The organism is Acetobacterium sp. (assembly GCF_041752335.1).
GTDB lineage: Bacteria > Bacillota > Clostridia > Eubacteriales > Eubacteriaceae > Acetobacterium.
The window spans coordinates 1-95,709 of sequence record NZ_JBGSHG010000073.1; the positions used below are offsets into that span (position 1 = coordinate 1).

Genomic DNA, 95,709 nt, shown 5'->3' on the forward strand with positions numbered 1-95,709 from the left:
CAGTATTAAAGAACAATACCCGACCATCCATGTCACTGGTGCCGTCAGCAACATTTCCTTCAACCTGCCGGCCCGAAAAATGGTCAACATGGGCTTCACCGTGCTGGCTATGAACGCTGGTCTGGACAGTGCCATTCTCGACCCAACCAATGGCGATTTAATGGGCATCATCTTTGCCACCGAAGCATTGTTGGGCGAAGACGACTACTGTATGGAATATATTGGCGCTTACCGGGAAGGAATTTTTGGTCAGAAGAAATAGTCAGTCGGGTGTTTCCAGATATACCATTATTATAAACGTTCAACTATTAATTTACACGCCAATAATAATGACATAAAAAGACCAGCTCCGGAGAGTTCGAGCTTTGCGAGTAAGGAAAAATGGTGGCATCCATTAATCAGGATTGATTAACGGGTGTCATATTTATTTTGCTCAACAAATACCGCTTTTTATACTTGATCCGGGCGTACTTGCCGATTTTATTGATCATGATGGGATTGACCACCCCGCCGATGACACCGACAAGGGGCAGACCCTGGATAAATTTGGCAGTTAGCAGGGTATTGGATAACAGGTCAGAGGTCTCCTTCATAATGGCCGCCAGATCAATGAATGGTAGGCTATGGGCGTCGATATCGTGACCTAAACACTCAACTTTCTGATCATAGGATTTACGCAGGTCATCCTTTGTCATGGCGGTGCAGATCAGATAAAGCAGGTATGCTTTTTCTTCATCTGAGGCATATTGAAAACCGTAAGACAAAGCGATTTCATTAATCGTTTTGACGATAACCCCAAGAAATAGGGGGATATCCGGCAGCCCAATCCCCAACAAACCCAGAACGCCGCCTTCAATGGCAGCAATGGATTCGTTGATGGCTTTGGAATGTTTTGACGATTTATCCAGCGTTTTCAGATGTTTTAGATGCATGTATTTTTCAATGGCATAATTATTCAAATCATATGCCACAGCTATTTTTTCTTTATTGTATGTTTTTTCGATTAGCGAACTTCCTTTTTCGAAGACTAAATGAAAGCCCATATAAAAGGCTGCATCCAGGGTTGCCTGTAATTTTGCTGGTATTTTATCCTGGATTTTATTGACCACGGAGGTAAAGTTTGATTTCATAAACTGATTCTCGGTATGATTTAAAAACTTCTGTTCCTGTTTTTCAAGAATCGCCATCTGTTTTGATAGGACAAGGTCTTTCTTCATTTTTGCAACTCCAATCGGTTGATTTAATAAAAACTATCGTACCGATCATTCTATCATGTTATCTTTAATAAACACTGTGGAAAAAATCAGCAGACTTTTCTGACCGGGAACTGAATTTCCGTCAGCCATTCCTCAGCGGAATCTTTGTTCCAGACCCCATCGATATAGGATTCCCGGGGATTGTCAATGATCTCATAGCCGTTGTTTTCCACCCATTTAAGAACCGCGTTATAGGCTTTGGGAAATCCTTCATAGGGACCTTTGTGGAGCACACAGGCGGCATTCTCCACCCGGCCGATGACCTTGAAAGTCAGCATCTCTGAATCTGCTTTTTTTTCAGTAACGGCTTCGCAGATTTCTACGTCCACATCGGATTCCCGGTATTCGCCATCATGGTAGATGTTGAAACAGTATTCCGGAACGGCGCAGACACAGCCCAGTCGTTCCATTTCGGCTCCCATGGGAGGGATGACATGAAACAGGGCGTCGTATCCGGGAATGATCGTTCGCATGGATGCCACAATCACCTGGGGGAGTTCCTTGAGGATAATATGATATTCTCCGGTGTCACCATCATTTTTAGCCAGATAGGATTCCACCTGGGCGAAGCGCATGGTATAAGTGGCGATTTTTTTCATGATCTCCAGCTTCTTTTTCTGAAGCAAATCTTTTTCAGGGACACCACCCTGAACATGTTTAATCTCGTCCAGTGTGAACCCCATTTCCCGAAGCGCCAGAATCTGGTGGAGGATGGGGAGCTGTTCCGATGTATAATAGCGGTATCCGGTGAATTTCTCTATGAAAGCTGGGGCCAGCAGTCCGATTTCGTCATAGTGTCGCAGCGCTTTGATGGTGACCCGGTTCATTTTTGAAAACAGTCCGATCTTATAATAGATTGTTTCTTCTTTTCGTTCGAATTGATAGGTTTCGTTCATTTGCTTTCCTTTCTTATTCCCAACGGAAGAATCGTATCGATAGAATAATTCCGATTAGCAGCGATCCAAACAAAATAATCAGGGGCATCTGCAGATTTGTTTCCAACCCCAGACTGGCAGATTTAAGAAGTTTGATGCCCTGGGTTAGGGGGAGAAAACCGGCTACGGTCTGGAGTGGTTGGGGAAAAATCTCAAAGGGAATGGTGGCTCCGGATAAAAACAACATCGGGAAATAAACAATACTGCAGACTACGTTGGCGGTTTTGACCGTTCGGCACAGGCTGGCAATGAGCAGGCCTAAACTGTACATGGAAACCATGACTAGCAGGTAAGAGAGCATAAACATCAGCTTGGAGCCAATCATTTCATAACCGAAGAAGGTTTTAGCCACGGCGTAAATCAGAAGCGCCGAAACCACTGACAGCAGCATGTTAATGATGGCATGTACCCATAATAACATAGTCGGGCTCACTGGTGTCACAAAAAAATGCTTGAGAATATTTTTGTCCCGATAGTCGGCAATGGTCAGCGGGATGCCCATAAAAGCGGTGGCACAGATCCCCACGGTGACCAGAGCGCCAAAGGAGCTTTGAATTAGGGTATAGCCAGCATCGGTGGAGGCCGGGTTTGGTCCGGCAATCAGTCCGATTAAGATCATGATGCCCACTGGCATGGAGACTCCAAAAAAGATGCTGTCCACACAGCGCAGAGACAGCTTGCCTTCGATTTTTAATAGGGTTAAGAATTTTTTCATACGGCTATTTCCTCCTTCATGACCCAGAGATAGGCTTCTTCCAGTCGTTTATAAGGGCTATTTTGAATCAGTTTTGGCACGGTGTCGGTCACCAGTGCATGCCCCTGGTTAATGATGCAGACCCGGTCACAAAGTACCTCCACTTCATCCATGTAATGGGAGGTGAGAAAAAGAGTCAGTTCCTTCTCTTTCAAATCGGCTAAAACCTGCCAGACCTCGCGTCTGGCTTCGGTATCCAGTCCGGTTGTCAGTTCATCCAGAAAGAGTACCTCGGGCTGAGGGATCAGCGCCAGCAGTACTGACAGCTTTTGCTTTTCGCCGCCGGAGAGCTTTGCTACGGGTTGTTTGTGGTATTGATCCAGCTTAAACTGAATCAGTAAGTCACAATAATCAGCTGGAAATTGGTAAAGTGCAGTGATTTCCTCACAGATTTCACCAACCCGGATATTGCCCTGATAGCTGGAGGACTGAAGCTGCACCCCGACCCGCTCAAAAAGTCGCTTTCTTTCTTTGATCGGATCCATACCCAGAACTCGGACCGATCCGTTTTCAAACGACTTCAGGCCCAGGATACAGTCGATGGTGGTTGATTTACCGGCGCCATTGGGCCCCAGGAGACCAAACACCTCGCCCTTCTTAATGGTGAGATTTAAATTGCTCACCGCCAACCGGTGGCCATAAGACTTAGTTAGATTTTTTACTTCAATACAGTTTTCCATTTCTTCCTCCAATCTTTTCTTGATACAATTTGAAGTATAAATCCTCCTCTACGGGGAGAGTCAAGGGCAAATTGAAGATTTAATTACTGTATTCTTGTGATTTTTTAAATAAAAAAAACACCGGAAAGGTGTTTTTATGTGCTATTTATTTGTTGCTTTGAAAAGCGCGCATGGTGGATCCGGGTGCCGATGAACCTGCCGGGACGACTATCACTTCGATTGCTTCCAGTCGGTAGCCGTAGCCTTCCGTACCGGAGCTGCCACCATTTTTAGCCCAATCCAGCCAGCCGATATTTTCAGCATGAACCCGGTAGTACACATCATATCGGTAGGCATCGGCTCCAGTTAAGCGGACTTCAATGGCTTCTAACCGAAGTCCCTGATTGGAAGTGCCGCTGATTTCGCCGTCACGTTTCCAATCCTGCCAGCCAATATTCTGGATATGAGTCCGGTATTCGACTCCCAGATCATAGCCCTTGTTGTCCACTTGAATTTCAATGGCTTCCAGACGTTTGGACTCTCCGGAGGTGCCACTGAGCTCACCATTTGATTTCCAACGCTGCCAGCCGTAATCTTGAACATGAGTTTGATAGGAACAGGTGATGCTTTTCTGGGCTGTCACACTCAAACCGGTGCAAGCCGCATTTCCGGCACCGTCATAGGCATAAACATGAACGGCATAGACGCCCTGTTCATTGTTGTGCTGGCGGTATAAAACGCGGTAGGATGCGGTATTGCCACTAATAATTGCCTGATGCCAGATGATATCGTCCTGACCGTTGGCATCAGTCCAGGTGGGGAAAAGAACGGAAGCAACACCAGAATCAGCATCAGAAACCTGACAGGTTACGGTAAAGCCTTCATCATTGATATCGGTAATCTGAGCATTGGTAAGTGTTGGTGGGGTGGTATCCTGGTCTGGCTCAGGATCAAAGTCGCCAATATAGATATACCCCTGGAATCCGCCCACAGAGACTGAGTTTTCAGAACCAGCAGTGAAGGTGTTGGTATAAAAGTAGGAACCGCTCCAGGAAGACTCAGACACAGTGACCTTGTTGCCTTCAATTTTTTCGACAACAGCAACGTGTCCGTAAGAATTGCCATCCCAGCAAATAATAGCTCCAACTTTAGGAGTAGTTCCGTAAGGATAGGCTCCATTGTTCAGGTTATAACCCCAAAACTGATTGGCATTTCCATTACTTAAATTGGGCTTGCTGCCAAGTATCTCATAAGCCCGTCCCCAGGCATAGGCAGTGCAGTTAGGCATACCATAGCCGCCGAGATAGAAAATATTTTTAGCAAAATAATAATCATTATCTGAGCTGGGGGCAGTTAGTCGTGGCGAGAAAACCGCAGCGGTATTGATGGTATCACTTTGATAAGCTTCGTCAGGCCAACCCGGATCGGGGGCCACATCACCAGGAAGCATTTCCCGTGTTTCCACAAATGGTTGGGCATCGATGACAATCATTTCCGTCTCGCCGTCAATATTTTCTTCTGCCAGTGCCATAGCCGGGAAAATTCCCAGGGCTAGAATCAAAATAAGACAAATAAACGTCACTCGATAAAATTTCATTTCCAGTATCCTCCCTTGATCTCCGTTTAACAATTATAAAAAATCCATTTAATTTTCCATGTTATTGTAACAATCAGCATGAATTTAGATTAATACCAATTTTTTCAGATGCAAAATGTTACTTAAATTTTACACCCTTATTAAAAATTATGCAATGCTTTACTTCATTTCTTTAAAAAAATTCTAATTAAACCCGTTAATCATCAAACAAACCCAGAAAGACCGAATGAAGATAAAAATAATATCATAATATAGATAAAACATGTTTTGAAAGGGATACAGCATTAAAAGTATGTTAAATTTGTGTTAAAAGAGTTCTATTTAGGAAACTTATGGTGTAGAATGAGAACGGCAAAAAAAGTATCGTTTGGCATTCAAAAGAAGACTTTGAATGGACAGAGAGAAATGGGGTATTCTTAAAAAATGACAATCACTTTATCGGATTTTATCAGCAGTATCGCCGGCAATCCTGCGTTGCTCATCATCGTTGTTTTAACCCTAGGGGTAATTTTGGTAAACGGATGGACGGACGCACCCAATGCCATTGCCACCTGTGTGTCCACTCGTTCAATGGAGCCCAGAAAAGCTATTGTTATGGCTGCCATTTTTAATTTTCTCGGCGTTTTTGTTATGACAGCCATCAATGCGACGGTAGCCCAAACCGTGGCAAATATGGTCAATTTCAGTGGCTCAGACGATGCCCTGATTGCACTGTGTGCGGCCCTTTTTGCGATAGTGCTCTGGGCGACCGCCGCCTGGTATTTCGGGATACCGACTAGCGAAAGCCACGCTTTAATCGCTGGTATCTCCGGCGCAGCGATAGCGCTTCAGGGTGGCATCAGTGGGATTAATGGGCAGGCGTGGATTAAGGTGGTTTATGGGCTTGGCACATCAACGATTCTGGGATTTGGTTTGGGTTTCCTGGTTGTAAAAATTGTCATGCACATCTGCAAGAACATGTCACGGCAACAGACCAATGTCTTTTTTAAAAAAGGCCAGATTGGGGCTGGTGCAGCCATGGCCTTTATGCATGGGGCTCAAGACGGACAAAAATTTATGGGCATTTTTATGCTGGGGATTTTTCTGGCCCAGGGAAATGCTGATGCCACGAATTTCGTCATTCCCGTTTGGATGATGATACTCTGCTCATTGGTGATGGCGCTGGGAACATCTATTGGTGGGATGAAAATTATCAAAACTGTTGGTATGGATATGGTTAAGCTGGAATCCTTCCAGGGATTCAGTGCAGATCTGGCGGCCGCAGTTTGTTTGCTGATCTCATCTGTTTTTGGACTGCCGGTTAGCACCACCCATACCAAAACAACTGCGATCATGGGAGTTGGTGCAGCCAAGCGGTTTTCCTCGGTTAACTGGTCAACGGTCGGGGAAATGGTTTTAGCCTGGGTACTTACATTCCCGGGATGCGGCCTGGTTGGTTTTATCATGGCCTGGGTTTTTATGCAAATATTCTAAAACATACTATATCTTAAAGGGAGGCATTATGTCAAAAAAAGTTAAAACAAAAGGCTATAATTATTACAAAGAATTTATCGCTGTTTCTAATCTGATCGTTAAAGCATCTCATATGCTTAGCGAAACCCTACAGAATTACGATCTTGAAAGTTTGGAGAAGAAGCTTGTCAAACTCCATGAAGTTGAACGAACCGCAGATAATCTCAAGTATGAGATGATGGAATTTATGTACAGTGATTTTCTACCCCCCATCGAGCGGGAAGATATTATCAATCTGGCTTGTGCTCTGGACACCATTATCGATCTGATTGAAGATATTTTAAAATACATTGACATGTTCCAGATTGAAAAAATCACCCCGGAAATGCTTCAATTCATGGATTTGATTGAAAAAAGTGCGACTTGTCTCCATGACGCCATCAAGGAATTAAAAGCCTTTAAAAAGCCGAAAGTTTTAAATGACGCCATCATCGCCATCAATCGCTTTGAAAACGAAGGTGATGATCTCTATGTTCAATCAGTGAAACAACTCTTTGTAGATAAGCGGGATCACATCGAAACCATTGCCCTGATCCGTATTTATGATTATTTCGAAGAAAGTTGCGACTCTTTCGAGGATGCGGCAGATATTGTTTCAAGTATTATCCTGAAAAATTCCTAAGTCAGATAAGCCTTGATAGATAAATAGCAGCTATTAAAAATACACCGCCGTTTTGTTCAAATAATTTAAAACGGTGGTTTTTTTGGACAAATCTGTGACTGGTTTTACAAGGCTGTCACTAGCGTATACAAAAGATATACAAACATTTACACTTTGTCTATTTACTTATGCGAATAAAGTGATATACTATAGCTGAATCAAAAATCAACTTAATCCATTTCTGAATTATATGATTTCGATCATAGAAAAGTAAACAGACGTACGACTCACCAATAAAATTAAAAATTACCAGGGTTGATGTAAATAATTGACCAATAGGAAAATTGATTCGTTTTAAAGGCAGTGGGAAAAATTTGAATGAGAAAACAGATTGCTCCGAAATGACGAACGGAAGAAACCTCAAACACATCAGACAGAGATAGTCAAAGATCATTGGGTATCAGGAAAAACCATTCGGTGAAGATGATGACGATAAGATTTCTGGATGATTCGGATGAGTTAAAACAAATCCAATCTAAAGAGTAAGATGATTCCAAAATGTTGGCGATGTTTATGAAGAAAAGGGAAGAAGAAGATTTTTGATAAAATCAATAGAAGGAGTCCAAACGGATGACAACAGAGATTTTAGACTAGGCCGGTTTTACAGATGAAAATGTAAAATCGGCCTTAGTCTTTTTTGAATCGATAAAGCTATGGTATTTTTGAGGAATGCACTAAAAATGGTTGCTACCTCAAAAAATAAAAGTTATAATAAAAGGTAATTGTAAAATTTATAATCCGTCGAGACAGCATTGAATCATTGTTGAAAACTCATGGACCATTCAATGCAATTATGTCATACTAAAAAAATCGGAGGAAATTTATTTGTCAAGAGGAAATGTTGAAAATCTTTTAAAGGTTCCCGAAGTGGAAGCTTTTTTAAAAAATAGGATCATTGAAAACAAAGAATTATTTTTAGGAATTCGGGATGAAAGTATCATTATTTATTACTGGGGAAAAAACATGATGGAGCTGGTCCATGAAGAAGACCAGAAATGTCATGTTAAAATCAGCAAATTCTTTATTGATCGGACTGCTTTTTGCGGCCTGAAATTTACCCAGAAAGCAGATATGATGATCTTTCCATTTGATCCGGAATTTGTTCAGGCGTTCGTGGAATCCTTTCCGGAACTCAAAGAAAACGTCGAAAACGCCCTGGTTGAAAGTGCCCCCATTGAAGCAAAAGCCGGTCCGCTGGGACAGAAATACCAGGGAATTATTGCCTGTAATAATAACGCCAGCCTGGATTCGGACTGGTATTGTGTGGATTTGAACTACTCACCCGAGGCAACACCGTTAGGCAGAATGGATATGGTGGCCATTTCTAAAGAAAAACAGAATGGAAAGCACCGCATGTTACTGATCGAATGCAAGTATTCCTGGCAGGCGTACAAATCTGGGTATCGCAAAAATCTTTATAATAACAAAAAAAATAAGGGCTATTATATTGAAGCTAATGCGTTGAAAACCAAGGCAACCGCCAAGGGCGAACAGCATCGCCGCCGCTTCGGCTGTAAATATGACGAGAAGAAACAACAGGTTGTCGCCTATGAGTTTGGATCTGGCATTACCGGTGATTTTTATAATTATTCTCAATTTCTCTTTGCGGATGGCGGCAAACTGGTGGAGGATTTAAAAGCGGAATGTTATGATATTTTAAACAGCCGCAAAAGCCTGGGCTGTTTTGAAGCAAATGACCAAATTGGGACCGAACTACTGCAGCTTTTAAACGGCACAAAAGAAGCTTTCGTTGATGCTTTGGGAGATCAATCGGAGTGTGTTTTTTTGACCGTCGGGTGTGGTGATACCACTGAAAAAGCAAAGCAGGCGATGACCGCCTATCTCACGTCCGGACCAACCAGCACCGCCGATGTCCTGAGCATTACCCAGGACAAATGGGTGCTTTGCTACAATAACGGCAAGGGTCGAAGTCGGGCCATTGCCCGGGATCTCAGCCTGGCTGATGCTTTTCCAGCAGCATTTGAAGAACGAGTCCGCTATTTATTTACCAGAAAAATTGCCCTGGAAAATTTAAATATTATTGATCGTCTGGATCCTGCCAGTGCCGATGAGTTAAAAATTAAGATCTTCGAATAAGCTTATCAAAAAATTCAATCAAAAAGCGGTATGATTATTCAGTCATATCGCTTTTTTTAAATATAGCTATTACTTTAAGCCCGTTTTGGTTTGGAGAAAAGGGTATAACTATTCTCAAAACTGAAGGAAAGAGCGGCCGAATTGCTAGATGATATCGCGTTGGCATTTAATTTTCCTCGGTGCGGTCGATTTATGAGGAACTTAATTAAGCTTCAGAAATCAGCAAACGGCGGTGTAAAGGCATTTACAAAGCAGTTGTGAGCGCTATACAAATTTTATACAAACGTTTACAAAAAAACTATTTACTTATTCCCAAAAGGTGTTATAATACAATTAATCAAAGATCACCGATCATTTAAAAGTAAATAAGAACCAACTTGCCAATAAGATAAACGAAATAATTGTGATCAACCTAAAAAATTGAAACACATTAAATCGATTATATTAAAGGACTGAAAATTTGGATAAAATCAAATTGCAATGAAATTAAGATGAAAGGGAAACCTCACAAAGAATTAAATGAACGATAAATGAAAAGTATGAATGAAAAAAGAAAAGTTCTCACGGTTTCTGAAAACCATATCCAATTAAAAATTGGAAACGAGAAAATGTTCTTAAATCAAAAGTATCAAGTAAAAAATCCAGTAAATAATGATCAAGTGAGTATAAAACAAATCGAATCTTAAAAGTAAAAGCACCAAAAAGTTGGTAATATTTACATCGAAAAGTGAGAGAAGAGCTTTGATAAAAAATCATAGGAGGAATCCAAACGGATGACAACAGAGATTTTGGACTAGGCCGATTCTGCAGGTAAAAGCGTGGAATCGGCATTAGTCTTTTTTTGTGCGTGTTTATCCTTCTGGCTGGGGATGATCTTTGAATAAAAAAACCAGAAACAGCTGTTTCTGGCGAGATGAATAATTACGTTGGCAGAGCGTCCACCGGGCGTACATAACAATTGCGATGATGTTTGGCCAGGATCAGGAGGCACATTGAATCTGGTTGCGGCCATTTTTTTTGGCCATATACAGACTGATATCAGCGGCTTCGAACAAGTCGGGCTTACTCATATCCGGGGTGAATGCCGAAAAACCGATGCTCATGGTTACAACCTCATCCGGCATGGTATCAAAAACGGCGGTTTCAAGATCGGATCGAATCTGTTCCAGAATTTCAAGACAGGCTTCTGGTGATTTTTCGGTAAAAATAACCGCAAACTCTTCTCCGCCGTAGCGGGCGGCAAAATCATTGGCTTCCAGGTTATTCAGAATAATCGAAGCAGCTGTGGAAATAACCATATCTCCGTTGCCGTGACCCTGCCGGTCATTAATTCCTTTAAAGAAATCCAGATCCATCAGTCCTAGCGAAAGGTTGAAAGGTTGCTTTCGGCATTGGGTAACCAGCTCATCCAGATATTCATGAAATGTTTTATGGTTGTACAAATTAGTGGCCAAGTCCATTTTTGTGAGTTTTTCCATGTAGATGTTTCGATATAGGAGTTCTTTTTCTTTTTCCACTGAGATAACCATATCTGAATAAACCACAGAAAAGCGTTTTGTCAATTCACGGGATAAAAAATAAGCACTGAGCAGAATCGCTGAAAAAGTTGTTAATTCAATGGGAGACATAATAAATAAGGGGGAGAAAAACAGTTTCATACCAATAAATAAAGTAAGTGTTAGACAAAAGGCAAAGTCAATCAGTCTGAGATTCAGAAAGAAAATTGAAATTAGAACAGGCATCATAAAAAGTGGCAGCAAGACATAGAAAACGGGATAATGAACCATAAATAAAATCATCACAATAGCCTGGGTACCAATCACAATATAATAAGGGGTAGCCTCGGAATGTGACCGGATCAGCCGTTTTAAAACCAAGAGAATTATAATCTCAAGAATAAAAGGCAGCAAAAAGCGTTCCAGAAGAAAGGTCTGGGGATCCATACTGGAAAAAAACAGATTGATAAGTGTCACCAAAGATGAGACCCCAATGGCAATCCATAAATATACAATTATATGTGTGTACCAATTCTTTTTAGAATGCAAAATATCTACCTCCTTTAACAAAAATATCGGACCGCGTTACCTGGATAATTTGGCATTATTTTATGTAACGTTATTTCTTTTTGATTATTATATGGCTCATATTGTAACATTTAACAGGTCTTAATTACAAGATGGTTGATCAATATATCTGTGGAAACATAAAGATAACGGCAAAATTATCAATATCTCTATGTTGAGGTAATTATAATTGAAAAGGAATCATAATTAGTCAAACTATACTTAAAGGATTTAAACATTTAATCTTAATAATTACCCTGGTGAATACAAAAATAACTAAGTATTTTGGTGAGTTAGTCGATTACATAAATAGTGAATCGAAACATTATTTAATCAGCAAACATGAATTCAGAGAAGGAGATGCCATGATTGACTTGCCAGAAACCACCAATGTATACAGACGAATGCCAAAAGAACTATTTTATAAGTATTTAAATGACGACAGTACATTAAAAAAAACTTTCATCGATGGAATCAGAAGCATTATCTGGATCAATACCATTTCATCAGAAACTACAAACAGCCCAAAAGGGAAACATGTCACTGAAATAGCAATCGTCGAGATAATTTTAAACCGTCAGGCTATCAGCGCCAATATCCTGGAAATTGTTAACCGGGAAATTGATCAGTATGCTGTCTTTATTGTCCGGTACGAAGAATGGGGACAGATCTGGTGCTGTGATCATCAGTTGATCAACCCCGAAACCGGTCTGTTCAATTGCCAAAACTATTACCAGACCAACTGGATGATTGCCGATGAGTTGACACTGAAGATTGACGGGGGAAATCTGGATCAGGTCTACGAGAACTTTTTTATGCAGATAGCCGGAAAACCCTTTCCTGTCAGAGTTGACAGAAACCGGAAACAAACCGATGAAATCATTAAGAAAGTCGAACAAGCTGGTCAAAATGAACAACTGGAAAGCCTGAAAGCTCTGGAAGCCCTCATCAAAAGCCTGGAACGTCAGATGGAAAAAGAAATGCAGTTTGACAAACAGGTTAAGCTGGCGACAGACTTAAAAAATGCGCAAGAAGAAATTAAAAAAATCAAACGCTCCATGTCAACTCATATTGAAATCCATCAACCTGAAATCGTGGTGGCACAAGAAGAAACCGCGGAAACGGTACGATCCTTTTTTCCGAATGTATACATGAAGATGCAGGACAGAACCGGAAACCCTTTTGAATATTCTTTATTATAAATAGAAAATAAAAAAAACACTCATTACGAGTGTTTTTTTTTGAATGTGGCCGACGCTTACCGAAGCTTATAGCTGAAAGTCCGTAATCGAAAGATCACTTTTTAAATACCTCCGCCACGGTAACTATTGAGTTGCCGGATGGCACCGGAAAAGATATAATAAAATAAAACCCGATCTAACATTGGGTGATAGGCGAAGCGAGGTGAAAGAACATGGATAGTTTACCAGTAGTGGTTCTTGTTGATTCCAATAGTGTGGTCAAAGAACGCATCAGAAAAATATTGTCCGATCAGGATATTACAATATATGAAGCCTCGTCCCGGCAGGATCTGCTTGGCATCATGGAACAAAATAAAAATCAGATCAATCTCATCGTGACCGATATCGAAATTGATACGGATCGAAATTTTGATGGCATTAGTCTGATCCAAATGGTTAAAAATAAAAGCGATACCATTCCGGTCGTAGTGGTCACCTCCGAAAGCCGAAAAGATATCATCACCAGATATTTACGGGAAGGAACGGCAGATTATATTTTAAAACCCTTTGAAGATAACTATTTAAAGGAGAAACTGTTAAAACACATCAACGTCGAAAGTCTGACGGAATTCACGGTCTTAAAATTCAGCCTGAAAAATTATCTGGAGCATGAAATTTACAAGGCCAAAAAAGGCAATTACAGTTTTACCCTTTTAAAGATCAGTTTTCAATTAAACAGTCAGGCTGCAGAAGCAAGCAATGAGTTTTACAAACATGCTAAAGCTGTTTATCGGGAGATCAAATCGCTTTTTTGGGATTCGGATTTATACATTCAACATGGTTATCATAGTCATCTGGGATTTTTTCCCTTTTGCACCGAGGAAAATTCTAAAGTAATCAGTGATAAAATCATCAGGAAATATGAGGAATTCAAATTAGCTGATCCAGCAATGCAAAATTACGTCATTAACCAGACCTATTCAACCTACCCGATTGATGGTGAAACCCCGGCAGATTTACTTGAAGCCCTGGAAGCGAGAAACACAGAAACCATTAAACCGAAATTCACGTCAGAGTCTGTCGAACCTGCTGACCGCTAAGCGGTACCCTATCATGCCGCTAATTTTTATGACGTTGCGGCGTAGTCGATTTAAATTGGCGGTTCAGGCGATCAAAAAATGAACTTTTAAAACAGGAGTAGCGATGTTAAAACGAATTAAAAATATCAAAGGAATCGGAAAACGAGTCAGAGACATCAATATTTTACTGAATCGCGAAGGGTTTTATCTGCCCTGGAATGATCAGCAGATAGAATTGTTTTTCAGAAGTTTAAAACAGGAAATGACGACAGCCGACTGGAATGATGAAGAAGGCAATAAAGTCAGACTGATTTTCACCCCTCAGACCATCAAAGAGAATGGTTATGAAACAACCCTCAACGTCATTGAGGTGGAATACTATACCATCGAACAGATCGTCGAACAGATCCGCAGACAGCTTCATACTCAAAAGAAATAATCATTAAAAATTCGCAAACGTCATGCGACAGGGGCGAAATTAAAAGGAAAACGACAATGACAGACTATATTGAATTAATTGCCAGCTTCACCAAAGACGACTTTATCCTGGATTATGAAACGGTGTCAAAAAAAGGGTTCACCGAAGATAAATGGCAGTTTGAGCAGGCATGGCAAGCTCAATTCAGAGCGAATAAGGATCGGACCCTTTTTTATTTTGGATTTCTCAGTAATCTGGATTTTCTTTCGCCGACGATGGCCTTTCTCCAACAAATCAGTGAGGGATTTTTACAGAAAATCGCCAAACAGCCGGACCTGGAGTTTTCCCGGGAAAATGTGGAGCTGAGTTTGACCCCGGATGAAATCGAAGAGATCCGCAGAAGAATTCCCTTTGGGAATGGTATGGCCCATGTCAATGAGGGCTGGATTATGGGTGTTTGGGAGCGACTCATCCTTGTCTATCAGCAAGCCATAAAAGCCTATCCAGGTACTGTAGCGGCATTTTTAACCGAGCACCACGCCGGGATCAATGTGGCCGGACGGATCTTTTTTCATCTGGTTGAGAACAATGAAGATGAACGGTATCCCTTTGCTTTTCTGGCCACTTATGCGACTAAACCTGATGATGGTAAAAAAGCCGTGCATACTCCCCTTAAAAACGCTTTGCGGGAATACCAGAATCAGCCGGAAAAGCTGATTCAATTATTATCCACCGTCAGCCGGGTGGCTGATGTCAGTAGGTTTATTTCAGATCTAATGGAAAGCGGGGAGTTGTTTTCGCCGCTGAAACTGAGCGCCCGGGATGCCATGGTCTTCTTAACCGAGATTCCCCTTTATGAAGAAGCCGGGATCATGTGCCGGATTCCCAACTGGTGGCGCAAAAAAACTAATCAGCTTAAGCTCAACCTGACCGTAGGAGAAAAAGAACCGGCAATGGTGGGGATGGACGCCATCTTGTCGTTTAAAGCAAACCTTTTGTTTGGAGATACCGCGATTTCTAAAGAAGAAGTCCAGGGGCTTCTGGCCGAAACACAGGGCCTGGCTCTGATCAAAGGTAAATGGGTGGAAATCAATCATGACCAGTTGCAAGCAGCCTTAGAAGCCTTGTCAAGAGCCGAAGCGCTGGCAGACCAGCAAGAGCTGACCCTGGCCCAGGCGATGCGGCTGGAACTCGGCTCGGAAGAGCTGCTGGGAATACCAACAACGGACATAGAAGTCCATGTGTCAACTGGTGACTGGCTCCGTCAAATGAAAGAAACCATGGCCAATCCCCAGACCCTGGCGGGACAGCAACCGGAACCCGGTTTTCACGGGGAGTTGCGACCCTATCAGCAAACCGGTTATGACTGGCTTAAATACATGGTTAACCTGCGCCTCGGCGCCTGCCTGGCCGATGATATGGGTTTGGGGAAAACCGTCCAGATCATTGCGCTGTTAGAACACCTGCGCAGTCATCAGGAGGATCGGGTGTTGCTGATTTTACCGGCATCCCTAATTGGCAACTGGGAGAAAGAAATCAACAAATTTGCTCCGGAGATGCCGGTCAGTGTGTTGCATGGGATGGCCACAGCAAAGAATTTGGAGGACTTTCTGACGGAGCCGGTCTTTTTAACCATCACCACGTATGGGATGGCGGTGCGGGTACCGGAGCTGGGGGAAATCCACTGGGATCTGATTATCCTGGACGAGGCCCAGGCCATTAAAAACCCCGGCACCAAGCGGACTAAAAACATTAAAGCACTCAAAGCTAAAGCCCGGATTGCGATGACTGGCACCCCGATTGAAAACCACCTGTCGGATTTATGGTCGCTTTTTGATTTTCTCGATGGCGGACTGCTGGGAAATGCCAAAGAATTCACCGGGTTTACAAAAGGCTTAAAGAAGGATCCCACCGGCTATACCAAACTGCGAAATCTGGTTAATCCCTTTATCCTGCGCCGACTAAAAACTGATGCCACGATTATTTCGGATTTACCGGATAAGATCGAAATCAAAGAATACCCGGTGCTTTCAAAAAAGCAGATGGTGCTTTACCAGAACCTGGTTGCGGAATTGGCAAAAAAGCTAAAAGAAACGGCAGGGATTGCCCGAAAAGGTCTGGTTTTATCCAGCATCATCAAGCTCAAGCAAATCTGCAATCACCCGGATCAGTATCTGGGTCAGGATCTTTATAAGCGGGACCTCAGCGGCAAGTTTGAAATGCTGGAGAGTATCTGTGAAACCATTTATGAAAAACGGGAACGGGTGCTGGTGTTCACGCAGTTTAAAGAACTGACCGAGCCATTGTCCCAGTTTCTGGAAGAACTATTTCATCGGCCGGGGCTGGTGCTTCACGGCGGCACCCCGGTGGCCAAACGAAGCGAACTGGTGGAAGCCTTTAATGGGGAAGCCTATATCCCCTTTATGGTGCTGTCCCTCAAAGCCGGTGGGGTGGGTCTGAATTTGACCGGCGCCAATAACGTCATCCATTTTGACCGCTGGTGGAACCCGGCGGTGGAGAATCAGGCTACCGACCGGGCCTTTCGCATTGGTCAGACGCGTGATGTGATGGTACATAAATTTATAACTACCGGCACCATTGAAGAAAAGATCGACGCAATGATTGAAGAAAAAAGTCAACTGGCCGGAGATATTATAAAGGCTTCCGGCGAGGGCTGGATCACTGAGCTGAACAATGAACAGCTGCTGAAATTATTAAGTTTAGGTGGAATCTGAGATGAGTTATTACGATTATGATTATGTATCCGTTGCTCAAAAAAAAGAAAAAGCCCGAAAATCGATGGAGAAACTGAAGCGGTCGATGCCAGATATCGAGCCGGTAGTCATTGAAGGCACCGTCATCGCCAAAACCTGGTGGGGAAAAGCCTGGAACAAAAACCTGGAAAGCTATGCTGATTACAGTAATCGGATTGGCCGGGGACGCAGTTACGTTCGGGAAGGGGCAGTGTTGCATTTAAAAGTTGAAAAGGGGACTATCCATGCTCTGGTTCAGGGAAGTACGGCCAAACCCTATCGGGTTGAGATTGGCATTGATCCGTTGGATGAAAAAACCTGGAGGCAGATCACCGCCTTGTGCAACCGCCGGATTGAATCGCTGGAACAGCTCGTTTCTGGCAAGTTTCCCAAAGAGCTGGAGAGTCTTTTTACGACCAGACAGGAGGGGTTGTTTCCCGCCCCAAAAGAAATCCATTTTCACTGCAGCTGCCCCGACAGCGCCCGGCTGTGCAAGCATGTGGCAGCGGTTTTATACGGAGTCGGCGCCCGACTGGATCAGAACCCGATGATGCTCTTTTACCTGCGGAAGATGCCGGTCGAAGAACTGATCAAAAAATCCATTGAGGATAAGATAGAAAGTATGCTTAAAAACGCCGACAAAAAAAGTCCCCGGGTAATCGGGGACGATCAGGTTTTTGATCTGTTTGGGGTGTGATCATGCTAAGGGCTGACCTCAATGGAAACAATTTCAGGCACGTTCATAAAGCGAAAGGGCAATTTGGTCATCCCGGTGCCTTTGGTAACGAATAAGTTAGTTTGGCCCTCGATGCCAATGACAAAAAGGCCTTTCACATACTTTTTTCCATTGGCCGGCAAGATTTTTTCGGTTAAGTAAGGCAGAGAAATCTGCCCGCCGTGGGTATGGCCGGCTAAAACCAGCTGAACAGCATCGCTGTTCATTTCATCCACAATATCGGGCTCATGGGTCAACAGAATATTATAAGCACCATCAAGTGCCTCATCAGTCAGGTTGATATCGGGGTTGCCCCGATAAACATCATCCAGACCGAGCAGCCGGACGTTGAGTTTTGAAATATCCAGCCAGTCGTTAACGAGAACCTCAAAACCGGCAGCATTCATCAGATCCTCATAATTGTAGTGATCCAATAAGGCATACTCATGATTTCCCATCACCGCAACCTTGCCATAGGTGGCCTGGATCTTTGCTAAATTTTGGGCAATCGCTTCCGGATTGACGGTAAAATTTCTGCTGGAACCAATGAGGTCGCCGGTAAAGATAACAAGATCGGCATTTTCAGCATTTATTTTAGTAATAATTCGATCGAGTTGGCCATTATCACTAAATTCGCCCAGGTGCGTATCGCCAAAAAAGACAATTTTTAGTGGCGCCTCAATTCTGCTGCTTTCAAGTTTTTCCCGATTAACCATTAAGAGATTGGGTTCAACATAGCGGGCATAAGGATAACAGCCCACCAAAATGGCGGTTAATGTGATGGTGGTGAGCAGTAAAAATTTTCCAAATTTCATGGGCACTCCTTTCGGTTATTGGTTGATCAGGTAATTGTGAGACTCCGTGAGTGCTACGATCAGTTTTGAAATCACTTAATAGGCATTATAACCTGCAATCTTTAAGGGCTCTTTAAAAAAAATAAAATCAGCGGATTGAATGAGGGAAAAATGTCGGTAGATCAGCTGATCGTTCAGAATAAAATAAAAAAGACAAAAGGGTTGACAAATTAATACTTCGGGTTTAGAATTAAATTAATTCGAATGGCGAAGTAATTTACAAAAAGAGAATAAGGATAAAGCAAATGAATAATAGCTCCAATGGCAATCTTGAAACAATGATTTTTGAATACATCGATAAAATAAAATATTTGTTGTCCCCGGAGATTTGGGGAAATGAACTGTTTAATTGTTCGAAGAATGAAGTGTTTGTGCTGTTGCTCTTATATCGGCGAAGCGATGTGAACATGACCCAGATTGCCGACTACCTGAGTGTTCCCCTGAACACTGCCACCGGCATTGTCGCCCGAATGGAAAAGCGGGATTTTTTAGTCCGGGAAAGAAGCTCAGAAGACAAACGGGTGGTCACCATCAAACTTACCGACGCTGGTAGAGCAACGATCCGGGACATCCTCAACGAGATGATTCGTTACGGACAGCTGATGATGGACAGCTTTACGACCGAGGAAGTTACACTGATCTTCAAACTGGTGGAAAAGGTCATGGACACCCTCAGTCGCGATGCCAGTAAAATCGAAGCCAAACCAACCGAACCAAAAATCAGAAAGATCATGATTGAATAAAGCTGCTGCCCCCGGGCAGCATATTTTAGAAGATATACTTCGAATGACGAACTATTCGACGAAAGAATTATAAACTGAGGAGGAAATCAAATGAAACGGATATTGATATTTACTGGCAAAGGCGGGGTTGGGAAAACCAGTGTGGCAGCTGCCCACGCCCTTAAATCATCACAGGAGGGCAAAAAAACCCTAATCGTCAGTACCGACATGGCACACAATCTGGGGGATCTATTTAATGTTCCGATCGGAAAAGAAGAATTGCAGGTAGCCGATCATCTCTATGCTCTGGAAATTGATCCCAATTATGTGATGGAAAAAGATTTTAAAAACTTGATGCGGGCTTTTAGCAACATGATTGGCTCAATCAATCCGGAAGGCGCCGAAATGGATGAGTTTACGATGATGCCGGGTATGGATGAACTTTTCGCCTTACTTAAAATCCAGGAATTGTATAACAACAGTGACTATGAACGGATTATTGTCGACTGTGCACCCACCGGAGAAACCCTGTCGCTACTCAAATTTCCCGAGCTAATGTGCTGGTATATGGATAAGTTTTTTCCGATCGGGAAGGTGGCAGTGCGAATTCTATCACCGGTTTCAAAAGCCTTATTTAAGATACAGTTGCCAGACCACCATGCCATGAGTGATATCGAAACCCTTTATGTTAAACTGATTGAACTTCAGGAACTATTGAAAAATAAAGAAGTGTCCTCAGTCCGGTTGGTGACCATTCCCGAGAAAATGGTGGTGGAAGAAACCAAACGAAATTACATGTACATGAAACTCTATAACTACAATGTCGATGGCATTTTTATCAATCGTATCCTGCCCCGCGAAATCGGCAACCCTTTTTTTGAAGAATGGATTACCATTCAGAAAAAATACATCGCTGAAATTGAGACCTGTTTCGACCAGATCCCCAAATATTATATTCCCTGGTACGACACCGATTTACTGGGATTAGATGCCATCAACCGGATCTGTGACGATGTCTTCGCCGAAAGAGCTGATTTATTTGAGATCAAAGCCGATATCGAAGGGGAAAAATATGAGCAAACCGAAAACGGTTATGAGCTGAAACTTTTTTTACCAAATATTACCAAGGATGAGGTGGCCGTTAATTTGTCCGGATCGGACGTGATTGTCAAAATCGGCAATTATAAGCGTAATATTCCGATGCCCAATACCCTCCGCGGGATGGCCGTCATATCGGCAAAATTTGATCAGAATACCCTGATCATTGCGTTTCAATAGTACGATTTGAATACCGTGCGATGAGCTTCGCTGTCTGTATTCAATGTACAGCAAAGCAAGCCTTGTACAATTTATTATGATTCAAAAAAATATGGGAGGTCTACCAAATGAACCGTGAATTTATTAAAAACATGATCCTGGCAAAGCAGTATGAACGCGATGCGTTTTTGTCGCTGTTATCACCGAGCATCGCCCAACATGTTCAGGTGATTGAAAAAGAAGTCAAAGGAATGATCTTTGATCTGGCTAAGGAATGGGTTGTTGATGTGAGCAGTTCGGTGAACGCTGCCGAAAAAGAAAAAACGGATGGGTCGGACAGCGAGAAAAAAGTCAAAAAGGTTTCTATCACTTAGCATCAATGAAATAGATTGATCGATCGAATAAAAGGGAGAAGAAAAATGCGAATTATTTTATATACAGGCAAAGGCGGTGTCGGTAAAACCAGTGTGGCTGCGGCAACGGCGGTTAAGCTGGCCAAAGACGGAAAAAAAGTTTTAATCATGAGTACTGATCAGGCTCATAGCTTATCGGATTCTTTTGGAGTAAAGCTGGCAAACACCCCCGTCAAGATTAGCGATAAGCTCTGGGGTCTGGAAATTGATGCCATCCTGGAAGGCGAGCGGGCCTGGGGAAATATGAAAAACTACATGAAGGAATTGCTGACATCCAGAGCCGAAGGGGGCATTGAAGCTGAGGAACTACTCGTCTTTCCGGGGCTGGAAGAACTGTTTTCACTGTTTAAAATTACCGATATTTATGAAGAAAACCTGTACGATGTGTTGATTGTTGACTGTGCCCCCACTGGGGAGACGCTGTCGCTGTTAAAATTTCCGGAAATGTTTGGCAATATGATCAAAACGGTACTACCGATGAAAAAGAAGGCCGTTAAAATGGCCGGCCCGATGATGGAAAAAGTCATGAAAATCCCAATGCCCGAGGACAATGTCTTTGATGATGTGGAACAATTGAATGAAAAACTCTATCAGCTTCAGGCGATTATGACCAACAAGGAAATCCTCAGCATTCGTATCGTTACAACACCGGAGCGGATTGTCATCAAAGAAGCCAAGCGGAATTTCACCTATCTGCATTTGTACAACTACAACATCGATGCCGTGATCGTCAACAAGGTCTATCCGCAGAAAGCATTAAACGGGTATTTCAGTAAATGGATTAATCTTCAGGAGGAGGGGCTCAAGGAAATTCGCGAGAGCTTTTCTGAGGTGCCGGTTTTCACCCTGATGCTGTTCAATAAGGAACTGGCCACCGAATCAATTTTGCTGGAAGCCGCCGAGCAGATTTTCGGCGAAACTGATCCCGCGGCGGTTTTATTTAAGGATACGATTTTTGAAGTTAAGAAGGAAGATGATGGTTATGCTTTTATTTTGAACATTCCTTTTGCCGAAAAGTCGGATCTGGATATGGGACAGAAAGGCAGTGAACTGATGATTCAGATCAAGAACGAAAAACGTTGCTTTACCCTGCCGGATGTGTTACGCAACAAAACCGTTCAAAGTGCCAGATATGAAGCGGGAAAACTGCTGATAAAATTTGCATAAAGTCAGAATCGGGTTTACAATGGAGAGAACAAATCATTGGAAAGAAGAGGAAGGCAGTCGATGCAGACTTACTTTATTTTAACCATTAATCCCGGCTCAACCTCCACTAAAATCGGCGTTTTTGAAAATGAAACTGAAGTATTTACCCAGTCGGTTGAGCATGATAGCACTATTCTGGAGACCTTTCCAACCGTTAATGATCAGTTTGAATTCAGAAAAAAGACAGTGCTGGAAATTCTGACCGCCCGCCAGTTTAACCTCCATCAACTGGCGGCAGTGGTAGGACGCGGCGGCTTGCTGCCGCCCATTCATGCCGGTGGCTACCGCGTCAATCAGGCTATGAAAGATCTGATTTTGGCAGGTCGTCTTTCGCCCCACGCCTCCAATCTCGGGGCCCTGCTGGCGGATGCCATAGCCGGCCCGCTGGGGATCCCGGCCTTTATCTATGATGCGGTTTCAGCAGATGAAATGGCGGATGTCGCCCGGGTCACCGGCTTTCCCGAGATTCACAGAAAGAGCCTCTGCCATGTTTTGAACAGCAAAGCCATGGGCCGAAAGTATGCTAAAGAAATGGGAAAAACCTATGCTGAGATGAACCTGGTGATTGCCCATCTCGGTGGCGGGATTTCTATCAGCGCCCATAAAAAGGGACGGATCATCGACGTGATAGCCGATGATACCGGCCCTTTTTCGCCGGAACGCTCTGGCGGCGTTCCCCTGTTGGCCCTGGTGGAGCTGATTTTCAGCGGGGATTATCAAAAAAATGAGTTGCTCAAAAAAATCCGCGGGCAGGGAGGCTTAAAAGCCCTTCTGGGTACCGGGGATATCAGGGAAATCGAACAGCGAATTTTGTCCGGAGATCAAAAAGCTAAGCAGGTCTATGCGGCCCAGGTCTATCAGATTGCCAAAGGCATCGGCGAAATAGCCGTGGTACTCAAAGGCGAAATTGACGGAATTATCCTCACCGGTGGGATGGCCTATTCTGAAAAACTCACCAGCATGATCAAAGATTACGTCACCTTTCTGGCCCCGATTAAATGTCTGCCCGGGGAAAACGAAATGGAAGCCCTGGCCCTGGGTGGATTAAGGCTGTTAAGGGGCGCAGAAGAACCGCAGCTATTTAGTGGCAATTAAATAGTAAAAGATGGTGAACAGAAGGCCAATCATTGACAAATTGTTCCCAGTTGAAATTAAGATTAGGTACTTTTTGCAAATTTTTCTTGTTTCTTTATTTAATGAAAGTGGTATAATTTTTACCATAAGCGTTCAAAAAAATAAAACTATAAATTTTACAAAAATGAAATGACAGCGGATTTTGCGCAGTGATCTAAAATCTGCATAAAGCCGGCTTAAAATATTATGTAACGATTAAAAAGAAAATGAGGAAAATAAAATGGACCATATGGAAAAACTAAGGGAATACGCCCGACTCGTTGTCCAAACTGGGGCAAATGTGCAGAAAGAACAATTGGTGGTGGTTAATTGTTCGGTTGAGAATTTTGAGTTTGGACGGATGATCGTTAGGGAGGCATATAAAGCTGGGGCCAGAGATGTAATCGTCTTCTGGAATGATGTCAAAACCAGCCGACTCCGCTATGATAATGTCAGCCTCGAGGTTTTGGGCAACATCCCCAATTGGCTGGCCGAATCCCGGAACTATTATGCCGAGCAGAAAGCGGCAGTGATTTCCATTGTCGGTAACGATCCAGAGGCCTATAAAGGGGTGGCCAGTGAAAAACTGCAAACCAGCAGCAAAGCCTCGGCCAAAGCATTTGAACCATATTATAAAAAAATGATGAACAGCGAATTCCAGTGGTGTGTGGCGGCTGTCCCTGAGGCCAAATGGGCGATGAAGGTGTTTCCTGAGCTTTATGAACAGGAATCCATTGTAAAACTCTGGGATGCTATCTTTGATGCTGTGCGCATCGGTGAGGATGATGCGATTCAGGCCTGGAATGACCATAAAGTCTTGCTTGCCCAAAAATGCCGCGTTCTGAATGATGCGCATTTTGACACCCTGCGCTATAAAAATAGCATCGGCACCGATTTTACCGTCGGTCTTCAGAAAGATCACATCTGGGAAGGCGGGGGTGAGTTTACCCCGGACCAGGTCTACTTTTTTGCCAACATGCCCACCGAAGAAATTTTCACCGCTCCGGACTGTTACCGGGCTGAAGGGACGCTTGTGTCATCATTGCCGCTTTCCTATCAGGGAAACCTGATTGAGAATTTCAGCCTGACCTTTCACGACGGCCAGGTGACTGACTATCAGGCAGACAAAGGCGAGGAGTACCTCAAAATCTTGATTGAAACCGACGAGGGATCTCGGCGGTTAGGTGAAGTGGCGCTGGTTCCCTATGATTCACCGATTTCCAATACCGGAATTCTTTTTTATGATACCCTGTTTGATGAAAATGCGGCCTGTCATTTTGCCCTGGGGGAATGCTATCCCACCAATATCAGCGGTGGGGTAAAAATGACCAAAGAAGAATTGATTGCCGCCGGTGGCAACCAGTCCGATACCCATGTGGATTTTATGATCGGCACCAAAGATTTGGAGATTACCGGATTGACCAAAGATGGCCAGGAAATCTGCATTTTTAAAAATGGCAACTGGGCGTAATGCGTTTTTATAAATTCGAGAATGGAGACAGATCGTGGAAGAAATAAAAAGTGAAATAAATTTGGAAAACATTCATTTGGAAGTGAAGTCCATTGCGCAAACCTCGGGCGAAATGAAAAGAAATATGATGAGCCTGGAAGAAAGCTCAACCCTTTCAGTTGAAATTTTAAATGAGAATAAAGCGACGATGAATAACATTTTAAATCTGCTCACCGCCATGGCAGAAAAAGATGAACCGATGGAAGACGAGGAAAAGGACAATGTCAACAGTGAGCTTTTTTCACTGCTGGAGACCATGGACTTTGATATAAAAAAGCTGAGCTGGTTTTCTGAAGAAAATGTAAAAGTCTTTAATACCATTGTCGCCCAAGCAGATGAAATCGCCAAACTCAGCGAGGAAAATGCTGCCAGTACCTATGAAATCAACGCGGACATCAATGATTTTACCCAGGTATCAAATAAGCTTCAGGGCAATATTGTCAGAATCGAAGAAAACTCCAGTCGTTCGGTTGATATGCTGAGCGAAAACCGATCGACCATCGAAAGCATTTCTGATCTGCTTTTGGATCTGATTGATGGGGTTAAGCAGGCCTCGGGTATTAATGATGAATTAGATGGCTCGTCTAAGCAGATCAGTAAATTTGTGGATTATATTAAGGATATTTCCCGGCAAACCAATCTGCTGGCTCTCAATGCCAGCATTGAGGCCGCCCGGGCTGGTGCCGCCGGTAAAGGATTTTCAGTGGTAGCTGAGGAGATCAAGCGGCTGTCTGACAGCACCGCCACCTTTGCCACTGAAATAGAACAGATTGTTAATCAGGTGATTGTGGAAGTGGATCGTTCTAATACCGCCATTGAACGGTGTACCACCCGGACCAAAGATATTGAAAATGCCGCTCAGAAATCCGGAGATGTGATCGAAGAAATTCAAAAAGTTCTAATCGAATTAAACAACTCGATGAATGAAATCAAAGCGATTTCCAGCCTCCAGGTGAACACCTCCCATGGCATCCAGTCTTCTATCGCCAAGGTGTCCGATGCGGTGGACTCGACCCATCAGGTTACCACCAATACTATCAGTACGATTGTGAATCAAAAGGCGAAAAATATCGAACTGCTGGATTATTGTACCAAGCTTTCGGAAATGGCCAGCAATGTTCAAAAGCTTACTGCCAAAAATAAAAATAAAAATGAAATTATTTTTGGGGTTAATCCTTTCACCTCGCCAGAAAACATCAAAACCATGTATGTGCCCATTTTAAATGGGGTCTTCAAAAAAATCGGATATAAGGTTCGTACGATGATTGTGAAGGATTATGATGCCCTCAGTGAAGGCATGAAGGAAGGTATCATCGACGTGGCCTGGTTCTCGCCTTTTGCCTATGTTAATGCTCATGAAAAAATTGGCATCGAGCCCCTGGTATCACCCCGAGTCAACGGCAAGGTATCTTACAATGGTTACATCATTACCCGTAAAGACAGCGGCATCAGCAGCTTAAGCGGATTAAGAGGCCGCAGTTTTGCCTACGTGGATGAGGGCAGTGCTTCGGGATACCTCTATGCCCAGCATATTATTAAATCCGAAGGCATGAATCCCAAGACCGTTTTCAGTAAAACATCCTATCTGGGCAGTCATGACAGTGTCATCAAAGCGGTGCTGTCCCGGGAATATGATGCCGGAGCCACCTATAACGAGGCGATGGAAGGGGCGGCGAAAAGCGGTATTAATCTGGATGAATTCCGGATTATTGCTAAAACCCCGGACATCCCCAAGGATGCCATTGCCGTTAATCCGAAACTGCCAAAAGAATTTACGGCACTGTTAAGACAGGCTTTTGTGGAATATGTAAAGGCACCCAATATCAAATCTCCAGTAGAAGGGTTTGTTGAAAGCGACGATGCCAAATACGATGTGATCCGGGAAGTGATGTAGGGTGTTAATAAGCGGGATTATGGGGTATAACTTCCTAGAATAGAATTATGGGAGGTTTATCATGATCGCATTGATTATTAGAACACTGGTTCTAGATCAGAAAAAGATAACCGCCGTTAAATCAGGCGGTTATTTTTTTGATCAGAGCGGCTAAAATATTTTTGTAGCAGTGTCTAAATATTGCTGAAAGTTAATTATCAGGAGGAAATAATGGATGAAGTAACAAATGTCAGGAAAAAATTTGCCCCGGAAATCGCGGAGATACTTTTTTTATTGAAGGAAGTGGGGAGCGGACGGATCTACGGCTTCCCCGGGAACTGTACCCCGGGAGATGACGAATTGAAGACCAATGTCGACACCCTCACCGAAAAATTCAACGCTTTGCTTGATCAGATCGAATCAGGAAAGGAGCCCGGAACGGGAGCATCAGCAGAGCAAACAGATTAAAGATAAGGCCAAATAAAGAGAAAAAGGAGCGAGAATGAAAAATTATTTAAAGAAATCACTGTCGTTGCTGCTGGTCAGCATCATGCTGACTGTTTTGATTCCGGCCAGTGCCTGGGCTTTAGAAGAAGTCACAGAGCCAACCGCAGCGCCCTTAAATCCGGCTTTTGTTCAATATCAGGATGATCTCAAGTTGGGAACACTAAACACCTCAACCAGCGACGGTCATTCCCGAGGGTATATTCCGCCACCGCTACAACGCTATGAGGGCACGGAAACTACAATAGCTTCGTCGGCAACGCTCCCGGTCGCCTACGATCTCCGCGACACGGGTCGAATAACGGATATCCGTCAACAGGGTGATTACGGAAGCTGCTGGGCTTTTGCCAGTCTGGCTTCTCTGGAATCCTATCTCAAGCAAGATACAATCGTCGATCTGTCAGAAAATAACCTGATGTGGAATAACGGCTTTGATGGAACTCCTGATGACGGCGGTAACTATACCATGGCCACCGCTTACCTGGCCCGGTGGAGCGGTCCGGTCAGTGAAAGCAGTGACCCCTATGACAGTCCGAAAAAAACTGGCTTAGCTCCGGTTTACCATGTCCAGGAAGTAGCCGCGATTCCCAACTTACCGTCGGCGATTAAGCAGGCTTTGATAGATGGCGGGGCGCTTTATACTTCCATGTATTCGGTGCCGTTGGACAGCGAAGAATATTTCAATAGTGATAACGCTGCCTTTTATTATGATGGCGATGAAAACCCCGACCATGATGTAGTGATTGTCGGCTGGGATGATCATTACAGTCGGGACAATTTTAGTAAAAAACCTGAGGGTGATGGTGCCTGGATTATCCGTAACAGCTGGGGATCGGAATGGGGCGATGGCGGTTACTTTTATATGTCCTATTATGATAGCTATGCCGGCAGCAATGTGACCGCTTTTCATAATGCCGAAGCGACTGATAATTACAGCCAGATATATCAGTATGATCCTTTGGGCAACATCTCGGCCATGGGCTATCAAGATGATGATAACACCGCCTGGGGCGCCAATATCTTTACCGCAGCGGCCAGCGATAATCTGACAGCGGTAAGCACCTATGCATTAACCCCCGGAACAACGGCTGAAATCAAGATCTATACCGATGTCAATGATGGCAAGCCAAACAGTGGGACCTTGAGGACTACCCAGACCGCCAGCTTCCAGCGGGGCGGTTATTATACCATCGATCTGGACAATCCGGTGGGACTGGTGGCCGGACAGAAGTTTGCGGTTGTCGTCCAATTCAGAACCCCGGGAACCAATGACTCAGTACCGGTAGAAAGCCGGGTTGAAAATTACAGCAGTGCTGTTAGTGCCAACCCCGGCGAGAGCTTTACCAGTAATACGGGCACCGGCGGCTGGTACGATACCTCAAAAAAAGACCACAGCAATGTTTGTATTAAAGTTTTTACCCAAAGCCGGGACACTTTTGCCAATTGTCTCTATCGCACCCATATCCAGGATGTGGGCTGGCAGAATTGGCAGAGTAATGGCGGGATCAGCGGCACCTCCGGGCAATCCTTACGTCTGGAAGGCATTGAAGTAAAGATGGATATCAGTGGTTATGATCTGGGCATTGAATACCGTACCCATGTCCAAAACCTGGGCTGGCAGGATTTTAAGAGCAACGGTGACATGAGCGGAACGACCGGTGAATCGCTGCGGCTGGAAGCTATTAAAATCGCATTAACCGGTGCCGATGCTGAGCAGTTTGATGTATATTATAGGGTTCACGTCGAAAACCTGGGTTGGATGGACTGGGCAAAAAATGGCGCTGAAGCGGGTACCGCAGGATTTGGTTACCGGTTGGAAGCCATCGAGATTCAGTTATTGCCAAAAGGCTCAGCAGCACCTGGCCTCACCGCTCAACCATATCTGGAAAATAATTAACAAAAGAGTATAACAAAAAAATCCTGGCGCATTGTCTTGACAATGATAGTGTGCCAGGGTAAAATGAAATGGTTGTGAGGGAGTAATTTGCGCGATTCGCGTGATAAGTCAACATGCATGGTAGAAATACCTGGCTTATCTTAATGAGTGAGACTCATGTACAGTTTTTCTGTACTTGGGTTATTTTTTCCAGGTGCAGAAGCATCTGGTTTTTTTATGCACTTAATTATTCTTGAAGGAGGATTCGATGAAGACGTATTTGCAGACTTCGGAAGAAGTACTTAAGGAGTTAAACTCCGGGAGAGAGGGCCTTTCCCAGACCGAGGCCGGCCAACGGCTGGACAAGAACGGGAAGAACAAGCTGGACGAAGCCAGGAAAGATTCATTGGCGGTGCGGCTTTTTAATCAGTTAAGAGATCCGATGATTGTGATCCTGATTGCAGCCGCTATTATTTCAGGCATCACCGCCGCCTATTCGGGCGAATCCTTTGCCGATGTGATCATCATTATGGCGGTGGTTATTATTAATTCGGTGCTGGGTGTTTATCAGGAAAGTAAGGCCGAAAAAGCCATTGAAGCGCTCCAGGCCATTTCGGCCGCGACCTCCCGGGTGATGCGGGATGGTAAAATCCAGGAAATCAAAACCGAAGAACTGGTCGTCGGCGATGTGATTCTGCTGGAAGCCGGAGACTCGGTGCCGGCGGATGCCAGACTGTTGGAAAGTGCCAGCCTGAAAATCGAAGAGGCAGCCCTGACCGGTGAAAGTGTCCCGGTAAGTAAGGTGATTACCGCCCTGAATCTCGGGGATCAAAAAGACATTTCGCTGGGCGACCGACGAAACATGGTCTATATGGGTAGTGCCGTAGTTTATGGCCGTGGCTCGGCCACAATCGTGGCTACCGGGATGCAAACCGAAATGGGTAAGATCGCCGATGCCATTACCAAGGCCAAAGAAAATGCTACACCGTTGCAAATCAAGCTTAATCAGTTAAGTAAGGTGTTAAGCTGGCTGGTTCTGGGAATTTGTATTTTCATTTTTGCCCTGAGTCTGGTGCGCTTATATCTGGGTGAAGGAATTACCGGTATCGGGGTATTAAATACCTTTATGGTGGCGGTATCGCTGGCAGTTGCCGCCATTCCCGAAGGTTTGGCCGCGGTGGTCACCATTGTTTTGTCCATTGGCGTAACCAATATGGCCAAAGAAAAAGCTGTGATTCGGAAATTAACCGCCGTTGAAACCCTGGGTTGTACCCAGGTGATCTGTTCCGATAAAACAGGAACCCTGACCCAGAATAAGATGACCGTGGTGGATCACTTCGGTTTTGATGAACAGTTATTGGGTCGAACCATGGCTCTCTGTAACGATGCTCATTTAAATGAAGCGAACAAGGCTGAAGGGGAGCCCACCGAGGCCGCCCTGGTCAATTACGGATTTTCGCTGGGTTTGAAAAAGAGCGACATGGAAGCTCAAACCCCCCGGGTGGGGGAAGCCCCCTTTGACTCGGGCCGAAAGCTGATGAGTACCATTCACAAAATGGCAGAAGGCGGTTTTATCCAGTATGTTAAAGGGGCCCCGGATGTATTGATCTCCCGCTGTACCAGCTATTGGGACGGCAAGGCTCAACGGCCCATTACCGCTGGTATCTGTGAAGAAATCAAACAGGCCAATAAAGGTCTGGCAGACCAGGCCCTCCGGGTGCTGGCCGGCGCCTTCCGTAATTGGGAAACGATGCCGGAAGATCAGTCACCGGATTATCTGGAACACGAGTTGTGTTTTGTCGGGTTAACCGGCATGATTGATCCGATCCGGCCCGAAGTCAAGGACGCCATTGTCCAATGCAAGTCAGCCGGCATCCGGCCGGTGATGATCACCGGAGATCACAAGGATACCGCCATTGCCATTGCCAAACAACTGGCAATTATCAGCGATCCCAAAGAAGCGATCACCGGAGCTCAATTGGATGAGATTAGTGAAGAGCAGTTAAAAAAAGATATTGGCAACTACTCTGTGTATGCCCGGGTTCAACCAGAACATAAGGTGCGAATTGTCAAAGCCTGGCAAGATCAGGGAATGATTGTGGCGATGACCGGCGACGGTGTCAACGATGCGCCATCCATTAAAACCGCTGATATTGGGGTCGGAATGGGGATAACAGGTACTGATGTTACTAAAAATGTGGCTGATATGGTACTGGCAGACGATAATTTTGCTACAATTGTTAATGCTGTGGAGGAAGGTCGTCGGATTTATGATAATATCCGCAAAGCCATTCAGTTTTTGTTGTCATCTAATCTCTCAGAAGTTATTGCCATTCTGATTGCTACCTTGCTGGGATTTACCATCCTGAAACCAGTGCATTTGCTGTGGATCAACCTGATTACGGACTCATTCCCGGCCATTGCATTAGGCATGGAAGGTGAGGAAGCTGATACCATGAAGAATCCGCCCCGAGAATCGACGGAGGGGATTTTCTCCCGGGGTTTGGGGGTGGATGTGATCTGGCAGGGCGTTATGGTTGCTATGGTGACCATTGCTGCCTATTTTGTAGGACACTACATTGAAGCCGGTGTCTGGGAAATTGCTGAAAGTGCCGATGGCATGACCATGGCATTCCTGACCTTATCGATGGCAGAAATGTTTCACTCGTTGAATATGCGCAGCCGCCGCCAATCGATTTTCAAGATGCAGCGCCAGAACAAATTTTTGTTCCTGGCCATGGCTGCTTCACTGGTGTTGACAACAGCGGTTATCTTTATCCCGCCGATTGCTGCCGCCTTTGAATTTGAACCAATTAGTCTGCTCGAATACTTTACCGCCATGGGACTGGCGGTTATGGTGATTCCAATTGTTGAAATTGTAAAATTCTTTCAAAGAAAAGATGATGCTATATAATTTAAGCTCATCGATTAAGACCTTCAGGCATCTGTGCATTCGTGCACAGGTGCTTTTTTTCAGCCAAAGGGTTTAAAATAAAAAAATATGTCTATAATAATTAAGTAGCCTGATAATAACTGTGTAACGCTTATTTTATGAACACAGGTCAGCTATCAGAAAAAAGGAGGACTATTCAGATGATGTTTAGTAAATTATTTAAACCAATTCAAATTGGAACGCTCCAACTTAAAAACCGTGGAGTTATGCCTTCCATGGTGACCAACTTCTGTAATCCAGATGGATCTGTTTCAGATCGTTTTATCGCCTACCATGCAGCTCGGGCCAAGGGCGGGGTAGGCTTAATTATTGTTGAAGCCGTTTATGTAAATCCCTGTGGAAAGGGCTTTAATAATCAAATTGGTATTGATTACGATGGCCTGATCCCCGGCCTTAAAAAACTGACCGACCGGATTCATGGTCTCGGCGGAAAAATTGCTATTCAGCTTTATCATGGTGGACGACAAGCCAACACCATGGTAACCGGAAAAGAACTGGTGGCTCCATCGCCCATTGCCTGTCCGGTGATGCAGGCAATGCCCCATGAACTCAGCGAGGCTGAAATCAAAGCAGTCATCAAAGATTTTGCGGATGCAGCGGAGCGCGCTAAAATTGCCGGGTTTGATGCGGTGGAATTGCATGGGGCCCATGGCTATCTGCTCAATCAATTTCTGTCACCGGATACCAACCATCGGAGTGATATTTATGGTGGCAGCGTCGAAAGCAGACGGCGCTTTCCTCTGGAAGTAGTGGATGCGGTTATGTCGCGGATTGGAAAGGATTTCCCGATGATTTATCGGATTACCGCGGATGAATTCTCACCTACCGGACTCTCCATTGAAGATACCGCCGATTTTTGTAAAGATCTGGTGAAACATGGGATAGCCGCCATCAATGTATCTGGAGGAACCTATGTCTCGGGTCGAATCGCTAGCGGGGCTGAAGATATCTTAGGGGTTTATGTAGAAAATGCCAGAATTATCAAGGAATCCATTAACAGTGAGGTGCCGGTGATCGTGGCCAATCGAATCAAAACGCCGCTATTTGCAGATGAGGTCATCGGGAATAAAAAGGCAGATATGGTAGCCACAGGCCGAACGCTGATCTGCGATCCGGAATTCTATAATAAAGCACAGCAAGGCCATGCCGATGAAATCCGTGGTTGCCTGAGTTGTAATCATTGTATGAGTGAGTTGATGAGTGGCTTGCCGGTTTCCTGTATCTATAATCCCTTAACCGGTCATGAAATGGAATATGATTTAGACGATCAAACCGCTACGCCGAAAAAGGTGCTGGTCATTGGTGGTGGACCAAGTGGAATGGAAGCAGCCTATATTGCGTCAAAAAAAGGTCATTGTGTCACGCTCTGTGAAAAATTTGATCATTTAGGCGGAAATGTGGTGCCGGGAACCAAACCACCCAATAAGTCCGAAATGTTTGCCCTGGTGGAATTTTTTACCAATATGCTTCAAAAGAATAAAGTCAAAATTAAATTTAATACCCCGGCGACCATGGACATTATCTACAACGAAGAGTCGGATATGGTGTTGCTGGCGACTGGATCAGCACCGATTATTCCCCCAATACCTGGTATCCATCAGAAATTTGTTCTTAATGCCGAAGATGTACTCATGAATCCTGATACTGTTGGCGATCAGGTAGTGGTCATTGGTGGTGGAACCGTGGGGGTGGAAACGGCCGAGCTGTTAGATCAGCAAGGAAAAAAGGTGACAGTGGTAGAAATGAGCGGGGAAATCTTATCAGATATGGCGCCCTTTTTAAAAGCCGGATTGATGTACCGGATCGGGGAATCGGATATTGTCATCAATACCAGTGAAAAGGTCCAGGAAATTGGGGATCATCAGGTCATTACGGACAAAGAGACCCTGGAAAATGTGGACAATGTGGTTTTGGCAGTAGGCTATGAGCCGGATAATGCGCTGGAGGAAGAACTCAAAGGCAGCAGGGTCAAGTTTAAGGTGATTGGCGATGCGGTCAAACCCAGAAAAATCTTTGAAGCGGTGAAAGAAGGATTTGAAGCTGCGTATGAGATTTAAACAGGAATTTATGTGAATCCAATGGTCAATAGCTAGTACCCCAACTGGCTGGCGGGAACTCCAACCCCAATGCCGACACCAAAATGCTTAGATCAAATGACTGAAACCGTACCGACCGATTCTTTGGTCAGTGATGAAGATAATGATCAGTAGTCGGTGGCGAATCTATTGGAAGATATAGTTGAGTTTTTGAATAAAAAATAAGTGTCCAAAATGTGAAGATCGAAAACAGGCTGTGGTAAGTTGCTCATTTACTATAGCCTGTTTTTATAAAGCGTTACGGTGGCTCTTGTAATTCTTGCCAATCCTACAAATGGGTAAAACACAATGATGTTTTAAATCGAAAATAGAGGGTAAAAATTCAGTATCAAAAGATCACATCATTAAAGACAGCACAAACAAATTATTTTAATTAATTCGTGGTTTGTCAGGAAAGGAAAACACTATGGATAAAAAAGGCAAGTACCAGTTAATGTTGATTTTGGGGTTAATCTTGGGAGTGATGATAGTAGCAGCGGGCTGCTCTTCCAGCGGGGATCAATCCTCACAAGCAAAAAATGCTTCCGATAGCGAGGCACAACAAGAAGACATATCCAACAATGCCATTTTTGATCTTTACAACCAGATTGATCTCAATGACGAAAAGGCGGATATTGAAAAGTCGTTGGGAGCAACGGGGAATACCTCAGCAGAAGGCTCCTATGTATATTTGGATCAGGACACTGGCTATGCGGTGAACGTATTCTTCGATGATAAAGATCTAGTTACGCTAAAGCTTTTGGTTCCCACCACCGGGGCCAGGGAGCTGATAGAACTGAGCAATGCCAGTGTCACAAAAGAACAGGCTGTTAAAATTACGCAGGGAATGACTCGTAACAATGTCAAGAAAGCTTTGAACGGGGTCGGCGTCGAGATGTTGAGAATGGTTATTCCCAATGGGGCGGACAAAGAAGCTTATGCCCTGGCCTGGATTAATAACGATGGTTCGATCCTGGTGGTGACCTTTGATGCCGATACCGATACGGTTCTAGCAGCTGAATTCAAAGACAGCTTGTTGTAGAAACGCCAATTGAACGGGTTCATCGAAAGGTGATGAATGATTACAAAAATTCCTTAGTCAGAACAAATTGTTCAAAGGAGGGGTCTATCAATGAAATGCAAGAATTTAAGGCGACTGATGATGGTACTGATCGTGATTTTAGGTATATTGGTAGTGGCTAGCGGATGTTTTCCAAAAGGATCCGAAAAATCAGGCGATAACAACAGCAAGGCTACTAACGAGAATGAAAAGGCCAGCGAAGCCAGTACTATTCCCAAAATTGGTCAAGACCAACCATTTTATGAATTTTACAATAAGGTAGCGATCAATCAGACAAAAGAACAAGTAGACAGTGCCCTTGGGGTCGAACCGCTGATGGATACGGACGGCTCATATCTGTATTCTGATGCAGCAACCGGTTACACGATTAACGTTTTCTACAGTGCCAGTGGTTTGGTAACAACCAAAGTGCTGATCGTTATGGCTGCCGGTGACGAATGGCTTAAGATCAGTCCGGCAGCAGTCACAGAAAGTCAGGAACTAAAAATTGTTGAAGGCATGACGTATGATGAAGTAAAAAGTATTTTAGGCAGCGATGGCCTGGAGTTGGCTGCGATGATCTACCCGGGCACAAAGGACAAGATCTTGGTTACACTGGCCTGGGTTAATCCCGATTTTTCTTCACTGAACGTGGCCTTTGATGGGGACACCGGAAAGGTCTTCTATTCTGAATATCGAAATGCACCGGTTTAGAATGGCTGTTACAGTCAAGGGATGGTCATCAGTTAATAAAAAAATTAAAGAGGGAGATGAAAACCATGTTAAATAGGAGCAAAACCCTATTTTTGTTCTCCATGATTCTTATCCTGGGGTTAGCTGTGTTGCTTTCCGGGTGCAATGGCGCCGGAACAAAAAATAAAGCGGTGAATAAACCCGATTATTTTTATAGTCAAGTTGAGTTGGGGATGGAAAAGAGTCAAGTTGAATCGACGCTGGGAGTAAAACCCGAAGAAGAGAACGACACTTATATTTACCGCGATGAGCAAACTGGTTTTGGCGTTCAGATTAGTTATGATGCCAGTGATTTGGTCACATCGAAAATATTGTATCATGAAGATGACCGTGAGATCATGGGACTAAGTGACGCCAGCGTTTCCGAAGATCAACTGGCCAGTATCACTGAAGGGATGAGCTATGATGAGGTTAAAGGGATTCTAGGATCAGAAGGAACGGAAATGATTCAAATGTCGAATCCCATTGATCCCAATAATCCCATTGTGATGATGACCTGGTTTAATAACGATCAAACCGGATTTTACGTTACCTTTGCCGGTATTAAAGGAACAGTTGTAACCGTTAAATTCTGGAAATAGTAAGATTTTTGCAAAGCACTGGTTGTGAATCAGTGCTTTTTTTACGGATTCTGCGACCAGCAAAAATTAATTTTAATTTTTTAATATTTATGGGAAGAAAACCCGGGGCTCATCCGTTATATAGATGTGCAGAAAAAACGGAGGTGAAATTTGTTGAAAGAACATAAGGAAGAAGAAGCCGATGATGCCTTGATTAAGAAGTATATCGCCACCGGGAATTCCGGGTATTTTGAGCCCCTTGTCGAAAGGTACGAGCGATATGCTTATGTCTATGCCTTTTCTCTTCTTAAGAACGAATTTGACGCACAGGATGTGGTGGCGGAAAGTTTTTTAAAGGCATTTACAAAAATCAGACAGTATCGGCTGGACAGCAGTTTTAAGAACTGGTTTTTAAAAATTGTTCATAATAACAGCCTGGATCTATTGCGAAAAAATAAGACTATGGTTTATCTGGACGATCAGGAAAATGGCGAAAGCCTATACACTGATGAAGCTTTGAGTTATGACAACATCGAAGCCCTGGATTTTGGTGAGATTCAAAAATCTCTGGATCAATTACCCCACGAGCTGAAAGGGGCAGTGATCCTCCGGTATTATTATGACTGGGATTATAAAAAGATTTGCGAATTTCTTAATATCCCTATGGGAACTCTGTCGTCCCGGCTGAACCGGGCCTGCAAAAAACTTAAAAACCTTTATGAAGGAGGAATGTGACCATGAGTGAATTAGATAAAATGATGTCCTGTCTGGGCTTTAACGAAACCACCGTGAAAAATTATGGCAATGCTATTCCCTTTACCAGCAGAAAATTGGATATTATCGGTCGAATCAATCAGGCCAGTGTGGAAAAAGCTAGACATTTAGATTTATCTGCCCTGTTTTATATTTTCTCGATTGCCTTTCTCGTCATGGTGATGCGTTTTATCGTATTTGCGCAAACCGGGGATGCAACCATCATTAAGGTTTTTACCAGCATTGCCATTCGTTATTCCCAACAACTCCAAAACAGTCTGAATGTGATATCGTTTTTAGTGTCGGTGGTTATTTGTGTCGGAACAGGAGTGATGATTAATCATTTAAAAAATGATAATCATTTCTGTTAGGCTTAATAAATAAAAAAATTGAAGGAGAAAGAAAAAAATGTTTAAAAAATTAAGTGTGTCGGTTTTAATGATGGTGATGGTATTGCTTGTCACTGTTACCACGGCTTTCGGGGCTACTGATAGTGATATCAGCAGTTACGAAGATTCAGCGGGAAATGTAAATATTGAGGGGGCATCCGTTCCCAATGCGGAATTTGCCTTTGCCGGATCAAACATTACTGCCAATTCAGTGTTTGATACAACCACCTTTTTTGCCGGCAACGCCATCACCCTGGATGGGGAATACAATGGTGACGTTTTTGCAGTTGCTAATACCGTAACGGTCAACGGCAAAATCAACGGAAATCTCTACACCGGTGGCAACCAGGTCGTTATCAATGGTGAAGTGACCCGGGACGTCTTTGCCGGCTGTTCTGATTTAATTATTGGCAAATCAGCCAACATCAACCGGGATGTCTATCTTGCTGCCGCCAATGTGAATATTGATGGAACGGTGGGACGAAACCTCCGGGCCGGTGCTGGCAATGTCTCGATTAATGGTACTATCAACGGGTTTGTAGAGACAGACGTGGATCAGCTGACCATCAATGATGGGGCAGTCATCACCGGAACAATCAATAACCGCAGTTCCAATCAGGCGATTGTAGCCCCCGGTGCCACCGCTCCAGAAGTCAATTGGGAAAAGGTGTCACAAGAACAGGCTGTTGAAGAAGATCAGGGACCGACTGTTGGCTCGATTCTTTTATCGATTATCACCAAACTGGCATTTATTCTGGTGATCTGGGTGCTGATAACCTTTATGACCAAAGACTTTAATGCCAATACCACGGTAATGGCAAAAAAACACATATTGGCTTCTTTAGGAATCGGGGCCGGATTTTTCTTCTTGTCACCATTGCTGCTGATCGTATCCTTTATTATTTATGCACCATTTGGATTTGCAATGACCTGTGGGATCATCACCCTGGCCATTCTGGGCATGCCGGTGGCGGCGGTAGTCTTATCCAAACTATTGATCCGCTTCTTTGATGATAAAATGAAACCGCTGCTAAGTTCGTTTGTTTCGATCTTGATCGTCGCAGCAGCAGCGATTATTTTGGGATATATACCAGTTATTAATTTTATTGTATTCCTGTTCCTGGACGTTGTTGGGGTGGGCTTTATTTGTTACAATGTGTTGTTCACTCATAAAAAACTGAAAGATGAACGAAATGAAGTTGATGACGAGATTTTAGTGATTGATAAAATTATTGATATGGAAGAAGGTACGATCGTTATCGAAAAGACAACTGAAACGATCAAACTGGATGACACAGATATTACAAAATAGTTAGTTTAAAAAAAGCAGGCCCGATGTGGGGCCTGCTTTTTTGTTTATTTGGTTGGAATACAAGGGATTAGTACTTATCCATATCCATATCATCCAGAACAATCCGGGGTGGCGTTGGGGCTGCCGGCTTCATCGGTTTTTCAACCGGGGACGCGGGGGAGGAACGATGGGTTGAGCCTTTTTTCTTGATTTTGAAAGCACCAACCATCTGTTTGAGCATTTCAGCCTGGCCGGACAGCTCTTCGCTGGCAGCGGCACTTTCCTCGGCCGTGGCGGAATTGGTCTGAACGACGGTGGAAACCTGATCAATGCCCTGGGTGATCTGGGCGATTTCGGTGGCCTGATCGTTGGAAGCCCGGGCAATGTTGCCAACCAGGTCGGTAACCTTTTCGATCTCACTTAAGATCTCTTTTAAGCTTTCAGAGGTTTCGTCGGCAATTTTGGTACCGACATCTACGCTCTCAATCGAGCCTTCAATTAAACCGGTGGTTTCTTTGGCAGCTTCGGCGCTGCGGGCCGCCAGGGAGCGGACTTCTTCAGCAACAACGGCAAAGCCCTTACCGTGCTGGCCGGCCCGGGCTGCTTCGACAGCGGCGTTTAGGGCCAGGATATTGGTCTGGAAGGCAATGTCATCAATGACCTTGATAATTTTTGAAATATTATGGGAGGACTCATTGATTTCGTCCATGGCCGAAACCATCTTATTCATCTGCTTATTACCGACCTCGGCATTGCTGCGAACTTCCAAGGCCCGTTGATTGGCTTCATTGGCGTTGGTGGCGTTTTTCTTTGTTTCACCGGCCACTTCTTCAATAGAAGCGTTAAGCTGCTGAATGGCGCTGGCCTGTTCGGTGGTGCCCTGGGACAAGGCCTGTCCGCCATCAGAAATCTGCCGGGCACCAGCTTCAACCTGACCTGCCGCTTCATTGATTTCAGCCATGGTTTCGCTGAGGGTGGCGGCAATCCCATTAAGAGCTGCTTTAATCGCCTGGAAATCGCCCAAATACTCAGCTGTGATTTCCAGATCGAGGTTGCCGTTACCCATTTCTTCCAGGGTATAGGTAATTTCATCGACATAGCGTTTCAGGAAGGCAACGGTCTGGTTCATCGAGTCTTTGATCAGGGTATAATCGCCATTGTAGTTGCCGATCATCCCAGTGTTTAAGTTGCCTTTGGCCAGCTCGTTAAGGGTAGCAGAGGCTTCCTGGACTGGTTCAACGACGGCGTCCAGAGTGGCATTAATGCCGTTGATGATTTTAGCAAAGTCGCCCTGGTGTTTGCTGGCATCGGCCCGGGCATTTAGTTTTCCATCAACACCAGCCTGAGCCAGCATTTTGCCATCATTTATCAGATTATCAATGGATAATTGAACCATTTCCAGACTGTTTCGGATTTCATTGAATTGCGCAGAAACTTCGGTGGTGTATTCATCGGCCTGGCTGATATCCATATCAAAAGCCAGATCACCCTGGGATAAGCGCGTCAGATTGTGGCCCAGTCGGGTGACTTCGTTTTTGGTGTAGTCGCTGACCCGGATAATTGGGGTTAGATCAGTAACGACTTCCACAAAGCCCACATTTTCACCTTTGGAATCTCTGAGATAAGCAGTATCTTGTTTGTAGTTTCGGCCGTACCATTCAAAGTAGCTATCGCCTAAGCCCTGATCTACCAGTCGTCGGATTCCACATCCTTCGGTTTGACAGATATTGGCACCGGCATTATAACAATCCATCCCATAACCGCACTCACGGTCGGTAATGACCTTATTGTTAACCATCATGTCTTCAAAAGGTTTGTTCATAAAGGTCCATTTCATGTCGTTGTCGGTAACGTGAATGGGGAAGGGAACCGCATCGATGATGGCTTCGTACCAGACCATCTTATCAACTACAGTATCCAGGGTGGCATTGACGCCTTGAACGATTTCTTTAAAACCGCCTTTAAAGGCATCGGCATCGCCCCGGGTTTCCCATTGGCCCTGGATGGCGGCCTGGGAAAGCATGGTAGCTTCATTAATCAGACCACGGATGGTTTCAATGGTGAGCTTAAGGGCCGGGGCAATTTCATCCTGGGGATCTCTTAAGTCTATGTTTGCGGAGACATCGCCATTGGAAATCTGGTTCATGGTGGCAATAACCACGTTCTGGAGATCATCGGCCAACTGATTCATGGAAGTGGTCATTTCCCCAACCTCGTCTTTGGAGGCAACTTCCAGCCGTTCACTGAGATGGCCCTGGGTCATTGCTTTGATCATCTGGTTTAAAGATATAATCGGTTTTGAGATTTTTCTGGCCAGGATATAGGTGGCCACACCACCGATCAATAAAATCAGGGCAGAAGCAATCAAGATGACGTTTCTCAGATTGTTGATGGGAGCAAGAACGTCGCTTTCATATTTAGTGACAATCAGTGTCCAGTTGGTACCGGGGATCGGGGCATTATAGGCAAGCTTTGCATCACCATTGTAGTTATAGTCAATACTCCCGGTTTGTCCCACACCCAATTCCTGAATGGCCAGGGCAAATTCTTTCAAGGGACCATTGGCATCAATTTCGTCAAAAATATTGGTTTGATCGAGGATTAGCTGATCATTGGGATGTGCCATAACAGCGCCATCTTCATTGATTACCATCCCGTATTTGCGGACTCCATCACCCATGGAATTGGTGATATCCTGCATAAAGGTGGGGTCTCGACGACCCACCAGGAGTCCCACGACCTGATCATTGTTTTTGATGGGGGCCACTTCAAAGACCACCGGTTCATTGGTGACCCTGCTGATGGCGACATCGGATATGGTTGTTTTTCCGGCAAAACCCTCTTCGTACCAGAATTGACCTTCAGATTTGAATTCACCACCGCCGATAATATATCTGGCGTTGCCGTTTAGATCCATGACCGCAATATCCTGGTAACCCAAACGTTCAATGTCTCCGGCAATCGAGGCGACCTGGGTATTCCAGTCCATGGTGGCGGTTCGGGCCCGGAGGGCGATTTCATCGATTCTTCCGAGATTTCCAGAAACAACGGCGCCAATATGACCGGCGCCTTCAGTGGCAAAGGCCTCTTCCTGGGTGCTGGCTTCATTGGTCAGGGCAGCTGCTCCTAAATTAATGGCAATCAGCCCGAGGGTGAGAACTGCCGCCGCCAGAATCAGCGTCGTGAAGGCCATTAATTTGGTCGATAATCGGATTTTTACCGAGTTTTGATCGTGTTCTTGTACTTGTTTGTCTTTCATGATGAGGCTCCTTTCTGAATGGTACATTTAATATACAACGGGATAAAATAGGCAGATCTCGTTACTTAAAAATTTCACACAAACTAAGACCCGATATTTTCACAGCAATTGCTTACCCTCATATTTATATATCGACATATTTGCATATAGGTTAAGCAAAACCGTCAGATTATTTGGTAAGTTCGGATGAAAGATTTTATCAATTTTTGGGGCCGCGATTGATAATGGCATGATCTTTGACGGTTTCAGCTAATTCCCTGACTTCATTGACGTTCACCGCATGAATGGCAACCGGCAACCCAATGGACATCAGCATTTTGAAAAGTAAATCTTTTTCTTATTCATTTCATTTCTCCTTTGCTCATCAAAATTGATGAAGAATTTGATCGTCACTTTGGTTCGGACAAGAGTAGGAATTAGTTTAGCTTAAATCAGGAATGAGCGCAAGTAATAATTACGTTCTATACACGAAATTTTTACCCTGTTATTACAAAAATAAACAGATTAACAGACATCGATAAATAAATATCGGGTAAAGAAAAAATTTATCAATCCAAAACATTTTAGCGGGTTTGTCGATTGCATATAAGGGTATACTGTTATATAACAATTTTTGAATCAATCCATGCTATTTTTTATTTGCTCAAAAAATGAGATAGAGGGGGTGTTGGCGATGAAGCAAAAGAAAATAATTTTAGGTTTGGTGCTGTTGATCTTAATAATTTTAACCCTCACTTCCTGTATTCAGCAGAAACCGGTTACCATTGGTTTTGTTGCCAGTCTTACCGGGAGTACCTCCGAGCTGGGCGTTAACGGTCGCAACGGCCTGATGATGGCGGTGGAAGAAATTAATGCCGGTGGGGGGATTAATGGTCGATTGGTGGAGGTTGTCGTTAAGGATGATAAAAATGATCCGGAAAACGGGCTGGCTGTTGATCAGGCGCTATACGAAGACGGCATTTCGTTTATCATCGGTCACATGACCAGCAGCATGGCAAAAACGAGTCTTCCCTTTGTCAACGAAAATAAGTTATTGATGATCAGCCCAACGATGAGTTCATATGAACTGGCGAATCAGGATGATCATTTTATCACGGTCGTCTCTTCCAATGATATTGAAGCAGCCTTTATCGCCGGGAGGATACTTGAAAATGGTGGAAAAAATGTCGCGGTTATCTATGAATCAAAAAATCGTGCATATACAGAAACCATCAAAGATTTTCTTGCTTCAGAGCTGTCTGGAAATGGGGGCAAGGTTATTTATGAAGAAGCCTTTTTGTCTGGAGCTAATCCTGCATATTTGGAGATATCAGATCGTGTTTTAAATGCCAAGCCGGATTCCATTGTTATTCTTGCTTCCAGTTTTGATAGTGCGATGTTTTGCCAGCAGTTTTATAAATCCGGAAATCAGGAGCCCATTTATCTGTCGCTCTGGGCCATGAATAATGATTTGATTTTGCAGGGGGGAGATTCTGTTGAAGACGTATATATTCCCAGTTTACTTGATACCGAGTCGGAGAGACCGGAATATCTGGCGTTTAAAAACGTTTTTCTAAAAAAATACAGTGCCGAACCGACCTTTGCAGCAACCTATTCCTACGAATCAGCGATGATTCTCTTTGATTCACTGAAAAAGACAAACAGTTATGATCCTGAGATTATCAAAGCAGCCATAATTGAAAAAAGTGTTTTTGAGGGACTTCAGGATGATATTAACATTGATGAATGGGGAGATGCCAGCAGAACCCTTTATCTATATCGTATTAAGGATGGCCAATTTAAAAAGGCGGAATAGACAATGAAGCGAATTAAAAAGCTGAGAGATTTTATCCTGATCAATAATATGCTTTCCATTGCCATCCCGCTTATTCTCGTGGGTCTATTAGTAACGCCATTGATTTATAATTATCTGATTAAAGATATGTATGAAAAAAATACCATCATCGCAGCAACCATTGCCCAACGGATGACAGATTTTATGGATGAATCATTCCAATTTCTATATCAGTTAAGTAATCTGCTGGAAACTGATATGCTTAAGGATGATCCTGCAGTTATAATCGGTTTGAATGCGATGCTTGAAGGTTCCGATTCGGTTGAGGGATTTGAAATTCTTGATGCCAATGGGATGGTTAAAGTCAACGCGCCTCAAAATGCCAATATTCTGGGGGTCAACCGTTCCAGGCAGCCTTTTTTCACCGAGACAAAAGCCACCGGCAAACCCTTTGTATCGTCTTCTTTTATTTCCCAGCAAACCGGGCAGCCCACCATTACCATTGCCATTCCCCATGATGATGGCGTGCTGGTGGCTTATTTAAATCTGGAAGAAATCAGTATGCTATCCCTAGATCTCGTAAAAACGTTTGGGGAAGAGGTAACGGTGGCCATCACTGATGGTAACGGCGTATTTATTTCACATAAGGATATCAATAAGGTCTATCAGCGGGAAATTGAAGCTAATTTTCAATCAATCCATCCAAACACAGAAGTCCAGGATCAGGTTAAGGCTTTTACTTACGAGGGAAAAACAGCGATGGTCAGCCATGCCGACGTCGACAATGCCAATTGGCATGTCTTTGTTTATCAATCCTATGACTCAATACTCATGGCGCTGGGAACTTTTTTGGGGATGATGCTCTTATTCACCTGTTTATTAGTATTATTCTCCCGGATTATTGCCCGGCTGGTATTTAAAGATATTAACCATTCATTTGGCGAATTGAACCAGCAGACAAAAGAAATTGCCGCCGGGGATTACCATCCACTTAATACGGACAATCGTTTTGATGAATTCAATCGGCTCACCGAAAATTTTAATGGCATGGTCACCAGTGTCAAGGAACGGGATGAAGCCTTAAAGGTGCTGGCCTATTACGATGCCCAGACCAGATTACCCAATGCGGCCTATTTATTGGAGACCCTGAATCAATTGCTCGTCGATAATCACGGAATAATTGCCGTAATCTGCTTTGACATTCATAATTTCAAGCGGATCAATGATACCTACGGACCATCCTTTGGCGACAAAATCCTGGAAATGATGGGAGCCCGGTTGCTGGAACTTAAATGTCAGCATGGATTTGTAGCCCGGATCAATGGCTCTAATTTTATCCGGGTACTGACGGATCTTGAGCACCCGGAAGATGCGCTGAGCGAGATTGATAAGCTTAGGGCGGTTTTTAATCAGGCCCTGACCTTTAATGAGAACAATGTTTATCTCCGTTTTCACGTCGGCATTGCACTCTATCCCGATGATACCCGGGATGTCGAAGAGTTACTGCAATATGCCAACACGGCGGCTGATATGGCTAAACAACGGGGTAGATCCCAGTATGCTTTTTTTGAAAATGCCATGAAACAGAACCTGTTGAGGAATATGATGCTGGAAAACTCGCTGCGATCGGCGCTCGAAAGGGATGAGTTTTTTCTGCAATACCAACCGCAAATCGATGTTAAAAATAAAAAAATCCGCGGTTTTGAGGCCCTGATCCGATGGGATCATCCCCAACTGGGGATGGTGTCACCGCTGGACTTTATCCACATAGCCGAATCTACCGGACTGATTGTTCCGATTGGCGCCTGGGTATTGGAAACGGCCTGTCGCCAAATCGTTAAAATCAATCATAAAATGGGCACTCAAATCATGATTTCGGTCAATGTCTCTCCGGTTCAACTGAGTCATGAACATTTTCCGGAGATGGTCGAAGAAACCCTCAAGCGATCCGGACTTGAAGCGGATTTGCTGGAGCTGGAAATTACTGAAAATCTTTTTATCCACTCATTTGAAGATGCCATTCAAATCTTTGATCGCTTGAAGACAATTGGTATTCGCATGTCGCTTGATGATTTCGGCACTGGTTATTCGTCCCTTGCTTATTTAAAGAACCTGCCCATTGATACCTTAAAAATCGATCAGGCCTTTACCCGGGATCTGTTAACTAAGAAAGCCAATGAGAATTTAATGGAATCTATTATTATCATGGCCCACACCCTGCACATGGATGTGATTGTGGAAGGAGTTGAAGAACTAGAACAGTTGGATTGTTTAAAAGCCTATCATTGTGATCACGTTCAGGGTTATTATTTCAGCCGTCCCATCAGTGCATCACATCTGGAAGAATTGCTGAATGAGTTGACAAAAGATCAAGCCCAAAACACTGAACATGAATAAAAGTGACGAAATAATCAGACAAGCTCAAATAAAAAAATGCCGGGAATTAAGGTGAAGACTGGCTACAAGGAGGTTTAGGATGCTTGAGAAAAGAATATTGACAAAACCGGGATTGTTGTTTTTGATTTTTATGATGGTGATTTTCTCTTCAATCGGGATGGCGCCGAATCAGGTTGCAGCTGCCGAATATTTTAATATCACCCAGTACAACATCAATATGGAGGTTATGGAAGACCATGGTTACGCGATTAATGAAGATATTACGGTGGCTTTCAGGGAAGCCCGACACGGGATTTTCAGAACCATTCCTTTTAAAGGTTCTTTTTATCGGGAAGTTGATGGAAAACCCCTGGAAACTCCCTATCGCGCAAAAATTGATGGGATTCAGGTTGAGGATTGGGACTATCAGATCTCTTCAACGAATAAGGACAAGATCATCCGAATCGGCAGTGCCGCAGAATTTGTGGCCGGAACCCAGAACTATCAGATCACATATTTTTGGGATCAGGGAATTGATGCAATTTCATCAATGGATGATGTTTACTATAATCTGATTGGTCCCGACTGGGATACAGTTATCGAGAATGCACATTTTATCATTACCTTGCCACAAGCCTTTGATGCCAGTCAGGTCGAGTTTATGACGGGCAGCTATGGTAGTGTCGACACCTCCGCCGTAAGCTACACGGTTACTGGCAATACCATTGAGGGTACCCTCAACCGGCCCCTCAGTGCCCATGAAGGCGTCACCTTGAAAGTCAATCTACCGGACGGTTATTTTCAGGAATCATTTTTTGATTATCTCTACGACCTTTTTTGGGGTAATCCGTTGGCGCAGCTGATCACCGCAGCGATTCTGGCACCGCTGTTACTTGGTCTGGCCATCTGGCTGCTGATGGGGCGGGACAAAAAAGCGGTGGAAACCGTCGAATTCTATGCCCCTGATGGCTTGACGCCGCCGCAGGTGGGCTATATTATTGATGGAAACCTGGACCTCAGTGAGGTTGTCTCCTTGTTTATTTATTGGGCAGATCAGGGATATTTAACCATCGAACAGGTAGCTTCCTATCGGTTTGACTTCCATAAAAAAAAGGCGCTGCCGGATTCGGCCAATAATTTCGAACACACGCTTTTTGATTATCTGTTTCACTCAAAAGACGCATACTCCACCACTACTTTTTCGAGTGACCTGGGGATAAGAGATATTTTAAATAAGGCGAAGGACCAAACCGAAGCTTATTTTGATCAGGAAGAGCATCGATTATTTACCAGTATGTCCCTGAACGGGGCCCAGGTGATGCGACTGCTGATGTTTATTCCGATTTTAGCACTGGCTCTTTTTGCTTTTGTGGAAATCAACTTTATGAATTACGGGTGGTCTATCATTGCCATCATGGCTTTAATTTTTGTGGGAGGGCCAATTGCGAGCATGGTTATGATCAATTCAGTATTGCGTAAGCGAAAAGGAATGGTTCATAAAAAAATAGTCACGCAATTAAGCATCGGTGTTATTTTGGGTGGAGTTTCGGCCATTGCAATAATCGGCATTAATTTTTATTTTCTGGGCATAACAGGGGTAGTGGTAGCAGTTGCTGCCCTGATCGCCGCCTATGGCACAGCTTCACTGCAGGCCTTTGCATCCAAACGCACTAAAAAGGGCAATATCTGGTATGGTCAGGTGCTGGGTTTGAAAAACTTCATCAGTCTGGCTGAAAAAGATCGGCTGGAAACCCTGATTGATGAAGATCCGCAGTATTTTTATAAGCTATTGCCCTATGCTTTCGTTTTGGGGGTGACTGAAAAATGGATTGATCAGTTTACTGGTTTGGCCATTCCCCAGCCTCAATGGTATGACGGTTCTAGTTATGACCGGGATTTCTATCCCACCATCTTTGCTGCTGATTTTACGGACAGCTTGAACCGGGTGCCGGCATCGGTGATGGCAGCGAGTACGGCCACAACTAATCAGAATCATGACAATTCCAGTGGTTTCGGAGACAGCGGATTTTCCGGCGGTGGAGGCTTCTCTGGCGGCGGCGGCGGTGGTGGCGGTGGTGGAAGCTGGTAAGCGGCAGAAATAAAACCTACTGCTATTTGCCATCTGAATGAGATTATGGGATAATCAGCTTATCGCATTTTAGACAAGGAGAACAACATGAATAAACCAATCCTGGCAATTCCGATCGGCGATGCCGCCGGCATCGGCCCGGAAATAACGGTGAAAGCCCTGGCCGATAAGACCGTTCACGAAATGGCCCGATTAGTGGTGGTAGGAGACAAAAAGGTGCTGCAACAAGCGATGGCCTTTTCAAAGGTGATCCTGACCATCAATTGTATCAGCGATCCCCGGGAGGGCAACTATGTCCCTGGGGTACTTAATCTGATTGATCTCGATAATATTGAAATGAAGCAATTGAAAATGGGCGCAGTTCAGGCGATGACGGGGAAGGCTGCTTATCAAACCATTGAAGCAGCCACCCGGCTCTGTCTGGATAAAAAAGCCGATGTCCTGACCACTACCTGCATCAACAAGGAATCCCTGCAATCGGCCAGGGTGCCCCATATCGGCCATACCGAAATGATCGGGGCCTTAACCGGGACTAAAAAGCCACTGACGATGTTTCAGGTTGATGCGCTCCGGGTCTTTTTTCTGAGCCGCCATGTTTCGCTGCGGCAGGCCTGTGATCTGGTGACTCAGGATAATATGGCAGCCTTCATTGATCAGAGTGTGGCGGCGCTAAAAATACTGGGGGTGAGCAATCCCCATCTGGCCGTTGCCGGCCTTAATCCCCACAGTGGCGAACATGGCCTGTTCGGCCGGGAAGAGGTGGAGGCGGTGATGCCAGCGGTGGCGGAAGCCCGGCAACGCGGCGTCAATGTTGATGGGCCGATTGGCGCTGACAGTGTTTTTTATTTTGCCTTAAAAGGGAAATACGATGCGGTCTTATCGCTTTACCACGATCAGGGCCACATTGCTACTAAAATGGTGGATTTTGAAAAAACCATTTCCATTACTCTCGGGATGCCGATCCTCAGAACCTCGGTGGATCACGGGACGGCCCTGGATATTGCCGGGCAGGGCATCGCCAGTCCGGTGAGTTTAATTGAAGCGATTCGGCTGGGGGCCGAGTACGCCCCATATTTTAATCAGAACCATTAAAATCATTCCAATCCCACCGGACTATTCACGTTAGGCAACTGCATTACGGGTTGAGCCTGGACTGAAGATCCAATTGATTATCCAGCCGCTTAATAGTATAATAATAAATATTAGACCTGATCAAATATTTTCGAGGAGGACAAATGACGCTGCAGAATATCATATCCATGACACTCTATCTGACATTTGTCGTCTATGTTATTTTTGGAACCTATAGTTTGACCCTCAACATCGAGTCCAGACTCAATCGGGTGTTTGCCTGTCTCTGTTTTTGTTTTGCCCTGTGGGGCTTTTCTTTTGCCGCCATCAATTCTTCACTCACCAGTGAAGAAGCGCTGTTATGGCGACGAATGTCGGTGTTGGGATGGGGCGTAGCCTACAGTATTATGCTTCATTTCGTTATTATTCTCACCGAATCGAACTGGAGTCGACCTGAGAAAAGGCCGATGTTGATGACGGTGCTTTACCTGCCGGCGCTAGTGAATGCAATCACCTTTTTAATTTACAGTATGCCTGAAAATGGACATGTTCAAATGGTCTATTCCCCAGCTGGTTGGATCACCACAACTAATGTTATTTGGTATGACCGGATGTTTTTAGGCTATTATCTGAGTTTTTCCCTGACCGCCATGATATTACTTATCCAATGGTATAAACAAACGGATAGTGCGATTAACCGTAAAAAAGCCCGGGCAATTCTTTTGTCCTTTCTGGTGGCTTTGGTTTTAGGAACCCTGACCGATCTTATCACCGTCAGTTTTTCAAACGTTCAGCTACCGTCTTTGGCCCCGGTGATCACAATGATACCGGCAGTTACGATTTATTGGATCATCCGTAAGTATGGTCTGATGCTGGCGCCCCAGAATGAAAATGAATCGCAACAGGAAGGAATAATCCTCAGTACGCTCAGCCGTACGAGGCTTTTTAAGTATGTCAGCATTGTGCTGATTATCGGGAGTATCCTGAATTTCTATGGCCGTATCAGCACGGGCGATAATTGTATCACTGGGCTGTTTTTAAGTTTTACGCTGGTCCTGATGGGAGCCTTTGTGATGGGTATTCCTTATCTCTTCGTGTCCATCACAACTCAGGAAAATGCCCTGGGTTGTTTTCTGGTAGTTTTACTGCCGATGGTGATGCTCGCTCATTATAATGCCGATTTCAGGACCATCATCTGGCCAATTCCAATTTTTTTTATGATGCTTACCGTTATTTTTAATAATAAAAAAATATTTTTGATGCTGGGCGTTTTGAGTCTGCTGATGGAAGTGGTCTTCTGGGTGTTAATGCCAGATTTATGGTTGCTGGTTGACAGCCGGCTCTATTTTTACCGGCTGCTGTTCTACGCAATTGGGATTGGAATGACGGCCATTATCACCCAGATATATGTGTTGCGACTGCAGGAAAACAGCAAACAGGATGCCTTTCAGAAAATGATTTCGCGATTGTCAGCTGATTTTGTCACCATGAACCGGATCAATTTTGATGAAAAGGTCAAGCAGCTGCTCAAAGAAAGTGGGAATTTTACCAGCATCGACCGAGTCTATCTTGGTCGAATTTCCGAGGATGAAAAAAACCTGGTTTGCAGCCATGAATGGGTGAGTGAAGGGATAATCTCACTGATGGACGAGACAAAAAATGCTGGGATCACGGCAGGATCCTGGCGGATGGGGCAAATTATAAAGAATGAAATTGTCGATATTTCTAGTCCCAATCAGCTTCCTGCAGCGGCTGAGGAAGACCGTCTGTGCCTTAAAAAGGCAAAAGTCCGGTCTCAGATCCTCGTTCCCATTCAGAGCAATAACAGTATTATCGGTCTGCTCGGATTTGATGAGGTCCGTGGCAGCAAGGTGCGACGGGTAATCGACCCGGATTGGCTGAGAGTGCTGGCCAATATTCTGGCGGATGCCATTGCCAAGGTGGAAACCGAACATGATATGAATTATCTGGCCTACTATGATCCGCTTACGGGGATTCCCAATCGGACCTTGTTTTATCGACGGCTGGAGCAGGCCATTGAGCTGGCCAGGCAGACCGGCAAAAATTTGGGTGTGATCTTTATTGATCTGGATGGCTTTAAAGAAGTCAATGATACCTTGGGCCATGACTGGGGCGATCAGCTTCTGAACCGGATTGGGAAGCGGCTGACCGATTGTCTTGGTGAAGCTGATCTGGTGGGGCGGTTTGGCGGTGACGAGTTTTTGATTATGGTGCCCCAGGTTTCTAAACACCGGGAGCTGGAAATAATGATCGAAAAGGTGATGTCGATTTTTCTTCGTCCGATACTGGTGGCCGAACAGGAACTCTATCTTTCCGGCAGCGGTGGGATTGCCATTTATCCGAGAGATGGGGAAGATGTCAATAGCCTGATTAAAAATGCCGATCTGGCCATGTATGCGGCCAAGAAAAGCGGCAAAGGGCGGATAAGCTATTGTTCCAGGGAAATGAAAACGGCCGTCCAGGAAAAGATGATGCTGACCAATAGTCTCCATCGGGCCCTGGAGAATCAGGAGCTGTTTCTCCATTACCAACCCCAGGTTTCGGCACAGACCCATGAGATCACCGGGTTTGAAGCCTTACTGCGATGGAACCATCCGCAACGGGGGATTATTTCGCCAGAGCTGTTTATTCCCCTGGCTGAACAAAGCGGACTGATCAGTGCCATTGGCGAATGGGTATTGCAGACCGCCTGTGCCCAGAATAAGGCCTGGCAGGATCAGGGGCATAAGCCGGTCCGGATGGGTGTGAATCTCTCAGTGGAGCAGTTTCGCAGTTCTAATCTGGAGCCTATGATCCAGCACTGTCTGGAAGTCACCGGGTTGGAACCCCAGTATCTGGATCTGGAAATCACCGAAGGCATTGCCATGAAAACCTCCCAATATGTGGTTTGTCAGCTTTATGCATTAAAAAAACTGGGAGTAGCCATCAGTATTGATGATTTTGGTACCGCTTTTTCTTCGATGAGCCGATTAAAAGATTTACCGGTGGATCGGATCAAAATCGACCGGCAGTTTATTTGGGGAATTGGTGAGAATCCCCGGGATGAAGCGGTGATATCGGTAATGATTCATCTGGCCCGGGAACTGGAACTGGCGGTTACCGCCGAAGGCGTGGAAACACCCGCCCAGTTAGCCTTTCTAAAAGCGGAAGCCTGCGATGAAATCCAGGGTTTTTATTTCTCAAAACCAGTTTCAGCTAAGGCTATTCAAACGGATATTTATGAGAATCATTTTTCGATGATAAAAAGTAATTCCGGATGGGATAAAGCCCGGGCGGATGAAGTGCTTTTTTAAGTGAATATAAAAAATCTCGGATGATGACTGTTGAGGGGATGAAATGCTGAAAAATCAAATATCAATGCTATTCTATTTAATTTTTGTCCTGTATAGTTGTCTGGGATTTGTTAGTCTTTTTCTCAACAAAAAAGAGCGGCTGAACCAGGTTTTTTTCTGGTTATGCATGAGTTATGGGATCTGGTCCTTTGCTTTTGCCATTTCCAACTCGTTAAGTGATCTTCAGGAGGTGTTGATCTGGCGCCGGATTGCGGCGCTGGGATGGGGCAGCGCCTTTAGTTTGATGCTGCATTTTATACTTGTTTTAACTGAAAAGCAAAAACTGCTGGCAACCCCAAAAACTTATGTGGCCCTTTATTTGCCGGCGGTCATTACCATTTTGGTATTCGCCCTGATTCCGGATCTGGCCAACGCCCAGTATAATCTGATTCAGACTCCCTCCGGTTGGGGAAATATTCCCATCAACAATGGCTGGGACATGTTCTATAATCTTTATTATCTAAGCTTTTCGCTGATGACCCTGGTAGTTTTGTTAAAATGGTATCGGACTTCTTCAGACCGGCAAAAGCAGCAACAGGCCTTTTGGTTGATGCTGGCGTTTTCGGTCGGACTTGCTTTGGGCACTGTCTCTGAAATGCTGGCAAACAACATATTAGCCTTTAAGATCCCTTCCATTGCTCCGATTATCATTCTGATTCCGATGCTGGCCTTTGCCTATGATATCAGAAAATACCAGCTGATGGTTCCGGTGACAGCCGCAAAAAAAGTGAAGCTCAGCGAAATTCTCAGTCATGATGCCCACTTGACCCTGTTCCGGGCGACGGCAATTATTTTTGTGGTGATCAGTATCCTAAATCTCGGTCACTTTTTTTTACAGCCAACCGTGTTATGGCCGGTGTTTCTGGTCAGCACTGCTAATCTGGCGCTGGGTCTCAGTATTTACAGTTTGCCATATTCCGGTTTAGCAATTGCGCAACAGGATCAAATTCTGACGGTGATGATGGCCGTTGCCATTCCTTTGGCCCTTTTTAAACCGATGGGTAATCTGGCTAACACGGTATGGGCAGTGCCGCTGATTTTTATGATGATTACCATCATTTTCAAACGGCAGAAAATGCTCGTACTTTTAGCAGCAGTAACGCTGATTTCGGGGATGATCATCTGGTTATGGAAACCGGATCAGTGGGCCCATATCGGCCCGGCTGATTATCTGGCCAGACTTTTTATTTGCGTTGTAGCCATTCATCTGGCTGGTTATACCAATCGCATTTATATTGCCAGACTCAAAGAAAACGACCGACAGATTGGCTTTCAAAAAATGATCTCCCAGGTCAGTACCCATTTTGTTTCGGTGTCAGCCTGCAACTTTGACGAAAAGATCCGGGCTTTATTAAAAACAAGCGGAGAGTTCACCAATTCAGATCGGGTTTATGTGGGACAGTTTATCGAGGAAACCGGAGAATTCTTTTGTTTGGGCGAATGGCTGGCTGATGAGACACTGCTCAAGGTGCAAAAATCCGGCAATATTCAGTCATTGGGCTTTTCATGGTTTATCAATAAGCTTTTACAGAATGAGCTGGTTTATGTGGCAAGCCGAGATGAATTGCCCGTTGCAGCAAAACTTGAAAAAGATGCCATGAAAAAAGATGGGATTCAGTCGCTCATTCTTATTCCCATTCAGAGCCGCGAAAAGATCATCGGTTTTCTGGCCTTTGATCAGATTACAAAAGACAAATCCTGGCGGATGGATGACCCGGAACTGTTGCGCGTACTGGCCAATATTCTGGCTGATGCCATCGGAAAGATTGAAAACGAGAAAGAAATACATAACCGGGCCTACTATGACAACCTGACCGGCTTACCCAACCGGATGCTGTTTCATCAACGGCTGGAAAAGTCCATCGCTGTAGCGAAGGCCGGTGGTGATTCGCTTGGGGTCATTTTTGTGGATCTGGACGGATTCAAGGAAGTCAATGATACCATGGGTCACGATTGGGGCGATCATCTGCTTTCTCACATTGGCAGACGTTTGTCGGATCGGCTCAGACATTGCGACTTCATGGCCCGGTTTGGCGGTGATGAGTTTCTGATTCTGGTGTCGCAGCTGAATCATCAAAGCGAATTGGTGGCGGTGGCCAATCAATTGATGTCGGTGTTTCATCAGCCTGTGAGTCTGGGAGAACAGGAATTTCACATTACTGGCAGTGGCGGCATTGCTATTTTTCCGGAAGATGGCGAAACCGTCCAGGAATTGATTAAACATGCCGATCTGGCCATGTATGATGCAAAAAAAAATGGCAAGGGTCAGGTCGTTTTTTGTTCAGAAAAGATGAAAAGGGACATTCGGGAGAAGATGATTTTAACTAATAGCCTGCATCGGGCCCTGGAAAAACAGGAGTTTTTTTTGGAGTACCAGCCCATTATGGATGCCCAGGGATTGGAAATGCAGGGATGTGAAGCCCTGCTGCGATGGGCCCATCCGGATTTGGGAGTGGTATCACCGGCGGTGTTTATCCCCTTGGCCGAGCAGAACGGTTTGATGGCGGCGATTGGTGAATGGGTGCTGTTGAGGGCCTGTGCCGATAACAAATTCTGGCAGGATCGGGGCTTTAAACCGCTGCCGGTGTCGGTGAATCTGTCGATGGATCAATTTTGTAGCGATCTGCCAAATAGGGTCATCAGTTATTTACAGCAAACCGGCCTGGAGCCCCGATTTCTGGAACTGGAAATCACTGAAACCATTGCCATGGAGGACTCATCGGAGGTGATCGAGATCTTGCAACAGCTGAAAGACTATGGTGTGCGTGTTAGCATTGATGATTTTGGTACCGAGTTTTCTTCATTGAGTCGGTTAAAAGATCTGCCGGTGGACGGCATTAAAATCGACGGTTCCTTTATCTGGGGCATCGGGACGAATTCCAAGGACGAATCAATTATTTCAGTGATGATCCATCTGGCTAAAAAGTTGGGGCTGCAGGTAGTGGCTGAAGGGGTGGAAACCGAAGCGCAACTGAAATTTCTCCTAAAAAAGGGCTGTGATGCGGTGCAGGGCTATTATTACGGCCGACCGGCGGCTCCTGATGCTCTTAAATGGGATAAATAATTGAATGATCATAATGAGATGAAGAGGCCTCCACATTTGTGGAGGCCTCAGACAGTTAACGAATCGTAGTTACCAAAATTATGAAACCAAAGACGGTGATTGGATGCTGATTGTTGAGCCCTTATGGGATTGGAAATATAAAAAATATCTGGAATTTTTAGACCTTGAACAGTACCTGGAAGATCCCCGGTTTACCTCGTTTAGAGGGGCGGCCATTCATGTGGCTGAGTTAATTCCAATTTTTGCAGAGGCTTTCAAGAAAAAAACGACGGCTGAAATCAAAGCATTTTTTATCAAGAATGATATTGTTCATGAGCGACTGGTTAACCCCAGTGAATTGTGTGAAGATCAACAGGCCTGGGATAATGGTTATCTCCGGGAGGTTGAATTCCAAAACGGCAAAAAAAAGGTGATGCCCAAGGAAGCCATTCATTTCGCCAGCATGGATGAACCGGCCTACACCCTGGCCCCAGATTTAGGCCAGCATTCAAAAGAAATCCTGTTGGTGGCCGGCTACAGCGAGGCGGAAGCGGAAGTATTCATTGCTACCAAGGCGGTGATTCAGCATCCCTGACAGCAGCCAGATTAGCGAAACGAAAATAAAGAAGGTGGCAGAATGGAAAGAATCAATGACGGCTATTTTATCTCCCTGTTAAGCATGTATAAAAAGAATATTTCGCCGGACCGGGAGGTCTTGTTCGACTATGATAATAACCAGCATTATACCTATCAAATGCTGGAAGACCGGGCCAACCGGCTAGCCCGGTTTTTAATCCGACAGGGATTGAAAAAAGGCGATCGGGTGGGATTCTGCAGTTATAATTGTGTGGAATTTATTGACGCTTTTTTCGCAAGTTGCAAGACCGGGATTATCATCACTTCTTACAACTGCCACTTGAAAAAAGACAAGCTGCTGGATCTGATGGATAATGAAAGGCCTAAAGCGCTGTTATATGATCAAGATTCCCCGGTATTTTGAAGTTATCGATGGGATTCCCAAAAACCAGGTTGGCAAACGCGATCTGGAACAGATTAGAACGATTTACGGCTGATCCGCAGCACGTGCGAAACCAAAAAAAATCGAACAAAGTTGATGGCAGTTTCGCAATTACAGCAATAAAAATTAATTGGAGGTATTTAACATGACAAAGAAAAAATCAGTATTATTTAATCCCCAGACCTTTACGGGGGAACGGTTTGATGAACGCACCAACACCGCCTTCCAGGATAGCATTAAGTTTTTTGAGTATAAAGGACTTGCGGAAATCAGAAAAGATGCCGAAGCCAAGATCTGGTGTCACGACTGGATCGAATATTAGAGCGAACACGGCATCTTTGCCACGATGTTGACCGCCGAAGGTTACGGCGATGACCCCACCGCCCGGTTTGATTTATCGCGGATTTGCACCATGAGCGAACTGCTGGGTTTCTACTCCGGCAGCTATCAGTATGCCTTCCAGGTTTCGATTCTTGGCGTCGGCCCGGTGTGGATGGGTGACAACGAAGCCCAGAAACAGGACCTGGCCCCGATTGTGGCCATTCCCAAGGCCCTGAAACTGGCCGGGATCACGAAAGAAGATCTGGGTCTGATTGAACTCAACGAAGCCTTTGCGTCCCAGTCGCCGGCCTGTGTCCGGGAGCTGGAGCTCAATCGGAACTGGTTAATGTCAACGGCGGGGCCATTGCACTGGGCCATCCATTAGGGTGTACCGGGGTCTTCCTGACCACCAAGCTGGTCGCTGAACTTAAGCGTCGCAAGGCCAGTCCCTTTGGCGTCGTGAGCATGTGCATCGGCGGTGGCATGGGGGCCGCCGGGGTTTATGAGATTATCAGGTAAAATAAGATTACATCGGGTATAATAAATTAAATCAGGGTGTGTCTCCGGCGAGTGGCTGGGGGTGCCCCTGCTTAATACGTTTAATAGACAGGAGACCGGAAATGGCTTTAAAGCATATCAGTGGGAACACTTTTTACAGCGAAGGGGACACCGATATTGGCGTTTGCGGCGATGTGTTGATTGATACGGATATCAATCCGCTGCATCTCAAAACGCTGTTGACGGATTTAGCGGGGCAAGGAATGACAATCGATACGATTTTAAATACCCACGCCCATCCGGATCATTTTGGCGGGAATGCCTATGTGGCCCAAAAAACCCGGGCTAAAATCAGGGCGACAAAGAAACAGGCCCTTTTTATGGAAGAGCTGCGCCTGCTGGAACTGGTGACCTATTGTGCCAAGGCGCCCAGTTTTGAATCCGACTACAGCGTCCGGGATATTCCCGCCTGCCACGTTGATGAAATCATCAGTGACAAAGGGGTTGTGATTCATGGCCGGCAGTTTGATTTTACCCCGCTGCCGGGTCATGCCTTACATCAGATTGGCATTGTGACCCCCGATGGGGTGTTATTTGCCGGTGATGTACTGATGGCCGACGAACAGATTGACAAGTATAAGATCCCGGTGATCGTCGATGTCGCCCAAGCTTTTGCCGATCTGCATTTTATTGAGCAGGGTGATTACCAGGCTTGCCTCTTTGCGCACATCCCGCTTTTAAATGACTACCAGGCCTTAATTGACCGCAATCACGCCCTGCTGGAAGAACTGGGCGAACGGATCCTGGCGATCTGTCAGGTGCCGATGGGCCGGGAAGCCATTACCGGGGCGTTGTCAAGGGACATGGAGCTGTATGCCTCCTTTATTCAGTTTGGTCATGTCAATATTACCGTCGGGGCCTATCTGACCTGGCTGGGGGATCAAAACCTGCTGGAATATATCATGGCCGACGGAATCATGAAAGCCGTCAGAAAATAGCAACAGCAAATCGCAAAAAAAGACCTTTTCGATGGAGAGGTCTTTTTTTTTATGGGGAGCAATCGATGGGAACAAGAATCTCGGACCGGCTTGTTTGAAGCTGGCATTTTAGGGTATAAATCAAATCATCAGGGAAAAATGAGAGGTGATTACTAAGATGGCAAATAAAAAGCTGATTCGGGTTTCGAGAGATGGGCCCTATGTGGTAACCGGTTTGCCGGAGATTCAGGAATCCACCACCAGAAATGTGGCGGTGGCGGATCCGGCGGTGGCCTTGTGCCGTTGTGGGGCGTCAAAAACCAAACCTTTTTGCGATGGCAGCCATGGAAAAATTAATTTTTCTGGCGAAAAAAGCCCGGATCGGGTGCCCCGGCAACTGGATACCTATGTGGGTCAGGAAATTACCATCCATGACGACCGGGGGATTTGTTCCCATGCCGGTTTTTGCACTGATGGCTTGCCCAAAGTTTTTCGGATGACCGAAGAACCCTGGATTGATCCCGATGCAGAAGCCAAAGAGCGGATCATTGAAACCATTAAAAAATGTCCTTCCGGGGCCTTAAGTTATTCCATTGATGGGGTGCGGGTTGATGCCTTTAGTGATGTCGAAGCCATTCAGCTGGATGAAGACGGCCCCTACCATGTCCGCGGCGGGATTTCTTTGGATCTGGGCGATGCGCCGGCGTCCGAGCAGCCCGAATCCAAAGAACATTGCAGTTTATGCCGCTGTGGTCAGTCTAAAAATAAACCCTTTTGCAGCGGCCAGCACTGGTACGAAAAATTTGTTGATCCGGGCATGGTTGGCGAACTGAAAAACCAGGATGAAGAGGGTGACCCGTTCAATAACAAATATGCCATCATTAAAAAACTGGCTGAAACCGGTAAAAGTGAAAACTCGGCGATGCGAACGCTGGAGACCTTCCCGGATTTTAAGACTCTGCTTTTTAAAGGCACCCAATTACAGCGGATGCCCTTAAATGAAGAAGTGGCGGTCAGTCTCCAAACTGTCATCGGAAAAAAAGCCAAAAAGCCGTTGACCCTGGCGCTGCCCTTTTACGTATCGCATATGTCCTATGGCGCCTTGTCGAAGGAAGCCAAGGTTGCTTTGGCCAAGGGCAGTAGTCTGGTGGACACGGCGATGTGTTCGGGTGAAGGGGGGATGCTCCCGGAATCCCGCCAGGCCGCCTGCCATTATATTTATGAACAGGGGACGGCGGCGTTTACCTATGATGAAGCGATTATGAAACAGGCGGATGCGGTCGAAATAAAAATCGGCCAGGGTGTCAAGCCCGGTTTGGGCGGGCATTTGCCACAGGAAAAGATCACCGCCGAAATTGCCAACATCAGAAAGCTCAAGGCAGGCGAAGCATCGGTAGCACCCGGTCGGCTGGCCGGGATCGATGAAATTCGGGATCTCGTGGTGCGAGTTGCCCGGATTCGGGAAATAACCGGTGGCGTTCCGATTGGTATCAAAATTGCCACCAGTCATCTGGAAGCAGATCTGGCGATGGCCCTGATGGCCGAACCGGATTTTATCACCATTGACTGCCGGGGCGGCGCCACCGGTTCAGCGCCGAGATTTCTCAAAGATAATGTGGGGATTCCGACCATTTTTGCCATTCGTCGAGCCCGGCGCTTTTTGGATAAGTTAGGTAGTGAGGTAACCCTTTGTGCCACCGGTGGGTTTCGTGACAGTGCGGACATTGCCAAGGGCTTGGCGCTGGGAGCTGATGCCATTGCCCTGGCGACAGCCTCGCTGATAGCCATCGGCTGCCTGCAGTCGCGGATCTGTCATACCGGAAAATGTCCGGCTGGGATTGCCACCCAGGATGAAGTATTGCGGAGCCTCTTTAATGAAGAAAAGGCACTGCGTCAATTTACGAACTTTTATACCGCCACCGCCAATGAGCTGGAGGTTTTTGCCCGGACCAACGGCCGGGATGATATTCACCAGCTGGCCGTCAGTGATTTGATGACCATCAGTCATGAGGTCGCACAATACACCGATATTGAGCATGTTTAAAAATCTGCCTGGATTTATCGCGGTCGCTGACGACGGAGAAAATAATTTCGAACACTATGAAAGAGACGGGAATGCCCATGGAATTCATTAAAAATTTAGGCGAATTGCTGCAAACCCGCAGTGACTTTTTTATTGAACTGCTGCTCCAGCATATCGTGCTCAGTCTGATTGCGATTGTGATCATTACGGTGGTGGGGGTTACCACCGGGATTCTGATTTCCAAATCACAAAAAGCCGCCAGTGTGGTGATTGGTCTCACCAACGTGCTGTATACGATTCCCTCAATTGCGATGTTCGGTTTTTTTGTCTCGATCACCGGCATCGGCAATACCACCGCGATTATCGCTTTGGTGATTTATGGACTGCTGCCGGTGATTCGCAATACCTATGTGGGCCTCACTGAGGTGGATGATCAGATTCTCGAGGCGGCGGTGGGGATGGGCAGCACCCCCTGGCAGCTACTGTCAAAGATCCAGTTTCCCCTGGCGCTGCCGGTGATCATCGCCGGGATCCGTAATATGGTGGTGATGACCATCGCGCTGGCCGGGATTGCGTCCTTTATTGGTGCCGGCGGACTGGGCGTGGCGATTTGGCGGGGCATCACCACTAATTTTGATGAAATGACGGTGGCCGGTAGTTTGCTGGTGGCCTTACTGGCTTTTGTGGCTGATGGTTTATTAGGAATTGTAGAAAAAAGATTATTAAGGAGGACAAAATGAAAAAGTGGATAGGTTTAGCATTAATCGTCGTACTGGTTTTTTTAGTGGCCGGTTGTCAAACCGAGGACAAGAAGGTGGTTATCGCCTCAAAACCAATGGCCGAAAGCTATATTATCGCCGAAATGATGGGTCAGCTGATTGAAGCCAATTCTGACATCAAGGTGGAGTATAAAATGGGCATTGGCGGCGGAACCTCAAATATTCAGCCAGCCATGGAGGCCGGTGATATCGATATGTACCCGGAATATACCGGTACCGGCTGGCTGTTTGTGCTAAAAAATGACATGGTGACCGATCCGGAAGCGCTTTACGAAGGGGTCAAAAGCCAGTATCAGGAAAAATACAATTTTGTCTGGCTGGATCGCTATGGCTTTAATGACACCTACGCGTTGGCAATGGATAAAACCAAAGCCGATAGCATGGGGATTAGTACCTTCTCGGATCTGGCCGCCCAGAGTGGCAGTCTGGTGCTGGGCTCGGAATATGATTTTTATGAACGGGAAGATGGCTATCCCGGACTGGTTACGGCCTATGGTTTTAATTTCAAAGAAACCAAAGAACTGGATATCGGTCTGAAATATAAGGCCATCGGTGAGGGCCAGGTGGATGTGATCAATAACTTTTCCACCGATGGACTACTGGCCGAATATGATTTAAAGGTGCTAAAAGATGATAAGAACTTTTTCCCGGCTTATGAAGCGGCCACTGTGATCCGTCAGGAAACCCTCGATAAGTACCCGGAACTGGAAGCGATTCTTAACCAGCTGGCGGGGCTGATCAGTGATGAAGAAATGCAACAGATGAATTATTATGTCGAAAAAGAAAATCGGGATGCCGGTGACGTCGCCGCTGAATTCCTGAAAGCCAAGGGCTTGTTATAATCCGATGATCGAGTTTCGTGATGTCAGTCAGCAGTATGAAGCAGAAAAACCGATTATCCGGCATTTGAGCTTGAACGTTTCACAGGGTGAGTTTGTGGTGCTGATTGGCCCATCAGGATGTGGTAAAACGACCCTGTTAAAAATGATGAACGGCCTGATCAAGCCAGACAGTGGGGAAATCCGGATCAAGGGAAAAGACCTCAAAGAGTGGGATCCGATAACCCTGAAACGCAACATCGGTTATGTCATTCAGCAGGTTGGGCTGTTTCCCCATTTGTCGATTGAAAAAAATATTGCCTATGCCCTGGATATCCAGAAGGTCAGCGAAACGGTGAAAAAAGAACGGGCCCGGGAGCTGATCCAACTGGTTGGACTCGAAGAAAATTATCTGGCTAAATATCCCAACGAATTAAGCGGCGGCCAGAAACAGCGGGTCGGCATTGCCCGGGCGCTGGCGGCGGATCCGGAGATTATTTTAATGGACGAACCTTTGGGAGCAGTCGATCAGATTAACCGGGCGGTGCTCCAGGATGAAATCATCCGGATTTATCAAACCCTGAATAAAACCATCGTCTTTGTTACCCACGACATTGAGGAAGCCATCAAGCTGGGGACCAAAATTGTGGTGATGAATCAGGGCGAAATCATGGAAATGGGTTCTCGGGACACCATTGTTTTTCATAGCAAAAGTCATTTTGCCGATGACTTTATCGGCAATAAGGGCTTTTTATCGTATTTAAACATTGTCAAAATTGAACAGGTGGTTTGTCCCTTTGATGGCATAAATGACAATATCTCCGAACAAGATATGACCCTCTGGGTAAATGTGGCGGAGCCGCTGATTGTCGGCATCCGGATGTGTCTGGAAAACGGCGTCAATCATATTGGTGTCCGGGATGCTGCCGGCCAAGTCGTTGGCGCCTTTGATCTGGGCTGTTTGTCGCGGCTGAAATTTTAAAAGACAATCAGGTCTTTGAATTAAGAGGAAGATGATGCAGGAAATAAATTAAACAAAGGCGCTGTTTCCCTTTTGAAAAATTGGAAGCAGCGCCTTTGTTTGTTTAAGAATGAATTTTGGGAGATGTTAAAGGTTTGGCCTCCGGAAGCGTGATCTCGCCAGCTTTGACCAGGGCATATTTGGCGGCAATCGGACCGATCACGGAATAAATGAAGGTGGAACTTAAAATAACCACCTGGATTTGCTCGGCATAGAGGGGCACCAACTTGGCGGCCACCACCACCAGCCCTAAAGCAACCCCGGCCTGAGGCATTAAGGTTGGTCCTAGGTAATTGCAGATACTTTTGCTTTGATGGGTCAGTCGTCCACCCAACCAGGAGCCGGCCATTTTGCCGATGACCCGGACAACGACATAGATGATCCCGATTAGTCCAATCGCCGGTAGGGCGGAGACCTGGAATCCCGCCCCGGAGATGACAAAAAAGACCATGAAAATAGGGGGCGTAAAGGCGTCCGACGTTTTTAGCAGAGTATCGATATGGTCCCGGTAAATATTGACCAGCACACCGCCCAGGGCCATGCAGGCCAGCAGCGGGGAACCATGAAGCAAATCAGCGACCCAGTAGGTCAGCAGAATAAAAGCGATCACAATGCAGATTTGATTGGAGGGTTTTTTGAAAAAACGGAAAAACAACTTCATCAGAATACCCGCCGCAGCACCTAGAATAAATGAAATAAGTACCTCATAAAAGGGCGCCATGATCGAGAGGAGTAAACTGGTTTCGACGGTTGAATTCATGGTATTGACGATGGTGGCGGCAAACCCAAAGGCGATCAGTGCAATGGCATCATCAATCGCGACGACACTCATCAGCATCGAAGTCAGGGGGCCTTTGGCATCATATTGCTTGATCACCATGATGGTCTGGGCCGGAGCGGTAGCGGCGGCAATGGCCCCCAGCATCAGGGAAAGCTTGGGATCAAAACCGCACAGCAGCAGCACCAGGGTAACCAGAATCACGGCCAGCAGGGCTTCGGCGGTGGCGATCACAATCGGGGCAATACCGACCTTCCGGAAATAGTTGAGGTCAAACTGGCTGCCGATGGAAAAGGCAATAAAGCCCAGGGCAACATCGGCGATCACCACAAAATCGTTGACCATATCGATGGCGATGACGTTGAGAAAGGAAGGTCCCAAAATGAGTCCGGCAATCAGGTAGCCAGTGACATTGGGCATTTTAAACTGTTTGGCCAGTCGTCCCAGCAGGATTCCGGAAAAAAGCATAATCGCGATTTCAATAATGAGTTTAGCTTCCAATTGAGCACAGACCTTTCGCAAAATCGACAGGGATCGTGAAGACTATGCCCGAATCCGCTTCGTCCAGACTGGCTACCGTGGCTTCAATCACTTCGATAACCTGGCCTATTTTTTCATCTTCGAGAATGACAAAGATAACATTACCTTGAGCCACGTCAGGATTGAGAAAGGACCGCAGCGAACCAAGAATCGGGATTTCGTCGGCATCATGGAGATGGCTGAGGTGTCGGGCCATGCCCCGGCTTTCCAGGACTGTTGCACCGCATATTCGATTGGACGCCAATGCCGCCAGCAGTACATCCAGTTTATCCGGCTGGCTTAAGACATAAACAAGTAACTTCATTGATTTCCTCCTCTGTTGATTGTGATTGAAATTGGTACTACTATCAGTATAACACTTAATCCCCGGCAGATCAAAAGAGATTGGTTAACAGTCTTGACTTATGGGCATTGGCAGAAAGCAGTTTTATATCAGAATCTGACCCAGAAAGTTCTGTAAGCGTTCGTTTTCCGGGCGATCAAAAATGTCTTCGGGGGTGCCTTCTTCAGCAATCTGACCGTCATGAATAAAGATGACCCGATCCGCCACCTCTTTGGCAAAGCCCATTTCGTGGGTTACAATAATCATCGTCCGGCCTTCTTTGGCCAGGTCATTCATGACCCCCAGGACTTCCCCAACCAGCTCCGGATCCAGGGCTGAGGTGGGTTCGTCAAAAAGAATCACCTTTGGTTCCATCGCCAGAGAGCGGGCAATCGCCACCCGCTGCTGCTGGCCACCGGAAAGCATGGCCGGGTATTCGTCGGCCTTATCGAGCAGGTTGACCTTTTCAAGCAGCTCCATGGCCAGGGCCTTAGCTTTTTTCTTATCCATTTTTTTAACCGTAAGGGGGCCTTCCATCACGTTCTGAATGACCGTCATATGGGGAAAAAGATTAAATCGCTGAAAGACCATGCCCACCTTTTGACGGATTTCATTGATATCTTTTGGAGCCACTAGTTGTCCATCGATGTATATTTCACCCTCGTTTTTTTCTTCCAGGAAATTGATACAGCGCAGCAGGGTGCTTTTTCCCGATCCACTGGAGCCAATCAGACAGACGACCTCGCTTTCGTCGACGGTTAAATCGATGCCGCGCAAAACTTCCAGTTCGCCAAAATACTTGTGTAAATTTTTTATTTCGATCATGCTCATTATTTACCTCTCATTTACTTTTAATTTTTGTTCGACCATACTTAGAATTTTAGTCAGTCCCATGGTAATAATCAGGTAGTAGACCCCGGCGGTGAAATAAATCGGGAAGACATTAAAGGTGGCGGCACCAAACTGGCGGGCCAGCAGCATCGTTTCGGTGATGGTAATGACACTGGCCAGGGAAGAGTCCTTCACCGCAATGATAAACTGATTTCCCAAAGCCGGGACGGAGCGCTTAAACGCCTGGGGCAGCACGACCCGTTTCATCGCCTGCCATTTGGTCATACCCAGGGAACGGGCGGCTTCCCGCTGGCCATAGTCGATGGATTCAATGGAGCCCCGGAAGATTTCACTGATATAGGCGCCGTTATGCAGGGCCAGAGCAATGATCGCCGAGGGGAAAGAGTCAATCATAATGCCCAGGCTGGGGAGTCCATAAAAGATAAAATACAGCTGCAGTAATAGGGGGGTTCCCCGGACGATGGTGATATAGACGTCCATGATTTTTTTAAGCCACTTATACTTGGACAGTTTTAATACGGCCACCACCAGACCGATAATCATCCCCAGGATGATGGAAAAGAATGCCAGCTGCAGGGTTAAGATGACCCCGGGAATAAATTTCGGGGCAAATTCGACAACGGTTTTAAAAAATTCGATACTATTATTAGTTAGATTTATGATCGCATCCAATGGGATACCTCCTGTTTTTTGAATCATCATAAAATGATGACATCCGTATCGTCTCTACAAAAAGATACGGATGTCACAGTTTTAGATTTGGTTTAAATTCAGATAATGGTGATTCGTATTCAAATGGGTTCAGGCAGTTCGGTTCGATACCGGACTGCCTGAATAATAAGTTTCTATTTTTCAAGAATATTCATGCCAAACCAACGATTACTTATTTCAGCATAGGTGCCATCGGCAATGATCGCAGCCAGGGCCTTGTTGACGGCTTCCAGCAGCTCGGTGTCATCCTGACGAATGGCAATGGCAATGCTTTCGGTATAAAGCAGATCACCGACCGGCTCAATAGCGACGCCATAATCAATCGGAGCGCGAGCACCTACGACCTTGCTGGTGACCAGGCCATCGGAACGGCCCTGATCAACGCTTTTGAAATTATCAACATCGCTTTGGAACTGGAGCGTTTCAGCAATGTTGTTCATGCCTTGCAAATATTCATGGAAGGTGGTACCGGTGACGACGCCAACCTTGCCATTCTCCAAGTCGCTAATACTGTTTAATCCGGAACCGGCTTTAGCAAAAAACTGCGCTCCGTCATAATAGTAGGGATCGGTAAAATTAACCTCTTTAAGCCGTTCTTCCGTCACCGCCATACTACCGATGATCATATCAAAACGATTACCGGTCAGACCGCCGATGATACCGTCCCATTCCACGGTAACGGGTATTGCGGTAACACCCATTTTTGTGGCGATGGCATGGGCGATTTCAATGTCAAATCCGGCCAGATCACCATTTTCATCGATATAGTTAAAAGGTGGATAGGCACCAGTCATAGCAAAGGTCATCTCACCCGTTTCCATAATCTTTGAATAGGTGTTTTCGGCGCCGGATGCTCCGGAACATCCACTTAAAACACCAGCCAACAACACACCTAAAACCATTATCATTAGTTTTTTCTTTTTCATTTCTTCCTCCTTGATCAGGCTAATCGATAGAATAAAAATTTTCTTGCGATATTTTTTATAACCTGTTGGTATTGATCTATATTGAACAGGGAATGAATGGCTTCCATTAAAGAAGTATCAAAACCCGGAAATATCTGCAACCAATGGAAAAGGTCTTTTTAGAACAGTAAAATTTATAAAAAAAAGGGCACTCCAACTCTGAAAATACAGAGTTAGAGTGCCCTAGCTTCGCTATAAAAAATAACTCACAATATACCATTTGTGACAAAAACGTCCAATAGTATAGTGTATGACCTCTCGATCCTACACAAGCCCCAGTTCCATAAAAATGTTTTTTTATACAGATTTCGTTTATTAAGCTCCCGGCTTACACATTTCCACGTCTCTCAACACGTAAACAAGCTCACCAGAAAAACTACTCAAAGTATATACTTCACAACTTTATTGGGTACATTATATCAAAGCTCTATCATTATGTCAACCTAAAATCATTTTTAAAATATATATGAGGCATAACGGTATTATTTTAGTGTGTTTTTTATTGTTATTAAGCGGTCTTTTTTTTACCTGCCCAGAGAAAAGAAAGGATTCCCACAACGATCAAACCGCTGCCGCCAATGATCCCGGTGGGCAGGGGCCCGATGAAGGGGCTGGGGGTTCCCAGGGTAAACCAGATTGATATTGCCGCAAAGCCGTTCAGGGAACCATGGGCGATGGCGGCTGGTAAAAAGCTTTTAGTTCGGATCGCCAGTAATGAGAAAAAGGAACCAATCACTAAACAAAAGAACACCATGGCCAGAATGCCGCCCCAGGGTGCGGTAGGATAGCCGGTACCATAATTATGCCCCATGGCAATGATGGGGGCATGCCATAAACCCCAGATGATCCCGGAAATGACAATCGCTATCCGGGGGCTGACCATTTCCATCAGTTTGGGCAGCAGATAACCCCGCCAGCCGATTTCCTCACCAGAGGTAGTAATAATATTGAGCAGGGGGGCCAGGAAGATGCCCAGCAGCAACTGGGTCAGAAAAATCGTAAACAGAGAACCCTCCGGCAGGTCGATGCCCTGAGCCGCGTAGATCCCGGCCATCTGACTCATGGTGGGGTCAAACTGGTCGGGAAACACCAGAAAATAGATCAGGCCTCCCAAAGCAATCAGTAGCGCCGGGCCAAACCAGGCCGCCAGATAATAACGAACATTGCCTTTAAAGTGGGGCTTCAGGCCAAAGTCCTTAAACCCTTCTTTGGTAATCAGCCGGGTTGCTACTACCGCAATGGCTGGCATCAGCATCACCGCCGAAAGCACAAAGATGGCGTAGCTGCTGGCCAGTCCGCCATTAGCCATTAAGGCGAATTCCAGGGTCCAGGTCAGAAAAAAAGCGATTCCTAAAAAAATTCCAATTCGTTTCATTGATTGTCTCCTTCACAAGTTAAAAGTTTTGGGTGATTAGCTAATTAATATTCGTCGAACAGGGTCACAATTGTTTAGCGCCGACGGCAGTGAGGCTTACGGCACTTTGGTTAAATGCGCTTCCAATTGCTTAATCAGATCGAGAAAGCGGCGGTCTGATTTAATAAAGTCAAAATGGGGGTTAGCCACCAGTCCATCGAGCATGCTTTGCTTGATGACCTCCTCGCTGCGGGGGGCGCCCACCCCCAGGTCGAAATCCTCAAACCAGGGCTGGATGGCGTCAAAATAGTCGTCGCCATGAAGGCTGTAGGGGAAAAAATCAGAAACGCAGACCTGGGTGTAATCGGCCAGATAATTAAGGGCGGTGTCGGCATCCTGATGGATGGCATAGACCTGGGCGGCGGCGTAATAAACCTGGGCCATGGTATTGGGGTGGAGGGCCTCCAGATCATAAAGTTTGGCCACCCCCAGGGTGCGGGTCAGAATCGATTCGACCCGGTCAAGATCACAGGCGTTTAAGATCAGATAGGCAGAAGCCGTGGAAACAAGAAACAGCAGATGCTGATAGATACTGATCTGCAACACCTGTTTGGCCTTATCCGGGTTACCCGCCATCTGATAGGCCTGGGCCAGCATTTCGGTATCGGTGGGGAAGGGCCGGACGGTTTCACCGATTAATTCCATGAGTTGAGCGGGCTGGTTGAGCATCAGATAGCAGGTACCTTCAACCGATACCGCATCCCGGGTCAGAATCCGGTCATTGCTTTCGATTCTGATCCGCTGACACAGTGTGACCGCCTTTTCCAGCATCGCCCGGGCGCTCTCCTGTTCAGCTGCCAGCATATGATGGTTGGCCAGGAGCACCGCCATCTGCAACAGCAGCGGAAAACAGGAGTAGTATTTTTTTATAATGGTTTCGCATTCGGCCAGCACCTCAGCCACCGGTCTGGCGGCAAAATCATCAGCCAGCCGATGATACAGGGCTTTGATATCGGCCGGAGTCAACTGTGGAGAATAGCCCATCAGGTCATCGATGCTGATATTAAAATAGGCACCAAGCTGGGGCAGGAAGGTAATATCCGGGTAGCTCTGGCCGGTTTCCCATTTGGATACCGAGGCCTTGGAAACCCCAATATAAGCTGCCAGATCTTCCTGGGTCAGGCCCTTTTCGCGACGTTTGGCGACAATGACTTTGCCAATATTGAGTTCTTTCATTTCATCACCTCAACATGATTATAAAACTTTTTAAAAAAAATCACAATGGATTTGCAGTTGATTCTGGTTAATAAAATCAACCAGTGAGTGATTTAGTGAAGATCGCAATCGAGAAGGATAAATCGACGAGGTTAAATATTCCTTGGTTCTGACTAAATAATACTAGTCATGACCGATTTAAAATGGTGACACTCGGGTATAAAACTAACATGAAAGCATCCGAAAGATGACAGAATCGCAAAGGAGAAAGACAATGGTTGAGCAGATTTTCAAATTGACAAACGGCAATGACAAGGTGGTGGAAAAGGTTATTCTGGATGAAAATCTTCATTATATGCATGTGATTATTAATCAGAGCGATGGATTTCCCGAGCATTATACTAATGCTGTGGTGTATATGACGGTGGTCCGGGGGATTGTTTCGCTGCAGCTGGATGATCAGGATTATTACGCCTATCCGGCCGGCACGCTGCTAAAGATTCCCTTTCATACCAAAATGGTTCTCAATAACTTCAATCCGGAAACCCTGGAGCTGATTTTGATCAAGGCCCCGCCACCGGATGAGCTGGCCGAATAACGGGATAAACAAAAGAGAAGAAACATAAAATCTCACAGAAACAGGTGACAGAAATGAAAATAGTCGTTTTAGATGGATATACATTAAATCCCGGCGATCTCAGCTGGGACGGTCTGGAAAAATTGGGCACGCTAACAGTTTATGATCGGACGACCGAAGCGGAGGTACTCCAGCGGATCGGCCATGCCGAAGTCGTTTTTACCAATAAAACCCCCATCACCAAAGCAACCCTGGCTGTCAGTCAACAGATCAAATACATTGGGGTGCTGGCCACCGGCTATAATATCGTCGATGTAGCTGCCGCCAGCGAACGGGGAATCACCGTGACCAATATTCCCACCTACGGTACTTATGCGGTATCGCAGTTTGCCATCGCTTTACTGATGGAATTGTGCCATCGGATTGGTGATCATTCCGAAGCGGTGCTTGCCGGTGACTGGGCCAACAACCCGGACTGGTGCTTTTGGAATCATCCGCTGATTGAACTGAGCGGAAAAACCATGGGAATCATTGGCTTTGGAAAAATCGGGCAGCGCACCGGTCACATTGCCCAGGCTCTGGGGATGAAGGTGCTGGCCAATGACATCAATAAATGCCCGGAGCTGGAATCGGAAACCTGCCAATACGTCACTCAGGACGAATTGTTTGCCGCTGCCGATGTGATTGTCCTTCATTGCCCGCTTTTTGCCGAGACCCGGGGGATCATCAATACTAAAAATATTGCGAAAATGAAGGATGGGGTTTTGATTATCAATAATTCCCGGGGCCAGTTGATTGTTGAAGAGGATCTGCGCGATGCCCTCAACAGCGGCAAGGTGGGGGGCGCGGCGGTGGATGTAGTGTCTACCGAACCGATCAAATTGACCAACCCTCTGCTCCAGGCTAAAAATATCATTATCACACCGCATATTTCCTGGGCTCCCCGGGAAAGCCGGCAGCGGCTGATGGACATTGCCGTGGATAATCTGGCCTGCTATCTTAAGGGCAATATAAGAAATGTGGTCAATATTTAAGTTTTTTCAGAACAACACACTTTGTTTTCGTAGGATCGAAAACAAAGTGTTTTTATTTGAGGGTGATACTGGTAGAGAGCAAGGTTAAGAGATAATGATGGCAAAATGTGAGCCTGATGATAAAAAAAGAATTGTCAAAGGAAAGAAATAAAAAAAGTTATTGACATATGTTTATAACAGCGGTAGTATAGTTATGAACATATGTTAAATATGAAGAGGACGTCTAAGTTTTGGGAAACAGAAGGGAGGCGATTTAATGGCAGCAGTAGTGAATCTGGAAGAATGCATCGGTTGTGGTAAATGCGAGGATGTGTGTCCAGTTGAAGCGATAAAAGTAGTAGAAGGTAAGGCGATTGTCAGCGATGAATGTATCGATTGCAGTGCATGTGTTGATGAATGTCCGGTCGAAGCAATCAGTTTATAGTCAGGAGGATTAAGATGCCAGGAAAAGACGGAACAGGACCCATGGGTAATGGACCCATTGGTGGCGGCGGCGGGGGCCGAAGAGGACAGGGGAATGGCTTTGGAGCACCAGCTTATTGTATTTGTCCGCAATGTGGGGAAAAGGTACCCCATCAAGCTGGATTTCCATGTACTTCAGTTAAATGTCCCAAATGTCAAACCTTGATGATTCGCGAATAACAAATTAAGCAAGAACAGGAGGATTAAAATGCCAGGAAGAGATGGAACAGGCCCGATGGGTGATGGATCAGTTGGCGGCAGAGGCGGGTCAGGTAGTGGCCGGGGACGGGGTGGATGCAGAAATAGCGGCGGAAAAAACAACCGTTTTGTAAATAACCGGTTTGGCGATCCCTATTGTCGTAGATGGGATAACAGCAACCCGAATGATGTGTCGGTGCTGAAAAATCAGGCCGAATATTATGAGAAACAATTGGAAGCCATTAATCAACGGATTTCCAGTTTGGATGTTGATCAACAAGTTATCGAAGACTAAAAAAGCAGCCTTGAATCCTTCGCGATTCAAGGCTGTTTTTTGATTACCACGCTGGATTAGCGTTAGAATGCTGAAGCAAGAACAAAACCCAGATAAAAAGCCAGAAAACTCAAAACCAATGTGGCCAGCACATAGATCATGGCACTGAGGATCCGGTTATTCTGGAGCAGGACAAAGTCTTCAAACATAAAGGTGGAAAAGGTGGTGTAGGCGCCCAGAAAACCTTCGGCAAATAAACCATAAAGCAGGGCTGAGATATCAAAACCGGTGACGACACCTAAGAGAAAGGCACCGGAGACGTTGATAATAAAGGTTCCGACGGGGATATGCTGATGCCGGGAGGCAAAACGTCGGCCCAGAAAGTAACGGGTGGTGCTGCCTAAAGCACCACCTACAATGATGTATAAAGTCTCCATGAGGTATTTTCCTTAATTGGTATCAATGCTGAATCGGGCAACCAGATTTTTGCCCGCCGGGTGCAAAATATGATGGCCGATCAGATGGCCCAGGTAAACAGCACCCACGCCCAGGGTAATGGAGGCGGCCACATAGTAACAAAAAAAGCGCAGATAACCGGCATCGAGGATATTCAGACTTTCTTTGCAGAAGGTGGAGTAGGTCGTAAAGGCGCCCAGCAGTCCGGCCGTGAGACCCAGCTTGACATCGGTGCTGATCCGTTCGGTTTTAGAAAAAACGGCATTGAGCATCCCCAGCAACAGGCACCCAATCAGATTGATAACGAGGATGGTTAAGGCCAGATTAATGAGCTGATCCGCCGATTGAAAAAGGCTGGGTGAGCTTTTAAGTTCAAACCGTAACAGCGCGCCAACGGCTCCGCCGGCGGCAATAAAAGTGTATTTTTTCATGATAGTCCTCCTGACTCAAGTGAACAAATAATTAGACACGAAGGGGTTTGGCTTAGATGATTTGAGACAATAAAAAACCTGCAGCATTGTAAATCCTGCAGGAGTCATCAGCTGGTAAGCAATTCAGGTGAACTCCATCACCTTGGATGAAATAATGTTATCATGGGCTAATAATCGTGTCAATCAATCCCTTAGCTGTAATCGAAATCAAAATTAAAAAAGAAATAAGAATAAGTTTTGGTTGGGTCATCAGCGTTCATTGATAGAATCAGGTTCCAATTATTTAGAGTTAAAATAATTAGGTTGATGGGTTTCTGCAAGTTTCAAAAACACGCTGATACAGATCATTGCCGAAACTGGTAGGAAAGGGTTTACCCGGAAGAATCACGAAGGTGCGGCTGCCGTCGTCACTTCGTTCGGCTCTTAAAAAAAGGTGATGGGGATTTTTTTCCTGATAAAAACCATTGGCAAAGGCAAAAAAATGGGTAACAAAAACAACCCGGATCTCTTTGGCAAGCAGGGCTTTAACAATCTGGCGGGCAATTTCTGAACCCTCCCGTTCATTGGTCGAAGCAAAGGATTCGTTGAATAAAATCAGCGCCTGGGGTGTTAATTTATCGATGATGGCGCTCATGCGGTTTAATTCTTCATCCAGTTTTCCGGAGGTCATGGTGGCATCTTCGTCTTTGGTAAAATGTGAGAAGATCCCGGAGCAGACACTGGCAGTAAAGGATTCACTGGGCACAAACAAGCCGCATTGCATCATTAACTGGGCCTGGCCGAGGCTGCGTAAAAAGGTCGTTTTGCCGCCCTGGTTGGCACCGGTCACAATCAGCAGATCGTTCATATTGGCGCTTAGGGAATTGGAAATGATGGCTTCCGCGGTTTTAATCAGGGACAACCCCAAATCATACAAACCTTCACAGTTTAGATCCTTTTCGGCTGCTTCCATGGGATCGGGGAAAGTCAGTGGATAAGGCGTTTCACGGATCCGATCATATAAATTGAGGGCACCAACATAGAAAGCCAGTTCGCTTTTAAGGATGTTCCAGAAAGCTAAAACATGCTGGGTTGATAAAACGATGGGATCAATAATCGGCTCACAGGCCCGCACCTTACGATAACCGAGATCAATGGCACCCCGGTCATCCCGGCTATGGAGGGTAAAGGAGGGAGCAAAACGCCACTTCAGGCGGCTGCTTTTATTTTTTTTGCGTAGCACGTAGCTGTGGCCATACAGTTTCTTGCCAACTTGGGCACTAATCAGAACACCATCCTTAAATTGCAGTTCCTTTAAATTCGTATCTAGCATTTTGATGAAATCATCATCCAGATTTTCCCGGATCATGGCAAAAAAGTTTTTAAAACCAGCAGAATTGAATTTGGAAGCCTCGTTGTCGGCAATCTCTTTAAAACAGATAAAATATTTGATAAAAAACTTAAGCAGGTTCACCGAACCGCTTAAATTTGATGAACGATAGGAACTGGTAAAACTCCAGAACCATTCTTTCTTTTTAACCAGTAATTCGGTCACCAACTCATACATCGTCCGGATAATTTTTGGGTTTTTAATGCAGTCTTTCAAAATAGCCTGGCGGTAGAGAATCGCATCGGGATCATTAAGACTTAAAAAGAGGGCCTGATTACAGATATCATAAATAATGGGATCCTGATTGGCCATGACCTCGAGGATGCCTTCAATGCCCAGATCCCGGGTCAAGGTTTTCTGATCCTGGGTAATGGTTTCATTGATACTAAAATTTCGGTCTTGATGCATTAAATAGACGTTCATGAAGAAATCCTTTCATTGATTGACAAATAATCCAAATGATAACGCTGGACAATGTGATTGGCATAGGCCAGGCCGTCAGGCTCTTTTCGGATCAGGGTGTAGGTTCGCGCTGAGGCATCAACGTCAGAAACCATACTGACCATACTGACAATTTTCTCATGACAGGAAGCCAGTTCGGTAATAAAGGTCACGAAGACACAGATGAGATCCAGATTGGCCAGCATGGTAATCAGTTTCTGGCCAATCAGGACGGCATCATTCAGGGTGGTAGAGGACAGAATCTCATTGATGATCACCAGGCTATTGGGGGTCGCGGCATCAAAAATGGCTTTCATCCGCAGCAGGTCATCACTGAGTTTACCCTGCAGCGAATTGATGTTTTCCTCCTGTTCGAAATGGGTAAAGATCTGATCGAAATGAAAAATTTTTGACCGGCTGCCTTGAATCGGCAGGCCCAGACAACCGAGATGATGAATTTGGCCAAAGTGCCGGGAAAAGGTGGTTTTTCCGCCCTGATTGGGCCCGGATATGAGAATAATCCGTTCATTGTTTTTGAGATAAAAACTATTGCAGACCATTTTTGCCGGAGCTTTTGTCAATTTCGCGGCCAGCACCAGATCAAAACCGTCATCATTATAGAGGTCGGTTTTAGAATTGGTGACTTCTGGCAGGGAGAAGGATAGCCCCATTTTTTTTATGGTTCTGATATAATCGAGATAGGCAATATAAAATTGAAGCTCCCGGGAAAAATTAAGGATTACAGGATTCATAAAGCCGTGATGATTCAGGCAATAGTCATTGAGCTGGGCAAAGGACTGAGGGTACAGTTTGGCAGCCAGATTCAAGATGTTGTTTTCAACATGGGCCGCCAATCCTTCATGGAGCTTATCTTCGTGTGCGGCCGCTTGGGGCTTGGGGTTGAAACGTTCAAGCAATTGAATGACTTCGCTGCTGTGATCTGGTTCGCCATCATACTTCTTCACCTTGACCGTATCACCATTGATCAGGATGCAATAATCCAGTGCGAACAGTTCGTCTTTGAGCCGGCTGGTGGTGCCGCTGAGATTGACAAAGGCATCGGAATGGAGATAGTCACCAAGAAAATCACGCAGTGATAAAAAGCCCAGGGCTTTTAAATCGCTGTGCGTCAGACATGCGTAATAACTTCTGACTTCTTCACAATAACTTTCGATAAGATCCAGATAGCGGCCCTTTTCGAGATAATCCTGATGCTTGTCGCCGGAACGGTTAAGGCTGGTCAGACACTGGCCAAATTGCTGATTGAGGGCGAAGATTTTTTCGGAAAAAACGGCGCTTGATCTGAAAAAATCATCATTATCCAAATCACTGGCAATCGCTTGACGAAAATGGATGTTTTCCATTTGTTTTAAGGGTGAATAAAAAAAAGCTTTTAAAGCGTAGTCTTCTTTATCCAGGGTAATGGCATTGATAAGCTGATCGAGATTGAGATCTCTGAAATAGGCGGGTTCAAGATTAACTGGGGTTTCTTCATAGCCGGTTTGATACAAGATACTTTTAAATTCCATAAGGCCTCCTGAATAACAAAAAAAGCTGATAAATTCCGCACATTGTGCAGAAGTCATCAGCTTTTGGCGTTTAAGCATTCGCTAGGGGAAACTTCATTCCCTGTGATGAGTATAGACAAAGGGTAAACATTTGTCAAGTTTATTCATGTCAATTTCGATTGCTGTCACATTTCGCATTGATATTTTGGGGCGTATCGATTAAACTATAAAACAGGTGATGAAGTTCGCCCTGGCCATGGCCAAAATGCTGACATGCTGATGACTTCTGTTAATCATACAGAAGCATCGGCTTTTTTGATTTGAACAAATTATCATTAAGATGAGAATCATCTTCAGTCAAAAGACCCGATGAAGAGAGGAATTGTGGATGAGTAAAAAAAATATGATGACAACGATTGACGATGTGACGGCTTTGCTGCAGGGAGCTGGGGTTTGTGAAGAAGACATCAAAAAACTAAATAATCTCAAAACAAAAATCGCCAACCGGGAGCTGGTTATTTCAGTGATTGGCCAGTTCAAGCGGGGCAAAACTTCGTTTATCAATGGGGTGCTGGAAGCGGCGGTGCTGCCGGTGGGGATCATTCCAGTGACCTCGGTGGCCACTAAAATTTCGTATGGCGAAGAATTAGCTGAGGTTCATTTTAAAACCGGGGAGAGTCAGACGGTGGCACTTGAGCAGCTGGTCGAGTACATTGCCGAGCAGCAGAACCCCAACAATCAGAAAGGGGTTTCCTTTGTCAATCTGTTTCTGCCGGATGATTTTCTTAAAAGCGGCATTACCCTGGTGGATACCCCCGGGGTAGGATCGATTCATCAGAACAATACCGATGAAGCCTATGCCTTTATGAAGGATAGCGACGCGATTATTTTTATGCTCTCGGTGGATAGTCCGATTAATGAAATCGAGCGGGAATTTTTGGTTGAAGCCAGAAACTACGCCGCCAAATTCTACTTTGCCATTAATAAGATCGACACCATCAGCCCGGCGGATCTGGAAGCCTATCTGGGTTATTGTCATGATATCCTCTGTGAGATCATGGCTGTCGATGCCATCGAACTTTTTGCCATCAGCGCCAGAACCAAAGCAGGGATGGCTGAGCTGTTTGCAAAAATAGCTGAAGATATCAAGGTTTCTGCCGATCAGATTATCATGGAATCGGTGGAAATCAAGTTTCGGGAGGTGCTCGGGGTGGCCCTTTCCCACCTGGAATTGTACCGCCGGGCTTACGGCATGCCCCTTAAAAATCTCGAGGAAAAACGAAGCGAACTGGAAGAAAAACTGGGCAGTTTAGATCAGATTACCCGGGATTCCACTTTTTATCTGTTGCGCCATATTGATGAGCTGCTGGAGCAGATTCGGACCGAGTTACAGGATGGTTCCGCCAATATTCGGGAAAAAATGACCGTGGCAATGGCCGCCGCTTATCAAAAGCATCGGGAGGCGAAACCCAAAGAACTGGAAAAAGTGTTGATAACGCTACTGGAAAACCAGCTATCGACCCATCTCAATGACCTCAGTGAGGGGGGGCTGGCCAGTCTTTCGACGGGATATGAACATCTGGCCGAGCTGCTCAATCAGCAGATCGATGATCTCAAGGCCTTTTTGAGCAAGGTGGTGGCGGAACTCTTCGGGATCAGCTATCAGGTCGACACCACCGTGCATACCCTGTCCTCCCGGGATGATTTTTATGTCAAGGTTAATCAGAAGCCGGCGGCCTTTCTGGTGGACATGAATGATCTGGTTTACCTGATGCCCCGGGGTTACGCCAACAAAAAGATCTACACCCGTTATCAGAACAAAATGCTGACCGACGTGGAGCACAATATCAATAACATGATCTATAATTATCAGTACAAGATCCGCGAGAGTGTCCGGGATTTCAAGGCGGTGCTGGCGCGGGAATCGGACACGCTGAAACAGGATCTCACTGAGCTGGTGAACCGGGTTATTGCCGATAAGGAAGATACCTCAAAACAGCTGGGAGATAAAATCCGGGAGCTGGATTATACCTGTGAGCGCTTGACAGTGCTGTTAAAAGAGCTTTAAGTATTGCAAAATAGAATGGCATGGCGGGCATGATAATTAAAGGGTTAAATGCTGAGATAAATGAAATGAGAAAAAAACGTTGTTCAGGGAGAGACGATCGGGTTATACTGAGAGAAAATCTTAAATATAAATTATTTCAGGAGGCGACCTTTATGTTAGAAAATCAATATGACGGCTTAGAATTGTCGACGGCGATGCTGATTAACGCGGCAAAGCAAAGAGGGATTGAGGTTGTGATTCTGGATCTTGAAGATAATTTTATCCGCCTGAAAAAAGGTGATAAAACCGAGTACATCAAGCAGGCCACCCGAACATCGGCGGATACCTATATTGCCCCGCTGATCATGGAGAATAAAGAAGTCACCAAGCTGGTGCTCCGGGAGCAGGGCATTCGGGTGCCGGCGGGGATCATGGTTAAGTCGGCAACTGAAGCCATGGCTCATTATCAAGAATTCCGGGGTAAAGATATTGTGGTCAAGCCTAAATCCTCAAATTTTGGGATTGGGATTGTGATTCATAAAAATCTCCAGTGTGAAAAATGCTACCATCTGGCGGTGATCCAGGCCTTTACCCATGATACTTCAGTGCTGATTGAAGAATTTGTGCCGGGCAAAGAGTATCGCTTTCTGGTTATCGGCGATGCGGTGGTGGGAATTCTGCATCGGGTGCCGGCCAATGTGGTGGGCGACGGGGTTCATACGATTGCCGAGTTGGTGGCCCAAAAAAACCAGAATCCGCTCCGGGGCAAGGGCTATGTGTCACCGCTGGAAAAGCTTCGGTTGGATCACACCGAATTGGCCTTTCTCAGCGAACAGGATAAATCCATCGCGACCATTCCAGAACCGGGCGAAACCGTCTATCTCCGGGAAAACTCCAATATCAGCACCGGTGGCGACAGCATCGACTTTACCGATGATATCATTGCCGATTACAAGGCCATTGCGGTGGCGGCGGCTCAGGCCGTGGGCGCTAAAATCTGCGGTGCCGATATCATTATCGAGGATATTTATAAAACCCCTGATGATCAGAATTATAGTATTATTGAACTGAACTTTAACCCGGCCCTGCATATTCACAATTATCCCTTTGTCGGCGAGAATCGCCATGTGGATGAAAAGGTGCTGGATTTACTGGGGTTTTAACGGCAGTGAACCGGCTGGGCGAGAAACATGGCATTGATACCCCGGTGAACGGATTTTTATATGAGGCCATTAAAGCGTTGGAAATCACCTATTAAGCAGGTGCTTTCTTTTTTATGTGAGATTCGTTTAGCGGACAAATTTCTCATAATCCTGATAAACCTGGCGGGAATAGTGATAACACCATTTGACGATGGCTTTTTCGAAGGCATCGGACTTGCCCATGTAGCCGGCTACATAATTGGCATTGGGACTTTGGGCGTGGGCCCGGGCCAGCAGCAGGCCACAGCCTTCCACGTAATCCAGGAAGCCCTGGCTGGTGAGTTCATTCATTTCAAAGGAGCCCTTCATATCCCGGAATTGGCGCACGTAAAAATCCCGGCCGTTGGCCTGAAAATGACCCAGAAAAGGATCCGAATAGGCCTGCAGGATCTGCTGATAGGTGGTGACCCGTCGGCCATTGTTTTTTTCGGGGTTAAGATTTCCCAGCGGGGAGCCGACAATGGGATTATAGCGGGATACTACCGATTGCGAAGCTTCTTTGATCTGGAGCACCAGGTGGCTGGCGTTTTCACAGGTTAACACCAGCAGATAGCAACGGGTTCCGACACTGCCGACCCCGACAACCCGTCGGGCCACGTCAGTTAAGAGGTGCTGCGATAACAGCAGGGCAATGTCCGGCCGGACGGTTTGCTTATAAGCTTCAAAGGCGGTTTGAACATCGCCAGCCAGGGCGGCATCGAGGTGGGTAAGAACCGGGGGATTTTCGCTGAAAACGCGGCGGCCATAAGCGTCATTTTGGGTCATTTTCGAAATTACCTGGGCCGAGCTTCGGCTTTTGGCTTTTTTAATGACCTTTTTATAGGTCTCTTTATTTTTGGGGGATGCAGAGTCCAGAATATCAGTTTCGCCGATACTGCTGTAATAGCGTTTTAAAGAGCTGGCTTCCAGCAGTTTGCGGAGTTCATAGCGGTAATGGAGGGCAGCTTTGGTGGCGGCCTCCTTGACTTGATCATCGCGCAGGCCCAGGTCTTCGCCGCAGAGGATAATGCTGGTGACAAGTCGTTTGAGATCCCATTCCCAGGGGCCGGGGGCGGCCTCGTCAAAATCGTTGAGGTCAAAAACCAGCCGTCGTTCGGGGGAGGCATATAGACCAAAATTGTTAATGTGGGCATCACCACAGATAATCAGCGGCGCCCCGGTGATCGCCTGATGGGAGAGGTCATGGGCCATGATCAGGGCGGTACCCCGGTAAAAGGTAAAAGGGGACGCCGACATCCGTTCTCGGCGCAGCTCGAGCAGTTCGGGAAGCCGGGTGCGGTTTTGTTCATCGATCATGGCATTAACATCCCGGTCAACGGGAATAAAGGTGCTCTGGTCGGCAAAGCTGACAACAGCCCGGGCGGCTTTGCCTTTCTGCCGCAGGGCCTGGGCCGTGGGGATCATTTGATTGGGGTTGAATCCGTATAATATCATTGCTACCTCCGGTGATAAATTGGGGATCAGGTGATTGTAAAATGGTAAAACGTGACCATGATGCTTGACACAGGGATGGTTTTATTATACCTGTTGAGAGTCAGAATAAACAATAACTGCTGAAGATATCAAAAAAAATGATCCGTTCTCAGGTTGTAATTATAATGATTCGGGGTATAATTGAATAAGAATGATAAACAAAATAAAATGAGCGCAAAAGAGGGAATAGTAATGGAATTTGATGCGATTATTATTGGCGGGGGATTGTCCGGGCTGACGGCCGGGAGTCTGCTGGCGAAAAGCGGATTAAAGGTGGCAGTAATTGAAAAAAGCTATAATCCCGGCGGTTCCTGCGGGGTTTTTAAACGTCATGGGGTGACCTTCGATATTGGCGCGGCGATGCTGTTCGGCTTTGGAGAGGCGGGTTTTAATGCCCATCGCTTTGTTTTTAATTGTCTGGAACAACCGATTGAGGTGGTCAAGCACGACCTGCTGTACTGCATGCATTTCAAGGGTCACGTGATTCGCTTCGGGGCCGACATCGATGATTTTGCGGCCCAGCTGGGTACGGTTTTTCCGTCGGAACAAGCCAATATCCGGCGCTTTTACCGGGATCTGGAGAAAATGTATGGTGATGTGATGGTCGCCAATCCCACTTATACCACGCCGGATGAAACCGAAGCCCGGGGGGTTCTGACAAGCCTGATTAAACATCCGCTGTCCTATGCCCGGTTTCTGGGCTATTTAAATAAAAGCGCCCGCAGTTTGCTGGAAAATTATTTCCGCGATCCGGAGATTTTCAAATTTTTTGATAAGATTACCTCCACCTACTGTTATGCGACTCTGGAAGAAGCCCCGGCGGTACTGGCGGCGGTGATGTTTGTCGATAACCATGTGGGCGGCAGCTATTATCCCGCCGGATCGACCCTATTTTTGCCCGGCAAGCTGGAGCAGGTGATTGAAGAAAACCGTGGCACGATGGTGCTGGAAACAGAAGTTACCGGGATTCTTTTTGAACATAACCGGCCGGTGGGGGTGGCCCTGAGTAGTGGTGAAAAAATATTCGGCCGGGATCTGATCTATTCGGGAACGGTCTGGAATCTCTATGGCAAGCTCATCGACCGGCCCAACTTGAATCTGGCCCGGGCCCGCTGGGCCGCCCGACAGGTGCCCACCTATCCCAGTGTGGTGCTCTATGCCCGGGTTGACAAAGCCGTGATCCCGCCGGATACCCAGCCGGTGGAGATGCTGGTGGGCAACCCCGATCATCTTGATGAGAGCGAGGTGACCATCTACATTTCCAGTCTTGACGACCAGACCCTTTGTGATGAAACCAGCCATGTGGTACTGGCCATCGGACCCAGCTTTGAAAACTGGCAGCAGGGGGAGGCCGCGGATTATCTGGCCCGAAAAGAGCTGGAACAAGCCCGGCTGATCGGGGTCCTGGAAAACCGCTTTCCGGGCTTTGGTCAAGCGATCCGTTACGCTGAACTGGCCACCCCCCGGACGATTGAGCGTTATACCAATAAAAACGGCGGCGCCGTGGCCGGTCCCAAACAGATGCTGGGCCAGCATATGTTTAAGCGGCTCCATACCCGGACCGAATGGGATAATCTGTTTTGCTGCGGCGAATCCACGGTGATGGGCACCGGTACCCCAACGGTGACCACCACGGGGATTGCGGCGGCCAATGCGGTGCTGAAGAAACGGGGACTGCGGCCCTATGTCTATCAGCCGGAGCGAAAGAACATGGTACGGATCCTGACTAAGCCGGTGACCGCCTCAAAACTCTATGCCGATGTTCCGGCTGAAATCCGCAGCCTGATGCAGAAAGCCGCCCGTTGTGAATATTGTGAGCATCCTTATTGTTCCATCGGGATGCAGGTTCAGGGCCGGAATCTGGATATCCGGGGGATCATGCGCCGGGTTACGGTGGGGAATCTGGTTGGCGCCAGAAAACGGCTGGACGCCTATTGCGAGGAACACCAGATCAAAATTGAAACAGCGCCCCTGGATCTGACCGCCTGTGAAAGCCGCTGCATTCAAAATACCAGAAATGGCCAGCCGGTGGAAATCCAGGCGGTGATCGCTGGGTTGCTGGGGTAGAGGGAGGTGGTTATGATGAAGGATTTGAAAAAAGAGGAAGCAAATGGAATGGCGAATTCGGAGAGCTTTTACGATGTGATTGTGGTTGGCGCCGGAATAGCCGGCTTGACCAGCGCCGCCTATCTCACTAAAGCCGGCTATCATACCCTGCTGTGTGAGAAAAGCGACCACCCCGGGGGGCTGGTAGGGAGTTTCACCCGTCAGGGCTTTACCTTTGACGCCGGGATCCGGGCCTTTGAAAACTCCGGCATTGTTTTTCCGATGCTGAAGCAGCTGGGGATTGCGCTGGAGTTTGTCAAGAATCCGGTCGTCATCGGTATTGAAGATACCCAGATGACCTTAGAAGGGGTGGAAAGCCTTCCTGCTTACGCCGCCATGCTGAGTACGAAATTTCCCGATTATCAAGCCGAAATTGCGGCCATTATCGACGAAATCCGCAAGATTACCGGTTACATGGAGGTGCTCTACGGCATTGAAAACCCGCTGTTTATGGATCTGACCATGGATAAGGCCTATCTGTTTAAAACGCTGCTGCCATGGTTGCTTAAATATCAGGTGAATATCCGCAAAGCCCAGAAGCTTGACGAGCCGATTGAAACCTATCTGCTCAGCTTTACCAAAAATCAGGCCTTGATTGATGTGATTATTCAACATTTTTTTGAAAAGATGCCGACTTTTTTTGCGCTGAGCTATTTTGGTTTATACAGCGATTACAGCTATCCCATCGGCGGTACCGGGAGGCTGGTGACGGCACTGAGTGATTTTATTGCTGCTCATCAGGGCGAGCTGGCCCTGGGCACTGAAATCAGCCAGATCGATACGAAGGCGCAGCGGGTGACCACCCGGGATGGCCGCAGCTTCAGCTATCGTGAACTGATCTGGTGTGGGGATATGAAGACGCTTTATGATGTCGTTGATTTTTCGATACCAGGTGAACCCGGCCACCGGGTCCGGGAACAGCAACAAAAGATCCGCGAAAATCGCGGCGGCGACTCGATCTTGACCCTCTATCTTGGGGTTAATTTGGAGCCAGCTTATTTTGCCCGGCGCTGTGGCCCCCATTGTTTTTACACGCCCAGCAAGGCCGGTCTTTCGGCGATTCAGGCGGAAGCCTGGCAGTCCGTGCTGGCCGATCCGGACCGGTCGGCAGCGCAGCAGCGGACGGCCCTGGAAGACTGGGTCCGGGAATATCTGGCCCTGACCACCTATGAGATTTCCAGCCCGGTGCTCCGGGATCCGGCCCTGGCCCCAGCCGGGAAAACCGGGGTGATTGTCAGCACCTTGATGGATTACCGGCTGGTTAAAGCCATTGACGAAGCCGGCTGGTATCTGGACTTTAAAGCCTTGTGCGAAGAGCAGATCCTGACGGTGCTGGAAAACAGCGTTTTTCCCGGTTTGACCGAACAGGTTGAACAGCGCTTCAGTTCCACCCCCGTGACAATTGAGCGGCTCACTGGAAATCTGGACGGAGCCATCACCGGCTGGGCCTTTCGCGACGAGGCGACCGCTGGAAAATTACCGGCGGTCAGTGTTTTCCGCAAAATTGCCAAAACCATTGAGACCCCGCTGCCCCATATTTATCAGGCCGGGCAATGGACTTTTAGTCCCTCGGGGCTGCCAGTGTCGATTCTGACCGGTAAGCTGGCGGCGGATGGGGTCATTAAGCGGCTGGTCAAACAGGGACGAGTGGAGCATGCCGATACCGATCAGGAGGGCCGCTGATGATTGTCGTCGGGGTCATGATTGGGCTGGGACTGGCGGCCAGCTGGGTGCTCTTTTATCGCTTTCCCGGACTGGAGCAAGCTGATCCCCAAGACCAGGGCAATAAAAGGCCCCGGTTGTCGATTATCATCCCGGCCCGGAACGAAGAACAGAACCTGGCCCTGCTGCTGGGCGATTTAAAAAACCAGACGCTTGAGATTCACGAAATTATCTGCGTCGATGACGGGTCTACCGATCAAACCGCTGAAATTGCCACCGCGGCCGGGGTCACCCTGATCACGGCCGCCCCAAAACCAGCCGGCTGGCTGGGCAAGTCCTGGGCCTGTCAGCAGGGCGGGGCGGCCGCCAGCGGGACGCTACTGTTATTTCTGGACGCCGATGTGCGGCTGAGTCCGACCGGGATCGGCAAGCTGTTAAAGGCCCATCAAAGCACCGGCCGGGTGGTCTCGGTGATGCCCTATCATCAGATTGAGAACAAAACCGAGGCGTTGTCGCTTTTTTTTAATTGCCTCCAGATGGGCGCCAATGGCCTGGGCTTACCGGTGGGACGCGATCAAAACAAGCCAAGCAATGATCAAAAACAACAAGCGCAAAAAAATAAAAAACAAAAAAATGAAAAAAGTAGCCATCCTTATCAGATCGGCCTCTATGGCCCGGTGATCGTAATCAGCCGGACCGATTATCAGGCCGTCGGGGGTCATGCCGCCATTAAAGACAGCATTGTCGATGATATGGCGCTAGGCGAAAAACTGCGCGAAAAGAATATTCCCTTTGCCTTATTTCTGGGGGATCAGGACGTTTCCTATCGGATGTATGGCGGCGGATTGCGGCAGCTGATTCAGGGCTGGACCAAAAACCAGGCCGCCGGGGTGGCAAAAACACCGCTGCTGATTCTCGTGCTGGTCTTTTTCTGGATCACCGCCAGTGCCTCGGCACCGCTTTATCTGGTGCTCAGTCTGGTCTGGCAGCAGTGGTTGTGGAGTGCCATATTGGCCGCCGGCTATGGCATCTGGGTGCTGGAACTACACCGCATCGCCCGGCATATTGGCAGTTTTTCTATGATTGACATCGTCTGTTATCCGCTGCTGCTGCTTTTTTACCTGCTGATCTTTTTGCGGTCGCTGGCTAAAAAAATCTTGGGGCGCCCGGTGATATGGAAAGACCGGGAAATTAGACTGGATAAATAAGAGAGGAGCAGCGCATGCAAATTATTTTTCTGCCCCAGGGGCTGACCATTCTGCTGTGTTTTATTGTCTGGCCGTTGCTGATGGTTGCTGCGGCCCTGATCTGCACCCGCTTGCCGGATCGTTTTTTTGACTACGCCGCCTGGTTCTATCGGGCTCATCGCTGGGAAAGAGATGGCGAGATCTATCAAAAGTGGTTCCGGGTGCGGCGCTGGAAAAAATACCTGCCCGATGGGGGATCGCTGGTGAAAGGCGGTTTTGAAAAGAAAAAGCTGGTCAGTTTTGAAAAAGACAATCTTGACAAATACCTGCTGGAATCCTGCCGGGCCGAAATGATCCACTGGCTGGCGCTGCTGCCTTTCTGGGTGTTCGGTTTTTTTACGCCGCCGATCGTGATTCTTGATATGCTGATCTTTGCCCTGGCCGTTAATCTGCCCTGTGTGATTGCCCAGCGCTACAACCGGCCGCGGATTGTCCGGATTGTGGTGTGGCGGCGGTGAGTAGACGTTTATCTTCAAGGTTTTGTTGAAGAGATTAAAGTTGACAGATAAACCAGAAAAAGATACGATAAAAGTGTGAAGAAACAGTTTTAGATGAAAGGCAGGCGCGATGGAGCTGCAATATTATTTTGCCGATGATTTTTCGGCGTTTGAAGATTATTTCGCCGAGATTAAAAGTGCGGTCCGGCGCTATCATAAAAACGAACCGGTCAACGGCTTTGGGGAGCCGATGGATGAGATGTATTACATCACCAGTGGGACGATGTCCGGGTCTTTTATTCATGAATCCGGAAATATCAAAACTTCGTCGTTTTACGGTAAGGGTTATCTGGCGCCGCTGTATTTTCCCGGCGAGATTGACATGATGCGATCCTTTGCCTTTACCGCCGTGACCGATCTGGAAGTCTATGTCTTTAACCGGGTTGGCTTTGAGCAGTATGTCAATACCAATCCGGCCTTGAACATCGCCATGTATCGCGCCTATATCAAACTGGTTTCGTTAAATGGACAGGAATTAGCCAACCAGTTGTTTTCCACCGGGATGGAAAAAATCTGCAATTTTTTTTATATCTATTTAAAAAACACCAACGATCATGACCAGCGGATTCCCTTTTCGCAGCAGGCGATTGCCGAATTTGTCGGTCTGAACCGGGCCAATGTGGCCAAATATCTCAAGGTGCTGCGCGAAGAAAAAGTCATCGATACCCAACGAAACCAGATAATGGTGACAAACATCGAAAAACTGCGGCAATTTTGTTCAGAAAACATTTAAACTTTCTTAAAATAAATAATATTTACAAAAATAAGCGTCCTTATGTCTTTTGCGAGACAGAAGGGCGCTTTAAAATTTGTTATGATAGCGGTAACGATGTAAACCTTTAACGGTCGATCGGGGAAACCGGTAGCAAAATTACTTTTGTTCAAAATCTATCTAATTTAGTGGAGGAAAAAAATGAGTGATATTTTAGCTTTACAACAGCAACGGGGTAAACTGTACAGTGATTATTATACCAACACGATTCCTGAGCGGATGCCGATCGGGCTGACCCTGCCCCAGCATCTGGTGGCTGAATATGGTGGTCAGAACCTGTTCGATTTTCAGTTTGATTATGGCAAAATGGCCGATCCGGCCCGGGAGCTGTGTGCTAAAATCTATTCCGATTCCTGTCTGGTGGCACCGGCTAATTTCTGCTGTCCCGGACTCCGTCGATGTATCAGCTCTATGGCTCCCAGTCCTTTGTGATGGGTAATGGCGGTTTTGTCCAGCATCCGGAGGTGGTCGGAATGCTGGCTGATGAGTATCCGCAATTAATTGACAATACTTTTGATTTTCTGGTCGAAACCGTCATCCCGCGGCAGCATAAAAACCTCGATCCCCAGAACCCGATTAAGATGGCCACCGCTATTCAGATGGGTAAGCTGGCCCTGCAAAATGACGAAATGGCCTTTTTGCCGACCTTTTTTGAATTGATCCAGACTCATGGCTATTATCCCGGCAGTCCCTTGGGCTCCTTTAATTTCACCGAAGCCCCGCTGGACTTTATTGCCGATCAGCTGCGCAGCTTTTCCGGCATCAGCATGGATGTCCGTCGTCATAAAACCCAGCTTCAGGAAGCCGCCGCAGCGGTGATGCCGCTGCTCTATCATTGGGGTTTGCCGGGCAATATCCATCCCCAGGGATCGGTCTTTATTCCATTGCATATGCCAACCTTTATGCGGGAAAAGGATTTTGTGGAGATCTATCTGCCTTCTTATAAAACGATGCTGCAGCAGTTTGCCGCGGTAGGCGCCCGTCCCAATATGTTCTGTGAACACGATTGGAGCCGTTATCTGGATATCCTGCTGTCGGAAATCCCGGCGGGTTGTCAGCTGGCTTTTGAATACGGCGATCCCCAGACCGTCAAAGATAAGCTGGGTAAAAAATTCCTGCTGACCGGGTTATTCCCCAGTGCCTCACTGAAGACCGATACGCCGGCCCAGATTGTTGACCGGGCCAAAGCCTTCCTGGATATTATGCTCCCCGGCGGCGGTTATCTGTTTGGCTTTGACAAAAACCCGCTAACCCTGAAGGAAGTGAATCTGGAAACTCTGGCCGCCTTAACCGAATACATCCGCGACCATGCCGCTTACGAAAACCCCGGCGCCGCTTTTGGTACACCGCTAAACAGCGAAGGCTTTGTCTATGATGAGCGCCTGGTGCCCAAGCCCCAGTCTCAATATTTATTCGACTGGGAAACATTTAAACAAAGCTATCCGCTGACCCCGGATTTTGCCCGGGCCAATTTTGAGCGGTTCAGCCATGAAGCCTTTGATTTTTACATGAACCTGCTGATTTAAGACACAGCAAGAAGGAGCAATTATGATTATAATCGGAGAAAAAATTAACGGCAGCATTCCGGCGGTTAAGGAGGCGATTGACAAGCGAGATGCCGCTTTCATTGCCGACCGGGCGGTCAAACAGGCGGCGGCGGGGGCGGATTTTATTGACGTCTGCGCCAGTACCGCTCCGGAGCATGAGATTGACACCCTTAAATGGCTGATGGCCGTAGTTCAGGAAGCGGTGGAAACGCCGTTATGTATTGATAGTCCCAATCCCCGGGCGATTGAGGCGGTTTTTCAATACGCCAATAAACCGGGGCTGCTCAACTCGATCTCGGAAGAAGGGGACAAGTGCGCGGTGCTGTTACCGCTGCTGGCTGGTAATAGCTGGGAGGTGGTGGGACTGACCTGCGACAACAACGGGATTCCCTGCGATCTGGACACCAAGCTCAAAATCACCCGCAGCATGGTCGAAAAGGCTGACAAATTTGGCATCACCCCAGATCGGATCCATATTGATCCCTGCGTGATGGCGCTGTCGACGGAAAACAATGCGCTACTGAATCTGGCGACGGAGATCCGAGCGATCAAAGCCCTCTATCCGAGCATCCATGTGACCGGTGCGATCAGCAATATCTCCTTTGGCATGCCGCTGCGGTCACTGCTCAACAAAACCGCGATGGCCTTCGCCATGGCGGCGGGGATGGACTCAGCGGTCCTGGACCCACTGAACCGGGACATGATGGGCACCATCTTTGCCAGCTATGCCCTGCTGGGTCAGGATAAGCATTGCCGCAAGTACAGCAAGGCCTACCGGGCCGGGGTAATTGGGCCGGTGGGGAAGTAACGGCTAATTGATTAAAACACAAACAAGCCCCTTGCCACCAGACGATGATCTGGTGGCAGGGGCTTGTTTGTATCTGCTATTAAAAACAGGGTCTGTGCCGAGAGCGCGTTGCCCAGACCGTCCTGCGGCCGGGGTTGTCCTGGGCCGTTGGCTAGGGCGGATTAAACCGCGGGTTCAGCTGCGGCTTTTTTAAAAACGCCCATCAGCAAGGCGATAAAAACCATCCAGGGGATCAGTGACGTAAGCGAGAAGATCATCCCGACCAGACCCGCCGATGAGGGGACAATCATCAGAACGCCGGAAGCCAGACCCCACCAACCGATCGATTTTTTAAAACCGGGACTGCGGAGGAACGTATAAGCAAATAGCAACAGGCCGATGGCGTTGAGAACATAGTAAGTATTGAACGCCGTTCCGGTATAGCCGGCCATCACTGCTTCGCCGGCGGCCAGATACAGGGGTTGGTCCGGGGGCAGCGCCTGGGCATAGAGATTGCTCAGGGTCAGCATTTCAAAGGCCGGGTTGGAAGGATAGTAACAGGCAATTCCGATCAGGCCGAGGACGATAGCCAGCAGCACCGTCACCGGTTTTTCCCGGAACAACAGCACCGCGATGGCCAGATAGATGATGACCAGAATCGCATTGTTGAAGAGGTAAATAAAATCCAGACTTAACAGCCCCAAAAAGGGATGCTGCTGAAAAAGATCAAAAAAACCGGTCACCGTGTCCGGCGGCGGAGCAATCACAAAGACCACAATTTGCAGCGGGATCAGCAACAGCATCACCAGGGTTAACACCCGGGCCAGGGCGAACAGCGGTCGAAAGTTGAGTTCAAAATCAGGCTTCATTAGAAAACACCTCGCTTATCAGATTAATCTGGTTTCATTTTAACAGGTTCTGGGGAGGATGGCACCAAAAAAATACGGTATAAAATCTTAAAATTAAACGATTAAAGACCTGGATTTTTACGCCAGGTCATTTTTTATGGCCGAAAATGTCGGAATAATCCTATCTTTCCTTGAATCGATGTCGTTATTTTACCATTTGATAAAATGTCCGGATGCTGTCCCGGAAAATAAGCGGGAATTTTCATAAAATGATGTGATTTCGTCCATATCTTCATCGTTTTCATTCGGATATAATGCAGATATTACAAAAACGAAGGAGCTGATACGATAACACATTATAAAAGATACAAAAGAAATGTGAACAGGAGGCGAAAGCTTTGAAAATATTGATACTGGGTGGTTTTCTGGGATCCGGCAAAACATCGGTGCTGTTACAGCTGGCCCAATATCTGGTGCAGCAATCCTCTGGCAGTGAAAAGAGTCGGGTGGCGATCATTGAAAATGAAATCGGCCAGATCGGCATTGACGACAAGTTGCTGCGGGGCAATGGCTATACGGTCCGGGACATTTTCTCGGGATGCGTCTGCTGCAGTCTTAACAGTGATTTGCTGTCAGGCGTGCAGGAAATAAAACGTGAAGTTGATCCGGAATGGCTGATCATCGAAGCGACCGGAGTGGCCTTTCCCGATAAGATCGCCGAATCACTGTTTACTAACCTGGGGATTGCCGCCCAGATTGTCACCCTTGTTGACGCCAGTCGCTGGCAGCGGATTCGGATGCCGCTGGCAAATCTGATTGAAGGACAGCTAAATGATGCCCACCTGATTCTGATTAATAAAACTGATCTGGTGGAGGAAACCGTATTGCGGGAGGTTGAAGCTGACCTCTGGGAACTGAATTCAGATGCGGCAATCTATCTGATCAGTGGAATTAAACCCATTGATGAACGGCTGCTTAAGGTGATCCAGAATGGCTGACTACAAGATCAAAATCAGAAATAGTGAGCAATTGAGCAAACGCAAAAGCTATCAGATTGTGACCACTTTGCATGAAGGAGCGGTGGCCATGGCCGGGGAAACTGTGTTTCAGGAGAAATCTTTTAATGCCCTAAATACCGTCATCCAGGAAGAATTTGCGGCAATCAATCAATGGATTGCCGCGCGCGGTGGGATTGTTGGTCATCTCAAAAGCTTTCTTGCAACAACGGGACAGACCGCGATGATCTCGACAACCGGTGATCAGGTAAGTTGTCGCCTGCAGCCAGCCGCCGCAGACGGCAGCAATGGGGTTTTAGTCAGTATTGCGCTGATCGTTTTTGCTATTCCCCCGAATGATTTGGAAGCGCGGCTGATTGATCTTTTTGAGCAACTGGAATGCGCCCAGAAAAAAGGAGAAAGCCATGACCAATAAAAACCAGCCAGCCGAAAGCCGGATCTATAGCGATGAACACGGCAACCATTTTAAAATGGATGTGATAAAGTATTTCAGTTTTGGTGATAAGCAGTATGTATTGACCAGGGAGCAGCGACTCCACCATAATCATGGCGAAAGCTGTGATTGCCATGACCACCATCACCACCGGGCCGAAACCGCCAGCGAAGATCTCTATGTTTTTGAATGGTGTGATGGACCTGACGGCCCGGCCCTGCTGGCGGTCAGTGAGGCAACCCTTAAGGCATTGGAGCCCCTCCTGGCCGGGCTGGAAAATTAAAAATAATGAAGAGAAATTAGGAGAACAATACATGATCATCATCGGAGAAAAAATCAACGGCGCCATTCCCGCCACAGCTAAAGCCATTGCGGCGCGGGATGCCGAGTATATTAAGCATCTGGCCCGAATTCAGACGGCGGCCGGGGTGGACTATATCGATGTCTGCGCTTCAGTCGAGAATAACGTTGAGCTGGAGACCATGAAATGGCTGATCGACATCGTCCAGGAAGTCACCGAGACCCCGATTGCAGTGGACAGCCCCAACGAGCAGACCTGCATTGCGGCCATGAGATACTGCAACAAACCGGGGCTCTTTAACTCGGTTTCGATGGAAGGCAATAAGGTCGATGTCGGCTTTGCGGCCATTGCCGACACCAGCTGGGAATGTGTGGCGCTGCTTAACAGTGACAAGGGCATTCCCAAAACCGCCACTGACCGGTTGGAAGTGTTTGCCGATATTATGGCTAAAGCCAAAGAATACGGCATTGACCCCTTGCGACTGCACATTGACCCACTGGTGGAAATGCTCTGCACCTCGGAAGAGGGAATCGCGGTGGTGACCGAGGTGATCCGGGAGATTAAGAATCAATACCCGACCATCCACGTTACCGGAGCGATCAGCAACATTTCCTTTAACCTGCCGGCCCGCAAAACGGTCAATATGGGCTTTACCGTTATGGCAATGATGGCCGGGCTGGACAGTGCTATCCTTGATCCCACCGATCGGGATTTAATGGGTATTATCTTTGCCACTGAGGCATTGATGGGGGAAGACGAATATTGCGTCGAATATATCCGGGCTTACCGCCAGGGCATTCATGGCGCGGTAAAAAAATAATAAATCAAACCAGCGGTTGTTCACTGAACATCGTACCGATCAATAGGTAACAATTGTCGGTACTGGGTTGGTTTTGTAAATAGAGCTTTAAATAATATCGACTATAATAGGAGGAAGAAAGCATGTCAAAAATTACAGAAGTCAAAGAATTGGTGGAAGCGGGTAAATCCAAGAAGGTAGGGGCAGCGGTCCAGGAAGCGTTGGATGCTGGCGGCCAGCCGGCGGATATTCTGCAGGCGATGGTGGATTCGATGAGCGTAGTTGGGGATAAGTTCTCGGCCGGCGAAATTTTCGTTCCGGAAATGCTGATCGCGGCCAAGGCGATGTCCAAAGGGGTGGATGTGTTACGACCCTTAATGGCTGGCGATAACTCCGCCTCACTGGGAACCTGCGTGATCGGAACCGTCGCCGGAGATCTTCATGATATCGGCAAGAACCTGGTTTCGATGATGATTGAAAGCGCCGGCTTTACGATGGTAGATCTGGGCGTGGATGTACCCGCTGAAAAATTTGTGGAAGCGGCCAAGGAAAATGATAATGTTACCTTAATCGCCTGTTCGGGACTGTTGACCACCACCATGCCCGCCTTAAAAGAAGCGGTAGCGACCATCAAAGCCAGTGACCTGAGCGACTGCAAAGTAATTGTCGGCGGCGCGCCGGTAACGCCGGAATTCGCCGCGGAAATCGGGGCTGATGGCTATGCGGCTGATGCCGGGTCGGCAGCGGTGAAGGCCAAAGAACTGGTTAAGTAATAAATAATTGATAAGAACTAAAAATAAAAGCATAAATAAGGGGAGGATACAAGATGAATCAGAGAGAGAATTTTTTTGCGATGCTGGACGGCAGAAAACCAGAGTTTATACCGAATATGATGGAAGTTTATAAAATGTGCGTGTTTGGGACCGGCATCACCGATAGTCCTTTACAAGGGGGATTGGATCCTCTTGGTGTTAATTGGATTGTAACCAAAGAAGGTGCTATCCCGGAACCGAATAATTTCATGTTTGAAGATATTGCTGATTGGAAAGACTACGTTAAATTTCCAAATATCGATAGTCTCGGGATTGAAGCAGCTGCAAAAATAGAAATGGCAGATTTTACTCCCGGGGAACAGGTCGTCAATGTGTTTAGCGTCTGCGGTTTGTTTGAACGATTGGCCGCCTTTATGGGCTTTGAAAACGCCCTTTGTTCACTGGTGGAAGATCCCGAATCCTGCCAGGAATTCTTTGACGCTTTTGCTGATTATAAAATTGCCTGTCATCATCGTTTTATCGATGCTTATCAGCCGGACATGATCACTTATTTTGACGATCTGGCGACAGCCAACGGGCTCTTCATGTCACCAAAAGTTTATCGTGAAGTAATCAAGCCAGCTCATCAGCGCATTATTGAAGCCGTCACATCCAGAGGTGTGATTTTTGCCCAGCACACCTGTGGTAAATGTGAAGAAATTGTCGGAGATTATGTCGAAATGGGGGCTAAAATGTGGAGTTCCGCCCAGATCAGCAATGATCTTGAAGGGATAATGGAAAAATATAAAGGACGCCTGATTGTTGAAGGGGGTTGGGACTCTTCCGGACCAGTCAGCTATAATGATGCTCCAACCGAAGCTGTCATTGATGAAGCTGTTCGCTGTGCAAAACAATATGGAAAATACGGAAATTTCATTTTGATGCCTGTTTTAATGAATGAGAACGGCAACTCAATGTTGGTCGGTGATCCGCGATTGACACCGATGCTTGAAGCTTGGCACGGCGTCGAAAAACTCGCATGAAACAGGCGATACTGACCGGACTAATCGGTGGGGTCATGGGTCTGATCATGAGTTTTCTGATGAACTGGTTACTGGTTCCAATCCCCGAAACAGTGCTGGCCAACGCCCTTGGCAACGGCATCAGCGGCTTGCTCAGCGGGTTTATGGTTGGCTTTATCGGGCTGCTGATGTATCTCAAAAAAAGTACGGCTCCAGAAAAATAATCGCATTCCCAAAAACGACAGCAACACAGCGCTTCACCCCGCTGTGTTGTTTTCATCTTTACAAAAGACAACGCTTTTAATTTGATATTGTTTTTAGAAAAATCATGCTATACTGATAAAAATCACAGATTAAACTAAACAGGTGAAGCAATGGATCACAACGAACCCCGGAAGCCCAATCAAAAACGCCTCAGCGACCTGGTCGACATCAAAACCCTCCAGGAA

Annotated in this window: 83 protein-coding genes, 2 pseudogenes and 3 riboswitches; of the genes and pseudogenes, 64 read left to right on the forward strand and 21 right to left on the reverse strand. The window is 46.2% G+C overall.

From position 1 onward, the window contains the following. A pseudogene (locus ACEW8F_RS09205) lies at positions 1-262 on the forward strand (methyltetrahydrofolate cobalamin methyltransferase); the annotation flags it as partial. A 136-nt stretch (positions 263-398) separates the two neighbouring features. On the opposite strand, the gene ACEW8F_RS09210 reads toward ACEW8F_RS09205, so the two are convergent. The 5 genes from ACEW8F_RS09210 to ACEW8F_RS09230 form a co-directional block, all read right to left on the reverse strand. After that, positions 399-1,217 carry an EcsC family protein gene (locus ACEW8F_RS09210; protein ID WP_373483180.1) on the reverse strand — a complete coding sequence of 273 codons (819 nt, stop codon included), beginning with the start codon at positions 1,215-1,217 and terminating at the stop codon, positions 399-401. 86 nt (positions 1,218-1,303) lie between these two features. Then, the gene (locus ACEW8F_RS09215; RefSeq protein WP_373483181.1) at positions 1,304-2,152 is read right to left on the reverse strand and encodes a MerR family transcriptional regulator; all 849 of its coding nucleotides are present in this window, start codon (positions 2,150-2,152) and stop codon (positions 1,304-1,306) included. Between the two features lie 13 nt (positions 2,153-2,165). Then, positions 2,166-2,906, reverse strand: coding sequence for an ABC transporter permease (locus tag ACEW8F_RS09220; RefSeq protein WP_373483182.1), 741 nt, complete (start codon positions 2,904-2,906; stop codon positions 2,166-2,168). After that, the gene (locus tag ACEW8F_RS09225; protein ID WP_373483183.1) at positions 2,903-3,625 is read right to left on the reverse strand and encodes an ABC transporter ATP-binding protein; all 723 of its coding nucleotides are present in this window, start codon (positions 3,623-3,625) and stop codon (positions 2,903-2,905) included. Before ACEW8F_RS09225 ends, ACEW8F_RS09220 begins: the two co-directional genes overlap by 4 nt. 145 nt (positions 3,626-3,770) lie before the next feature. Then, positions 3,771-5,201: a GBS Bsp-like repeat-containing protein gene (locus tag ACEW8F_RS09230; protein WP_373483184.1), complete on the reverse strand. Its 1,431-nt coding sequence runs from the start codon at positions 5,199-5,201 to the stop codon at positions 3,771-3,773. A 423-nt stretch (positions 5,202-5,624) separates the two neighbouring features. On the opposite strand from ACEW8F_RS09230, the gene ACEW8F_RS09235 reads away from it, so the two are divergent. The 3 genes from ACEW8F_RS09235 (at position 5,625) to ACEW8F_RS09245 (ending at position 9,471) form a co-directional block, all read left to right on the forward strand. After that, positions 5,625-6,674 (forward strand): anion permease, encoded by a 1,050-nt coding sequence (locus ACEW8F_RS09235; RefSeq protein WP_373483185.1) that lies wholly within the window; start codon positions 5,625-5,627, stop codon positions 6,672-6,674. 28 nt (positions 6,675-6,702) lie between these two features. Further along, positions 6,703-7,335, forward strand: coding sequence for a DUF47 domain-containing protein (locus ACEW8F_RS09240; RefSeq protein WP_373483186.1), 633 nt, complete (start codon positions 6,703-6,705; stop codon positions 7,333-7,335). A gap of 864 nt (positions 7,336-8,199) precedes the next feature. Further along, entirely contained in the window at positions 8,200-9,471 is a 1,272-nt protein-coding gene (locus tag ACEW8F_RS09245; RefSeq protein WP_373483187.1) for a hypothetical protein, read from the forward strand. A 980-nt stretch (positions 9,472-10,451) separates the two neighbouring features. Here ACEW8F_RS09245 and ACEW8F_RS09250 read toward each other — a convergent pair. Beyond that, positions 10,452-11,444: a GGDEF domain-containing protein gene (locus tag ACEW8F_RS09250; RefSeq protein ID WP_373483260.1), complete on the reverse strand. Its 993-nt coding sequence runs from the start codon at positions 11,442-11,444 to the stop codon at positions 10,452-10,454. 455 nt (positions 11,445-11,899) lie between these two features. Between ACEW8F_RS09250 and ACEW8F_RS09255 the strand changes: the two genes are divergently transcribed. The 5 genes from ACEW8F_RS09255 (at position 11,900) to ACEW8F_RS09275 (ending at position 17,662) form a co-directional block, all read left to right on the forward strand. Continuing rightward, positions 11,900-12,736, forward strand: a complete 837-nt coding sequence (locus ACEW8F_RS09255) for a DUF4391 domain-containing protein (protein WP_373483188.1) — start codon at positions 11,900-11,902, stop codon at positions 12,734-12,736. Between the two features lie 212 nt (positions 12,737-12,948). Next, positions 12,949-13,815, forward strand: coding sequence for a PleD family two-component system response regulator (locus ACEW8F_RS09260; RefSeq protein ID WP_373483189.1), 867 nt, complete (start codon positions 12,949-12,951; stop codon positions 13,813-13,815). Positions 13,816-13,918: 103 nt separating this feature from the next. Then, a complete protein-coding gene (locus ACEW8F_RS09265; RefSeq protein WP_373483190.1) occupies positions 13,919-14,233 on the forward strand; it encodes a hypothetical protein in 315 nt (104 codons plus the stop codon). Between the two features lie 56 nt (positions 14,234-14,289). Further along, entirely contained in the window at positions 14,290-16,947 is a 2,658-nt protein-coding gene (locus tag ACEW8F_RS09270) for a DEAD/DEAH box helicase (RefSeq protein WP_373483191.1), read from the forward strand. Position 16,948: 1 nt separating this feature from the next. Further along, entirely contained in the window at positions 16,949-17,662 is a 714-nt protein-coding gene (locus tag ACEW8F_RS09275) for an SWIM zinc finger family protein (RefSeq protein ID WP_373483192.1), read from the forward strand. Between the two features lie 5 nt (positions 17,663-17,667). Here the strand turns inward: ACEW8F_RS09275 and ACEW8F_RS09280 are convergent, their stop codons facing one another. Continuing rightward, on the reverse strand, positions 17,668-18,495 hold the full coding sequence (locus ACEW8F_RS09280; RefSeq protein ID WP_373483193.1) for a metallophosphoesterase: 828 nt from the start codon (positions 18,493-18,495) through the stop codon (positions 17,668-17,670). Positions 18,496-18,779: 284 nt separating this feature from the next. On the opposite strand from ACEW8F_RS09280, the gene ACEW8F_RS09285 reads away from it, so the two are divergent. The 17 genes from ACEW8F_RS09285 (at position 18,780) to ACEW8F_RS09365 (ending at position 38,863) form a co-directional block, all read left to right on the forward strand. Continuing rightward, positions 18,780-19,277: a MarR family transcriptional regulator gene (locus ACEW8F_RS09285; RefSeq protein ID WP_373483194.1), complete on the forward strand. Its 498-nt coding sequence runs from the start codon at positions 18,780-18,782 to the stop codon at positions 19,275-19,277. A gap of 90 nt (positions 19,278-19,367) precedes the next feature. Beyond that, positions 19,368-20,534 (forward strand): ArsA family ATPase, encoded by a 1,167-nt coding sequence (locus tag ACEW8F_RS09290; RefSeq protein ID WP_373483195.1) that lies wholly within the window; start codon positions 19,368-19,370, stop codon positions 20,532-20,534. Positions 20,535-20,641: 107 nt separating this feature from the next. After that, entirely contained in the window at positions 20,642-20,887 is a 246-nt protein-coding gene (locus ACEW8F_RS09295; RefSeq protein ID WP_373483196.1) for a hypothetical protein, read from the forward strand. Positions 20,888-20,932: 45 nt separating this feature from the next. Continuing rightward, positions 20,933-22,093, forward strand: coding sequence for an ArsA family ATPase (locus tag ACEW8F_RS09300; RefSeq protein WP_373483197.1), 1,161 nt, complete (start codon positions 20,933-20,935; stop codon positions 22,091-22,093). A gap of 60 nt (positions 22,094-22,153) precedes the next feature. Continuing rightward, positions 22,154-23,227, forward strand: coding sequence for a butyrate kinase (buk, locus tag ACEW8F_RS09305; protein ID WP_373483198.1), 1,074 nt, complete (start codon positions 22,154-22,156; stop codon positions 23,225-23,227). 259 nt (positions 23,228-23,486) lie between these two features. Then, positions 23,487-24,716: an aminopeptidase gene (locus tag ACEW8F_RS09310; RefSeq protein WP_373483199.1), complete on the forward strand. Its 1,230-nt coding sequence runs from the start codon at positions 23,487-23,489 to the stop codon at positions 24,714-24,716. 34 nt (positions 24,717-24,750) lie between these two features. Beyond that, complete coding sequence (gene phnD / locus ACEW8F_RS09315; RefSeq protein WP_373483200.1) at positions 24,751-26,649, forward strand: phosphate/phosphite/phosphonate ABC transporter substrate-binding protein; 1,899 nt, start codon at positions 24,751-24,753, stop codon at positions 26,647-26,649. A gap of 210 nt (positions 26,650-26,859) precedes the next feature. After that, a complete protein-coding gene (locus tag ACEW8F_RS09320) occupies positions 26,860-27,096 on the forward strand; it encodes a hypothetical protein (protein WP_373483201.1) in 237 nt (78 codons plus the stop codon). Positions 27,097-27,130: 34 nt separating this feature from the next. Continuing rightward, positions 27,131-29,029, forward strand: coding sequence for a lectin like domain-containing protein (locus ACEW8F_RS09325; RefSeq protein WP_373483202.1), 1,899 nt, complete (start codon positions 27,131-27,133; stop codon positions 29,027-29,029). 247 nt (positions 29,030-29,276) lie between these two features. Continuing rightward, entirely contained in the window at positions 29,277-31,922 is a 2,646-nt protein-coding gene (locus tag ACEW8F_RS09330) for a cation-translocating P-type ATPase (RefSeq protein ID WP_373483203.1), read from the forward strand. Positions 31,923-32,101: 179 nt separating this feature from the next. Next, on the forward strand, positions 32,102-34,018 hold the full coding sequence (locus ACEW8F_RS09335) for an FAD-dependent oxidoreductase (protein ID WP_373483204.1): 1,917 nt from the start codon (positions 32,102-32,104) through the stop codon (positions 34,016-34,018). A 445-nt stretch (positions 34,019-34,463) separates the two neighbouring features. Further along, positions 34,464-35,078 carry a hypothetical protein gene (locus ACEW8F_RS09340; protein WP_373483205.1) on the forward strand — a complete coding sequence of 205 codons (615 nt, stop codon included), beginning with the start codon at positions 34,464-34,466 and terminating at the stop codon, positions 35,076-35,078. 90 nt (positions 35,079-35,168) lie between these two features. Continuing rightward, complete coding sequence (locus ACEW8F_RS09345) at positions 35,169-35,810, forward strand: hypothetical protein (protein ID WP_373483206.1); 642 nt, start codon at positions 35,169-35,171, stop codon at positions 35,808-35,810. A 65-nt stretch (positions 35,811-35,875) separates the two neighbouring features. Further along, positions 35,876-36,430: a hypothetical protein gene (locus ACEW8F_RS09350; RefSeq protein ID WP_373483207.1), complete on the forward strand. Its 555-nt coding sequence runs from the start codon at positions 35,876-35,878 to the stop codon at positions 36,428-36,430. 153 nt (positions 36,431-36,583) lie between these two features. Then, positions 36,584-37,144 carry an RNA polymerase sigma factor gene (locus tag ACEW8F_RS09355; protein WP_373483208.1) on the forward strand — a complete coding sequence of 187 codons (561 nt, stop codon included), beginning with the start codon at positions 36,584-36,586 and terminating at the stop codon, positions 37,142-37,144. Positions 37,145-37,146: 2 nt separating this feature from the next. After that, positions 37,147-37,533 (forward strand): hypothetical protein, encoded by a 387-nt coding sequence (locus tag ACEW8F_RS09360; protein WP_373483209.1) that lies wholly within the window; start codon positions 37,147-37,149, stop codon positions 37,531-37,533. 37 nt (positions 37,534-37,570) lie between these two features. Then, positions 37,571-38,863, forward strand: coding sequence for a polymer-forming cytoskeletal protein (locus ACEW8F_RS09365; protein WP_373483210.1), 1,293 nt, complete (start codon positions 37,571-37,573; stop codon positions 38,861-38,863). Positions 38,864-38,930: 67 nt separating this feature from the next. Here the strand turns inward: ACEW8F_RS09365 and ACEW8F_RS09370 are convergent, their stop codons facing one another. Next, the gene (locus ACEW8F_RS09370) at positions 38,931-42,101 is read right to left on the reverse strand and encodes a methyl-accepting chemotaxis protein (protein WP_373483211.1); all 3,171 of its coding nucleotides are present in this window, start codon (positions 42,099-42,101) and stop codon (positions 38,931-38,933) included. Positions 42,102-42,774: 673 nt separating this feature from the next. Here ACEW8F_RS09370 and ACEW8F_RS09375 point away from each other — a divergent pair. The 15 genes and pseudogenes from ACEW8F_RS09375 (at position 42,775) to ACEW8F_RS09445 (ending at position 63,223) form a co-directional block, all read left to right on the forward strand. Continuing rightward, on the forward strand, positions 42,775-43,896 hold the full coding sequence (locus ACEW8F_RS09375) for an ABC transporter substrate-binding protein (RefSeq protein WP_373483212.1): 1,122 nt from the start codon (positions 42,775-42,777) through the stop codon (positions 43,894-43,896). Positions 43,897-43,899: 3 nt separating this feature from the next. Continuing rightward, entirely contained in the window at positions 43,900-46,272 is a 2,373-nt protein-coding gene (locus ACEW8F_RS09380; protein ID WP_373483213.1) for an EAL domain-containing protein, read from the forward strand. Positions 46,273-46,351: 79 nt separating this feature from the next. After that, on the forward strand, positions 46,352-48,340 hold the full coding sequence (locus ACEW8F_RS09385) for a DUF2207 domain-containing protein (protein WP_373483214.1): 1,989 nt from the start codon (positions 46,352-46,354) through the stop codon (positions 48,338-48,340). Between the two features lie 87 nt (positions 48,341-48,427). Next, positions 48,428-49,432, forward strand: a complete 1,005-nt coding sequence (pdxA, locus tag ACEW8F_RS09390; RefSeq protein WP_373483215.1) for a 4-hydroxythreonine-4-phosphate dehydrogenase PdxA — start codon at positions 48,428-48,430, stop codon at positions 49,430-49,432. Between the two features lie 143 nt (positions 49,433-49,575). Then, positions 49,576-52,725 carry an EAL domain-containing protein gene (locus ACEW8F_RS09395; protein WP_373483216.1) on the forward strand — a complete coding sequence of 1,050 codons (3,150 nt, stop codon included), beginning with the start codon at positions 49,576-49,578 and terminating at the stop codon, positions 52,723-52,725. 43 nt (positions 52,726-52,768) lie between these two features. After that, entirely contained in the window at positions 52,769-55,828 is a 3,060-nt protein-coding gene (locus ACEW8F_RS09400) for an EAL domain-containing protein (RefSeq protein WP_373483217.1), read from the forward strand. 34 nt (positions 55,829-55,862) lie between these two features. Beyond that, the gene (locus tag ACEW8F_RS09405; RefSeq protein ID WP_373483261.1) at positions 55,863-56,402 is read left to right on the forward strand and encodes a CoA transferase; all 540 of its coding nucleotides are present in this window, start codon (positions 55,863-55,865) and stop codon (positions 56,400-56,402) included. A gap of 42 nt (positions 56,403-56,444) precedes the next feature. Further along, positions 56,445-56,807, forward strand: a complete 363-nt coding sequence (locus ACEW8F_RS09410) for an AMP-binding protein (protein ID WP_373483218.1) — start codon at positions 56,445-56,447, stop codon at positions 56,805-56,807. 163 nt (positions 56,808-56,970) lie between these two features. Beyond that, entirely contained in the window at positions 56,971-57,147 is a 177-nt protein-coding gene (locus ACEW8F_RS09415) for a hypothetical protein (protein ID WP_373483219.1), read from the forward strand. A 171-nt stretch (positions 57,148-57,318) separates the two neighbouring features. Further along, positions 57,319-57,665, forward strand: a pseudogene (locus ACEW8F_RS09420) (acetyl-CoA C-acyltransferase); the annotation flags it as partial. Between the two features lie 101 nt (positions 57,666-57,766). Next, positions 57,767-58,642, forward strand: a complete 876-nt coding sequence (locus ACEW8F_RS09425; protein ID WP_373483220.1) for an MBL fold metallo-hydrolase — start codon at positions 57,767-57,769, stop codon at positions 58,640-58,642. A 157-nt stretch (positions 58,643-58,799) separates the two neighbouring features. Beyond that, positions 58,800-60,665 (forward strand): glutamate synthase-related protein, encoded by a 1,866-nt coding sequence (locus tag ACEW8F_RS09430; protein ID WP_373483221.1) that lies wholly within the window; start codon positions 58,800-58,802, stop codon positions 60,663-60,665. A gap of 77 nt (positions 60,666-60,742) precedes the next feature. Continuing rightward, positions 60,743-61,384 carry an ABC transporter permease gene (locus tag ACEW8F_RS09435; protein ID WP_373483222.1) on the forward strand — a complete coding sequence of 214 codons (642 nt, stop codon included), beginning with the start codon at positions 60,743-60,745 and terminating at the stop codon, positions 61,382-61,384. Continuing rightward, positions 61,381-62,265, forward strand: coding sequence for a glycine betaine ABC transporter substrate-binding protein (locus ACEW8F_RS09440; protein ID WP_373483223.1), 885 nt, complete (start codon positions 61,381-61,383; stop codon positions 62,263-62,265). Before ACEW8F_RS09435 ends, ACEW8F_RS09440 begins: the two co-directional genes overlap by 4 nt. Before the next feature lie 4 nt (positions 62,266-62,269). Beyond that, positions 62,270-63,223: an ABC transporter ATP-binding protein gene (locus ACEW8F_RS09445; protein ID WP_373483224.1), complete on the forward strand. Its 954-nt coding sequence runs from the start codon at positions 62,270-62,272 to the stop codon at positions 63,221-63,223. Between the two features lie 103 nt (positions 63,224-63,326). Here ACEW8F_RS09445 and ACEW8F_RS09450 read toward each other — a convergent pair whose 3' ends face one another. The 7 genes from ACEW8F_RS09450 to ACEW8F_RS09480 form a co-directional block, all read right to left on the reverse strand. Then, on the reverse strand, positions 63,327-64,541 hold the full coding sequence (locus tag ACEW8F_RS09450) for a cation:proton antiporter (protein WP_373483225.1): 1,215 nt from the start codon (positions 64,539-64,541) through the stop codon (positions 63,327-63,329). Beyond that, entirely contained in the window at positions 64,531-64,884 is a 354-nt protein-coding gene (locus ACEW8F_RS09455; RefSeq protein WP_373483226.1) for a P-II family nitrogen regulator, read from the reverse strand. Before ACEW8F_RS09455 ends, ACEW8F_RS09450 begins: the two co-directional genes overlap by 11 nt. 123 nt (positions 64,885-65,007) lie before the next feature. Beyond that, on the reverse strand, positions 65,008-65,727 hold the full coding sequence (locus ACEW8F_RS09460) for an amino acid ABC transporter ATP-binding protein (RefSeq protein ID WP_373483262.1): 720 nt from the start codon (positions 65,725-65,727) through the stop codon (positions 65,008-65,010). Positions 65,728-65,736: 9 nt separating this feature from the next. Further along, on the reverse strand, positions 65,737-66,426 hold the full coding sequence (locus tag ACEW8F_RS09465) for an amino acid ABC transporter permease (RefSeq protein ID WP_373483227.1): 690 nt from the start codon (positions 66,424-66,426) through the stop codon (positions 65,737-65,739). A gap of 173 nt (positions 66,427-66,599) precedes the next feature. Next, on the reverse strand, positions 66,600-67,391 hold the full coding sequence (locus ACEW8F_RS09470; protein WP_373483228.1) for an ABC transporter substrate-binding protein: 792 nt from the start codon (positions 67,389-67,391) through the stop codon (positions 66,600-66,602). A 547-nt stretch (positions 67,392-67,938) separates the two neighbouring features. After that, the gene (locus tag ACEW8F_RS09475; protein WP_373483229.1) at positions 67,939-68,805 is read right to left on the reverse strand and encodes a CPBP family intramembrane glutamic endopeptidase; all 867 of its coding nucleotides are present in this window, start codon (positions 68,803-68,805) and stop codon (positions 67,939-67,941) included. 96 nt (positions 68,806-68,901) lie between these two features. Then, on the reverse strand, positions 68,902-70,020 hold the full coding sequence (locus ACEW8F_RS09480) for a helix-turn-helix domain-containing protein (RefSeq protein WP_373483230.1): 1,119 nt from the start codon (positions 70,018-70,020) through the stop codon (positions 68,902-68,904). Between the two features lie 253 nt (positions 70,021-70,273). On the opposite strand from ACEW8F_RS09480, the gene ACEW8F_RS09485 reads away from it, so the two are divergent. The 5 genes from ACEW8F_RS09485 (at position 70,274) to ACEW8F_RS09505 (ending at position 72,565) form a co-directional block, all read left to right on the forward strand. Next, positions 70,274-70,597, forward strand: a complete 324-nt coding sequence (locus ACEW8F_RS09485) for a cupin domain-containing protein (RefSeq protein ID WP_373483231.1) — start codon at positions 70,274-70,276, stop codon at positions 70,595-70,597. Between the two features lie 53 nt (positions 70,598-70,650). Beyond that, positions 70,651-71,610 (forward strand): D-2-hydroxyacid dehydrogenase, encoded by a 960-nt coding sequence (locus ACEW8F_RS09490; RefSeq protein ID WP_373483232.1) that lies wholly within the window; start codon positions 70,651-70,653, stop codon positions 71,608-71,610. Between the two features lie 256 nt (positions 71,611-71,866). Beyond that, positions 71,867-72,034, forward strand: a complete 168-nt coding sequence (locus ACEW8F_RS09495; protein ID WP_373483233.1) for a 4Fe-4S binding protein — start codon at positions 71,867-71,869, stop codon at positions 72,032-72,034. Between the two features lie 14 nt (positions 72,035-72,048). Then, complete coding sequence (locus ACEW8F_RS09500) at positions 72,049-72,252, forward strand: hypothetical protein (protein WP_373483234.1); 204 nt, start codon at positions 72,049-72,051, stop codon at positions 72,250-72,252. A 28-nt stretch (positions 72,253-72,280) separates the two neighbouring features. Next, entirely contained in the window at positions 72,281-72,565 is a 285-nt protein-coding gene (locus tag ACEW8F_RS09505; protein ID WP_373483235.1) for a DUF5320 domain-containing protein, read from the forward strand. A 62-nt stretch (positions 72,566-72,627) separates the two neighbouring features. Here ACEW8F_RS09505 and crcB read toward each other — a convergent pair whose 3' ends face one another. From crcB to ACEW8F_RS09525, 4 genes are all read right to left on the reverse strand, one after another. Further along, positions 72,628-72,981 (reverse strand): fluoride efflux transporter CrcB, encoded by a 354-nt coding sequence (gene crcB, locus ACEW8F_RS09510; protein WP_373483236.1) that lies wholly within the window; start codon positions 72,979-72,981, stop codon positions 72,628-72,630. Between the two features lie 12 nt (positions 72,982-72,993). Beyond that, complete coding sequence (locus ACEW8F_RS09515) at positions 72,994-73,431, reverse strand: CrcB family protein (protein WP_373483237.1); 438 nt, start codon at positions 73,429-73,431, stop codon at positions 72,994-72,996. A gap of 91 nt (positions 73,432-73,522) precedes the next feature. Continuing rightward, positions 73,523-73,582: riboswitch (Fluoride riboswitch) on the reverse strand. A 147-nt stretch (positions 73,583-73,729) separates the two neighbouring features. Beyond that, positions 73,730-75,223, reverse strand: a complete 1,494-nt coding sequence (locus tag ACEW8F_RS09520) for a DNA mismatch repair protein MutS (RefSeq protein WP_373483238.1) — start codon at positions 75,221-75,223, stop codon at positions 73,730-73,732. Further along, positions 75,220-76,770 (reverse strand): DNA mismatch repair protein MutS, encoded by a 1,551-nt coding sequence (locus tag ACEW8F_RS09525; protein ID WP_373483239.1) that lies wholly within the window; start codon positions 76,768-76,770, stop codon positions 75,220-75,222. Before ACEW8F_RS09525 ends, ACEW8F_RS09520 begins: the two co-directional genes overlap by 4 nt. Positions 76,771-76,810: 40 nt before the next feature. Beyond that, a riboswitch (Fluoride riboswitch) is annotated at positions 76,811-76,880 on the reverse strand. Positions 76,881-76,974: 94 nt separating this feature from the next. Then, positions 76,975-77,045, forward strand: a riboswitch (Fluoride riboswitch). 92 nt (positions 77,046-77,137) lie between these two features. Here ACEW8F_RS09525 and ACEW8F_RS09530 point away from each other — a divergent pair. From ACEW8F_RS09530 to ACEW8F_RS09540, 3 genes are all read left to right on the forward strand, one after another. Beyond that, the gene (locus ACEW8F_RS09530; protein WP_373483240.1) at positions 77,138-78,817 is read left to right on the forward strand and encodes a dynamin family protein; all 1,680 of its coding nucleotides are present in this window, start codon (positions 77,138-77,140) and stop codon (positions 78,815-78,817) included. 65 nt (positions 78,818-78,882) lie between these two features. Continuing rightward, positions 78,883-79,959 carry a bifunctional glutamate--cysteine ligase GshA/glutathione synthetase GshB gene (gshAB, locus tag ACEW8F_RS09535; protein WP_373483241.1) on the forward strand — a complete coding sequence of 359 codons (1,077 nt, stop codon included), beginning with the start codon at positions 78,883-78,885 and terminating at the stop codon, positions 79,957-79,959. A gap of 5 nt (positions 79,960-79,964) precedes the next feature. Continuing rightward, a complete protein-coding gene (locus ACEW8F_RS09540; protein WP_373483242.1) occupies positions 79,965-80,054 on the forward strand; it encodes a hypothetical protein in 90 nt (29 codons plus the stop codon). A gap of 31 nt (positions 80,055-80,085) precedes the next feature. On the opposite strand, the gene ACEW8F_RS09545 is transcribed toward ACEW8F_RS09540, so the two are convergent. Next, entirely contained in the window at positions 80,086-81,432 is a 1,347-nt protein-coding gene (locus ACEW8F_RS09545; protein ID WP_373483243.1) for a DUF2252 domain-containing protein, read from the reverse strand. Positions 81,433-81,663: 231 nt separating this feature from the next. Here ACEW8F_RS09545 and ACEW8F_RS09550 point away from each other — a divergent pair, with 231 nt between their 5' ends. The 8 genes from ACEW8F_RS09550 to ACEW8F_RS09585 all read left to right on the forward strand — a co-directional run bounded on the left by ACEW8F_RS09550 (position 81,664) and on the right by ACEW8F_RS09585 (position 90,110). Next, positions 81,664-83,538, forward strand: coding sequence for an FAD-dependent oxidoreductase (locus ACEW8F_RS09550; RefSeq protein ID WP_373483244.1), 1,875 nt, complete (start codon positions 81,664-81,666; stop codon positions 83,536-83,538). A 12-nt stretch (positions 83,539-83,550) separates the two neighbouring features. Next, a complete protein-coding gene (locus ACEW8F_RS09555; protein ID WP_373483245.1) occupies positions 83,551-85,260 on the forward strand; it encodes a phytoene desaturase family protein in 1,710 nt (569 codons plus the stop codon). Beyond that, entirely contained in the window at positions 85,260-86,447 is a 1,188-nt protein-coding gene (locus ACEW8F_RS09560) for a glycosyltransferase (RefSeq protein ID WP_373483246.1), read from the forward strand. Before ACEW8F_RS09555 ends, ACEW8F_RS09560 begins: the two co-directional genes overlap by 1 nt. Positions 86,448-86,461: 14 nt before the next feature. Next, on the forward strand, positions 86,462-86,944 hold the full coding sequence (locus ACEW8F_RS09565; protein ID WP_373483247.1) for a hypothetical protein: 483 nt from the start codon (positions 86,462-86,464) through the stop codon (positions 86,942-86,944). 109 nt (positions 86,945-87,053) lie between these two features. Then, positions 87,054-87,716: a Crp/Fnr family transcriptional regulator gene (locus tag ACEW8F_RS09570; protein WP_373483248.1), complete on the forward strand. Its 663-nt coding sequence runs from the start codon at positions 87,054-87,056 to the stop codon at positions 87,714-87,716. Between the two features lie 180 nt (positions 87,717-87,896). After that, entirely contained in the window at positions 87,897-88,187 is a 291-nt protein-coding gene (locus ACEW8F_RS09575) for a hypothetical protein (RefSeq protein WP_373483249.1), read from the forward strand. Then, positions 88,154-89,281: a hypothetical protein gene (locus ACEW8F_RS09580; RefSeq protein WP_373483250.1), complete on the forward strand. Its 1,128-nt coding sequence runs from the start codon at positions 88,154-88,156 to the stop codon at positions 89,279-89,281. Before ACEW8F_RS09575 ends, ACEW8F_RS09580 begins: the two co-directional genes overlap by 34 nt. A 22-nt stretch (positions 89,282-89,303) precedes the next feature. Then, on the forward strand, positions 89,304-90,110 hold the full coding sequence (locus tag ACEW8F_RS09585; protein WP_373483251.1) for a methyltetrahydrofolate cobalamin methyltransferase: 807 nt from the start codon (positions 89,304-89,306) through the stop codon (positions 90,108-90,110). Between the two features lie 161 nt (positions 90,111-90,271). Here the strand turns inward: ACEW8F_RS09585 and ACEW8F_RS09590 are convergent, their stop codons facing one another. Continuing rightward, positions 90,272-90,958 carry a hypothetical protein gene (locus ACEW8F_RS09590; RefSeq protein WP_373483252.1) on the reverse strand — a complete coding sequence of 229 codons (687 nt, stop codon included), beginning with the start codon at positions 90,956-90,958 and terminating at the stop codon, positions 90,272-90,274. 377 nt (positions 90,959-91,335) lie between these two features. Between ACEW8F_RS09590 and ACEW8F_RS09595 the strand changes: the two genes are divergently transcribed. The 7 genes from ACEW8F_RS09595 to ACEW8F_RS09625 all read left to right on the forward strand — a co-directional run bounded on the left by ACEW8F_RS09595 (position 91,336) and on the right by ACEW8F_RS09625 (position 95,484). After that, entirely contained in the window at positions 91,336-91,935 is a 600-nt protein-coding gene (locus ACEW8F_RS09595) for a GTP-binding protein (protein ID WP_373483253.1), read from the forward strand. Further along, positions 91,928-92,368 (forward strand): hypothetical protein, encoded by a 441-nt coding sequence (locus ACEW8F_RS09600; RefSeq protein WP_373483254.1) that lies wholly within the window; start codon positions 91,928-91,930, stop codon positions 92,366-92,368. The genes ACEW8F_RS09595 and ACEW8F_RS09600 overlap by 8 nt, the downstream gene beginning before the upstream one ends. Next, the gene (locus ACEW8F_RS09605; protein WP_373483255.1) at positions 92,358-92,669 is read left to right on the forward strand and encodes a DUF1292 domain-containing protein; all 312 of its coding nucleotides are present in this window, start codon (positions 92,358-92,360) and stop codon (positions 92,667-92,669) included. The genes ACEW8F_RS09600 and ACEW8F_RS09605 overlap by 11 nt, the downstream gene beginning before the upstream one ends. A gap of 31 nt (positions 92,670-92,700) precedes the next feature. Next, on the forward strand, positions 92,701-93,507 hold the full coding sequence (locus tag ACEW8F_RS09610; RefSeq protein ID WP_373483256.1) for a methyltetrahydrofolate cobalamin methyltransferase: 807 nt from the start codon (positions 92,701-92,703) through the stop codon (positions 93,505-93,507). A gap of 122 nt (positions 93,508-93,629) precedes the next feature. Beyond that, complete coding sequence (locus ACEW8F_RS09615) at positions 93,630-94,259, forward strand: corrinoid protein (protein WP_373483257.1); 630 nt, start codon at positions 93,630-93,632, stop codon at positions 94,257-94,259. A 53-nt stretch (positions 94,260-94,312) separates the two neighbouring features. After that, a complete protein-coding gene (locus ACEW8F_RS09620; RefSeq protein WP_373483258.1) occupies positions 94,313-95,281 on the forward strand; it encodes a uroporphyrinogen decarboxylase family protein in 969 nt (322 codons plus the stop codon). Beyond that, on the forward strand, positions 95,278-95,484 hold the full coding sequence (locus ACEW8F_RS09625; protein WP_373483259.1) for a hypothetical protein: 207 nt from the start codon (positions 95,278-95,280) through the stop codon (positions 95,482-95,484). Before ACEW8F_RS09620 ends, ACEW8F_RS09625 begins: the two co-directional genes overlap by 4 nt. Positions 95,485-95,709: the final 225 nt, after the last annotated feature.

Excerpts from the sequence above, each read along its gene's own strand:
- ACEW8F_RS09475 (WP_373483229.1), bottom strand. The coding sequence starts at position 68,805 with ATGAAACGAATTGGAATTTTTTTAGGAATCGCTTTTTTTCTGACCTGG.
- ACEW8F_RS09365 (WP_373483210.1), top strand. The coding sequence starts at position 37,571 with ATGTTTAAAAAATTAAGTGTGTCGGTTTTAATGATGGTGATGGTATTG.
- ACEW8F_RS09395 (WP_373483216.1), top strand. The coding sequence starts at position 49,576 with ATGACGCTGCAGAATATCATATCCATGACACTCTATCTGACATTTGTC.
- ACEW8F_RS09585 (WP_373483251.1), top strand. The coding sequence starts at position 89,304 with ATGATTATAATCGGAGAAAAAATTAACGGCAGCATTCCGGCGGTTAAG.
- ACEW8F_RS09485 (WP_373483231.1), top strand. The coding sequence starts at position 70,274 with ATGGTTGAGCAGATTTTCAAATTGACAAACGGCAATGACAAGGTGGTG.
- ACEW8F_RS09265 (WP_373483190.1), top strand. The coding sequence starts at position 13,919 with ATGTTAAAACGAATTAAAAATATCAAAGGAATCGGAAAACGAGTCAGA.
- ACEW8F_RS09590 (WP_373483252.1), bottom strand. The coding sequence starts at position 90,958 with ATGAAGCCTGATTTTGAACTCAACTTTCGACCGCTGTTCGCCCTGGCC.
- ACEW8F_RS09215 (WP_373483181.1), bottom strand. The coding sequence starts at position 2,152 with ATGAACGAAACCTATCAATTCGAACGAAAAGAAGAAACAATCTATTAT.
- ACEW8F_RS09615 (WP_373483257.1), top strand. The coding sequence starts at position 93,630 with ATGTCAAAAATTACAGAAGTCAAAGAATTGGTGGAAGCGGGTAAATCC.
- ACEW8F_RS09360 (WP_373483209.1), top strand. The coding sequence starts at position 37,147 with ATGAGTGAATTAGATAAAATGATGTCCTGTCTGGGCTTTAACGAAACC.
- ACEW8F_RS09325 (WP_373483202.1), top strand. The coding sequence starts at position 27,131 with ATGAAAAATTATTTAAAGAAATCACTGTCGTTGCTGCTGGTCAGCATC.
- ACEW8F_RS09275 (WP_373483192.1), top strand. The coding sequence starts at position 16,949 with ATGAGTTATTACGATTATGATTATGTATCCGTTGCTCAAAAAAAAGAA.
- ACEW8F_RS09515 (WP_373483237.1), bottom strand. The coding sequence starts at position 73,431 with ATGAAAAAATACACTTTTATTGCCGCCGGCGGAGCCGTTGGCGCGCTG.
- ACEW8F_RS09240 (WP_373483186.1), top strand. The coding sequence starts at position 6,703 with ATGTCAAAAAAAGTTAAAACAAAAGGCTATAATTATTACAAAGAATTT.
- ACEW8F_RS09430 (WP_373483221.1), top strand. The coding sequence starts at position 58,800 with ATGGCAAATAAAAAGCTGATTCGGGTTTCGAGAGATGGGCCCTATGTG.
- buk (WP_373483198.1), top strand. The coding sequence starts at position 22,154 with ATGCAGACTTACTTTATTTTAACCATTAATCCCGGCTCAACCTCCACT.
- ACEW8F_RS09385 (WP_373483214.1), top strand. The coding sequence starts at position 46,352 with ATGCTTGAGAAAAGAATATTGACAAAACCGGGATTGTTGTTTTTGATT.
- ACEW8F_RS09580 (WP_373483250.1), top strand. The coding sequence starts at position 88,154 with ATGTATCAGCTCTATGGCTCCCAGTCCTTTGTGATGGGTAATGGCGGT.
- ACEW8F_RS09255 (WP_373483188.1), top strand. The coding sequence starts at position 11,900 with ATGATTGACTTGCCAGAAACCACCAATGTATACAGACGAATGCCAAAA.
- ACEW8F_RS09550 (WP_373483244.1), top strand. The coding sequence starts at position 81,664 with ATGGAATTTGATGCGATTATTATTGGCGGGGGATTGTCCGGGCTGACG.
- ACEW8F_RS09285 (WP_373483194.1), top strand. The coding sequence starts at position 18,780 with ATGAATAATAGCTCCAATGGCAATCTTGAAACAATGATTTTTGAATAC.
- ACEW8F_RS09525 (WP_373483239.1), bottom strand. The coding sequence starts at position 76,770 with ATGGAATTTAAAAGTATCTTGTATCAAACCGGCTATGAAGAAACCCCA.
- ACEW8F_RS09210 (WP_373483180.1), bottom strand. The coding sequence starts at position 1,217 with ATGAAGAAAGACCTTGTCCTATCAAAACAGATGGCGATTCTTGAAAAA.
- ACEW8F_RS09440 (WP_373483223.1), top strand. The coding sequence starts at position 61,381 with ATGAAAAAGTGGATAGGTTTAGCATTAATCGTCGTACTGGTTTTTTTA.
- ACEW8F_RS09235 (WP_373483185.1), top strand. The coding sequence starts at position 5,625 with ATGACAATCACTTTATCGGATTTTATCAGCAGTATCGCCGGCAATCCT.
- ACEW8F_RS09575 (WP_373483249.1), top strand. The coding sequence starts at position 87,897 with ATGAGTGATATTTTAGCTTTACAACAGCAACGGGGTAAACTGTACAGT.
- crcB (WP_373483236.1), bottom strand. The coding sequence starts at position 72,981 with ATGGAGACTTTATACATCATTGTAGGTGGTGCTTTAGGCAGCACCACC.
- ACEW8F_RS09220 (WP_373483182.1), bottom strand. The coding sequence starts at position 2,906 with ATGAAAAAATTCTTAACCCTATTAAAAATCGAAGGCAAGCTGTCTCTG.
- ACEW8F_RS09605 (WP_373483255.1), top strand. The coding sequence starts at position 92,358 with ATGACCAATAAAAACCAGCCAGCCGAAAGCCGGATCTATAGCGATGAA.
- ACEW8F_RS09225 (WP_373483183.1), bottom strand. The coding sequence starts at position 3,625 with ATGGAAAACTGTATTGAAGTAAAAAATCTAACTAAGTCTTATGGCCAC.
- ACEW8F_RS09520 (WP_373483238.1), bottom strand. The coding sequence starts at position 75,223 with ATGAACGTCTATTTAATGCATCAAGACCGAAATTTTAGTATCAATGAA.
- ACEW8F_RS09345 (WP_373483206.1), top strand. The coding sequence starts at position 35,169 with ATGAAATGCAAGAATTTAAGGCGACTGATGATGGTACTGATCGTGATT.
- ACEW8F_RS09495 (WP_373483233.1), top strand. The coding sequence starts at position 71,867 with ATGGCAGCAGTAGTGAATCTGGAAGAATGCATCGGTTGTGGTAAATGC.
- ACEW8F_RS09555 (WP_373483245.1), top strand. The coding sequence starts at position 83,551 with ATGATGAAGGATTTGAAAAAAGAGGAAGCAAATGGAATGGCGAATTCG.
- ACEW8F_RS09295 (WP_373483196.1), top strand. The coding sequence starts at position 20,642 with ATGAACCGTGAATTTATTAAAAACATGATCCTGGCAAAGCAGTATGAA.
- ACEW8F_RS09375 (WP_373483212.1), top strand. The coding sequence starts at position 42,775 with ATGAAGCAAAAGAAAATAATTTTAGGTTTGGTGCTGTTGATCTTAATA.
- ACEW8F_RS09350 (WP_373483207.1), top strand. The coding sequence starts at position 35,876 with ATGTTAAATAGGAGCAAAACCCTATTTTTGTTCTCCATGATTCTTATC.
- ACEW8F_RS09460 (WP_373483262.1), bottom strand. The coding sequence starts at position 65,727 with ATGATCGAAATAAAAAATTTACACAAGTATTTTGGCGAACTGGAAGTT.
- ACEW8F_RS09600 (WP_373483254.1), top strand. The coding sequence starts at position 91,928 with ATGGCTGACTACAAGATCAAAATCAGAAATAGTGAGCAATTGAGCAAA.
- ACEW8F_RS09320 (WP_373483201.1), top strand. The coding sequence starts at position 26,860 with ATGGATGAAGTAACAAATGTCAGGAAAAAATTTGCCCCGGAAATCGCG.
- ACEW8F_RS09300 (WP_373483197.1), top strand. The coding sequence starts at position 20,933 with ATGCGAATTATTTTATATACAGGCAAAGGCGGTGTCGGTAAAACCAGT.
- pdxA (WP_373483215.1), top strand. The coding sequence starts at position 48,428 with ATGAATAAACCAATCCTGGCAATTCCGATCGGCGATGCCGCCGGCATC.
- ACEW8F_RS09340 (WP_373483205.1), top strand. The coding sequence starts at position 34,464 with ATGGATAAAAAAGGCAAGTACCAGTTAATGTTGATTTTGGGGTTAATC.
- ACEW8F_RS09290 (WP_373483195.1), top strand. The coding sequence starts at position 19,368 with ATGAAACGGATATTGATATTTACTGGCAAAGGCGGGGTTGGGAAAACC.
- ACEW8F_RS09625 (WP_373483259.1), top strand. The coding sequence starts at position 95,278 with ATGAAACAGGCGATACTGACCGGACTAATCGGTGGGGTCATGGGTCTG.
- ACEW8F_RS09380 (WP_373483213.1), top strand. The coding sequence starts at position 43,900 with ATGAAGCGAATTAAAAAGCTGAGAGATTTTATCCTGATCAATAATATG.
- ACEW8F_RS09410 (WP_373483218.1), top strand. The coding sequence starts at position 56,445 with ATGGAAAGAATCAATGACGGCTATTTTATCTCCCTGTTAAGCATGTAT.
- ACEW8F_RS09480 (WP_373483230.1), bottom strand. The coding sequence starts at position 70,020 with ATGAAAGAACTCAATATTGGCAAAGTCATTGTCGCCAAACGTCGCGAA.
- ACEW8F_RS09425 (WP_373483220.1), top strand. The coding sequence starts at position 57,767 with ATGGCTTTAAAGCATATCAGTGGGAACACTTTTTACAGCGAAGGGGAC.
- ACEW8F_RS09560 (WP_373483246.1), top strand. The coding sequence starts at position 85,260 with ATGATTGTCGTCGGGGTCATGATTGGGCTGGGACTGGCGGCCAGCTGG.
- ACEW8F_RS09565 (WP_373483247.1), top strand. The coding sequence starts at position 86,462 with ATGCAAATTATTTTTCTGCCCCAGGGGCTGACCATTCTGCTGTGTTTT.
- ACEW8F_RS09370 (WP_373483211.1), bottom strand. The coding sequence starts at position 42,101 with ATGAAAGACAAACAAGTACAAGAACACGATCAAAACTCGGTAAAAATC.
- gshAB (WP_373483241.1), top strand. The coding sequence starts at position 78,883 with ATGAGAAAAAAACGTTGTTCAGGGAGAGACGATCGGGTTATACTGAGA.
- ACEW8F_RS09230 (WP_373483184.1), bottom strand. The coding sequence starts at position 5,201 with ATGAAATTTTATCGAGTGACGTTTATTTGTCTTATTTTGATTCTAGCC.
- ACEW8F_RS09435 (WP_373483222.1), top strand. The coding sequence starts at position 60,743 with ATGGAATTCATTAAAAATTTAGGCGAATTGCTGCAAACCCGCAGTGAC.
- ACEW8F_RS09530 (WP_373483240.1), top strand. The coding sequence starts at position 77,138 with ATGAGTAAAAAAAATATGATGACAACGATTGACGATGTGACGGCTTTG.
- ACEW8F_RS09260 (WP_373483189.1), top strand. The coding sequence starts at position 12,949 with ATGGATAGTTTACCAGTAGTGGTTCTTGTTGATTCCAATAGTGTGGTC.
- ACEW8F_RS09415 (WP_373483219.1), top strand. The coding sequence starts at position 56,971 with ATGACAAAGAAAAAATCAGTATTATTTAATCCCCAGACCTTTACGGGG.
- ACEW8F_RS09470 (WP_373483228.1), bottom strand. The coding sequence starts at position 67,391 with ATGAAAAAGAAAAAACTAATGATAATGGTTTTAGGTGTGTTGTTGGCT.
- ACEW8F_RS09545 (WP_373483243.1), bottom strand. The coding sequence starts at position 81,432 with ATGATATTATACGGATTCAACCCCAATCAAATGATCCCCACGGCCCAG.
- ACEW8F_RS09330 (WP_373483203.1), top strand. The coding sequence starts at position 29,277 with ATGAAGACGTATTTGCAGACTTCGGAAGAAGTACTTAAGGAGTTAAAC.
- ACEW8F_RS09570 (WP_373483248.1), top strand. The coding sequence starts at position 87,054 with ATGGAGCTGCAATATTATTTTGCCGATGATTTTTCGGCGTTTGAAGAT.
- ACEW8F_RS09270 (WP_373483191.1), top strand. The coding sequence starts at position 14,290 with ATGACAGACTATATTGAATTAATTGCCAGCTTCACCAAAGACGACTTT.
- ACEW8F_RS09335 (WP_373483204.1), top strand. The coding sequence starts at position 32,102 with ATGATGTTTAGTAAATTATTTAAACCAATTCAAATTGGAACGCTCCAA.
- ACEW8F_RS09280 (WP_373483193.1), bottom strand. The coding sequence starts at position 18,495 with ATGAAATTTGGAAAATTTTTACTGCTCACCACCATCACATTAACCGCC.
- ACEW8F_RS09610 (WP_373483256.1), top strand. The coding sequence starts at position 92,701 with ATGATCATCATCGGAGAAAAAATCAACGGCGCCATTCCCGCCACAGCT.
- ACEW8F_RS09500 (WP_373483234.1), top strand. The coding sequence starts at position 72,049 with ATGCCAGGAAAAGACGGAACAGGACCCATGGGTAATGGACCCATTGGT.
- ACEW8F_RS09400 (WP_373483217.1), top strand. The coding sequence starts at position 52,769 with ATGCTGAAAAATCAAATATCAATGCTATTCTATTTAATTTTTGTCCTG.
- ACEW8F_RS09490 (WP_373483232.1), top strand. The coding sequence starts at position 70,651 with ATGAAAATAGTCGTTTTAGATGGATATACATTAAATCCCGGCGATCTC.
- ACEW8F_RS09505 (WP_373483235.1), top strand. The coding sequence starts at position 72,281 with ATGCCAGGAAGAGATGGAACAGGCCCGATGGGTGATGGATCAGTTGGC.
- ACEW8F_RS09310 (WP_373483199.1), top strand. The coding sequence starts at position 23,487 with ATGGACCATATGGAAAAACTAAGGGAATACGCCCGACTCGTTGTCCAA.
- ACEW8F_RS09455 (WP_373483226.1), bottom strand. The coding sequence starts at position 64,884 with ATGAAGTTACTTGTTTATGTCTTAAGCCAGCCGGATAAACTGGATGTA.
- ACEW8F_RS09445 (WP_373483224.1), top strand. The coding sequence starts at position 62,270 with ATGATCGAGTTTCGTGATGTCAGTCAGCAGTATGAAGCAGAAAAACCG.
- ACEW8F_RS09620 (WP_373483258.1), top strand. The coding sequence starts at position 94,313 with ATGAATCAGAGAGAGAATTTTTTTGCGATGCTGGACGGCAGAAAACCA.